The organism is Sphingomonas sp. PP-CE-3G-477, assembly GCF_003050745.1.
Taxonomy (GTDB): Bacteria; Pseudomonadota; Alphaproteobacteria; order Sphingomonadales; family Sphingomonadaceae; genus Sphingomonas.
The window spans coordinates 800,097-915,184 of sequence record NZ_QAOF01000001.1; the positions used below are offsets into that span (position 1 = coordinate 800,097).

The 115,088-nt window shown below is 65.8% G+C and carries 99 protein-coding genes, 5 tRNA genes and 1 pseudogene (2 of these 105 cut by a window edge); 68 read left to right on the top strand and 37 right to left on the bottom strand.

The window, feature by feature from the left end; translation table 11 throughout:
- Positions 1-978 carry the 3' portion of a hypothetical protein gene (locus tag C8J45_RS03740; RefSeq protein ID WP_107961902.1) on the top strand. 543 nt of this gene lie to the left of the window's left edge, so the window shows 978 of its 1,521 coding nt (coding positions 544-1,521); the start codon falls outside the window, past its left edge; the stop codon is at positions 976-978.
- Here C8J45_RS03740 and ruvX read toward each other — a convergent pair.
- Both ruvX and C8J45_RS03750 read right to left on the bottom strand, forming a co-directional pair.
- Positions 975-1,442, bottom strand: a complete 468-nt coding sequence (gene ruvX / locus C8J45_RS03745; RefSeq protein ID WP_060524389.1) for a Holliday junction resolvase RuvX — start codon at positions 1,440-1,442, stop codon at positions 975-977. The two genes, C8J45_RS03740 and ruvX, sit on opposite strands and share 4 nt — an antisense overlap.
- Positions 1,439-2,545, bottom strand: a complete 1,107-nt coding sequence (locus C8J45_RS03750) for a DUF3089 domain-containing protein (protein WP_107961903.1) — start codon at positions 2,543-2,545, stop codon at positions 1,439-1,441. The genes ruvX and C8J45_RS03750 overlap by 4 nt, the downstream gene beginning before the upstream one ends.
- A 142-nt stretch (positions 2,546-2,687) precedes the next feature.
- On the opposite strand from C8J45_RS03750, the gene gatC reads away from it, so the two are divergent.
- The 3 genes from gatC to gatB are packed head-to-tail and all read left to right on the top strand — an operon-like array spanning position 2,688 to position 6,041.
- The gene (gatC, locus tag C8J45_RS03755) at positions 2,688-2,990 is read left to right on the top strand and encodes an Asp-tRNA(Asn)/Glu-tRNA(Gln) amidotransferase subunit GatC (RefSeq protein ID WP_056048145.1); all 303 of its coding nucleotides are present in this window, start codon (positions 2,688-2,690) and stop codon (positions 2,988-2,990) included.
- Positions 2,990-4,558 (top strand): amidase family protein, encoded by a 1,569-nt coding sequence (locus tag C8J45_RS03760; protein ID WP_107961904.1) that lies wholly within the window; start codon positions 2,990-2,992, stop codon positions 4,556-4,558. Before gatC ends, C8J45_RS03760 begins: the two co-directional genes overlap by 1 nt.
- Position 4,559: 1 nt before the next feature.
- Entirely contained in the window at positions 4,560-6,041 is a 1,482-nt protein-coding gene (gene gatB, locus C8J45_RS03765) for an Asp-tRNA(Asn)/Glu-tRNA(Gln) amidotransferase subunit GatB (RefSeq protein ID WP_107961905.1), read from the top strand.
- A gap of 267 nt (positions 6,042-6,308) precedes the next feature.
- Here gatB and C8J45_RS03770 read toward each other — a convergent pair whose 3' ends face one another.
- The 3 genes from C8J45_RS03770 to C8J45_RS19080 form a co-directional block, all read right to left on the bottom strand.
- Positions 6,309-6,872 carry a TIGR02281 family clan AA aspartic protease gene (locus C8J45_RS03770; protein ID WP_258191265.1) on the bottom strand — a complete coding sequence of 188 codons (564 nt, stop codon included), beginning with the start codon at positions 6,870-6,872 and terminating at the stop codon, positions 6,309-6,311.
- A 135-nt stretch (positions 6,873-7,007) separates the two neighbouring features.
- Positions 7,008-7,226: a hypothetical protein gene (locus C8J45_RS03775; RefSeq protein ID WP_107961906.1), complete on the bottom strand. Its 219-nt coding sequence runs from the start codon at positions 7,224-7,226 to the stop codon at positions 7,008-7,010.
- Between the two features lie 2 nt (positions 7,227-7,228).
- Positions 7,229-7,384, bottom strand: coding sequence for a hypothetical protein (locus C8J45_RS19080; RefSeq protein WP_181321082.1), 156 nt, complete (start codon positions 7,382-7,384; stop codon positions 7,229-7,231).
- 109 nt (positions 7,385-7,493) lie between these two features.
- Here C8J45_RS19080 and C8J45_RS03780 point away from each other — a divergent pair.
- From C8J45_RS03780 to clpX, 5 genes are all read left to right on the top strand, one after another.
- Positions 7,494-7,578: transfer RNA gene (locus C8J45_RS03780), tRNA-Leu, on the top strand.
- Positions 7,579-7,646: 68 nt separating this feature from the next.
- Positions 7,647-9,302, top strand: coding sequence for a trigger factor (gene tig, locus C8J45_RS03785; RefSeq protein ID WP_107961907.1), 1,656 nt, complete (start codon positions 7,647-7,649; stop codon positions 9,300-9,302).
- A gap of 270 nt (positions 9,303-9,572) precedes the next feature.
- Complete coding sequence (locus C8J45_RS03790; RefSeq protein WP_107961908.1) at positions 9,573-10,499, top strand: glycosyltransferase family 2 protein; 927 nt, start codon at positions 9,573-9,575, stop codon at positions 10,497-10,499.
- Positions 10,500-10,732: 233 nt separating this feature from the next.
- Positions 10,733-11,422 carry an ATP-dependent Clp protease proteolytic subunit gene (locus C8J45_RS03795; protein ID WP_056048165.1) on the top strand — a complete coding sequence of 230 codons (690 nt, stop codon included), beginning with the start codon at positions 10,733-10,735 and terminating at the stop codon, positions 11,420-11,422.
- 145 nt (positions 11,423-11,567) lie between these two features.
- Entirely contained in the window at positions 11,568-12,833 is a 1,266-nt protein-coding gene (clpX, locus tag C8J45_RS03800) for an ATP-dependent Clp protease ATP-binding subunit ClpX (protein WP_056048170.1), read from the top strand.
- Positions 12,834-13,112: 279 nt separating this feature from the next.
- Here clpX and C8J45_RS03805 read toward each other — a convergent pair whose 3' ends face one another.
- Positions 13,113-13,538 (bottom strand): hypothetical protein, encoded by a 426-nt coding sequence (locus tag C8J45_RS03805; RefSeq protein WP_146168563.1) that lies wholly within the window; start codon positions 13,536-13,538, stop codon positions 13,113-13,115.
- Positions 13,539-13,671: 133 nt separating this feature from the next.
- Here C8J45_RS03805 and C8J45_RS03810 point away from each other — a divergent pair, with 133 nt between their 5' ends.
- On the top strand, positions 13,672-14,796 hold the full coding sequence (locus C8J45_RS03810) for a calcium:proton antiporter (protein ID WP_107961910.1): 1,125 nt from the start codon (positions 13,672-13,674) through the stop codon (positions 14,794-14,796).
- Between the two features lie 2 nt (positions 14,797-14,798).
- Here C8J45_RS03810 and C8J45_RS03815 read toward each other — a convergent pair whose 3' ends face one another.
- The 3 genes from C8J45_RS03815 to C8J45_RS03825 are packed head-to-tail and all read right to left on the bottom strand — an operon-like array spanning position 14,799 to position 17,217.
- Positions 14,799-15,185 carry a cytochrome c family protein gene (locus C8J45_RS03815; protein ID WP_107961911.1) on the bottom strand — a complete coding sequence of 129 codons (387 nt, stop codon included), beginning with the start codon at positions 15,183-15,185 and terminating at the stop codon, positions 14,799-14,801.
- Positions 15,182-15,436, bottom strand: coding sequence for a hypothetical protein (locus C8J45_RS03820; protein ID WP_258191266.1), 255 nt, complete (start codon positions 15,434-15,436; stop codon positions 15,182-15,184). Before C8J45_RS03820 ends, C8J45_RS03815 begins: the two co-directional genes overlap by 4 nt.
- A 56-nt stretch (positions 15,437-15,492) precedes the next feature.
- Entirely contained in the window at positions 15,493-17,217 is a 1,725-nt protein-coding gene (locus tag C8J45_RS03825) for a M1 family metallopeptidase (protein ID WP_107962239.1), read from the bottom strand.
- A gap of 250 nt (positions 17,218-17,467) precedes the next feature.
- Between C8J45_RS03825 and lon the strand changes: the two genes are divergently transcribed.
- The 7 genes from lon to C8J45_RS03860 all read left to right on the top strand — a co-directional run bounded on the left by lon (position 17,468) and on the right by C8J45_RS03860 (position 25,557).
- Complete coding sequence (gene lon / locus C8J45_RS03830; RefSeq protein WP_107962240.1) at positions 17,468-19,861, top strand: endopeptidase La; 2,394 nt, start codon at positions 17,468-17,470, stop codon at positions 19,859-19,861.
- A 127-nt stretch (positions 19,862-19,988) separates the two neighbouring features.
- Positions 19,989-20,261 (top strand): HU family DNA-binding protein, encoded by a 273-nt coding sequence (locus tag C8J45_RS03835; protein WP_056048186.1) that lies wholly within the window; start codon positions 19,989-19,991, stop codon positions 20,259-20,261.
- Between the two features lie 67 nt (positions 20,262-20,328).
- Positions 20,329-20,403 (top strand) — tRNA-Val (locus C8J45_RS03840).
- 271 nt (positions 20,404-20,674) lie between these two features.
- A complete protein-coding gene (locus tag C8J45_RS03845; RefSeq protein ID WP_107962241.1) occupies positions 20,675-21,310 on the top strand; it encodes a CerR family C-terminal domain-containing protein in 636 nt (211 codons plus the stop codon).
- Positions 21,307-22,476, top strand: a complete 1,170-nt coding sequence (locus C8J45_RS03850; RefSeq protein WP_107961913.1) for an HlyD family secretion protein — start codon at positions 21,307-21,309, stop codon at positions 22,474-22,476. Before C8J45_RS03845 ends, C8J45_RS03850 begins: the two co-directional genes overlap by 4 nt.
- A 1-nt stretch (position 22,477) precedes the next feature.
- Entirely contained in the window at positions 22,478-24,094 is a 1,617-nt protein-coding gene (locus C8J45_RS03855; RefSeq protein ID WP_107961914.1) for a DHA2 family efflux MFS transporter permease subunit, read from the top strand.
- Complete coding sequence (locus C8J45_RS03860) at positions 24,094-25,557, top strand: efflux transporter outer membrane subunit (RefSeq protein ID WP_107961915.1); 1,464 nt, start codon at positions 24,094-24,096, stop codon at positions 25,555-25,557. Before C8J45_RS03855 ends, C8J45_RS03860 begins: the two co-directional genes overlap by 1 nt.
- Before the next feature lie 302 nt (positions 25,558-25,859).
- On the opposite strand, the gene C8J45_RS03865 is transcribed toward C8J45_RS03860, so the two are convergent.
- The gene (locus C8J45_RS03865) at positions 25,860-26,195 is read right to left on the bottom strand and encodes a DUF6481 family protein (protein WP_056058003.1); all 336 of its coding nucleotides are present in this window, start codon (positions 26,193-26,195) and stop codon (positions 25,860-25,862) included.
- A 308-nt stretch (positions 26,196-26,503) separates the two neighbouring features.
- On the opposite strand from C8J45_RS03865, the gene C8J45_RS03870 reads away from it, so the two are divergent.
- A complete protein-coding gene (locus C8J45_RS03870) occupies positions 26,504-28,153 on the top strand; it encodes a hypothetical protein (RefSeq protein WP_107961916.1) in 1,650 nt (549 codons plus the stop codon).
- A 130-nt stretch (positions 28,154-28,283) separates the two neighbouring features.
- Positions 28,284-31,091 carry a TonB-dependent receptor domain-containing protein gene (locus C8J45_RS03875; protein WP_107961917.1) on the top strand — a complete coding sequence of 936 codons (2,808 nt, stop codon included), beginning with the start codon at positions 28,284-28,286 and terminating at the stop codon, positions 31,089-31,091.
- Positions 31,092-31,159: 68 nt separating this feature from the next.
- Here C8J45_RS03875 and C8J45_RS03880 read toward each other — a convergent pair whose 3' ends face one another.
- The gene (locus C8J45_RS03880; protein ID WP_107961918.1) at positions 31,160-31,816 is read right to left on the bottom strand and encodes a 2OG-Fe(II) oxygenase; all 657 of its coding nucleotides are present in this window, start codon (positions 31,814-31,816) and stop codon (positions 31,160-31,162) included.
- Between the two features lie 182 nt (positions 31,817-31,998).
- Here C8J45_RS03880 and C8J45_RS03885 point away from each other — a divergent pair, with 182 nt between their 5' ends.
- The 20 genes from C8J45_RS03885 to C8J45_RS03980 all read left to right on the top strand — a co-directional run bounded on the left by C8J45_RS03885 (position 31,999) and on the right by C8J45_RS03980 (position 49,597).
- The gene (locus tag C8J45_RS03885) at positions 31,999-32,772 is read left to right on the top strand and encodes a type II secretion system protein N (protein ID WP_308811328.1); all 774 of its coding nucleotides are present in this window, start codon (positions 31,999-32,001) and stop codon (positions 32,770-32,772) included.
- Positions 32,769-34,988 carry a type II secretion system secretin GspD gene (gene gspD, locus C8J45_RS03890; protein WP_107961920.1) on the top strand — a complete coding sequence of 740 codons (2,220 nt, stop codon included), beginning with the start codon at positions 32,769-32,771 and terminating at the stop codon, positions 34,986-34,988. Before C8J45_RS03885 ends, gspD begins: the two co-directional genes overlap by 4 nt.
- Positions 34,985-36,637 carry a GspE/PulE family protein gene (locus tag C8J45_RS03895; protein ID WP_107961921.1) on the top strand — a complete coding sequence of 551 codons (1,653 nt, stop codon included), beginning with the start codon at positions 34,985-34,987 and terminating at the stop codon, positions 36,635-36,637. Before gspD ends, C8J45_RS03895 begins: the two co-directional genes overlap by 4 nt.
- A gap of 171 nt (positions 36,638-36,808) precedes the next feature.
- On the top strand, positions 36,809-38,035 hold the full coding sequence (gene gspF, locus C8J45_RS03900) for a type II secretion system inner membrane protein GspF (protein ID WP_107961922.1): 1,227 nt from the start codon (positions 36,809-36,811) through the stop codon (positions 38,033-38,035).
- Positions 38,036-38,043: 8 nt separating this feature from the next.
- Positions 38,044-38,484: a type II secretion system major pseudopilin GspG gene (gene gspG, locus C8J45_RS03905; protein ID WP_107962242.1), complete on the top strand. Its 441-nt coding sequence runs from the start codon at positions 38,044-38,046 to the stop codon at positions 38,482-38,484.
- On the top strand, positions 38,459-38,929 hold the full coding sequence (locus tag C8J45_RS03910) for a GspH/FimT family pseudopilin (protein WP_107961923.1): 471 nt from the start codon (positions 38,459-38,461) through the stop codon (positions 38,927-38,929). The genes gspG and C8J45_RS03910 overlap by 26 nt, the downstream gene beginning before the upstream one ends.
- Entirely contained in the window at positions 38,919-39,290 is a 372-nt protein-coding gene (gspI, locus tag C8J45_RS03915) for a type II secretion system minor pseudopilin GspI (RefSeq protein ID WP_107961924.1), read from the top strand. Before C8J45_RS03910 ends, gspI begins: the two co-directional genes overlap by 11 nt.
- Complete coding sequence (gene gspJ, locus C8J45_RS03920; protein ID WP_258191268.1) at positions 39,287-39,973, top strand: type II secretion system minor pseudopilin GspJ; 687 nt, start codon at positions 39,287-39,289, stop codon at positions 39,971-39,973. Before gspI ends, gspJ begins: the two co-directional genes overlap by 4 nt.
- Entirely contained in the window at positions 39,960-40,958 is a 999-nt protein-coding gene (gene gspK, locus C8J45_RS03925) for a type II secretion system minor pseudopilin GspK (RefSeq protein ID WP_258191269.1), read from the top strand. The genes gspJ and gspK overlap by 14 nt, the downstream gene beginning before the upstream one ends.
- The gene (gene gspL, locus C8J45_RS03930; RefSeq protein WP_107961926.1) at positions 40,955-42,040 is read left to right on the top strand and encodes a type II secretion system protein GspL; all 1,086 of its coding nucleotides are present in this window, start codon (positions 40,955-40,957) and stop codon (positions 42,038-42,040) included. The genes gspK and gspL overlap by 4 nt, the downstream gene beginning before the upstream one ends.
- Entirely contained in the window at positions 42,037-42,513 is a 477-nt protein-coding gene (gene gspM / locus C8J45_RS03935) for a type II secretion system protein GspM (RefSeq protein WP_107961927.1), read from the top strand. Before gspL ends, gspM begins: the two co-directional genes overlap by 4 nt.
- Positions 42,510-43,235 (top strand): type II secretion system protein N, encoded by a 726-nt coding sequence (gspN, locus tag C8J45_RS03940; RefSeq protein WP_107961928.1) that lies wholly within the window; start codon positions 42,510-42,512, stop codon positions 43,233-43,235. Before gspM ends, gspN begins: the two co-directional genes overlap by 4 nt.
- Positions 43,236-43,301: 66 nt before the next feature.
- Positions 43,302-43,378, top strand: a tRNA-His gene (locus tag C8J45_RS03945).
- Positions 43,379-43,489: 111 nt separating this feature from the next.
- On the top strand, positions 43,490-44,539 hold the full coding sequence (locus C8J45_RS03950) for a Glu/Leu/Phe/Val dehydrogenase dimerization domain-containing protein (RefSeq protein WP_107961929.1): 1,050 nt from the start codon (positions 43,490-43,492) through the stop codon (positions 44,537-44,539).
- Between the two features lie 190 nt (positions 44,540-44,729).
- Positions 44,730-45,455 (top strand): heme ABC transporter permease CcmC, encoded by a 726-nt coding sequence (gene ccmC / locus C8J45_RS03955; RefSeq protein ID WP_107961930.1) that lies wholly within the window; start codon positions 44,730-44,732, stop codon positions 45,453-45,455.
- A gap of 111 nt (positions 45,456-45,566) precedes the next feature.
- On the top strand, positions 45,567-46,013 hold the full coding sequence (gene ccmE / locus C8J45_RS03960) for a cytochrome c maturation protein CcmE (RefSeq protein WP_107961931.1): 447 nt from the start codon (positions 45,567-45,569) through the stop codon (positions 46,011-46,013).
- On the top strand, positions 46,010-47,923 hold the full coding sequence (locus C8J45_RS03965) for a heme lyase CcmF/NrfE family subunit (protein WP_107961932.1): 1,914 nt from the start codon (positions 46,010-46,012) through the stop codon (positions 47,921-47,923). Before ccmE ends, C8J45_RS03965 begins: the two co-directional genes overlap by 4 nt.
- Positions 47,920-48,447: a DsbE family thiol:disulfide interchange protein gene (locus C8J45_RS03970; protein ID WP_107961933.1), complete on the top strand. Its 528-nt coding sequence runs from the start codon at positions 47,920-47,922 to the stop codon at positions 48,445-48,447. The genes C8J45_RS03965 and C8J45_RS03970 overlap by 4 nt, the downstream gene beginning before the upstream one ends.
- A 125-nt stretch (positions 48,448-48,572) precedes the next feature.
- Positions 48,573-48,953, top strand: a complete 381-nt coding sequence (locus tag C8J45_RS03975; protein WP_374956414.1) for a cytochrome c-type biogenesis protein — start codon at positions 48,573-48,575, stop codon at positions 48,951-48,953.
- Complete coding sequence (locus tag C8J45_RS03980; RefSeq protein ID WP_258191270.1) at positions 48,869-49,597, top strand: hypothetical protein; 729 nt, start codon at positions 48,869-48,871, stop codon at positions 49,595-49,597. Before C8J45_RS03975 ends, C8J45_RS03980 begins: the two co-directional genes overlap by 85 nt.
- Before the next feature lie 44 nt (positions 49,598-49,641).
- Here the strand turns inward: C8J45_RS03980 and C8J45_RS03985 are convergent, their stop codons facing one another.
- Complete coding sequence (locus C8J45_RS03985) at positions 49,642-49,860, bottom strand: DUF3072 domain-containing protein (protein WP_056058060.1); 219 nt, start codon at positions 49,858-49,860, stop codon at positions 49,642-49,644.
- A 51-nt stretch (positions 49,861-49,911) separates the two neighbouring features.
- Positions 49,912-51,018 carry an alanine dehydrogenase gene (gene ald, locus C8J45_RS03990; protein ID WP_107961934.1) on the bottom strand — a complete coding sequence of 369 codons (1,107 nt, stop codon included), beginning with the start codon at positions 51,016-51,018 and terminating at the stop codon, positions 49,912-49,914.
- 127 nt (positions 51,019-51,145) lie between these two features.
- Between ald and C8J45_RS03995 the strand changes: the two genes are divergently transcribed.
- From C8J45_RS03995 to C8J45_RS19520, 5 genes are all read left to right on the top strand, one after another.
- Positions 51,146-51,586, top strand: coding sequence for an Lrp/AsnC family transcriptional regulator (locus C8J45_RS03995; RefSeq protein ID WP_107961935.1), 441 nt, complete (start codon positions 51,146-51,148; stop codon positions 51,584-51,586).
- 287 nt (positions 51,587-51,873) lie between these two features.
- A complete protein-coding gene (locus tag C8J45_RS04000; RefSeq protein WP_374956420.1) occupies positions 51,874-53,772 on the top strand; it encodes a potassium transporter Kup in 1,899 nt (632 codons plus the stop codon).
- 154 nt (positions 53,773-53,926) lie between these two features.
- Entirely contained in the window at positions 53,927-54,436 is a 510-nt protein-coding gene (locus C8J45_RS04005) for a 2'-5' RNA ligase family protein (protein ID WP_107962247.1), read from the top strand.
- Positions 54,437-54,502: 66 nt separating this feature from the next.
- Positions 54,503-54,579, top strand: a tRNA-Met gene (locus C8J45_RS04010).
- A 335-nt stretch (positions 54,580-54,914) separates the two neighbouring features.
- Positions 54,915-55,052, top strand: coding sequence for a hypothetical protein (locus C8J45_RS19520; RefSeq protein WP_258191271.1), 138 nt, complete (start codon positions 54,915-54,917; stop codon positions 55,050-55,052).
- Positions 55,053-55,162: 110 nt separating this feature from the next.
- Here the strand turns inward: C8J45_RS19520 and C8J45_RS19525 are convergent.
- Positions 55,163-56,170: pseudogene (locus C8J45_RS19525) on the bottom strand (recombinase family protein); the annotation flags it as partial.
- Positions 56,171-56,261: 91 nt separating this feature from the next.
- A complete protein-coding gene (locus C8J45_RS04020; RefSeq protein WP_146168564.1) occupies positions 56,262-56,792 on the bottom strand; it encodes a hypothetical protein in 531 nt (176 codons plus the stop codon).
- Here C8J45_RS04020 and C8J45_RS04025 point away from each other — a divergent pair.
- Positions 56,749-58,428, top strand: coding sequence for an FdhF/YdeP family oxidoreductase (locus C8J45_RS04025; protein ID WP_258191272.1), 1,680 nt, complete (start codon positions 56,749-56,751; stop codon positions 58,426-58,428). The genes C8J45_RS04020 and C8J45_RS04025 overlap by 44 nt on opposite strands.
- Entirely contained in the window at positions 58,425-59,213 is a 789-nt protein-coding gene (locus C8J45_RS04030; protein WP_107961937.1) for a formate/nitrite transporter family protein, read from the top strand. The genes C8J45_RS04025 and C8J45_RS04030 overlap by 4 nt, the downstream gene beginning before the upstream one ends.
- Positions 59,214-59,246: 33 nt before the next feature.
- Here the strand turns inward: C8J45_RS04030 and fdhD are convergent, their stop codons facing one another.
- From fdhD to C8J45_RS04045, 3 genes are read right to left on the bottom strand one after another with little or no spacing between them, the layout of a single operon-like run.
- Complete coding sequence (gene fdhD / locus C8J45_RS04035) at positions 59,247-60,038, bottom strand: formate dehydrogenase accessory sulfurtransferase FdhD (RefSeq protein WP_107961938.1); 792 nt, start codon at positions 60,036-60,038, stop codon at positions 59,247-59,249.
- The gene (locus tag C8J45_RS04040) at positions 60,035-60,580 is read right to left on the bottom strand and encodes a molybdenum cofactor guanylyltransferase (protein WP_308811331.1); all 546 of its coding nucleotides are present in this window, start codon (positions 60,578-60,580) and stop codon (positions 60,035-60,037) included. The genes fdhD and C8J45_RS04040 overlap by 4 nt, the downstream gene beginning before the upstream one ends.
- Positions 60,547-62,835 (bottom strand): FdhF/YdeP family oxidoreductase, encoded by a 2,289-nt coding sequence (locus C8J45_RS04045; protein WP_107962250.1) that lies wholly within the window; start codon positions 62,833-62,835, stop codon positions 60,547-60,549. Before C8J45_RS04045 ends, C8J45_RS04040 begins: the two co-directional genes overlap by 34 nt.
- A gap of 126 nt (positions 62,836-62,961) precedes the next feature.
- Here C8J45_RS04045 and trxB point away from each other — a divergent pair, with 126 nt between their 5' ends.
- A complete protein-coding gene (gene trxB, locus C8J45_RS04050; RefSeq protein WP_107961939.1) occupies positions 62,962-63,930 on the top strand; it encodes a thioredoxin-disulfide reductase in 969 nt (322 codons plus the stop codon).
- A gap of 103 nt (positions 63,931-64,033) precedes the next feature.
- On the opposite strand, the gene C8J45_RS04055 is transcribed toward trxB, so the two are convergent.
- The 3 genes from C8J45_RS04055 to C8J45_RS04065 are packed head-to-tail and all read right to left on the bottom strand — an operon-like array spanning position 64,034 to position 65,783.
- The gene (locus tag C8J45_RS04055) at positions 64,034-64,810 is read right to left on the bottom strand and encodes a hydrolase 1, exosortase A system-associated (protein ID WP_107961940.1); all 777 of its coding nucleotides are present in this window, start codon (positions 64,808-64,810) and stop codon (positions 64,034-64,036) included.
- Positions 64,798-65,475, bottom strand: a complete 678-nt coding sequence (locus C8J45_RS04060) for a hypothetical protein (RefSeq protein ID WP_107961941.1) — start codon at positions 65,473-65,475, stop codon at positions 64,798-64,800. The genes C8J45_RS04055 and C8J45_RS04060 overlap by 13 nt, the downstream gene beginning before the upstream one ends.
- A 29-nt stretch (positions 65,476-65,504) precedes the next feature.
- Positions 65,505-65,783 (bottom strand): acyl carrier protein, encoded by a 279-nt coding sequence (locus C8J45_RS04065; RefSeq protein WP_093397165.1) that lies wholly within the window; start codon positions 65,781-65,783, stop codon positions 65,505-65,507.
- Between the two features lie 77 nt (positions 65,784-65,860).
- Between C8J45_RS04065 and C8J45_RS04070 the strand changes: the two genes are divergently transcribed.
- From C8J45_RS04070 to C8J45_RS04125, 12 genes are all read left to right on the top strand, one after another.
- A complete protein-coding gene (locus C8J45_RS04070) occupies positions 65,861-67,501 on the top strand; it encodes an acyl-CoA ligase (AMP-forming), exosortase A system-associated (RefSeq protein WP_181321084.1) in 1,641 nt (546 codons plus the stop codon).
- On the top strand, positions 67,498-68,724 hold the full coding sequence (locus C8J45_RS04075) for a pyridoxal-dependent decarboxylase, exosortase A system-associated (RefSeq protein WP_107961942.1): 1,227 nt from the start codon (positions 67,498-67,500) through the stop codon (positions 68,722-68,724). The genes C8J45_RS04070 and C8J45_RS04075 overlap by 4 nt, the downstream gene beginning before the upstream one ends.
- Before the next feature lie 184 nt (positions 68,725-68,908).
- The gene (locus tag C8J45_RS04080) at positions 68,909-69,553 is read left to right on the top strand and encodes an XrtA/PEP-CTERM system exopolysaccharide export protein (RefSeq protein WP_107961943.1); all 645 of its coding nucleotides are present in this window, start codon (positions 68,909-68,911) and stop codon (positions 69,551-69,553) included.
- Positions 69,554-69,555: 2 nt separating this feature from the next.
- Positions 69,556-71,079, top strand: coding sequence for an XrtA system polysaccharide chain length determinant (locus C8J45_RS04085; RefSeq protein ID WP_107961944.1), 1,524 nt, complete (start codon positions 69,556-69,558; stop codon positions 71,077-71,079).
- 7 nt (positions 71,080-71,086) lie between these two features.
- A complete protein-coding gene (locus C8J45_RS04090; protein ID WP_107961945.1) occupies positions 71,087-72,139 on the top strand; it encodes an AAA family ATPase in 1,053 nt (350 codons plus the stop codon).
- Positions 72,139-73,803 (top strand): hypothetical protein, encoded by a 1,665-nt coding sequence (locus C8J45_RS04095; RefSeq protein ID WP_258191273.1) that lies wholly within the window; start codon positions 72,139-72,141, stop codon positions 73,801-73,803. The genes C8J45_RS04090 and C8J45_RS04095 overlap by 1 nt, the downstream gene beginning before the upstream one ends.
- 13 nt (positions 73,804-73,816) lie before the next feature.
- Positions 73,817-74,905: an ExeA family protein gene (locus tag C8J45_RS04100; RefSeq protein WP_107961946.1), complete on the top strand. Its 1,089-nt coding sequence runs from the start codon at positions 73,817-73,819 to the stop codon at positions 74,903-74,905.
- Positions 74,906-75,751: an XrtA system polysaccharide deacetylase gene (locus tag C8J45_RS04105; protein ID WP_258191274.1), complete on the top strand. Its 846-nt coding sequence runs from the start codon at positions 74,906-74,908 to the stop codon at positions 75,749-75,751.
- Positions 75,748-76,785, top strand: coding sequence for a FemAB family XrtA/PEP-CTERM system-associated protein (locus C8J45_RS04110; RefSeq protein ID WP_107961947.1), 1,038 nt, complete (start codon positions 75,748-75,750; stop codon positions 76,783-76,785). Before C8J45_RS04105 ends, C8J45_RS04110 begins: the two co-directional genes overlap by 4 nt.
- Positions 76,782-77,951, top strand: a complete 1,170-nt coding sequence (locus tag C8J45_RS04115; RefSeq protein ID WP_107961948.1) for a TIGR03087 family PEP-CTERM/XrtA system glycosyltransferase — start codon at positions 76,782-76,784, stop codon at positions 77,949-77,951. The genes C8J45_RS04110 and C8J45_RS04115 overlap by 4 nt, the downstream gene beginning before the upstream one ends.
- Entirely contained in the window at positions 77,948-79,423 is a 1,476-nt protein-coding gene (xrtA, locus tag C8J45_RS04120) for an exosortase A (RefSeq protein WP_107961949.1), read from the top strand. The genes C8J45_RS04115 and xrtA overlap by 4 nt, the downstream gene beginning before the upstream one ends.
- Positions 79,424-81,310 carry an XrtA/PEP-CTERM system amidotransferase gene (locus C8J45_RS04125; protein ID WP_107961950.1) on the top strand — a complete coding sequence of 629 codons (1,887 nt, stop codon included), beginning with the start codon at positions 79,424-79,426 and terminating at the stop codon, positions 81,308-81,310. It begins immediately after the preceding gene.
- Between the two features lie 137 nt (positions 81,311-81,447).
- Here C8J45_RS04125 and C8J45_RS04130 read toward each other — a convergent pair whose 3' ends face one another.
- Both C8J45_RS04130 and C8J45_RS04135 read right to left on the bottom strand, forming a co-directional pair.
- The gene (locus C8J45_RS04130; RefSeq protein WP_107961951.1) at positions 81,448-83,118 is read right to left on the bottom strand and encodes a formate--tetrahydrofolate ligase; all 1,671 of its coding nucleotides are present in this window, start codon (positions 83,116-83,118) and stop codon (positions 81,448-81,450) included.
- 108 nt (positions 83,119-83,226) lie between these two features.
- Positions 83,227-83,715: a DUF4142 domain-containing protein gene (locus C8J45_RS04135; RefSeq protein ID WP_258191275.1), complete on the bottom strand. Its 489-nt coding sequence runs from the start codon at positions 83,713-83,715 to the stop codon at positions 83,227-83,229.
- Between the two features lie 303 nt (positions 83,716-84,018).
- Between C8J45_RS04135 and C8J45_RS04140 the strand changes: the two genes are divergently transcribed.
- Positions 84,019-85,614 carry an isocitrate lyase gene (locus C8J45_RS04140; protein WP_107961952.1) on the top strand — a complete coding sequence of 532 codons (1,596 nt, stop codon included), beginning with the start codon at positions 84,019-84,021 and terminating at the stop codon, positions 85,612-85,614.
- Positions 85,615-85,798: 184 nt separating this feature from the next.
- Here the strand turns inward: C8J45_RS04140 and C8J45_RS04145 are convergent, their stop codons facing one another.
- Complete coding sequence (locus C8J45_RS04145; RefSeq protein ID WP_107961953.1) at positions 85,799-88,921, bottom strand: PAS domain-containing protein; 3,123 nt, start codon at positions 88,919-88,921, stop codon at positions 85,799-85,801.
- 357 nt (positions 88,922-89,278) lie between these two features.
- Positions 89,279-90,832 carry an aldehyde dehydrogenase (NADP(+)) gene (locus C8J45_RS04150; RefSeq protein ID WP_107961954.1) on the bottom strand — a complete coding sequence of 518 codons (1,554 nt, stop codon included), beginning with the start codon at positions 90,830-90,832 and terminating at the stop codon, positions 89,279-89,281.
- 178 nt (positions 90,833-91,010) lie between these two features.
- Here C8J45_RS04150 and C8J45_RS04155 point away from each other — a divergent pair, with 178 nt between their 5' ends.
- Positions 91,011-92,102, top strand: a complete 1,092-nt coding sequence (locus tag C8J45_RS04155; protein ID WP_107961955.1) for a LacI family DNA-binding transcriptional regulator — start codon at positions 91,011-91,013, stop codon at positions 92,100-92,102.
- A 64-nt stretch (positions 92,103-92,166) separates the two neighbouring features.
- On the top strand, positions 92,167-93,945 hold the full coding sequence (locus C8J45_RS04160; protein ID WP_107961956.1) for an IlvD/Edd family dehydratase: 1,779 nt from the start codon (positions 92,167-92,169) through the stop codon (positions 93,943-93,945).
- Between the two features lie 76 nt (positions 93,946-94,021).
- On the opposite strand, the gene C8J45_RS04165 is transcribed toward C8J45_RS04160, so the two are convergent.
- Genes C8J45_RS04165 through C8J45_RS04185 form a run of 5 tightly spaced genes read right to left on the bottom strand, consistent with a single transcriptional unit; the run spans position 94,022 to position 99,168 of the window.
- Complete coding sequence (locus C8J45_RS04165; protein WP_107961957.1) at positions 94,022-94,864, bottom strand: aldose 1-epimerase; 843 nt, start codon at positions 94,862-94,864, stop codon at positions 94,022-94,024.
- Complete coding sequence (locus C8J45_RS04170) at positions 94,864-96,279, bottom strand: sugar porter family MFS transporter (protein ID WP_181321085.1); 1,416 nt, start codon at positions 96,277-96,279, stop codon at positions 94,864-94,866. Before C8J45_RS04170 ends, C8J45_RS04165 begins: the two co-directional genes overlap by 1 nt.
- A gap of 43 nt (positions 96,280-96,322) precedes the next feature.
- On the bottom strand, positions 96,323-97,210 hold the full coding sequence (locus C8J45_RS04175) for an SMP-30/gluconolactonase/LRE family protein (protein ID WP_107961958.1): 888 nt from the start codon (positions 97,208-97,210) through the stop codon (positions 96,323-96,325).
- Between the two features lies 1 nt (position 97,211).
- Positions 97,212-97,997: an SDR family NAD(P)-dependent oxidoreductase gene (locus tag C8J45_RS04180; RefSeq protein WP_107961959.1), complete on the bottom strand. Its 786-nt coding sequence runs from the start codon at positions 97,995-97,997 to the stop codon at positions 97,212-97,214.
- 4 nt (positions 97,998-98,001) lie between these two features.
- On the bottom strand, positions 98,002-99,168 hold the full coding sequence (locus C8J45_RS04185) for a fumarylacetoacetate hydrolase family protein (protein ID WP_258191276.1): 1,167 nt from the start codon (positions 99,166-99,168) through the stop codon (positions 98,002-98,004).
- A 119-nt stretch (positions 99,169-99,287) separates the two neighbouring features.
- On the opposite strand from C8J45_RS04185, the gene C8J45_RS04190 reads away from it, so the two are divergent.
- From C8J45_RS04190 to C8J45_RS04200, 3 genes are read left to right on the top strand one after another with little or no spacing between them, the layout of a single operon-like run.
- Complete coding sequence (locus C8J45_RS04190; protein ID WP_107961961.1) at positions 99,288-99,545, top strand: hypothetical protein; 258 nt, start codon at positions 99,288-99,290, stop codon at positions 99,543-99,545.
- An 11-nt stretch (positions 99,546-99,556) separates the two neighbouring features.
- Positions 99,557-101,179 carry a DUF5597 domain-containing protein gene (locus C8J45_RS04195; protein WP_107962256.1) on the top strand — a complete coding sequence of 541 codons (1,623 nt, stop codon included), beginning with the start codon at positions 99,557-99,559 and terminating at the stop codon, positions 101,177-101,179.
- A 36-nt stretch (positions 101,180-101,215) separates the two neighbouring features.
- The gene (locus tag C8J45_RS04200; protein WP_107962257.1) at positions 101,216-104,101 is read left to right on the top strand and encodes a TIM-barrel domain-containing protein; all 2,886 of its coding nucleotides are present in this window, start codon (positions 101,216-101,218) and stop codon (positions 104,099-104,101) included.
- A gap of 457 nt (positions 104,102-104,558) precedes the next feature.
- Here the strand turns inward: C8J45_RS04200 and C8J45_RS04205 are convergent, their stop codons facing one another.
- The gene (locus C8J45_RS04205; protein WP_107961962.1) at positions 104,559-106,184 is read right to left on the bottom strand and encodes an alpha-L-fucosidase; all 1,626 of its coding nucleotides are present in this window, start codon (positions 106,182-106,184) and stop codon (positions 104,559-104,561) included.
- Positions 106,185-106,193: 9 nt separating this feature from the next.
- Positions 106,194-107,009, bottom strand: coding sequence for an SGNH/GDSL hydrolase family protein (locus C8J45_RS04210; RefSeq protein WP_107961963.1), 816 nt, complete (start codon positions 107,007-107,009; stop codon positions 106,194-106,196).
- 354 nt (positions 107,010-107,363) lie between these two features.
- Here C8J45_RS04210 and C8J45_RS04215 point away from each other — a divergent pair, with 354 nt between their 5' ends.
- Positions 107,364-110,204: a TonB-dependent receptor gene (locus C8J45_RS04215; protein WP_107961964.1), complete on the top strand. Its 2,841-nt coding sequence runs from the start codon at positions 107,364-107,366 to the stop codon at positions 110,202-110,204.
- Positions 110,205-110,290: 86 nt separating this feature from the next.
- Here C8J45_RS04215 and C8J45_RS04220 read toward each other — a convergent pair.
- A tRNA-Arg gene (locus tag C8J45_RS04220) sits at positions 110,291-110,367 on the bottom strand.
- A gap of 61 nt (positions 110,368-110,428) precedes the next feature.
- Between C8J45_RS04220 and C8J45_RS04225 the strand changes: the two genes are divergently transcribed.
- Positions 110,429-111,184 carry a queuosine precursor transporter gene (locus C8J45_RS04225; RefSeq protein ID WP_107961965.1) on the top strand — a complete coding sequence of 252 codons (756 nt, stop codon included), beginning with the start codon at positions 110,429-110,431 and terminating at the stop codon, positions 111,182-111,184.
- Between the two features lie 98 nt (positions 111,185-111,282).
- On the opposite strand, the gene purQ is transcribed toward C8J45_RS04225, so the two are convergent.
- The 3 genes from purQ to purC are packed head-to-tail and all read right to left on the bottom strand — an operon-like array spanning position 111,283 to position 112,958.
- Positions 111,283-111,951 (bottom strand): phosphoribosylformylglycinamidine synthase subunit PurQ, encoded by a 669-nt coding sequence (gene purQ, locus C8J45_RS04230; RefSeq protein WP_107961966.1) that lies wholly within the window; start codon positions 111,949-111,951, stop codon positions 111,283-111,285.
- Positions 111,948-112,178, bottom strand: a complete 231-nt coding sequence (gene purS / locus C8J45_RS04235) for a phosphoribosylformylglycinamidine synthase subunit PurS (protein ID WP_056050714.1) — start codon at positions 112,176-112,178, stop codon at positions 111,948-111,950. The genes purQ and purS overlap by 4 nt, the downstream gene beginning before the upstream one ends.
- A complete protein-coding gene (gene purC / locus C8J45_RS04240) occupies positions 112,179-112,958 on the bottom strand; it encodes a phosphoribosylaminoimidazolesuccinocarboxamide synthase (RefSeq protein ID WP_056050712.1) in 780 nt (259 codons plus the stop codon).
- 289 nt (positions 112,959-113,247) lie between these two features.
- Between purC and C8J45_RS04245 the strand changes: the two genes are divergently transcribed.
- Positions 113,248-114,048 (top strand): hypothetical protein, encoded by an 801-nt coding sequence (locus C8J45_RS04245; RefSeq protein WP_146168565.1) that lies wholly within the window; start codon positions 113,248-113,250, stop codon positions 114,046-114,048.
- 37 nt (positions 114,049-114,085) lie between these two features.
- Here C8J45_RS04245 and kynU read toward each other — a convergent pair whose 3' ends face one another.
- Positions 114,086-115,088, bottom strand: the 3' portion of a protein-coding gene (gene kynU, locus C8J45_RS04250) for a kynureninase (RefSeq protein WP_107961968.1). Its footprint extends 212 nt past the window's final position; 1,003 of the gene's 1,215 nt are visible here — the last part of the coding sequence; the start codon falls outside the window, past its right edge — the gene reads right to left on this strand; its stop codon occupies positions 114,086-114,088.

Below are 115,088 nucleotides of genomic sequence, written 5' to 3' on the forward strand. Positions count from 1 at the left end.
TTCGGTTGGGGACTGTTCGGGCTGATGGCGGCGGGCGCCGACGTCGCGCGAGTCCGTGCGAGCGGGCGCGGCTGGCCCGCATCGTTCGTCATGGCGGCGCTGCAATGCGTACCGCTCGGCGTGCCGCTGATCGCCATGATCGCCGCCGCTGCGTCGGGGCGGGGGGCGGGAGGGTTGGGCGCCGACGACTGGTTCAACCTGACGGTGAAGACGATGTGGCTGCTGTCGCTCTTTCGCGATCGCTGGCAATGGTTCGATCTGCTCTCGTTGCTGACGGTGATCGGCGTCCTGTACGCAGCTCTGCGGAGCCGGCGGATGGTATTTTCATCGCTGCTCGGGTTGCCTGCGCTGCTGTGCCTCGGCGCGTTCGTCGTGCTGCCACGGCTGCTGATGGGGGGCGCGTATGTCGATATGCGGATCGCACCGGCCGGGATGATGCTCGCGCTGGTTGCGATACGTCCGACCGATGTCGCGCAGTCGCGGACGCTGGCGCTGCTGGCGGTGGCGTTCGTCCTGATCCGCTTGACCGGCGACACCGTCAGTTTCGTCGAGCGATCGTCCGAACAGCAGCGCGAACTTGCCGCGATCTACTATATTCCACGAGGTGCGGCCGTGCTCTCGCTGGTCGCAAGGCCGTGTAACGGCGCCTGGACCGATCTGCGGCGCGATCACCTGCCGGGATTGGCGATCGTGCGGCGCGACACTTTCAGCAACGAGCAATGGGCTATCGAGGGCCAGCAGGCGCTGCAGATCCGCTATGCGATCGCCGCGCCCTATACCGCAGACCCTGGCCAGAGCGTCTACCCGTCGATCTGTGCCGACATAGGTTCCGATTTCAAGACGACGATCGCGCAGTTCCCACGCGCGGCCTTCACGCACGTCTGGACGATCGGGTTCGCGCCGGGAGCGGCGAAAGCGCCGGACCTGCGCGTAATCTGGACCAACGGTCAGTCCACGCTCTACCGGGTCGTGCGCTAGATCTGCGCGGTCACCAGTGCATCGATGGCGCCTTGCAGGATGTAGGCGGCGGCCATCTTGTCGACGAGTTCGGCGCGTTTGGCGCGGCTGGCGTCCTGTTCGATCAGCGTGCGGGTGACGGCGACGGTCGACCAGCGTTCGTCCTGGAGGAGGATCGGCAGGCCCATGTCCTTGAGGTTCTGCGCGAACGCCCGCGTTGATTGCGAGCGTGGGCTTTCGCTGCCGTCGAGGTTGATCGGCAGGCCGATGACGAGCCCCACGACCGCCTGCGCCTTGATGATCTCGGCGAGTGCGGCCTTGTCCTTCTGGAACTTGGTGCGGCGGATCAGGAGCGCGGGGCTCGCGAACGACCAGCCGGCGTCGCAGAGCGCGGTGCCGATCGTCTTGGTGCCGACGTCGAGGCCGATCAGCCGGCCGCCGTTCGGGAGCGCGTCGCGGAACTGCGCGGCGGAGAGCGTGATCATTGGAAAGCCTTCAGGCGGCGGTTGGCGTCGGCGCGGATGTTCGCCCAGAACAGGCTGTAGTCGTAGACGTGGTAGTTGTTGCCGGGCAGCACGTACGGCCCGAGGTTCGGGCCCTCGCCGATCAGCAGGAAGCCGCGGTCGGCACAGCGTGCGGGGACGCTGCCGATCGCGATCGTCGCGGTCTTCAGGTCCGCGGACGGGACGAGCGTGCCGAGGTTGGCGGTCGCGGGCGCGGTCGCGTCGGCGGTGCCGGTCAGCGGGTTGGTGCAGACCATCGGCGTGCCCTTGCGCGGCTGGCCGTTGAAGCCTGTGGTCTGGTCGTAGGCATCGACGATCAGCGAGGGATCGGCGGGCTCGGCGAAACTTTCCCACGACAGGATGCAGCCGGTCTGGTCGCCCGTACGGCATTCGGCGAGGCCCATTTTCGGCAAGTCAGTAGTGCGCGAGACTGGCCAGCCAACTACGTACGCCGCGACGATCCGCGACTTCAGCTTCGGATCGTTGGCGACGCGGTCGCGGAGGAGGCGGGTGAGGTGGAGCGCGCCTTGGCTATGCCCGGCGAGAATGATCGGGCGCTTCGGGCCGGCTTCCTTGAGGAAGCGGTCGAACGCGGCGGAGACGTCGCCGTATGCTAGTGCCAGCGCGCGTTCGCTGTCCGCAACGCTGGTCAGGAACGCACCGAACGTCGCCTGGCGGTAGCGTGGCGCCCAGATGTCGCCGGCTTCGTTGAACGCGCTGGCCTGCCCCCGGAGGAAGAGTTCCGCCCGCGCGTTGGTCTCGGGATCGTCGATCGGCGCGTTCCAATGGTCGCGGTTGATGTACGAGGTCGGGTGGATGAAGAAGATCGCCGCGCCCGTACCGGGCTTGCCGGGCGTGTAGCCGGGCGGCGTCCAGAGCGCGGGATTGCCTGGCGCATCGGGGCGGGCGAGCCACATGATCTTTCGCGCGTAGATGTTGCGCGGGGCTTCGCGTTGCGCCTGGAAAGTCTCGCTCGGGACCATCACCGCGCGCATCAGCTGCGTGCCGAACAGGCGGTAGGCGAGCAGGGCGGCGATCGCGAGAACGATCATCGCGGCGACGAAATAGAGAAACTTGCGGGCCAAGCGGGACCTTCCGTGCAGGCGGTCCGGCTCCCGTGCCGTATGCGCGCCGCCGTTGCAATCGCGCACCTTCGTGTTCCCCCGCCTCCGCGGGGGAACACGAAGGGTGTTGCGCCGCCTGCGCGCCCGGTGCTAGCCGCAGCCCATGTCCGTAGATACTGCAACCGTGAAGCGGATCGCGAGCCTTGCGCGCATCGCGATCACCGACGAGGACGCCGCCCGCATGGCGCCGGAACTCGGAAACATCCTTGGCTGGATCGAGATGCTCGAAGAGGTCGACACGACCGGTATCGAGCCGATGACCGCCGTCATCCCCAACACGCTGCGGCTGCGCGACGATGTCGTCAACGCCGACCCGCTGACCGGCGGCGGCATCCGCGAGCAGGTCTTGGCCAATGCCCCGGTGGCAGAGCATGGCTTCTTCGCTGTGCCGAAGGTGATCGAATAATGACCGACCTTACAGACCTCGGGATCGCAGGCATCCGCGACGGCGTCCGCGATGGCAGCTTCAAGGCGCGCGAAGTCGCCGATGCGTTCATCGTAAAGGTGAGCCAGGCCAAGGCGTTGAACGCGTTTCTTGTCGAGACGCCCGAACACGCGATCGCCGCCGCGACCGCGGCCGACACCGCGCGCGCAGCCGGCGAGACGCTCAAGCCGCTGGCCGGTGTGCCGATCGGCATGAAAGACCTGTTCTGCACCAAGGGCGTCACGACGACCGCGGCGAGCCACATCCTCGAAGGCTTCACGCCGACCTACGAGTCGTCCGTCTCGCAGAATTTGTGGGACGCGGGCGCGGGGATGCTCGGCAAGCTCAACATGGACCAGTTCGCGATGGGCTCGTCGAACGAGACCTCGGCGTTCGGCAACGTAGCTAGCCCTTATCTAGGCGAGGCGCTCGACGATCAGAATGCGATGGTCGATCAATTGACCATGCCAAACCCGAAAGATTTCAACCGAAATCATATCAGGGTTGGAAACCGTTGGCATAAAAAGCTCGCACCAGGCGGCTCGTCGGGCGGCTCGTCGTCGGCAGTCGCCGCGCGGCTCTGCCCTGGCGCGACGGGTACCGACACCGGTGGCTCGATCCGCCAGCCCGCCGCCTTCACCGGCATCAGCGGCATCAAGCCGACCTATGGCCGCTGCTCGCGCTGGGGGACGATCGCGTTCGCCTCGTCGCTCGACCAGGCGGGGCCGATGGCGCGAGACGTTAAGGATTGCGCGATCCTGCTCGAGGCGATGGCCGGGTTCGATTCCAAGGACGGCACTTCGCTGCAGCTCGATGTACCGAAGTGGGAAGCGGGGTTGTCGGGCAATCTCAATGGCCTGCGCGTTGGTATTCCCAAGGAATATCGCGTCGACGGAATGCCCGAGGAGATCGAGGCGCTCTGGCAGCAGGGCATCGACTGGCTCAAGGATGCCGGCGCGACGATCGTCGAGGTCTCGCTCCCGCACACCAAATACGCGCTGCCCGCCTATTACATTATCGCGCCCGCCGAAGCGTCGTCGAACCTCGCGCGCTATGACGGCGTTCGCTACGGGATCCGTGACCTGCCGACCGGCGCCGGCTTGCAGGACATGTACGCCGCGACGCGTGCGGATGGCTTCGGCCCCGAGGTGAAGCGCCGCATCATGATCGGCACGTACGTGCTGTCGGCCGGCTTCTACGACGCGTATTACACGCAGGCGCAGAAGGTCCGGACGCTGATCGCGCGCGATTTCGAGCGGGCGTGGGAGACGTGCGACGTCCTTCTCACCCCGACCGCCCCCTCGGCAGCGTTCGCGCTCGGCGAGAAGTCGGCCGATCCGATCGCGATGTACCTGAACGATGTCTTCACCGTGCCGTCGTCGCTTGCGGGCTTGCCGGCGATGTCGGTGCCGGGTGGCCTCGACAAGCAAGGTCTGCCGCTCGGGCTGCAGATCATCGGCAAGCCGCTCGACGAGCAAGGCGTGCTGAACGCAGGGCTCGCGATCGAACAGCGAGCAGGATTTACCGCGCGACCAGAGGCTTGGTGGTAACATGAGCGATTACAGAATCCAGGGCGAAACCGGCGAGTGGGAGGTCGTGGTCGGCCTCGAAGTGCACGCGCAGGTGACGTCGAACGCCAAGCTCTTCTCGGGTGCGGCGACCGCGTTCGGTGCGGAGCCCAACACGCAGGTGAGCCTCGTCGATGCGGCGATGCCGGGCATGCTGCCGGTGCCGAACCGCGAGTGCATCCGTCAGGCGGTTCGCACCGGCATGGCGATCGAGGCGCAGATCAACAAATGGTCGCGGTTCGACCGGAAGAATTACTTCTACGCCGATCTGCCGCAGGGCTATCAGATCAGCCAGCTCTATCATCCGATCGTCGGTGAGGGCGCGATTGACATCAGCCTCGACGAGAAGAATCCGGATGCCGCGGGCAAGCGGATCGGCGTCGAGCGCATCCATGTCGAGCAGGATGCGGGCAAGCTGATGCACGACCAGCATCCGACCCAGTCGTATGTCGACCTCAACCGGTCGGGCGTTGCGCTGATGGAGATCGTGTCGAAGCCCGATCTGACATCGCCAGCGGAAACAGGCGCTTACCTGCGGAAGCTGCGATCGATCCTGCGCTATGTCGGCTCGTGCGACGGCAATATGGAAGAGGGCTCGATGCGCGCCGACGTCAACGTCAGCGTGCGCAAGCCCGGCGACGAGCTGGGCACGCGGACCGAGACGAAGAACGTCAATTCGGTGCGCTTCGTGATGGCGGTGGTCGAGCAGGAGGCCAAGCGTCAGGTCGAGGTGCTCGAAGCCGGCGGCAAGATCCAGCAGGAAACGCGGCTCTACGATCCCGATCGCAACGAGACGCGCTCGATGCGATCGAAGGAAGACGCGCATGATTATCGCTACTTCCCCGATCCCGATCTGTTGCCGCTGGTGCTCGACGATGCGTTCCTGGCCGAGTGCCGCGCGTCGTTGCCGGAATTGCCGGATGCGAAGCGGGCTCGGTACGAGGCGCTGGGGATCACCGCGTATCAGGCGACGGTGCTGACCGCCGAGGTCGAGGCGGCGCGGTGGTTCGATACGTTGCTCGACGCGGGCGTGAAGCCGGCGGCGGCGGCGAACTGGACGACGTCGGAGTTGTTCGGCGCGCTCAACCGGACCGGCAAGGACATCGAGAACTCGCCGGTGTCGCCGGCGCAGGCGGCGGAACTGCTGGGGCTGATCGCGGATGGCACGTTGTCGGGGAGTCTCGCCAAGCAGGTGTTCGAGGTGATGCTCGAGACCGGCGACGGCGCGGCGAAGGTGGTTGAGGATCGTGGGTTGAAGCAGACCAGCGATACCGGGGCGATCGAGGCTGTGATTGCTGACGTGATGGCGGCGAACGCGGACAAGGTTGCGGATTATCGTGGTGGCAAGGACAAGCTGTTCGGGTTCTTTGTGGGCCAGACGATGAAGGCGATGGGGGGGAAGGCTAACCCTGCCGTGGTGAACGAGGTTCTGAAGGGGATGCTTGGGGAGTCGGTGGCTTCGTAGGCTGTCACTGAGCAACCTGACCGATCTCCCGCCTTGCCTGTTCTCCCGCGAAGGCGGGAGTCCAGGGTAACCGAATGTAGCGCTGCTGGATTTCTGGGCCCCCGCGTTCGCGAGGGAACAGAAGGGGGAATCTCCCCAATCGCCACCACCCCGGCGAAGGCCGGGGCCCAGTTGGGGGACGTTGCTGACTGAGGGCAGCGCTTCGTTACTGCAACCTTTGCAATTGGGCCCCGGCCTTCGCCGGGGTGGTTGTGTACGGAGGCAGCCTTACCCGTCCACCTTCTGCGGATGATGCGGCACGAGGATTAGCGTGTTCTCCTCCACCCGCCACGACGCGAGGCGCGACAGGAAGTTCATCCCGAGCACGTTGGTCTCGCCAAACGCCGGCGACACCACCACCTGCAAATCCCGCGCGACGATCGCCCCGAGCCGTAGCGAGGCAATCGTCCCCGTCTTCGCAGCGATAGATCCATTAGCAGTCTGCAAGACGATCGGCACCACGCCAACCCGCGCCTCAACCCCAGCTTTCTCAGCAGTCTTCTCGGAAATAGCGGTAATCGTCGCGCCGCTATCGATTAGCAATCGCTGGCTCACTCCGTCGATTGTCGCCCGTGCCCAGAAGTGCCCATCCGGCGACATGCGGATGCGGACCTCGCCGCCGACCACCTGCTGGTCTTCGATTTTCAAAAACCGCGCGATCTTGCCGACATAGGGGTCGAACTGACGCCGCTGGTCGATCGCGACGAACAGCAGTCCGACAAGGACAAGCGTCATCGCCAGATTGACGAGCGTTCGGATGATCGGGATGCGCTGCGCCAGGATCAGCAGCAATACGGCGAGCCCGAGCGCGATATAGAGGCTCTGGTGCTCGGCGAAGGTGGGAATCGTGGGGATTATCGGGTCCTGATTGGCGGAGGTGGTATCATGTAGATAGCCACCCCCGCCTGTATGGTTGCTGACGCGAGCTTACTGCGCGTCGTTGTCCTGGTTCTTCACGACACCGCCGGTGCCGCCGACGCCATCGGGCAGGCCGCTGTCGGTGAACGTCTCGGGCTCATCGCCACCTTCGCCGCGCTTGACCGCGTCGGAGCGCGACTCAACCGCCTGTTCGATATCGCTGCGGGTGTCCTCGTCACGATCCTGGGGGAGCGTTTCGGGGTTCGTGCCGGAATGCGGATCGCTCACGCTCAAAACTCCGGCTGGACGGGTGCGGGATCGCTCGACGGCGTTCCAGGGGCAGGCACATCGATGTCGGGCGCGGGCGGATTGAACTCGGGCGGCGGCGCAGTCGGCTCGACGGGCGACGTCGGGGTCGGGAATTCTGCGGGGGGTTGAGTAGCCATGATGTCTCTCCTTCTAAATGTTCAACGCCTGTAATCATCGGGAGTTGCCTATGTGCTTGCCCCCGCATGCATCGTTGGTATAGACGCGCCCGCTACGGCGATGTCCTGTGCGGGCGTGGCGGAACTGGTAGACGCGCTTGGTTTAGGTCCAAGTATCGCAAGATGTGGGGGTTCGAGTCCCTTCGCCCGCACCAGCCCGCCGCGCAGGCGAGGCGACCGCCCGAAGAATTATCCTGAATGCTCTTTTAGACAAAGGCCGGACATGCAGACTGTCGAGACGTTGAACGAGGGCCTCAAGCGCGCCTTTACGCTCACCATCACCGCGAAGGATATCGATGCCAAGGTCGATGTCGAGCTGAAGCGCCTCGCGCCGCAGATGAAGATGCCGGGCTTTCGTCCGGGCAAGGTGCCGGCGAACCTCATCCGCAAGATGCACGGCCCGGCGCTGACCCAGGACGCGCTGAACGCGGCGATCCAGGAGAGTGTCCAGACGCTTGTCGCCGAGAAGCAGCTTCGCCCCGCGATGCAGCCTTCGGTCGAGCTCGAAGACGGCTATGACCTCGGCAAGGACGCCGTGGTCAAGGTCGAGATGGAGGTCCTCCCGCAGGTTCCCGCACCGGCGATCGACGGCATCAAGCTCGAGCGCCTGACCGTGCCCGTCGCCGACGACGCGGTCACCGAGCAGCTCCAGAAGTTCGCCGACCAGCAGAAGAAGTGGGATGACGCGGCCGACGATTATGTCGCCAAGATGGGCGATCTCGTCACCGTCGATTTCGTCGGCAAGACCGCCGACGGCGTCGCGTTCGACGGCGGCACCGGCACCGACATGGGCGTCGAGCTCGGTTCGGGTCGTCTTATCCCCGGCTTCGAGGATCAGCTCGTTGGCGTGAAGACCGGCGACGACAAGGTCCTGAACGTGACCTTCCCCGAGGAGTATCAGGAGAAGTCGCTCGCGGGCCAGCCGGCGACGTTCGACATCACCGTCAAGTCGGTAAAGACTGCGGGCGAGAGCAAGATCGACGAGGATCTGGCCAAGTCGCTCGGTCTCGAGAGCCTCGAGCAGCTCACGGGCTTGCTCAAGGGTCAGATCGAACAGGAGCATAACGGTCTCACGCGCACGCATATGAAGCGCAAGCTGCTCGACCAGCTTGCTGAGGGTCATGACTTCGAAGTGCCGCCGTCGATGGTCGAAGCCGAGTTCAACCAGATCTGGTCGCAGCTCCAGCACGAAGCCACGCACGAGACCGACCCCGAGGCTGCGATGGCCGAGATGGAAGGCGAGCGCGACGATTACCGCAAGATCGCCGAGCGTCGCGTGCGCCTTGGCCTGCTCCTGTCCGAGATCGGCCAGGCGAACGGCGTCGAGGTTTCGAACCAGGAAATGCAGCGTCTGCTCGCACAGGCAGCGCAGCAGTATCCCGCTGAGCAGCGTCAGCAGTTCATGCAGTACGTCCAGCAGGAGCCGATGGCGGCCGCCCAGCTGCGCGCGCCGCTATATGAGGACAAGGTCGTCGACTTCCTGTTCGAGAAGGCCGAGATCACCGACCGCGAAGCGTCGCGCGAGGAGCTCGAAGCAGCGATCGAGAGCGAGGACGGGTTCGCCAGCGGCACGCACACGCATGATCACGACAACCACAAGCCGAAGAAGAAGGCCGCAGCCAAGAAGGCCAAGCCGGCTTCGGACGAGGCTGCTTCGGATGACGCCGTGACGGACGAGGCACCGGCTTCGGACGCGACGGAAGAGGCCAAGCCTGCGAAGAAGGCGCCTGCCAAGAAGAAGGCGGCTCCGGTCGAAGCAGAGACGGCCGTGACGGAATCGTCGCCGGTCGCTGCCGAGAACGCAGAGGGCACCGAAGCTGCCGACGCACCGGCGAAGAAGCCGCGCGCGAAGAAGGCTCCGACCAAGACCGAGGCGTAAGCTTCGCTTCCGTCATGCCGGGCTCGTTCCGGCATCCACCGTTCCGCACACTCTCATCCCGAAGAGCATGCGGAGCGGTGGACCCCGGAACAGGTCCGGGGTGACGGGTGGACGGGGATCGGTAAGAAATTGTTTCCCCGCGAAGGCGGGGACCCAGACTGGGCTCCCGCCTTCGCGGGAGAACAAGGAAGTGAAGAGGCGTCCGTGCCCGAGGTGTTCAGCCTGAAAGCGCCGTACGTCGATCGTGGCGTTTAAATGCGAGGGCAGGGCATGACCGAACCGAGAATCACCGTCTTGCTCCCGTGCTACAATGAGGAAGCCGCGATCGCGCAGACGATCGCGGGCTTCCGCGACGCGCTGCCCGGCGCCACCATCTACGTCTACGACAACAACAGCGCCGACCGCACGATCGAGGTTGCGCGCGCCGCCGGAGCCGTCGTCCGAACCGAGCGCATCCAGGGCAAGGGCGCGGTCGTCCGCCGCATGTTCGCCGACATCGACGCCGACATCTACGTCATGGCCGACGGTGACGCGACCTACGACGCCGCCTCCGCCCCGAATCTGGTCGCGCGCGTCCTCGACGAGCAGCTCGACATGGTCGTCGGTTCGCGCATCAGCCAGGTCCAGGAAAGCTATCGCCGCGGACACCGCTTCGGCAACGCGCTACTCACCGGCATGCTCGCCCGCCTGTTCGGCCGCAGCTTCACCGACATCCTCTCGGGCTACCGCGTCTTCTCGCGCCGGTTCGTGAAGAGCTTCCCGTCGCTGTCGGCCGGTTTCGAGATCGAGACCGAGATCAGCGTCCACGCACTCGAACTCAAGATGCCGATCGGCGAGGTCGAGACGCCCTATTACGCGCGCCCCGAAGGCTCCGAATCGAAACTCAGCACCTACGGCGACGGCTGGCGCATCCTCCGCACGATCATGACGCTCTACCGGATCGAGCGCCCGCTCTGGTTCTTCGGCGCGATCGGCAGCGTGTTCGGCCTGCTCGCGTTGATCCTCGGCATCCCGCTGGTGCTGACGTATCTCGAGATCCACCAGGTCCCGCGCTTCCCGACCGCGATCCTGATCACCGGCCTCGGCATCTTCGCCGCGCTCAACGTCTTCACCGGCCTGATCCTGGACACGGTCGTCCGCGGCCGCCGAGAAGTCCGCCGCCTAGCCTACCTGGCCTACCCAGCCCCAGGCATCTGACTCCCTCGCCCCTTCGGGTAGAGGGAAGGAGCAGCTACTTGGCCACGGGAGGGTGAGGGGCGGTTGGTGTCCGCCAACATCCCCTCACCCTCCCACCCGCAAGTGCGTGCGGGCCCCTCCCTCTCCCCGGAGGGGCGAGGGCAAGCAGTCCCCGAGGCGAGGGCAGGGAGGGCTTGAACTCCCCTCTCGGACCGCCGATGTTAGCGGTTCACTGGGGCATAAGAGAGATTTCCATGCACAATCCGTTCGAGACCGGCGATTTCGCGAGCCCGTTGGCCAGCGCCGGGCTCGGCCTGCAGCAGACGCAAGCAGGCCTGGTTCCCATCGTCATCGAGCAGTCGAACCGCGGAGAGCGCTCGTTCGACATCTTCTCGCGCCTGCTCCGCGAGCGCATCATCTTCGTGACCGGTGGCGTCGAGGACGGCATGGCCTCGCTGATCACCGCGCAGCTGCTCTTCCTCGAGTCCGAGAACCCGAAGAAGGATATCTTCATGTACATCAACTCGCCGGGCGGTGTCGTCACGGCGGGCATGGCGATCCACGACACGATGCGGTACATCCGTCCTCGCGTCGGCACGGTGTGCATCGGCCAGGCCGCGTCGATGGGCAGCTTCCTGCTCGCAAGCGGCGAGCCCGGCATGCGCGTCGCGATGACCAATGCGCGTATCATGATCCATCAGCCATCGGGTGGTGCACAGGGCATGGCCAGCGACATCGAGATCCAGGCCCGCGAGATCCTGCGCATCCGCAAGCGCATGAACGAACTGTATTCGCAGTACACCGGCCAGCCGATCGAGGAGATCGAGCGCCGGATGGACCGCGATACGTTCCTCGAAGCGAACGAAGCGAAGGATTTCGGGCTGATCGACGAGGTGTTCGACAAGCGTCCGGCGGTATCCGAGGATGCCCCGAAGCCTGCCTGATACTCGCTTGAACCCAGATCGACTGGGGCTGGCATGGGGTGAATCGTAAACCCGGCCGGTTTATTTGATTGTAGGAACTCCGGGGTGCGTTACGGTAGCGGCCCCGGAAACGGCACGTGCACCGACATGCGCGAGAGGTGATTGAATGACGAAGCTGAGCGGTGGCGACTCGAAGAGCACCCTCTATTGCTCGTTCTGCGGGAAGTCGCAGCACGAGGTCCGCAAGTTGATCGCCGGGCCGACGGTCTTCATCTGCGACGAGTGCGTCGAGCTATGCAACGACATCATCCGTGAGGAGACGAAGTCTGCGCTGGTGTCCAAGAAGGACGGCGGCGTGCCGACTCCGCAGGAGATCTGCGACGTCCTCGACGATTACGTGATCGGCCAGAAGCGCGCCAAGCGCGTGCTGTCGGTGGCGGTGCACAATCACTACAAGCGGCTCAACCACGGCGCCAAGGGTGCCGATGTCGAGCTGTCGAAGTCGAACATCCTGCTCGTCGGGCCGACCGGTTGCGGTAAGACGCTGCTCGCGCAGACGCTCGCCCGCATCCTCGACGTGCCGTTCACGATGGCCGATGCGACGACGCTGACCGAAGCGGGTTACGTCGGCGAGGATGTCGAGAACATCATCCTCAAGCTGCTCCAGGCGTCGGACTACAACGTCGAGCGGGCGCAGCGCGGGATCGTCTATATCGACGAGATCGACAAGATTTCGCGCAAGGCCGAGAACCCTTCGATCACGCGCGACGTGTCTGGCGAAGGCGTGCAGCAGGCGTTGCTCAAGCTGATGGAAGGCACCACCGCGTCGGTTCCTCCGCAGGGTGGCCGGAAACATCCGCAGCAGGAATTCCTGCAGGTGGATACGACCAACATCCTGTTCATCTGTGGCGGTGCGTTCTCGGGTCTCGAGAAGATCATCGGCGATCGTCTCCAGGGCAAGTCGATAGGTTTCGGCGCGTATGTCGCCGGGCCGGACGAGCGCAAGACGGGTGAGACGCTGAAGTCGGTCGAGCCTGAGGATCTGCTGAAGTTCGGGCTGATCCCCGAGTTCGTCGGCCGTCTGCCGGTGATCGCGACGCTCGAGGATCTCGATGTCGACGCGCTGGTGAAGATCCTGAAGGAACCGAAGAACGCGCTGGTCAAGCAGTACCAGAAGCTGTTCGAGATGGAGGACGTCGCGCTCGGCTTTACCGACGACGCGCTGGTCTCGGTCGCCAAGAAGGGCATCGAACGCAAGACCGGCGCCCGCGGGCTTCGCTCGATCCTGGAGAGCATCCTGCTCGACACGATGTTCGACCTGCCCGGCATGGACGGCGTCGACGAGGTGATGATCGACAAGGACGTGATCGAAGGCCGCAAGGAACCGATCCGCGTCTATGCGGAGAAGAAGAAGACTGGCGACGCTGCTTAAGCGGGACTGGTTTGAGATACGGAGAGGGGCGTCGAGCGATCGGCGCCCCTTTTTTTGTTTGCTGAGATATTGCGGTCCACTCTTCTGTAGTTCCCCCGCGAAAGCGGGGGTCCAGGGTACCAAGCGGTAGCGGCCATAACTCCTGGACCCCCGCCTTCGCGGGGGAACGGTGTGTGTGACCTGATCTCAACGGGCGATCGATCCGCCCGTCCTCGCTGATTTCCCCATTCTTACTTCGGAGAGGGACGAGCCCGGTTGCAACGGCACCACGGGAAGGTGCTAAATCTGCGCAGCCAAAAGCCGAACGCGTTCCAAGTCCTTTGGACGTCCGAACAGCCGGAGCATCTCGGCCAGTTCGGCACGGTCAGGCACATAAACCACGCGCTCATCCACAAAAATCGGTACGCGCGTTCGCGGCAGCACCTCGGTCCAGCCCGAGCCCGTCGCAACATGAAACCCCGCCATGATCTCGACGACCAACGGCGGCGACTCCCACCGCCCGAACAGCGTCGATCGGAACAACGAACTCGCGCCATCCTCGATCGGTACGACGCCAAGGCTGTCCATCACCCGCCGAGCATCGCCTACGCTCATCAACACATCGACGTCGCCGACCTCGATCGGTGCCACCCCGTGAAGCGCCACCGCCGCGCTGGAAATGACCCACCACGGGTCTCGAGCATCCCGCATCGCGTCGGCGATCATGACGAGCGTCTGGCGAAGATCGGCGGACCGCATCGGTGCAGCCTACTCGATCCTTACCGCCCCGCAATCGCCCCGACTCGGACCCTTATCGGCCCTCGCGCATTCGTTATCCAAGTGGAACGAGGGAGCATGCATGACGATCGAAGTGGCCGACCGACCGAACGAACACGTGGTGGAGACGATGCCGGACCGTCTGGCGCTCCCGATCTGGACGCTGATCGCGCCGGGCTTGGGACTGCTCGCCGTCCTCGTCGGCCTCGCCAAGATGGGCACGCTCGGCACCGCCGCCGCCGTGATCGTCCTGATCGGCAGCGTGCTCGCCGCCGTCCATCACGCTGAGGTCATCGCGCACAAGGTCGGCGAGCCATTCGGGACGCTCGTCCTCGCGATCGCGGTCACCGTGATCGAGGTGTCGCTGATCGTCTCGCTGATGCTCTCCAACGCCGTCGACGCGACCACGCTCGCGCGCGACACGGTGTTCGCGGCGATCATGATCATCCTCAACTTCATCATCGGGATCTGCCTGCTCGCGGGCGCGGTGCGGCATCATGAGCAGCGGTTCACGCTGAAGGGCATGACCGCGGCGCTCGGCGTGCTCGCGGCGATGGCGGTGCTGTCGCTGATCCTGCCCAACTATACGTCGTCGACGCAGGGCCCGACCTACGCGTCGTCGCAGTTGATCTTCGTCGCGGTCGTATCGCTGATACTCTACGGCACGTTCGTGCTGGTCCAGACGGTGCGCCACCGCGATTATTTCCTGCCGTCGACCGACGACAAGGACGACCACGCCGCGCCGCCGTCGGGCCGCGCTACGGGCATTGCATTCGCTGCGCTGCTGGTTGCGCTAGTCTCGGTGGTGCTGCTTGCGAAGACGCTGTCGCCGACGATCGAGGCCGCGGTGCTCGGTGCGGGCCTGCCGCTGACGGTGGTTGGCGTGGTGATCGCCGCGCTGGTGCTCGCGCCCGAGAGTCTAGCCGCGTACAAGTCGGCGCGACGCAACCGGTTGCAGACCAGCCTCAACCTTGCGCTTGGTTCTGCGTTGGCGACGATCGGACTGACTATCCCGAGCGTGGCGATCGTGTCGCTGGTGCTCGACCTGCCGCTCGCGCTCGGGATCGACGCGAAGAGCATGACGCTGTTGGCTCTGTCGCTGTTCGTGGCGACGCTGTCGCTCGGCACTGGGCGGACGACGGTGTTGCAGGGCGTCGTCCACCTCGTGATCTTCGCCGCTTATCTGTTCACGACGGTGGTGCCGTAAGCTCAGGGGCCCTGCGTCGATAGATAGGCTATGACGTCGGCGCGGTCCTTGGGGTCGGGAAGGCCGGCGAACGCCATCGTCGTGCCGGGCACCATTTTGCGCGGGTTAGTGAGCCAGGCATCCATGCGCTTGGCATCCCAGTTGCCGCCAAGCGACTTTAACCCGGCAGTGTAGGAGAAGCGCGGGCGCCGCTCGCTGATCGGGCCGCCCATAACACCGTAGAGGTTCGGCCCATCGGTATCGCCCGCATATTGCCCGATCGTGTGGCAGGCGGTGCACTGACGGAAGACGCGTTCGCCACTGGCGATCTGGCTGGTCGTGCCGGTGTCGGGGCTCGAACCGCAGCCGGATAGCGCCAGTGCCAGCAGGGGCCACCGCGGCAGGGTCATCGCTTCTGGCGTGCGGCCAAGGCGAGACCGGCGGCGATCTGCACGATCGCGTAGAGGCGACGGCGGCCGGGGCGGTCTACGAAAGGCTTCACCAGTTTCTCGGTCCCGAGCGCATCATCCTTCCAGAGATCGACGTGGCGGCGCGGTTGCAACAGCCCGATCAACCCGTCCCCAACCATGAAGATCGCCGCCATCTCCGCCGCGCGAGACGCCCAGATGTTCTCCTGCGCACGCAGGAGTCCAGGAGTCACAGGCGTCGTCTCTTGGTACCCTGGGCCCCCGCCTTCGCGGGGGAACGGTGGAGAGGTCATTGGGGCTTGGCCTTCGCAGCTTGCGCGGCTTTCCAGGCGGCAACGTCTTCCAGTGCGACACTACGCCGCAAGACCAGCGCATCCGGATCGATCACGACATGCGCGCCCGCCGGGACCGATAAGCTCGCCTTCCCCCCAGTCATCGGCAAAGTCCGCGTCTTCCCATCGATCTGCACCTGCACCGGCAGCGGAAACGGGCCATTCCCCGGCACCTTCCAGGCCAAACCCAGCGTATTTCCCGTCCGCGTCTCGACCAGTTCAGGCAAAGCCGCCTGCCGGAGATACACGTCGAAGAACCACGCATAGTCCTTCCCCGTCACCTTGCGGACGAGCGCTTCATATTCCTTCGTCGACCCGAACCGCGGCGCGAAATTGCCCGGCTTCGGATCGGCGCGCCCGTACACCGCGAGCCGAGTCACGTCGAAGAACGCCTTGTCGCCGATCAGGCTCCGCAGCGTGTGGAGCATCCAAGACCCCTTGTAGTAGATGTCCTGCCCCGCACCGCCCTTGTCGAGTTCGTACACCTCCTCTTCGGTGGTGACGCGCTGCTGCGTGATCGGCTTGAGGTTCATGATCGAGGTGCGCTCGCCCTGCATCATCGCGGCATAGCGCGCACGCCCCTCGCGCCACTGGCCGTAGAGCGGCTGCATGTACGTGCCATAGCCCTCGTGCAGCCAGTAATCGTCCCAGTTCGCGGCGGTCAGCTGGTTGCCGAACCACTCATGCGCGAACTCATGCTGGAACAGCCAGTCGAACCCCTCCGGCGCCTTCTCGTAGCCGTTGCCGTAGGCGTTGATCGTCTGGTGCTCCATGCCCTTGTGCGGCGTCTCGACCACGCCGAGCTTCTCGTCGCCGAACGGGTAGGGACCGATCATGCTTTCGAAGAAATCGAGCGTCGGCGCGAACTCGGCGAACAGCTTTTCCGCCTGCGCCTTCTCGCCCGGCAGATACCAGTAATACATCGGGATGCTGTTGCCAAAGCGGCTCTTGTACGCGCCGCTGATCTCCTCATACGGCCCGACGTTCAGCGCGATACCATAGGTGTTGGGGTGCTTGGCGCGCCAGTTCCACGTCGTCCGGCCGTCCGCCAGCGTGTCGACGCCGAGCAGCACGCCGTTCGAAGGCGCCTTCAGCCCCTTCGGCACGGTGATGTGCAGCGTCACCAGCGCAGGCTCGCCGGTCGGGAAATCGAGGCACGGCCAGAACAGGTCGCAGCCATAGCCTTCCGCGGTCGTCGCGAACCAGGTGCGGCCGTCGGGCGTCTTCGACCAGACCATCCCGTCGTCCCACGGCGCCTTCACCGCGACGTGCGGCGTACCGCCATAGGTGATCTTCGCGGTGACCTTGCCGCCAGCGGGGACGGGCTTTGGCAGCGTGATCGTCAGCCGACCCTCGGGATTGCTCCACGCCGAAGGTGCGAGCGGAACGCCGTCGATCGCGATCGCGCTGACCGGTAGATTGCGGTCGAGGTCGATCGGCAGGCGGGTGAGGGGGGCCTTCGCAGTAAAGGTGAGCGTTGCCACGCCATTCAGGCTCTCCGTCTCGGGCAACACTTCGAACGCGAGGTCGGCGCTGTCGAACCGTAGCGCGGTCTGCTCGGGGGTGAGCACCCCACCCGAACGCTGCGTCTGCGCGGTGATCGCGGGCTCGCCCTTCTTGGGAAGCGGGGCGGCGGCGAGGAGCGCGGTGGCGCTGGCGGCGAGGAGAAAACGCGAGATCATGCCGTGTTCTCGCGCCTGGGCGGCTCGCATACAAGTGCGATCCGGCACCTTCGGTTCTCCTGCGAACGCAGGAGCCCAGGATCACTGAAACCGCCGCCCGTTACCCTGGACTCCTGCGTTCGCAGGAGAACGGCTGGCGCTTGGGCAACGCGCTAAAAACCCTAACCACCGCCAACCAATTGATGGACGGTTCATCCTCACCATATACACTGTAGATTATGCCCCCATGCAGGCACCCACCGGAGCGTTCATGACCCAGTACCCCGTCCTTCCCCTTCGCGACATCGTCGTGTTCCCGCACATGATCGTGCCGCTGTTCGTCGGCCGCGATAAGTCCGTTGCCGCGCTCGAAGCGGCGATGGCGGCGGACAAGGAGATTTACCTCGTCGCGCAGGTCGACCCCGCCGAGGACGATCCCTCGCGCGATGACCTGTATTCGATGGGCGTCACCGCGACCGTGCTCCAGCTTCTGAAGCTGCCCGACGGCACCGTCCGCGTGCTGGTCGAGGGCAAGGGCCGCGCGACTCTGGAAACGCTCGACGAGAGCGGCGACTTCCTCACCGCCACGGTCGAGCCGGTCGCTGATGCCGAGGTCGAAGGGCCGGAGCTCATCGCGCTGATGCGTTCGGTGGTCGATCAGTTCGAGAACTACGCCAAGCTCAACCGCAAGCTCTCGTCGGAAACGTCGGTGCAGCTGTCGGAGATCGAGGACGCGTCGAAGCTCTCGGACGCGGTGATCGCGAACGTCCAGATCAAGGTCGCCGAGAAGCAGGCGATCCTGCTCGAAACCAACCCGTCGAAGCGCCTCGAAATGGCGTTCGCGGCGATGGAGGGCGAGCTGGGCGTCCTTCAGGTCGAGAAGAAGATCAAGAGCCGCGTGAAGCGCCAGATGGAGAAGACGCAGCGCGAATATTACCTCAACGAGCAGTTGAAGGCGATTCAGCGCGAGCTCGGCAACGAGGACGGCGAGGGCGAAGGCGACGAGATCGCCGAGCTGACGCAGAAGATCGCGACGCTCAAGATGAGCAAGGAGGCGCGCGGCAAGGCGACGTCGGAGCTGAAGAAGCTCAAGACGATGGCGCCGATGAGCGCCGAGGCGACCGTCGTGCGCAATTATCTCGACGTCCTGCTCGGGCTCCCCTGGGGCAAGAAGTCGAAGATCAAGAAGGACATCGCCGCCGCGCAGGTGACGCTGGACGAGGATCATTACGCGCTCGAGAAGGTCAAGGACCGGATCGTCGAGTATCTCGCGGTGCAGGCGCGAACCAACAAGCTGAAGGGGCCAATCCTGTGCCTCGTCGGTCCTCCCGGTGTCGGCAAGACCTCGCTCGGCAAGTCGATCGCCAAGGCGACCGGGCGCGAGTTCATCCGCCAGTCGCTCGGTGGCGTGCGTGACGAAGCCGAGATCCGTGGGCATCGTCGCACCTATATCGGTTCGCTGCCGGGCAAGATCGTGACGAACCTCAAAAAGGCCGGCACGTCCAACCCGCTGTTCCTGCTCGACGAGATCGACAAGCTTGGCCAGGATTTCCGCGGCGATCCCGCCTCGGCGCTGCTCGAGGTGCTCGACCCGGAGCAGAACGGCAAGTTCCAGGATCACTATCTGGAGGTCGATATCGACCTGTCGGACGTAATGTTCGTGTGCACGGCCAACTCGCTGAACCTGCCGCAAGCGCTGCTCGACCGCATGGAGATCATCCGTCTGGAGGGCTATACCGAGGACGAAAAGGTCGAGATCGCCGAGCGTCATCTGGTCGAAAAGCAGATCGAGGCGCATGGGCTGAAGCCGGGCGAGTTCACGCTGACGCAGGAAGGGCTTCGTACGCTCATCCAGCAATACACGCGGGAGGCCGGCGTGCGTACGCTGGAGCGCGAGATCGCCAAGCTGTGCCGCAAGGCGCTGCGCCAGATCCTCGAGAACAAGACCACCAGCGTCACGATCACGCCCGAGAACATCGGCGAATATGCCGGTGTGCAGAAGTACCGCCATGGTCTTGGCGAAACCGAGAACCAGATCGGTGCTGTCACCGGGCTCGCCTGGACCGAAGTCGGCGGCGAGTTGCTGACGATCGAGAGCGTGACGGTCGCGGGCAAGGGCCAGGCCAAGCTCACCGGCAAGCTCGGCGACGTGATGAAGGAGTCGATCGAGACCGCGTTCAGCTTCGTCAAGGCACGCGCGCCGAGCTACGGGATCAAGCCGAGCCTGTTCGCGCGGAAGGATATCCACATCCATCTGCCCGAGGGTGCGGTGCCGAAGGATGGCCCATCGGCGGGTATCGGCATGGTCACGTCGATCGTCTCGACGCTGACCGGCGTGCCGATCCGGCGCGAGGTGGCGATGACCGGCGAGGTGACGCTGCGTGGTCGCGTACTGCCGATCGGTGGCCTCAAGGAGAAGCTGCTGGCGGCGCTCCGTGGTGGGATCGAGACGGTGCTGATCCCGGCCGAAAACGAGAAGGACCTCGCGGAGATCCCGGCGAACATCAAGGCGGGGCTGAAGATCATCCCGGTTTCGCATGTCGACGAGGTGCTCCGCCTGGCGCTGACCGAGCCGCTCGAAGCGATCGAGTGGACCGATGCGGACGAGCTGGCGGCGCTGCCGCCGGCACCGATCGCGCCGGTCGGGGGTGGCCTTCACCACTGATCCATGTTTGGATCGTAAGCGATGACGCGGCGGTTTCGTTTGACAGCAGACGGGGCCGCCGCATTATTGCGCGCTGACTGCGGCCGTGATTCTATCGCGGCCGACTTGAGACTTTCCGGGGGACTATATGAACAAGCAGGAACTGATCGCGACGGTTGCCGACACGTCCGGGCTGGTGAAGGCCGACGCGGTCAAGGCCGTCGAGGCGGTGTTCGACGCGATCGAGGCATCGTTGAAGAAGGGCGACGAGGTTCGCCTGGTCGGTTTCGGCACGTTCTCGATTTCGAAGCGCAAGGCGTCGACCGGCCGCAATCCCCGTACCGGCGAGCCGATGACGATCAAGGCCTCGACGCAGCCGAAGTTCAAGGCCGGCAAGGGCCTGAAGGACGCGGTCAACTAGGACCGGTGTCGATAGGGCTGGACAGGTGGACGGGGTCTGCCTAAAGGCCCGCTTCCGAACGAGTTTCGGGCGCGTAGCTCAGTGGTAGAGCACACCCTTCACACGGGTGGGGTCGCTGGTTCAATCCCAGCCGCGCCCACCAGATTTACGCCGGTTCCTTCGCACGAAGGGGCCGGCGTTGCTGTTTCTGGCTGCCGTCGGGGCATGATGATCTCGCGGCATGCTTCGCCCCCAAAGATCCGTCATCCTGACGAAAGTCAGGATCCAGAGCCAGGCAGTGCGACGCCCGTTACTCTGGGTCCTGACTTTCGTCAGGATGACGGGGACGTGCGGGAAGTCGGCGCACCCCCCCTCAGCGTAACATGACAGCTTCTTCATTAGGCTGGTTCGTTCGATCGAACTAAATGCCGCGCGTGGTCCAGTCACGACTCCTAGACATCGCGATCAGCGAATTCGGCAGCAAGGGGCTGGAGGGGGCAAGCACGCGCGCGATCGCTGCGGCGGCGGGCACGGCGATGTCGTCGATCACCTATCATTACGGCGGTAAGGACGGGCTGTACCTCGCCGCGGCGGATCGGATCGCCGAGCGCATGTCCGCGATGATGACCGAGCCGTTCGACGTACCCGCCGGGGTCGTCGAGGACGCCACCGCAGCGCGCACCCGGATCCATCGGATTTTCGCGCGGCTCGCGGACAAGATGGCGAGCGACGAGAACGCCGACTGGACGCTGTTCATCCTGCGCGAGCAGATGAAACCCGGTGCGGCGTTCGAGCGGATCTATGGCGGCGTGATGGGGCAGATGATCGAGACGCTTGCCGATCTCGTCGCCACCGCGACCGGCTGTAGCAGCGCGCGCATCGCGCGGATCACGACGATCACGTTGATGGGGCAGGTCCTCGCGCTGCGATCGAGCCGCGCGACCTTCCTCAAACTGCTCGGGCGCGATGCGCTCGGGGCCGACGACATCCACGATATCAAGGCGCGGATCGACGCCAATATCGACGCCATCCTCGATTCGATGCGTGCTGAAGAACAGGGCCAGGCATGACCGACCAGACGAACCACTCCGACACCGACCACAACGATGAGGATCGCAAATCCGATCCGAATGGCGAGGACCAGCAGTCCGATACGGAACAGCAGGACGACTCTGACGACGAGGCCGACAAGAAGCCGTCGGTGTTCAAGAAGCCGCTGTTCTGGATCATCCTCATCATCGTCGTCGGCGGGTTGATCATCGGCGGCGTGCTCTACTGGCTTCACGCGCGGCAGTTCGAGTCGACCGACGATGCGTTCGTCGACACGCACATCGTCCGCCTTGCACCGCAGGTCGCGGGGACGCTGGTGCAGGTCGCCGACATCGACAACCGCCACGTCGAGGCAGGTCGCCTGCTCGCCGTGATCAAGGCATCCGGCCGCGATGCGCAGGTCGCCGAGGCGCAGGCAAACGAATCGCAGGCCCGCGCGCAGTTCGCGCAGGCGCAGGCACAGGTCACCGCCGCCGAAGCGCAACGCCAGCAGGCGGCCGCCCAAGCACGCGTCCCAATGGCGGCTGCGGTGAAGGCCCAGCAGGATCTCGCGCGCTACGAGGCGTTGCTGCGGCTCGACCCGAGCGCTGTCGCCGGCCAACAGCTCGATCAGGCACGTGCCACCGCGCGCCAGACCGCCGCCGATGCCGCCGCCGCCCGCGAGCAGATCGACACCGCCACCGCGCAGATCAGCGTCGCCAGGAAACAGGTCGGCGCGGCGAAGTCGGTGATCGACGCCCGTCGCGCGCAGGTCGATCAGGCCAACGTCACGATCGGCGATCTCCGCCTGACCGCGCCGGTTGCCGGCCAGGTCGTCAACCGCTCGGTCAATGTCGGCTCCTATGTCGCGCCCGGCACGCAGTTGATGGCGATCGTCCCCGACACAATGTGGGTGACGGCCAACTTCAAGGAAACGCAGCTCACGCTGATGAAGATCGGCCAGCCCGTCGACATCCATGTCGACGCGTATCCCGGCGTCGATTTCAAGGGGCATGTCGACTCGATCCAGCGCGGCGCTGGCCAGGCGTTCGCGCTGCTGCCCCCGCAGAACGCGACCGGCAATTATGTGAAGGTGGTCCAGCGCGTCCCCGTGCGTATCGTGTTCGACGCGAAGAACGGTCCGGATCCGAAGCGCTATCCGATCGGCCCCGGCATGTCGGTGGTGCCGACCGTCAAGGTCCGCTGAGGTGGCGAAAGCCCCAGCGAAAGCTGATGCGGGCGGCGGTCACACCTGGTCGCCAAGCCGGTCGGCGGCGGGCAAGTACAGCCCGTGGCTGATCGTCGCGATCATCTCGATCCCGACCTTCATGGAGGTGCTCGACACCTCGATCGCCAACGTCGCGCTCGATCATATCTCGGGCGGGCTGTCGATCACCACCGATCAGGCGACCTGGGTGCTGACAAGCTACCTCGTCGCCAACGCGATCGTCATCCCGATCTCGGGCTGGCTGTCGGACGCGATCGGCCGGAAGCGCTATTTCCTCCTCTCGATCGCGTTGTTCACGCTCGCCTCGCTGCTCTGCGGCCTCGCGCCGAACATCGGCACCCTCGTCGTCGCCCGCGTCTTACAAGGCATCGGCGGCGGCGGATTGGCGCCGGTCGAACAGTCGATCCTCGCCGACACCTTCCCGCCCAAACAACGCGGGATGGCGTTCGCGGCGTTCGCGATCGTCGTCGTCGTCGGCCCCGTGCTCGGGCCAACGCTCGGCGGCTACATCGTCGAATATTCGAGCTGGCACTGGGTCTTCCTGATCAACGTGCCGGTCGGCATCGCCGCGTGGTTCCTGGTCGAGACGTTCGTCGACGAGCCGGATCAGGTGAAGAAGGACCGCGACGAGCGCTTCAAGAACGGCCTGACGATCGACTATGTCGGCGTCGCGTTGGTCGCGCTCGGGCTCGGCTTCCTCGAACTCACCTTCGATCGCGGCGAGCGCGAGGACTGGTTCGCGAGCGGTTTCATCGTCATGTCGGCGATCATCGCCGCGGTGTCGCTGGTCACGCTCGTCGTCTGGGAACTGAACCACAAGGACCCGGTGATCGACCTCAAGCTGATGAAGAACCGCAACTTCGCGCTGACGATCGGCGTGATGGGCGTCACCGGGATGATCCTGTTCGGCACCACGCAGCTGATCCCGCAGATGCTGCAACAGGTGCTCGGCTACAGCTCGCTCGACGCCGGCCTCGCGCTAACCGCCGGCGGTCTGGCGACGCTCGTCATGGTGCCATTCGCGGGGCGGTTGAGCGGGCTGGTCGACGTCCGCTTCCTCCTCTTCCCCGCGTTGCTGGTGCAGGCGTTCGCGCTGTGGAACATGAGCCACCTGACCGCCGACATCGCGTTTTCCGATGCGGCGTTCGCGCGGCTGTTCCAGGCGATGGCGCTGCCGTTCCTGTTCGTGCCGATCAACGCGATCGCCTATGTCGGTCTCAAGCAGACGCAGACTGCGCAGGCGTCGAGCCTGCTCAACGTCTCGCGGAACCTCGGCGGCACGATCGGCATCTGTTTCGCGCAGACGCAGCTTGCGGGCGGATTGCAGCGGCACCAGTCGGAACTGACGCAGACGCTCAACCCGCTCGATCCGAATTATAACGACTGGATGCAGAAGGCGACGAGCGTGTTCGGCGGGCAGGGCGATGCGACGACTCCCTTGGCCGTTCTCTACAGCCAGATGCAGCGGCAGGCGACGATGCTCGCGTTCCTCGACGTGTTCCGCGCGATGATGGTGGTCGTGCTGTGCGTCGCGCCACTGGTTCTATTCATGCGCTCCGGCAAGACCGGCGGCGCGCCCTCGGGAGGGATGCATTGATGCGTGCGCGGTTCATGGTGGTTGCGGTTGCGGCCCTGCTCGCGGGGTGCACCGTCGGCCCGAACTACACCCCGCCGGAGATGGCGGTGCCGCCGGCGTTCGTTGGTCCGCAAGCGAGCGTTGGTGCGACGGTCGATCCGGCGCGCTGGTGGTCGGCGTTCGGCGATCCGCAACTGGACGGCCTCGTCGAGCGCGCGCTGAAGGGCAATCCCGACATCGCGATCGCCGCCTCGCGCGTGCGCCAGGCGCGGTTGCAGGAGATCGTCGCACGCTCGCAAGGGTTGCCGAGCGTGAACGCCAGCGCCAGTCCGAGCCACATCGAGTTCAGCAAGAACGCCGGCCTCTCGTCGATCGCACGTGCGTTCAGCGGCGGCACGGGGGCAGGCGGCACCGGCTCGACCGGGGGGATAGCACTGCCCGGCAGCGGGATCACGACGTACTCGGTCGGGTTCGACGCGAGTTGGGAGCTCGACCTGTTCGGCGGCGTCCGGCGGAGCACCGAAGGCGCGCGGGCGCGGACCGAAGCAGCGGTCTGGTCGAAGCGCGACGCTGCGGTGACGCTCGCGGCGGAAGTCGCGCAGGCGTATTTCGCGCTGCGGCTCGACCAGGCGCAGCTCGCGACGATCGAGGGCGAGATCGCCAACCAGCAACGCGCACTGACGATCGCGGGCAACATCGCCAAGGTCGGCCTCGTCCCGCCGATCGACGTCACCCGCCAGCGCGCCTCGATCACCTCGACGCAAGCGCGTGCCGAGCCGGTCCGTGCCGATGTCGACGTCCGCATGCACGCGCTGGCGATCCTGCTCGGCGAGCCGCCTGCGACATTGATGACCGAACTCGCAGCGCCTTCGGTCGCACCGCTTGGTGTGCCGACTATCCCGGCGGGGTTGCCGTCGGAGCTGTTGCGTCGTCGCCCCGACGTACGGGCGGCAGAGCGCGATCTGGCTGCCTCGACCGCGGATATCGGCGTGGCGGTGGCGGATATGTATCCGAAGTTCAGCCTCACCGGCATGAGCCAGCTGATCTCGACCGCGCTCGGCAATCTGTTCTCGGGCGACAGTCTCCAGCTGACCGCCTCCGGCGCGGCGCAATTTCCGCTGCTCGACTGGGGCCGGCGCAAGTCGACCGTGAAGTCGCGCGAGGAGGATCGCGAGCAGGCGTATCTGCGCTATCGCTCGACCGTGTTGCAGGCGCTGCGCGACGTCGAGGACCCGCTCGCGCAGATCGCGGCCGAACGGCGTCGGAATGCGGCTTTGCAGCGCGCGGTGGTCGATGCGCAGAGCAGCGCGAAGGCGGCGGAGTCGCAGTACCGAACCGGGTTCGTGGCGCAGACGACTCTGTTGAATGCGGAGACGGACGTGCTGACGGCGCGGGAGCAGCTGGTGTCGAGCGATGCGCAGTTGCGGCAGCTTACGGTGGCGCTGTTCAAAGCGCTGGGGGGTGGTTGGGAGCAGGCGGAGTAGGCGCACGCGCTAACTCATCCGTCACCCGAACCTACTTGTTCTCCCGCGAAGGCGGGAGCCCAGTCTGGGCTCCCGCCTTCGCGGGAGAACAAAGTATCGGGGAAGGGCGCCTGCGAGTTACAACACCACCCCGGCGAAGGCCGGGGCCCAATTGGGAAACGTCGGTAACGTAAGTGCGCGCTTCATCACTGCAACCTTGCCAATTGGGCCCCGGCCTTCGCCGGGGTAGTCGTTTTTTAGGCAGGTGTTTTCAGCGAGCAGTCGTTCAATCAAAATGGGCGGCCAAACGACCGCCCCAAAAATCACTTCTTCTTGTTCTTCCGCGCCGCATACTTGGCGTCACGGATCGCCTTCTTCTCGGCGTCGGTCAGCTCGACCTTGGCCTCGGCCTCGCGCTTCTTCGCAGCGGCTGCTTCGGCCTCTGCCTTCTTGGCAGCCTTGGCTTCGTCCTCGGCGGCACGCTTGGCAGCACGCTTCTCACGCTCGGCGAGTTCCTTGGCTTCGCGCGCGGCGAGGCGCTCGGCTACGACCGCTTCGTCGATCGGTGGCTTGGCGCGCAGAGCTTCCAGCGCCTTCTGCTTGGCGGCGGCTGCGCTGCTCGTACGGTCCTGGAAGCTGGGGTCCTTGAAAGAGGCCATTGTCGTAGAATAATCCTGTAATATCGGTCTGACCGCCCGCACGCAGGAATGCGTGGGCATTGACGCTGGCTGCGCCTTTAAATCATCGCGCGCCGGATCGGAAGAGATGTGTTCGATGGCGCGGTTTTCAAGGCGCGGGTCGGCAGCATCCCGATCGACAGTCATCGAACCGTCATATCATCGTCATGCAAGCGTAACCGAAATCGCATCGCCGCGTCATCTGGCCAGCCTAACCGCCATGTCACGGTCGGCAGGGGGGAGCCTGGGTCGATCCGAACAAACAACGGTACGACTCGGGAGTCCTTCGCATGACCAGCTTTACTCGCCTCGGCACGATCCTGCTGACCGGCACGGCCTGCCTCGCACTCACCGCATGCGGCGGTGCCGACGACGTCGCTTCGCCGGGCGCAGGCACGGTGATCATCACCCCGCCGGCAACGCCGACCCCGACGCCGTCCACCCCGACGCCAACGCCGACTGCGATCACGGCCGCACAGTTCGCCTCGACCTCGGGCGCGCGCTCGGACGGCTCGATCACGATCAGCGCCGACGAGCAGCTTGCGATCGTCAACGCGGGCACGAACAACAACGTCAACGGCACGAACGTCCTGAATGGCGTCTACCCGATTGCTGCCACTTCGGCGACCACCGCGACCGACCCGTCGTCGATCAACCCGTTCTTCACCAGCACGAACTTCGTCGGCGCGCTGAACGGTCCGACCGACACGGCGTTCCAGGGCTGGACCTGCAACTCGTCGTCGGCGCAGTTCGGCGGCACCACGACCGCGAGTTGCACGGCCGTCCCGAGCATCGGTGCATACAGCGCTGCGACCTCGGTGTGCCCGACGGGTACGATCGACGATGGGACGAACGAAACCAGTTCGGCGCCCGCAACGCGCCGCCTCTGCCGTCTGCCGACGCTCATCACCGCCAGCCTGACGCTGCCGAAGATTGCCGGGGTCGTCTATCGCCTGCGTGGCCAGACCGAAGTCGGCACCGATGTCGGCACGACCGGTGCCGATACCGGCGTGACGCTGACGATCGCGCCTGGCGTCGTCGTCGCGGCGGATTCGACCGAAGTCACCGCCGACCTCCTGCTCGTCAACCGCGGGTCGAAGATCAGCGCCGTCGGTACGCGCGATGCGCCGATCATCTTCACGTCGCAGCAGAACCTGACCGCCAACGGCGTCAGCGATGCGACGCAGGGCCAGTGGGGCGGGATCATCCTGCTCGGCCGCGCACCCGTCGCGGTCTGCGCCACCGGTACCGGCCCGAACAACGCGGGCGGCACCAGCACGACCTGCCAGCTCGCGATCGAGGGCGTCACCGGGCGGTCCTATGGTGGCCCTACGCAGGCCGACAACAGCGGTACGATGCAGTACGTCCAGATCCGCTACAGCGGCATCGCGATCAGCGATGGCAACGAGCTGCAGGGCCTGACGCTCGGCGGCACCGGTTCGGCGACGACGATCGATCACGTCCAGAGCCACAACTCGGCCGATGACGGCATCGAGATCTTCGGCGGCACCACGAACATCAAGTATTTCGCGGTCACCGGCGCCGACGACGACGGCTACGACATCGACAACGGCTATCGCGGCTTCATGCAGTTCATCATCGCTGCGCAGAAGATCACCCCGGCAACCGCCGACTCGTTCTCGACCGAGATCGACTCGAACGGTGCAGAGGATCTGCTGCCACGTACCTTCGGTCAGTATTCGAACTTCACGTTCGTGCAGACCGCATTTGCACCGGCCGCGATCCGCCAGCGTGGTGGTTCGGACATGCGCTTCATCAACGGCATCGTGAAGACGCCGGCGACCGTCGCCTGCCTCAACCTCGTTGCGCAGGAAGCCAGCCAGGCCGACCGCTCGACGATCCGCGCAGCCGATGCTTCGAAGCAGGACCAGGGGCCGCCGATCTTCACGTCGGTCTACTTCAACTGCAACGGCCGGTAACGGTTCGCAGTCGTCCCCTTAGTCGGCTCCCCAGTCCGCTGGGGCGGTCGATGATGTGAGCAGCGATGCCGGGGTGGTTCGACGACCACCCCGGCATTTGCCCATAGACTCCTGATCTGGATATTCGGCCATGCAAACGCGCTTCGGCTATGCCACCTTACTTCTCCTGACCTCCCAGCTGGTCGCGCCCGCGGTGCTGGCCCAAACCGGCGGCGCCGCGCCGGCTCCCGCGGCATCGCCACCCGCCTCGACCACGCCGACGGGGCCTACCTCGACGCCGGTGGACACGTCTGCGCCCCAGGCTGCCGGTGCAGGGTCTGCCGCAGCGCAAGCCGAAGTGTCGACGCCGGGCTACGATCCCAACGCCGGTGAGGACATCGTCGTCGTCGGTCGCAACATCCCGAATTTCGTACGCGCGACCCCGCAGGTCGTCTCGATCCTGTCGACCGAAGACATCGCGCGTACCGGCGAAGGCGACATCGCCGGCGCGCTGTCGCGCGTCACCGGCCTAAGCATCGTCGGCAACGGCTTCGTCTATGTCCGCGGTCTCGGCGATCGTTACTCATCATCGCTGCTGAATGGTTCGCCACTGCCAAGCCCCGAGCCGCTGCGCCGTTCGGTCCCGCTCGACATCTTCCCGACCACGATCGTCGGGTCGGCGCTGGTCCAGAAGACCTATTCGGTGAACTATCCCGGCGAATTCGGCGGTGGCGTGATCAACCTCACGACCAAGGCGATCCCGGACAAGAACTTCCTGTCGTTCGGCGGTTCGATCTCGGCCGACACTGCGACCACCAGCGAACTCGGCTACACCTATTATGGTGGCGATGCCGACTGGATCGGCTTCGACGACGGCACGCGGAAAGTGCCGAGCTTCATCAAGAACGCACCGAGCGGCACCGGCAACATCTCGGCCGCGCAGGCTGCGACGCTCAGCAACGCCTCGACCTCGCTGCTCCAGCGCAACAACCAGCTTCCCGCCAATTTCTCGGGTGAGATCAGCGGCGGCTCGGTGTTCGACATCGGTTCGGGCCGGCTCGGCGTGATCGCGTCGGTCAGCGCGAGCAACACCTTCCGCACCCGCAGCATCACGCAGCAGGATTCGGTGACCAACGAAGGGCTGCTCCGCAACGATTTCCAGACTTTGCTGACCGATAACCGGATCGTCGCCAACGCGCTGATCGGCCTCGGCTACGAGTTCGGCGAGAACAGCATCAAGCTGACCAACGTCTATATCCACGACACGCTGAAGCAGGCGCGTGGCTCGTCGGCGACTACCTACAACAACTCCAGCGGCCTGCGTTTCCAGCAGAATACCAACTGGTTCGAACGCCAGCTGTTCGAGAGCCAGCTGGTTGGTGCGTTCAAGCCCGTCGACGCGCTGACGCTCGACGTCCGTGGCGCTTATGCCAATTCGAAGCGCAACGCCCCGTACGAGCGGCAGTTCGACTATCTCTGCTCGAACACCACCACGACGGGTCAGCCAATCACGGTGCAGGATCCGAACGGGACCGGCGGCGCGCAGTGCAATGGCGCGTATCAGGTGACGCAGCGCTTCTCGCCGTTCGCCTCGATCATCTTCAGCGAACTGAAGGAAGACCTCTACAGCGGCCAGGCGGACGCGACGTACAAGCTGTCGACCGAGCGGCCGATGTCGCTATCGACCGGGTATTTCTACTCGGATACGAAGCGTACGTCGTCGCGCCTCCAGTTCAACTACCAGACGCCGCGCGGCGGCGGCACCGCGCCGGGCTATCCGTACAATCTGCTCCGTCCGGATTACCTGCTGGCGATCGATACCAACGATCCGCTCAACTCGCTCGAATTGCAGTTCAACACCCCGCTCGGCGCGTATCAGTATGATGCGTCGCTGCGGATCCATGCGGGCTATGTCCAGGCCGAGGCCGAGGCGACCGACGGCGTCCGCGCGACGATCGGCGTGCGCTACGAAACGGCGGAAGAGCGTGTCACGCCGATCCTCTCCGCGACGACGCGTCTGAAGAACGACTATTTCCTGCCGGCCTCGACGCTGACCTGGAATTTCGCGCCTGACATGCAGCTTCGCGCGAGCGCTTCGAAGACGATCTCGCGCCCGCAGTTCCGCGAGCTTGCACCACAGCAGTTCCGCGATCCCGAATCGGATCGCCTGTTCTTCGGTAACCCGCTGTTGCAGGATACCAAGCTCTACAATCTCGACGCGCGTTACGAATGGTTCTTCGCGCGTGACCAGCGCTTTACGCTTGGGGCGTTCTACAAGCGGATCGACAAGCCGATCGAGCAGGTCGGTTTCTACACCGGCGCCGACGATCGTCTCCAGACCGGCTTCACCAACCTGCCCAAGGCCAAGCTGTACGGCGGCGAGGTCGAGTTCCAGAAATACGTGCCGCTCGACACGCTCGGCAGCGATTTCTTCGCGACCCGCCGCCTGCTGTTCATCGCCAACTACACCTATACGCAGTCGTCGATCACGGTGGACGGCAGCTGCGTCCCGAACGTGGTGGACCAGAGGACCGCGACCGGGGGCTGCCAGGTCGGCTTCGCACCCGCGACCGGCAATTTCCGCGACGGCGCGCCGCTCACGGGTCAGTCGGATCACCTGGTCAATGTCCAGCTCGGGCTGGAAGATACCAAGGCGCTGTCGCAGATCACGTTGCTCTTCAACTACGCCAGCGACCGCGTGACCAATCGTGGCCCGTCGAACCTCGGTGGCACGGGCTTCCTGCCCGACATCATCGAAAAGCCCGGCATCCGCCTGGATCTCGTCGCCCGCCAGGGTGTCGAACTGCGCGGCGCCAAGTTCGAGGTGAAGGCCGAGGCCCGCAACCTCACCAAGACTCGCTTCACCGAGGGCCAGACGTTCGAGAACGGCAACAAGGTGTACATCAACCGGTATAATCTGGGTCAGGTGTTCACGCTCGGGATCAGCACGACGTTCTGAGGACCGGATCGAGAGCCGCAATCCTCCCCTTGGCGGGGGAGGATTGTACCTGGAGCGAAATGCCGCGGCTAACCCCAAGGCTTCTCCCGAAACCATTTGGTGGTCACATACTTGACCCCCGACCGCACCTTCATCCCGTGATGCAGCGTCGCGGGGTTGAGGCTGCCATCCGCGCGCCGGTTGTTCCACGCCAGCAGCTTGCCCGTCTCCGGCTGGACGATCTTGTCGATCGCCTTGAACCGCGTCGCGCCGCCTGCTTCGGGCTGGTTGAGGTAGATCATCACGGTCCACGTCCGGTTGCCGGCAATCCCGCAGTAGCGCTGATAATCGACGCCGTTCGGCTCGAAATAGTCGGTGTGTCCCTTGAACTCCTGCCCGACCGCATAGCGCTGCCCCTGGAGCGGTTCGCCGTAAACCGGGTCGAGCCCGGTCAGCGCCGCGATCCGGCGCTCGACCTCGATCACCGCGGGGTGCAGCGCCGACAGGTCGCCGGTCTCGCTCGTCCGATAGCTCGCATCGCCGTTCGAATCGGAGATCGTCGATGGCCGCCGCACCGCGTCGATCTGTTCGATCAGCGTGGCGCACAGCGCGGGCGGCAGGAAGTCGCGCCGCACGAACAGGTCGAGTTTGGGGCTCGGTACGCGCTGCACGCCGGGCACGGACAGCCGCGCGATGATCGCTTCGGGGGGCAGGCCGGAGCCACTGGACGGGACAGGATCGGACATGCACGTCTTCTGCCCATCGCCGACGCGAAGCGCTACCCCATCAGAATTGAAGCAACCGACGTGCAAGCCATTGACGCGGAATTGTAACATGGCATGCCTACGCGACGAAGAGAGCGGGGAATTGGGGTGGATCGCGAATGCGGTTGAAGCTGGACGCGCGGGCGCGCCGTATCTTGCGGCGTATGCCCGTCGTGAATGTCTATAATGTGGTGGAACTTGCGCTGCTCGCCGGGCTGGCGGTGCAGTGCGCACGGCTGGCGTGGACGATCGTGACGCCGATCACGCCACTGGGTGACTGGCGTCCCGCCACGCCGATGGTCGTAGGGTCGCCTGCCGATATCCTGCGCGGGTTCGATCCGTTCTTCCGTCTCGGTGGTGCGGCCGGCGCACCGGCCACGGTGACCTCGCTCCAACTGACTCTGTTCGGTACGCGCATCGACGAAGCGATGGGCCGCAGTTCGGCGATCATCGCAGGGGCCGACGGTGTCCAGCAGAGCGTTGCGGTCGGCGACGAGATCCAGCCGGGCGTGCGCCTCAAGTCGGTCGCGTTCGATCACGTCACGATCGACCGCGGCGGTGCCGACGAGGATCTGTTCCTCGACCAGTCGGGCGCCGTCACGCCGGTCGTTCCGGGCGCGGCACCCGCCGGCGCTGCGTCTCCGGTCGTCGGCATCCCCGTCGCGCAGTTGCGCAGCGAGATCGGCTTCATCCCCCGCATCGACGGCGGCCGCATCAGCGGGCTCACGGTCCGATCGCAAGGCTCGGGCAACGCGTTCCGTTCCGCAGGACTGAAGGACGGCGACATCGTCACCTCGATCGGCGGGCGGCCCGTTTCCGGCCCCGGCGATCTCGACCGCATCGTCAAGGATTTCGCGGGCGGCGGCAACGTCCCCATCACCGTAGAACGCGGCCAGGATACCCTGCCGCTCGCCATCACGATCGCGCCACCCCAATGAAAAAACTGTTTCTCGGTCCCGTTGTCGCGCTCGCGCTGGCGGCAGGCGTCCACGCGCAGACCACGCTCAACGTCCGCGATGCCGATATCCGCGCGTTTATCGCCGACGCCGCCAAGGTTACCGGGCGCACCTTCATCATCGACAACCGCGTCGCGGGCAAGGTGACCGTGGTCACCGACCGCCCGCTGTCGCGCTCCGAATATTTCGAGATCTTCCTCTCGACGTTGCGCGCCAATGGCCTCGTCGCGGTGCCGACCTCGGGCGGTGCGTTCCGCGTCCAGCCGCTCGACAACGCCGCCTCGCAGCCGAGCCGGATCGGCGTCGCTGGCGCCGCACGCAACAGCTACGTCACCGAGATCATCCGCCTCCGTGCGATCGACGCGCAGTCCGCGGTCGAGACGGTTCGCCCGCTGGTCAGCGCGCAGGGCTCGGTCAGCGCGAACCGCGGCGGCAATAGCCTCGTCGTGGTCGATTTCGCGGACAATATCCGCCGTATTCGCGAGGTCCTCCGCCGGATCGACACCGACACATCCTCCACGCGCGTCGTCGCGCTCAAGAACGCGAGCGCGAAGGAGATCGCCACCGCGCTCCAGGGCCTGATCGGAACCGGCACTGGCGGCGGTCAAGGCGGGCAGGGCGGTGGCGCCGGCTCCGGTCCGAGCGCTTCGGTGGTCGCGGTCGAGGGCTCGAACGCGGTCGCGTTGCGCGGCGATCCGACCACCGTCGCCCGCCTCGCGCAGGTCGCCGCCGACCTCGATCAGAAGGCGCGCAACGGTACCGAGATCAAGGTCGTGTTCCTTGAGAACGCTGACGCCGAGCAATTGCTGCCGGTCTTGCAGGAACTCGTCGGCCAGACTCCGACGCAGCCGGTGCAGACGGCATTGTCGCGCTCCAACTTCGGATCGAGCAGCACCAACGGCGCGTCCGGCGGACAGTCGAACTTTTCGCAGCCGCAGATCCCGCAATCCGGACCGTCGTCGAGCGGCGGGGGCGGCGGATCGGGTCAGGCTGCGATCACCGCGGCGGGCGGCAAGACTGCGGCAGTCGTCACGCGCTTCGCTGGCGCCAACGCGATCGTCATCGCCGCGCCCGCCGAGATCCAGCGCCAGCTGAACGAAGTCGTCCGCCAGCTCGACACCCGCCGCGAACAGGTTCTGGTCGAGGCGATCGTCGCCGAAGTCTCCGATTCGACCGCGCGCACGCTGGGCGCACAGTTCATCGTCGGCGACCCGAGCGGTGGCGCGTTCGGCGCGTCGACCTTCTCGAACTCCGCGCCCAACATCCTGCAGATTGCTGGCGCGATCGGCGCGCGCTCGATCGGCGGCAACGGCACGACGGTCGTCGCGCCCGATGGCACGCGCACCGAAACGAACACCCCCAATGCCGCGGCGGACGCGCTGCAGCAGTCGGCGATCGCATCCATCCTTGCGGCCACCGGCGGCTTTGGCGGGTTCGGCGGCAAGATCGGCAGCACCTTCTTCGGCGCGATCATCAACGCGGTGAAGAGCGACACGACCTCGAACCTGCTCCAGGTCCCGCACCTCGTCACGCTCGACAACCAGGAGGCGCACAGCCTCGTCGGGCAGGAAATACCGATCACCACGGGGCAGGCGCTCAGCACCAATTTCGACAACGCCTTCCGCACGACGCAGCGCCAGAATGTCGGCATCGAGCTGACCGTCCGCCCGCAGGTGAACTCGTCGGGTACCGTGAAGCTCAACCTCCGCTTGGAGGTCAGCTCGATCGCCGGCCCGGTGTCGAGCGACAACAGCGATCTGATCCTCAATAAGCGCGAGGTCGAGACCGTCCGCACCGTCGACGACGGCCAGATCGCGGTGATCAGCGGCCTGCTCGACGATAACGAGCGGCGCACGATCGAGAAGATCCCGCTGCTCGGTGACATCCCCGTGCTCGGCCATCTGTTCACCTCGAAGGCGAGGCAGCGGTCGAAGACCAACCTGATGATCTTCATCCGCCCGACGATCCTGCGCACTGCCGAGGACAGCCGCCGCCTGACCGAGCAGCGCTACGGCTATGTCCGCCTGCAACAGGGTCTGCAGGAGCCGGGCGCCGAGCCATCGATCGATCAGCTCGTCCGCGATTACATGGGCGCAGCCCCGCCGATCCCGAGCGCACCGATCCCCGGCAGCATCGAAGACCCGCGTATCGCCGTCCCGGTACGCACCTCGACGATGGTCGTGCGGCCCAGGAAATGATCATTCGCGAAGGCCACGAGATCGACGCTGCTACTCCCCTCCCGCTCGCGGGAGGGGTCGGGGGAGGGCATGTCTTACTTACGGACGACGCGATCGAGGGTTATGTCATTCCCTCCCCCAACCCCTCCCGCGAGCGGGAGGGGAGCAGTGACCTCCCTCAGATCACCATCCCCTACGCCTTCGCCCGAAAGTTCGGCGTCGTCGTCGACCATACCGACACGGACTCCCACCTCACCATCGCGATGCGCGCCGGCGCGGACCCGAAAGTCCTGCTCGAACTCCGCCGCTACCTCGCACGTCCGTTCGACGTCACCTTCGTCGAACAGGTCGCCTTCGACCGCCTCCTCTCGAACGTCTACGCGATGGACGGCCAGGCCAACGCGCTCGCCGCGGTCGGGATGGGCGACGAACTCGACCTGCTGGCCGGCGACATGCCGACTGCGGAGGACCTGCTCGACACCGCCGACGACGCTCCCGCGATCCGCCTCATCAACGGCATCATCGCCGACGCCGCGCGCAACGGCGTGTCGGACATCCACATCGAGCCGTATGAGTCCGGCCTCGTCGTCCGCATGCGCATCGACGGCGTGCTGCGCGAGACGCTGCGCATGCCGCCCAACGTCGCGCCGGTCGTCGTCAGCCGTATCAAGGTCATGGCGCGCCTCGACATCGCCGAGCGCCGTGTCCCGCAGGACGGTCGCATGGGGCTGACGCTCGGCGGCAAGCTGCTCGACGTCCGCGTCTCGACGCTGCCGTCGCGGGCAGGCGAGCGCGTCGTGCTGCGTATCCTCGATAAGGAAAACGCCGGTATCGACCTCGAAGCGCTCGGCCTGCCGCCCGCACTGTTCGCGCTCCTGAACGAGGCGCTGAGCGAGCCCAACGGCATCATTCTCGTCACCGGCCCAACCGGTTCGGGCAAGACCACGTCGCTCTACGCCGCACTCCGCCTGCTCAACGACGGCAGCCGTAACATCCTTACCGTCGAGGACCCGGTCGAGTATGCGGTCGATGGCGTCGGCCAGACCCAGGTGAACCCAAAGGTCGGCCTGACCTTCGCGGCAGGGCTGCGCGCGATCCTCCGCCAGGATCCCGACGTCGTCATGGTCGGCGAAATCCGCGACCGCGAGACCGCCGAGATTGCCGTGCAGGCATCGCTGACCGGCCATCTGGTCCTCTCAACGGTCCACACCAACGACGCGATCGGCGCGATCACTCGCATGCGCGACATGAAGGTCGAGAGCTTCCTGCTCGCCTCGACGCTGCGCGCGGTGATCGCCCAGCGCCTCGTGCGCCGGCTGTGTCCGACGTGTCGCAAGGCCGTGCCCGCGTCCGATACGGTCGCCCCGCTGCTCGGCATCGCGTCCGACGCCGTCGTCTACGTCGCGCAAGGCTGCGAAGACTGCAACCAGACCGGCTACAGGGGCCGCATCGGCGTGTTCGAAGCCGTCCGCATCGACGACACGATCCGCCGCCTGATCAACACCGACGGTCACGAATCGGAAATCACCGCGCACGCATTTGCGAAGTCGCCGAACCTAGCGCAATCGGCCCGCGAACTAGTCCTCTCCGGCCAGACCACCGCCGAAGAAGCCGTCCGAGTATCCCGCCGCGACACCACGGAAGTCGTCGAGGATTCAGTAGTTGCGTAGTGTGCGGCAATTCCTCCCTGGAACGGGGAGGGGGACCAGCGAAGCTGGTGGAGGGGGCTCACCACGCTCGCACCACCAGCGGTACGCCGCCAGCAGCGCAACGCAGCGTTCGCGGCACGCCCCCTCCACCACCGCTTCGCGGCGGTCCCCCTCCCCTTGCAGGGGAGGATGATGGCTGACTTCGACTACATCGCGATCGACACCAAGGGCGCCGAACGCCGCGGCCACGTCGCCGCGTCGGATATAGACGTCGCGCGTGCCACGCTCGACGCGCGCAAATTCTACGTCGTGAAGATCACCCCCGGCGCGCCGCCACAGGCAACCAAGGGCCGCCCGCTGTTCGGCCTCCAGCTCGGTACGCCGAAGATGTCAGGCAAGAACCTCACGCTCTTCACCCGCCAGCTCGCCACGCTCAACCGCGTCTCGCCTCTGGAAGAGTCGCTTCGCACGATCACTCGCCAGACCGAACAGGACAGCGTCCGGACAATAGTCCAGCACGTCCACGCCGGTGTCGTCGAAGGCCGTCGCCTCGCCGACGCGATGGCGCGCGAACCGAAAAGCTTCCCGCCGCTTTACCGCGCAATGGTGTCGGCCGGCGAAAGCTCGGGCTCGCTCCCGACCATTCTCGACCGGCTCGCCGCCCTGCTCGAACGCCAAGCCGAGATTCGCGGCAAGCTCATCACCGCGCTCGCCTACCCGTCGATCCTCGCGCTCGTCGCGTTCGGCGTCGTCACCGCGCTGATGATGTTCGTGGTGCCGCAGGTCGTCGAGCAATTCGACACGGTCGGCCAGCAACTCCCGCTGCTCACGCGGATGGTGATGGCGTTCTCGGCGTTCCTCGTCGGATACTGGTGGGTGATGCTGCTGATCGTCGTCGGTGGCGGTCTCGCCGGGTGGCGGGCGCTGAAGGACCCGACTTTGCGACTCGCGTTCGATGGCTGGCTGCTCCGCATCCCGCTGCTCGGTCGCCTGATCCGCGATCTTCACGCGGCACGGATGGCGCGCACGCTCGGCACGATGGTCGCGAGCCGCTTGCCTCTGCTCGACGGGCTCAACCTGACCGCGAGCACGATCCATAATCGCCGTCTCCGCCAGGCCTCGGACCAGATCGTCGACGCGATCCGCGGCGGTGGTTCGCTCTCCGCCGCGATGCGCCGTGCCGGCGTCTTCCCGCCGCTGCTGACGTATCTCGCGGCGAGCGGAGAGGCGGCAGGTCGCCTCGACGAGATGCTCGAGCGCGCCGCCGACTATCTCGAACGCGAGTTCGACCGCTTCACCGCCACCGCACTCTCGCTGCTCGAACCGCTGATCATCGTCGTGATGGGCGGCATCGTCGCGACGATCGTGCTATCTATCCTGCTCCCGATCCTCCAGCTCAACACGTTGGCCGGACAATGAGGTTGTTCATGCGTCCCGAAGATAAAAAGAAGCTCCGCGAGGCCGGCTTTACCCTCGTCGAGCTGATGGTGGTGATCGTCATCATCGGCCTGTTGGCGACGATCGTCGCACTCAACGTGCTGCCCTCGGGCGACACCGCGCGGATCCAGAAGGCGAAGGCCGACATCGCGCAGATCGAGGGCGGGCTGGAGCTCTACAAGCTCCAGAACATGACCTTTCCCAACACTACGCAGGGGCTCAACGCGCTCGTCTCGGCGCCCGCGGGGCTCGCCGATCCGTCGCGGTACCAGCGTGGCGGGTATCTGAAAAAGCTGCCGAACGATCCCTGGGGGCGCCCGTATCTCTACGCCTCGCCCGGCGCGCACGGCGAGGCCGACGTCTGGACCTTCGGGGCGGACGGCAAGGAAGGCGGCGAGGGGATCGATGCCGATATCGGCAGCTGGCAATAAGCGCGAAGCCGGTTTCACGCTGGTCGAACTGATGGTCGTCGTCACGATCATCGGTCTCGCATCCGCCGTCGCCGTGCTCGTCATGCCAGACCCTCGCGGCCGCGTGCTCGATGAGGCGACACGCTTTGCCCTGCGCACCCGCGCTGCGCATGATTCGGCGATCGTCGAGGCACGTCCGGTGAGCGTCTGGATTAGCGGCGGCGGCTACGGCTTCGACCGGCGGCTGGCGGGCGGCTGGACACCGATCGCAGAGAAACCGATGCGCGTCGAACGCTGGAACGAAGGCACCAGAGCGAGCATCGGCGACACCACCGGCCGGATGCGCGTGACGTTCGACCCGACCGGCCTCGTCGATCGCCCTGCGGAAATCCGCCTCGATCGTGGCGGCGTCGCGGCGACGGTCCACATCGACGCCGACGGTAGCGTAAGAGCCGATGCGGGCTGAGCGCGGCTTCACCCTCATAGAAATCATGGTCGCGCTGGCAGTGTTCAGCCTCGCGGCGATGGCACTCGTGCGTCTGGAAAGCGCGACGATCCGCGGCGCCTCGATCCTCGACGAAACGCTCGTCGCGCAGATGGTCGCGCGCAACGTCGCGATCGACGCGGTCACCAGCGCGCAACCACCGACCGCAGGCCGCGTTACCGGCGTCGAGACGAACGGCGGCCAGCCCTGGATGTGGACCCGGCAGGTCAGCGCACTCGGCGGATCGAGCGTGTTGCGGATCGACGTAGCGGTCGCCGACCGGACCGGCACGCAACTCGGTCGTCTGACGATGGTCCGACCAGCACCGCGGATGGTGATGTGACGCCTCCAAAAACCGAGGCCGGTTTCACGCTTATCGAAGTCATGGTGTCGCTCATGATCTTCGGCATGATCGCCGCCGCGGGCGTGGCGATCCTGTCGTTCAGCGTAAAGGCGCAGAGCTCGACCGGCGCCAGGCTCGACGACATCAGCGCGCTCACCCGGACGATGTCGATCCTGTCCGCCGACCTCGCGCAGGCTTCGAACCGCGGCAGCCGCGACGAGGCCGGCACCAGCGTCCCCGCATTCATCGGCGAGAGCGGATCGGGCGTCACGCCGATGCTCCGCCTCGTCCGTGCCGGCTGGAGCAACATCGACGGTGCGGCGCGCTCCAGCATGCAGAAGGTCGCCTACCGCGTCGACGGGGGCGCGCTTCAGCGGATCGCCTATCCGATGGTCGACGGCGCGCAGCCACTGCCGCCTGCCGCGTTGCTCACCAAAGTCCGGCAGGTCGCGCTCCGCTATCGCATCGCCGGCGCATGGAGCGATCGGTGGGACGGCGTCAGCGGCAAGCCCTTGCCCGACGCGATGGAACTCACCGTCCAGCGCGACGACGGAACGCAATTTCGCCAAATGTTCCTCGTCGGCACCAGCTACGTACCGGCGCCATCTGATGGGACCGGTCCCGCCGCGACGCCACCGGCTGCGACACCTCCGGGACGGGAGACGCCCGGTGCGCGCACCTGATCGCGGCATTCCGCGTGGGCAGGAACGAGGTGCGGCGTTGCTCACCGTGCTGATGCTCGTCGCGATCATCGCGGTGATGGCGGGCGCCGCGCTGGAGAAGCTCCGGTTGTCGACCCGCCTCGCGAGCAACGCCGCGACGGGCGAGCAGGCGCGTGCCTATGCGCTGGCAGCCGAGACGATGGCGCTGACTCGCGTCTCCAACCTGCTCGCGCAAAGTCCCAAGCGCGTCACGCTGAGTGGCGGCTGGAGCAATACGCCGTTCGGCCTGCCGGTGCCCGGCGGCTTTGCCACCGCACGTGTCCGGGACGGGGCGAACTGTTTCAACCTCAACTCTCTCGTCGGCATGACCACCCCCGGCATGTACGTCGCGCGCGGCGACGTCCGGCCGCAGTTCGTCCGCCTGATGCGGCTGCTCGACGTGCCGGTGCAGGTCGCGGAACAGGTCGCGGCGGGCACGACCGACTGGATCGACAGCGATCAGGACCAGTCACCGATGGGGGCCGAGGACGGTGCATATCTCGGCCGCGTGCCGTCGTACCGCACCGCCGGCACGTTGATGAGCGACCCGAGCGAACTGCGCGCGATCGCGGGGATGACGCCTGAGATCTACACGAAGATCCGGCCGTGGATCTGCACGCTGCCCTTCGCCAGGCCGTCGCCGATCAACGTCAACACGCTGCTACCCGAACAGAGCGTGCTGCTGGCGATGATGTATCCCGATACGCTGTCGGTCGGTGCTGCCCAGCAACTGCTGCTGCGGCGACCGGTGCAAGGCTATGCGACCTTCGACGAAATGCAGAAGGGCGCCTCGCTGCTCGGCGCCGCCAATATCGCGCCCGGCGCGGACGCGCAGGTGCTGTCGAAATGGTTCACGCTCGATATCGACGTGACGCTCGGCACGACACAAATGCAGGAACGTGCGCTGATCGATGCGAACCGGCTTCCCGCGCAGCTCGTATCGCGGCAATGGGGCGAGCCATCATGACGACTTTGCTGTTCCTTCCCGCCGGCGAGACCGGATATCGCTGGATGCGCGTTGCGGATGCGCGCGTGGTCGGGGAGGGGGAGGGTATTCCCGATGCGATCGACGACGAGACGATCGCGGTGGCGCCTGCCGACGCGGTGACGCTGCACTGGGCGGAACTGCCGTCGCGGTCCGCGGCGCAGGCGACGGCGGCCGCGCGTATCCTGGCGAGCGAGGCGAGCGCGTCGCCACTCGCCGAACTCCATGTCGCAGTCGGGGACGAAGGCGCGAGCGACCGACCGATCGGAGTCGTCGGTGCCGCGACGATGCGCGACTGGCTGCTGATGCTGGCGGAGGCAGGCGTCCACCCGGTCGCCGTCATTCCCGCACCGATGCTCCTCCCGCGACCAGACGAAGGGTACGCGCGGGCGGAACTCGCTGGCAGCGGTGTCGTGCGTGGCATCTCCAGCGGGTTCGCCGACGAGGCGCGACTGACGGAGCTGGTGACCGGCGGCACCGCGCCTGCGACGATCAACCGCGATACGTTGGAGGCAGCGATCGTCGCCGCCGTCGCGTCGCCCCCGCTGGACCTTCGGCAGGGGCCGTTCGCGCGGCGGCGACGGTTCGCGATCGACTGGGGGCTGATCCGACGGCTTGCGCTATTGTCGCTGACGATCCTGGCCGTGACGCTGGCGATCTCGCTCGTCCGCATCGCGAAGTACAGCTTCGGCGCGGATGCCTTGGAGGCGGAGGCCAATACGGTGGCGGTCACCGGTTTGCCGCGCGGCGAGACGGTGGTCGACGCCAGCCGTCAGCTCGACGAACGCCTGTCGCGCGTGCGGGGGCCGGGGCTGGGCTTCACCAGCACGACCGCGGCAGTCTTCGCGGCGGTGCGCACCACGCCGGGCACCGAAGTCACCGCGCTCGATTTTCAGGCGAACGGCGACCTGCGCCTGTCGGTTGCGGTCGAACGCGAAGCTTTGGCGACCGATCTGAAACGTGCGCTCGAATCCGCAGGCTTCTCGGTCCGCGCGGGCGTGTTCCAGGCCGCCGCCGGTCGCGTGACGGGCGAACTCACGATCAGCCCGGAGAGCGGACGATGACCGGACTGAAGACGTGGTTCGAAGGTCGCTCGCTGCGGGAGCGGCGATTGCTGCTCGTGATGGCGGGGCTCGCGGTGCTGACGTTGCTCTGGGCGCTGATCATCCGCCCGGTCGGCGACGGCCTGTCGAGCGCGCGCGAACGTCACGCCGACGCCGTCACGCGGCTCGGCGAAACGCGCGCGCAAGTTGCAACGTTGCGCGATATTCAGCGGACGCGGGCCACGCCGCTGACCGGCACGCTGGCCGACGCAGTGCGCGCCGAGGCGGACCAGGCCGGCTTCGCGCTCGCCTCGCTCGATCAGGATGGCGCGAGCCGGGTGCGGGTTAGTATCCAGTCGGCTCGTCCCGCTGCACTGACCGCATGGCTGGCGCGGCTCGAACGGCTCGGCATTCTCGTCGATTCGGTGGCGATGACCGACAAGGGCGACAAGACCGTCGGCGTCGCGCTCACGTTGAAGGCACGCGCGGCATGAGGCGGATCCGTTTGCGTACCGGCCCCGCCGCGCTGTTCGGCGCGATGCTGCTGATCGCGCTGATCGTCTTCCTGCCGATGCGCGCGGTGCTCGGCTGGGTCGGCGTCGGCGACGAGGGGCTGGTCGCGCGGCGCGTGTCGGGGACGATCTGGGGCGCGACGCTGACCGAAGCGCGGTTCGGCGATCTGGCACTCGGCGATCTGCACGCGCGGCTATCGCCGCTGCCGCTGCTGGTCGGTCGCGCGACGATCGTCTTTGCCGGTCCCGAATCGGTGTCGGCCAAGCCGTTGCGAGGGTCGGCGAGCGTCAGTCGCCATGGCTTCGGCGTTGACCACATGACCGCCACGGTCGCGACCGGTCGGCTGTTCGCGCCGGTGCCCGTCTCCGCGCTCGACCTCGACGACGTCTCGGTCCGCTTCCGCGATGGCCAGTGCGAAGCCGCCGAGGGCCGCGTCCGCGCGACGCTGGCGGGTGACGTCGGCGGGATCACCTTGCCGCAGTCGGTGAGTGGCACCGCACGCTGCGACGGCACGGCGCTGCTGTTGCCGCTGGCGAGCCAGTCCGGGACCGAGAGCATCGCGCTCCGGATCGAGGGGGCAGGGACCTACCGCGCCGAGCTGTCGCTGCGTCCGTCCGATCCGCTGGCAGTGCAGAAGCTCGAGCAGGCGGGCTTCGTGAGCGGCCCGAACGGGTACAAGCTCGCCATCGAAGGACGTTTTTGACGTCTTTTTGGCAAGTCGACGGTTGACGCCGCCCGGCGACCCCCGCTAGGGGGCGATGCCTACGCGGCGGTCGTAGTTCAATTGGTTAGAGCGTCGGCTTGTGATGCCGGATGTTGCGGGTTCAAGTCCCGTCGGTCGCCCCATTTTCCCATTATTCTTCCGAGCCTCCCCAACGTGAGCGCTTTGGGCTGGTAAAACCGGCCGGAAAATAATATTTCGCCTCCCGGTAATATTATTCTCCTCAGGAGCCGGCGATGACAGCGGTTTGGGACCTTCCCGATTTCGACGACCACGAGGGCGTTCATGCCTTCACCGATCCCGAATCGGGCCTGCGCGCGGTGATTGCGGTGCACTCGACCAAGCTCGGGCCGGCAGCCGGTGGCGCACGCTTCTGGCATTATGCGGACAATGGCCGCGCGGTAACCGATGCGTTGCGCCTGTCGCGTGGCATGAGTTTCAAGAACGCGATGGCGGGCCTGGAGCTTGGCGGCGGCAAGGGCGTGGTGCTCGCAGCCAAGCCCGGCGACGTCATCACGACGGCGCAGCTCGAGGCGTTCGGTCGCGCGGTCGACTCGCTCGGCGGGCGTTACGTGACGGCCGAAGACGTCGGCATGTCCGAAGACCGCATGAAGGTGATCGCCAGCCAGACGCGCTACGTCTCCGGCCTGCCGGTCGCGAGCGGCGCTGCGGGTGGCGATCCCGGTCCGTACACCGCGCTCGGCATCTATCTCGGCGTCAAGGCGGCGGCCCAGCGTGGCCTCGGCGCGACCGACATGAAGGGCGTGCGCGTCGCGATCCAGGGCGTCGGTTCGGTCGGCGGCGGGCTCGCTCGGTTGCTGGCCAAGGACGGCGCGGTGCTGACGCTGGCGGACGTCGACGAGGGTCGTGCGCAGAAGCTGGCGGCTGAGCTCGGCGCGACCGCGGTGGCGGCCGAGGCCATCCTGACGACCGAAGCGGATATCTTCAGCCCGAACGCGCTGGGTGCGATCCTGACCGAGATGTCGATCGCGGCGCTGAAGGCGAAGGTCGTCGCGGGCGGCGCGAACAACCAGCTTAGCGTCCGTGAGGATGGCGCGCGGCTGCATGCTCGCGGGATCCTGTATGCGCCGGATTACGTGATCAACGCAGGCGGGATCATCAATGTCGGCCTGGAGTATCTGGGTCACGGCGACGAGGCCGAGGTGAAGGCCCGGATCGCGCGCATCCCCGAGCGTTTGATCGAGGTCTGGAACGAGAGCGACCGTACTGGCCAGCCAGCCTCGGACGTGTCGGACTCGATCGCAAAGCGCCTGATCGGCCGGTAACGGTCCTTCTCCCCTCCGGGGAGAAGGTGGCTCAAAGTGCCGGATGAGGGGTGGTTGGGGTAAACGACCCGAGCCTCACTCCCCCTCACCTTCCCACCGCAAGTGCGGCGGGCCCCTCCCTCTCCCCTATGGGGAGAGGGTCTCAAGTCCAAGGTGACAGCCTCGTATTGTTGCCATAGTGGTACCACCAGTGGCCACCCTACACGCCTTCGCAAATCCGGCACGCTTTCTGAAGATCGCCAAGCCTTTGACGCCTGCGCTCTTTTGGCTTGGCGTTGCATTCATCGTGCTCGGCTGCTGGGCAGGCCTGACGCAGACCCCGCCCGACTATCTTCAGGGCGAGACCGTCCGCATCCTCTACATCCACGTCCCCGCCGCCTGGCTCGGCATGGGCGGGTGGAGCGGGATCGCGATCTCCAGCATCGCGTTCCTCGTCTGGCGCCACCCGCTAGCCAGCGTCGCCGCGCGCGCGGTTGCGCTGCCGGGTGCGGTGTTTGCGGCGCTATGTCTCATGACGGGCTCGATCTGGGGACGGCCGACCTGGGGAACGTGGTGGCAATGGGACGGCCGGTTGACCTCGATGCTGCTGCTGTTCTTCGTCTATCTCGGCTACATGGTGCTCGCGAAGGCGGATGCGGATCGTGGCGGCGACGGGCGCGTGCCGGCGCTGTACGGGATCGCCGGGTCGGTGCTGCTGCCGATCATCCGCTATTCGGTGGTGTGGTGGAACACGCTGCACCAGGGGCCGAGCATCGGGCTGACCAAGTCCACGATCGATGGCTCGATCCTGTGGCCGCTGCCGATCATGCTGGCCGGCTTTACCTTCGTGTTCGCGGGAATAGTCCTGATGCGGATGCGGACGATGCTGGCCGTTGCGAAATCCGAGGCGCGCATGCGCAGGATGGCGAGATCGTGAAGGTGGCCGCATGAGCCCCTGGCCGTTCGTGACTGCCGCGTATGTCGTGACGCTGGGAGGCGGCGCGATCATTGCGTTGCTAAGCTATCTGGCGATGCGTAGGTCCGAGAAATGAAGGCCAAGCATCAACGCTTGACGCTGGCATTGCTTGCGCTTGGCGCCGTCGTGGTTGCAGGGCTGCTCGCGCTGTCCGCATTGAAGGATCAGGCCGCATTCTTCTATGCGCCCTCCGACGTGCGTCGCGACGGCCTTCCGCTTGGCCGTGCGGTTCGGCTCGGCGGGATGGTGGCGGGCGGGTCCTTAAAGCGCGCCGCGGACGGCGTGACCGTGCAGTTCGTCGTCACCGACGGACAGGCGACCACGCCGGTAGTCTTCGCGGGCATCGTCCCTAACCTGTTCCGCGAAAAATCGGGCGTCGTCGCCGAAGGCCAGTTCCAGCCCAACGGCAGCTTCGTAGCGTCGAACCTGCTCGCCAAGCACGATGAAAAATACATGCCGCCGGAGATGGCCGGCAAGATGCACGAGACCAAGACGCTCGAACCGGACGCCAAGCAATGATCGCCGAAGCAGGCCTAGCCGCGCTCTGGTTCGCGGGCGCGCTCGCGGCGTTGCAACTGGTGATGGCAGCGATCGGCATCGCGCGCGGCCGTGAAGACGTTGCGGCAGCGGTGCGGCCTGTGGCGATCGTGCAAGGCCTGCTCGCCCTGCTGGCGATGGCGCTACTAATCGAGCTGTTCCTCGACTCCGACATGTCCGTGAAACTGGTCGTCGAGAACAGCCATTCCGCCAAGCCGTGGCTCTACAAGTTCGCCGGCGCCTGGGGGAACCACGAAGGCTCGATGCTGCTCTGGGTGACGATCCTCGGGCTGGCCGGCGGGGCGGTGGCGATATTCGAGCGCTCGCTGCCCGAACGCACGCTCACCGCCACGCTCGGCGCGCAGGCGACGATCGCGCTCGGCTTCTACGCGTTCCTGCTGTTCTCCTCGAACCCGTTCGCGCGATTGAACCCCGCCGCGGCCGACGGTCTCGGCCTCAACCCGCTGTTGCAGGACCCCGGCTTGGCGTTCCATCCGCCGACGCTCTACACGGGCTATGTCGGCCTCTCGGTTGCGTTCTCGTTCGCGGTCGGCGCGCTCGTCACACGCGACGTCGGCCCGGCGTTCGCGAAGGCGATGCGCCCCTGGGTGCTGATCGCGTGGATATTCCTGACGCTCGGCATCACCGCCGGATCGTACTGGGCGTATTACGAGCTCGGCTGGGGCGGTTGGTGGTTCTGGGACCCGGTGGAGAACGCCTCGCTGATGCCGTGGCTCGCCGCCACCGCTTTGCTCCATTCGGTGACCGTGCTCGCGACCCGCGACGGTTTGCGCGCATGGACGATCATGCTGGCGGTGGTCGCGTTCTCGATGTCGATGATCGGCACGTTTTTAGTGCGCTCGGGCATCCTGACGAGCGTGCACGCGTTCGCGGTCGACCCGGAGCGGGGCGCGTTCATCCTGGCATTGCTCGCGATCTACATCGGTGGCGCACTCGCGCTGTTCGCCGCGCGGATCGGCACCGTCCGCGCGGGCACCACCTTCGATCCGATCAGCCGCGAGGGCGGGCTGGTCGCGAACAACCTGCTGTTGTCGGTGATCCTCGGCATCGTCCTGATCGGTACGCTCTACCCCATCGTCGCGGCGAGCTTCGGCGTGCAGTTGTCGGTCGGGCCGCCGTTCTTCAACAAGGCGGCGGGGCCGATCGCGCTGCTGCTGGTTGCGGTAATGGCCGTCGGTCCGTTGCTGCGCTGGCGGCGGGATGATGCGAAGGCCGTGCTGCGCCGCGTGATGCTGCCGATCGGTGCGACGTTGCTTGCGGCGATCGCGTTGCTGTTCGTCTGGCCGGGCTTGCTCCCCTGGGCCGGGCTGTCGCTAGCCGCTGGTCTTGCCGTCGCCAGCGTCGCGCCTCTGTGGAAGCGCAACCTTAGGCGCACGCCGCTGTTCACCTACGGCATGGTCATCGCGCATCTCGGCATCGCGGTAAGCCTCGCCGGGATGGCGTCGGACAGCGCCTTCACCAAGGAAACGCTGGTCGCGGTGCGCGCGGGCGAGCCGGCGCGGGTCGGGCCGTACACCGTGACGCTCGACGGCATTTCGCCGGTGATCGGCGAGAACTGGTCGGCCCTCGAAGCCCGCCTGACCGCGACGCGTGGTAGCAGCGAGAGCATTCTGCGCCCGCAACTCCGCTTCTTCGCCAACCCGCCGACAAGCACGAACGAGTCCGCCATCCTGACGGTGCTCGACGGCCAGCTCTACACCGTACTCGGCCAGCCGGACGGGCAGGGGCGGTGGCAGCTTCGCCTGTGGTGGAAGCCTTTCGTGACGCTGATCTGGTTCGGCGGGGTGCTGATCGCGCTCGGCGGTATGCTGTCGCTGCTCGGCCGGGTGCGGCGCGGGCGACGTGCCGCGATACGGGCTGAATGGGCATGAAGCGGTTCGCACTCTGGGTGCCTCTGGCGATTTTCGCGCTGCTGTTCGCGGTGGTGGCGAGCGGGCTGTTCCGGCCCGCGGAGAAGGTGGTGCGATCGGCGATGGTCGGCAAGCCGCTCCCCGATTTCGCGCTGCCGGCGATGGTCCCCGGCAAGCCGGGCCTCACTAGCGCGTCGTTCCGGCAGGGCAAGCCGCGGTTGCTCAACGTATTCGCGAGCTGGTGCATCCCGTGCATCGCCGAGGCGCCGCAACTGATGCGTCTGAAAGCGATGGGCGTACCGATTGACGCGATCGCGATCCGCGACACTGCACCGGCGATCGCCGGGTTCTTGCGCCGCAACGGCGATCCGTACGAGCGTATCGGCAGCGATCGGGCCAGCCAGGTGCAACTGGCGCTCGGCTCGTCAGGCGTGCCGGAGACGTTCGTGATAGACGGCCGCGGGATCGTCGTGAAGCAGATCATCGGCGATATCCGGCCTGAGAATGTTGCCGAGATCGTGCAAGCCGTGAAGGACGCGCGGTGAGGGGCTTGCACTTCATTCCCCTCCCGCTTGCGGGAGGGGCTAGGGGAGGGGCTTCTCGTGTCTCACCAACCGCAGGCGCGCGTCATGCCCTCCCGCGAGCGGGAGGGGAGGTTCTTGCCGCGCTGTTGCTCTGCATCTCGCCGGCTTTCGCCCAGCCGGTTGCACCACCAGCGCATTACGCGAACGTGCAACTCGCCGACCCGGCCAAGGAAGCCTCCGCCCGAGCGCTCATGGAGACGTTGCGCTGCCTCGTCTGCCAGGGTCAGTCGATCGCCGACAGCGATGCCGACATGGCGGCCGACATGCGCGCGCTCGTCCGCGAGCGGATTAAGCGTGGCGAAAAGCCTGCCTCGATCCGCGATTGGCTGATCGCGCGCTACGGCGATTACGTGACCTATGACCCGCCCCTATCCGGCCTGACATGGCCGTTGTGGCTAGCGCCGATTCTGCTGCTCGGCATCGGCAGTTGGATCGCGCGGTCGAGCTTCCGGCGGAGAACACGCTGATGGGGTACGTCTGGCTGGCCGCGATCGGCGCCGGTGTGTTTGCGCTGCTCGCAGTATTGAAGGTGAACCGTGTCCTGTGGACGATGGTCGCGTCCGCGTTAATGCTCGGTGCGGCGGGGTATGCGTGGCAGGGGCAGCCAGGGCTTGCCGGCCATGAAGCGTCGCCCGGGCTTGCAGCGACGCCGGACGACGGCGCGATGATCGAACTGCGTGACCAGATGCTCGAGCGGTATACAGGCGCGGCAGCGTATCTGGTTGCGGCGGACGCGATGACGCGGATCGGCGACCGGCGCGCGGCGGTGCAGGTGTTGCTCGGGGGGCTCAGGATTGCCCCGAAGAGCGTGGTAATGTGGACCGGGCTCGCCAATGCGCTGGCGGCGCACGACGCCAACCAGGTTTCGCCGCCCGCGTTGTTCGCGTTCCAGCAGGCGATGCGGCTGGCCCCGAAGCATCCTGCTCCGCCGTTCTTTCTGGGGCTGGCGTATGTGCGTGCGGGAGAGTTCGCGACGGCCCGGCCATATTGGGCAAAAGCGCTGGCGTTGACGCCAGCCAACATCACATACCGGGGCGAGATCGCCACTCGGCTCGCGTTGCTGGATCGGTTCCTGGCTATGCAGGATACGCCGAACGCAGGCCCAAAATAATCCCGCCACCCTGGGTCAAACCCAGGATGACGGGATGAAGGGGCTTACTGCCCGCGGCCGGTCTTCGACTGCAACTCGTCGATCTTCTTCGACGCATCCGCTTTGGTCAGCGTTTCGTCGAATTCCTCATGCGCTTCCTCGGACAGCGTCTTGAGGTAGCTTGCCTGCGCACCGGTCATCTTCTCGTCGCCGGTGGTCCAGTCGTCCGGGTCCTTCTCGGCGTTCGAGAACGGTTCGGACTTGGGGTTCGGGGTGTCGGACATTGGAAATTCCTTTCCCCTGTCCAACACCCATGTTCCGTATCCGTTCCCGAGTCAGCCCGCCCATGCTTCGTAAGGTAAACCTAGATCATCGGCGACCGCCTTGTACGCGATCTTGCCCCTGTAGACGTTCAGCCCGTTGGCGAGATGCGGGTCGGCCTTCATCGCCGCCTCGGCGCCGAGATTGGCGAGCTTCAGCGCGAACGGCAGCGTCGCATTGTTGAGCGCGAATGCCGAAGTCCGTGCGACCGCGCCCGGCATGTTGGCGACACAGTAATGGATCACGCCGTCGACCTCGAACACCGGATCCTCGTGCGTCGTGGCGTGGCTCGTCTCGAAGCACCCGCCCTGGTCGACCGCGATGTCGACCAGCACCGAGCCGCGCTTCATCGTCTTGAGCATCTCGCGCGTGACGAGCTTCGGCGCAGCCGCTCCCGGCACCAGCACCGCACCGATAACCAGATGCGCGTTCTTCACCGCAGCCGCGATCGCGGCCTTCGAGGCGTAGGCGGTCTTGATCTGGCTCGAGAAGAACATGTCGAGTTCGGCGAGGCGATCGTTCGAGATGTCATAGATCGTCACGTCGGCGCGCATGCCGACCGCCATCTGCGCGGCGTTGACGCCCGAGACGCCGCCACCGAGGATCGCGACCTTGGCGGGCGCGACACCGGGAACGCCGCCGAGCAGGACGCCACGTCCGCCCTGCTCCTTCTCGAGGTAATGCGCGCCGACCTGCACCGACATGCGGCCCGCGACTTCCGACATCGGCTTCAGCAACGGCAGCCCGCGACGGTTGTCGGTGACGGTCTCGTACGCGATGCAGGTCGCTCCGGACTTCATCAGCCCCTCGGCCTGCGGCTTGTCGGCGGCGAGGTGGAGATAGGTGAACAGCAGATGGCGCGGCTCGAGCATCGCGATCTCGCTCGGCTGCGGCTCCTTGACCTTCACGATCATGTCGGAGCCAGCGAACACCGCGGCGGCGGTCGGCAGGATCGTCGCGCCTGCGTCGACATAGTCCTGGTCTTCGAAATCGATGCCCGATCCGGCCTGCGTCTCGACGACGACCTCATGACCGGCCGCGACCAGTTCAGCGACCGACGGCGGGGTCAGGCCGACGCGATATTCGTGGTTCTTGATTTCCTTGGGGACACCGACGCGCATTGATTCCACTCCATTATCGTTTGCGCCATACTAGCGCGCCTTGGACGGGAAGGGTTCGCAAACTGGTCGCGGTGCGATACCGTATCTGCAAGATGATTGCATCTGTTGCCGCCGAAACGGGATAATCTTGAGCACCACGATCGAACGCAGGATTCTGGACCTGCTCGCCGCCAATTCCGACCTCACCAGCGCCGAGCTCGGCGACGCCGTCGGCCTGTCGGCGAGCGCCGCGCATCGCCGTGTCGCGCAACTTCGGGAGAGCGGCGCGATCACCGGCTATCGTGCGGTGCTGTCGCAGGCAGCGCGCGGTGATCCCAGCATCGTCCTCGTGAACGTGACGCTCCGCGATCAGCGCAAGGAGACGATGGCGGCGTTCGAGGCGGAGATCGTCGAGTGTCCGCAAGTGGTCCAATGCTTCCTGATGAGCGGGGAGGCGGACTACATGCTCCACGTCGAGATCCGCCGCGGCGAGACGTTCGAGCGGATCCACCGCGAGACCTTGTCGCAACTGCCGGGGGTGACGCGGTTGGCGTCGCATTTCGTCATTCGGGAGGTAATCAGGCGATAGTGTTTTCCTGCGAATGCAGGAATCCAGGGCCAGAAAAGACGGCGCCCGTGACCCTGGACTCCTGCGTTCGCAGGAGAACGGAAGCGGGAGCGTTCTCACCTTACGCGCCGGTCCGATCAGCCCCAGTTAATCCACGTTGCCCGCCCCGCCGTTGCCGCCCTCTACCCCGCATGCTAAATGCGCGCGCTTGGGGCACAGGGTGAAATCGGAAATTCGATGAGTATTGCTGCACTTCCGGGCCGATTCACCGTCCAGTGAGCGTCGACCAGACCGCCGCGGCCTCGACCGTGCCACCCGCCAATCTCGATCTCGAGACGGGGCATCACAACTCCGACGGCATGCTGAAGCTCGCCTTCGGTGCGATCGGCATCGTCTTCGGCGATATCGGCACCAGCCCGCTCTACGCCTTCCGCGAGACCTTCGCCGGCCACCACAAGCTCGCGCTCGACGCGGCGCACATCATGGGCGTCATCAGCCTGATGTTCTGGTCGATGATGATTGTCGTGACGGTCAAGTACGTCATCATCATCATGCGCGCCGACAACAAGGGCGAGGGCGGCAGCCTCGCGCTGCTCGCGCTCGTCTCGGGCAAGACCAAGACGAAGCGCTGGAGCAAGGGCATCATCCTGCTCGGCGTGTTCGCGACGGCGTTGTTCTACGGCGACAGCATGATCACGCCCGCGGTGTCAGTGCTGTCCGCGGTCGAAGGCCTCGCCGTCGCCGCGCCGGCGTTCGCTGGCCTTGTGCTGCCGATCGTGATCGTCATCCTGATCGCGCTGTTCTGGGTGCAGAAGAGCGGCACCGCGCGCATCGGCCTCGTATTCGGGCCGATCATGCTGGTGTATTTCAGCGTCATCGCGGTGCTCGGCATCCTCAGCATCGTCCAGACCCCCGAGGTGCTCTGGGCACTGTCGCCGCACTACGCGGTCGAGTTCTTCATCATCGACCCCGAGCGCGCCTTCCTGGCACTGGGCTCGGTCGTCCTCGCGGTCACCGGCGCGGAAGCGCTGTACGCGGACATGGGGCATTTCGGCCGCAAGCCGATCGGCCTGTCGTGGTTGTTCTTCGTGCTCCCGGCGCTGATCCTCAACTATATGGGGCAGGGCGCACTGCTGTTTCGTGATGGTCGCGAGGCGCTGGTCAGCCCGTTCTACAACCTCGCTCCCGAAAGCCTCCAGCTTCCGCTCGTCATCCTCGCGACGATGGCCGCGGTGATCGCGTCGCAGGCGGTGATTTCCGGCGCGTTCTCGGTGACGCAGCAGGCGATCCAGCTCGGCTTCATCCCGCGTCTTCGCATCGAGCACACCAGCGCCTCGACCGCCGGCCAGATCTACATCCCGCTCGTCAACGGCGCGCTGATGGTGATGGTGATCCTGCTCGTGCTGTTCTTCCGCACCTCGTCGAACCTGACGAGCGCGTACGGCATCGCGGTGACCGGGGCGATGTTCATCGATACGTGTCTGCTCGGCGTCGTGCTGTTCCGCCTCTGGAACTGGCCGAAGATCGCGGCGATCCCGCTGCTGGCGATCTTCTTTACCGTCGACGGCGCCTATTTCGCAGCCAACCTGACCAAGGTACCCGCCGGCGGCTGGTTCCCGCTGCTGGTCGGCTTCATCATCTTCACCTTCCTGACGACCTGGTCGAAGGGGCGGCAGCTGATGATCGACCGGATGCACGAGGCGGCGATGCCGATAAAGGTGTTCATCGGCTCGGCCGCGAGTTCGGCGTCGCGCGTGCCGGGGACGGCGGTGTTCATGACCTCGACCGCGGACGGCGTGCCGCACGCGCTGCTCCACAACCTCAAGCACAACAAGGTGCTGCACGAGCGCGTCATCCTGCTCACCGTGAAGATCGTTGGCCAGCCTTATTGGCCCGCCAACGACCGTGCGGTGCGCGAGGAGCTTGGCGACGGCTTCCACCGCCTCGTGCTGCGTTACGGCTTCATGGAGGACGCCGACGTGCCCGCCGCGCTACGCCAGGTCCATAATTGCGGTGCGGACTTCAAGATGATGGACACCAGCTTCTTCCTGTCGCGCCAGACGCTGCTCGCGTCGGACAAGCCCGGCATGATGATCTGGCGCGAGAAGCTGTTCGCTTGGATGCTCCGCAACGCGGAAAGCGCAATGGAGTTCTTCCGCCTGCCGACGAATCGCGTCGTCGAGCTGGGCAGTCAGGTCGAGATTTGATGATCTACCCCATACGCTGCGCCAAAGTCGGACCGCCCCGGCGAAGGCCGGGGTCCAGCCGGACAGGTTGCAGTAACGAAGCGCAACGTCCGTCATCGACGTTTCCCAACTGGACCCCGGCCTTCGCCGGGGAGGTGTCTTTCTGATGACCGGCATGACCGAAGTAGCCCCGATCATCGTCACCGCCTTGTTCGGCCGCAAGGACACCGCGTTCTTCGACGCGATGCGCCGCGAGCATTTCCCGCCCGAGCGCAACCAGCTCGACGCGCACCTAACGCTGTTCCACCACCTGCCGCCCTCGGGTCTCGACGAGCTCAAGCACCGCCTCAACCAGGAAACGCGCGGCATACGTGCCCCGCAGGCGCGCGTGGGCGGCCTGATGTCGCTCGGACGGGGTGTGGCTTACCGGATCGAGTCTCCCGAGCTTGTCAACATCCGCGCGCGCCTCGCCGACGCGTTCACCGGCATGCTCACGCCGCAGGACGCCGGCGGCTGGCGTCCGCACGTCACGATCCAGAACAAGGTAAGCCCGCAAGTCGCCAAGCTTCTGCTCGGCAATCTGCAGCGTGATTTCACCCCGAAGGACGTCGAAATCGCCGGTCTTGGCGCATGGTGGTACCGCGGCGGACCGTGGGAAGCGATTTCCCGGCACATGTTCGCTTGACCGCCTCGAAACCGCTTCCTATAGGCCGCGCCTCGCAGGGAAGAACGCTTCCCTGACGGACGGTACGGCGAAGTAGCTCAGTTGGTTAGAGCACGGGAATCATAATCCTGGGGTCGGGGGTTCAAGTCCCTCCTTCGCTACCATCATAGTCGCAGCAGGCGACCTCCCTTTCTTGATTTTGCCGTCGGTACCTGTCGCCAGTGCGACGGCCGACTCTAGCGAGCCGATCACTTCGATCTCGGCCGTGCCATCAGTTCGCGGCCGGACGTAGATTACGTCGATCAGGTCGCGGATCTGACTGGCAACGGGATCGCCAGCGATCTCGCCCTTGCTCAGCGCCGCGGCGAGCCCTTTGATCCGTTTCCGGTAGGCGTCCGCGATTCGCGGGTGAAGCGCGATGACGGGCACGGCTTCTTCCTCGCCGAGCTCATGGCGGGCGCGATCGCGATCGGCCGTCTTCTGAGCTAGCGCGTCCTTGATGTCCGCAAAGTCCGCGGCACCGTCCGCGATCGCCGAGACCAGGCGCGCGATCGCCACCTCGGCCGCGCGCAAACGTCGCTCGATCGAGTGGCGGGTCTTAGCCGTCTCGCGCAACTGGCGATCCCGCGCGGCGTGATATTCCCTGACGAGCAAGGAAACCGCCTCCGGAGACAACAGCTGCTCCTGAAGGCCGTCGACCACGCGCTGCTGAAGCTCTGTGTTCTCGATCCGAACATTGTTCGTGCACGTGCCGGCCTCACGATGGCGTGAGCAGCCGAACTTCGTGCCTGAGACCATGAAGTAGGTCGCGTCGCATTGGCCGCACCGTACGAGCCCGGAGAGCAGGTGCTTGGGGCGCTTCCGGTTCGGAAGGGGGCGGGCGGCGCGATACTCGCGGGCCTGCTGCGCTTGCTCCCACAGTTCGTCACTGACGATGCGAAGCTCTGGCATTTCTGCGAATTGAAGCTCGCTGGTAGGATTCGCGCGCGAGATCCGGTTCCTGCTCTCCGGATCGGTCAGCATGCGTACCCGGTTGTAAGCAAAGCGGCCGACGTAGATCGGGTTGTGCAGAACACCGATCATCCGCGCCTTATTGCCGATGATAGCATTCGCTCGCCATTCACCGCCCCGGGCGGATGGAATGCCATCGAGGTTCAGGCCGTGCGCGATCAGCTTCGGGCTCCGACCCGCGACATACTCGGTGAGGATCCGGACAACGACTTCGGCTTGCTCTGGATTGATTCGACGGCGGCCAGCTTCCAGCTCACCCTTCTCGTTCAACTCTCGAACGACGTCGTAGCCGTAGCAAAGTCCGCCGGGGATCCGGCCGCGCGAAACGGTTCCTCGCTGACCGCGGCGGATCTTCTCGCCGAGGTCCTTCAGAAACAACGCGCCCATCGTGCCCTTCAGGCCGATGTGCAGCTCGTTCACGTGCCCTTCCGAAAGCGTCTCGATCCGGACGTCTGCGAATACGAGGCGCTGATAGATCGTCGCGATGTCTGCCTGGTTGCGTGCGATCCGATCGAGGGCTTCCGCCAAGACGATATCGAACGACCCCGCGGCCGCGTCGGCGAGCATTGAGGTCATACCGGGCCGCTTGTTCGAGGCGCCGGAGATGGCGAGGTCGGCATAGACCTGGACGACTTCCCACCCTTCGCGCTCGGCGCGAGCGCGGCAGTCCGCGACCTGGTCGTCTGCCGAGGTTTGGGATTGCCGGTCGGAAGAGAATCGAGCGTAGATGGCGCAACGGGGCATTGGCGACTCCGGGATGTCGAGGATGTGTGCGCTACATCCTCTGCCGCCATCTGGCGGGCAATCGTACGAACGAGGTTGGCGATCTGCGGGCTCATTCGACACCGTCGATCTGGCGCACGGCGATCGCGTAGTGGTTGCCGGAGGCGCAGTGACGGACCACTTGCCCGCCCGTCACTGAATACACGCTCTCGATCTCGTACACGCCGTCACGCGATACTGCGCCGCCAATGTAGCCGAGAAGCAGGATCGCATTGCCCGTGACGCCCATATCCGAATCGAGCGGCAGCGATGGGGCAGTAGGCATGGCGCAGAAGTGCGTCACCTTGCCGTGCTGCATCTCCTCGATCGGACTCTCGTGGTAGTCATCCTTTCGGCTTCCTGCCCACCACCAGGTGCCGTCGTATGCTTCGGGATCAAAATACGCTTCGCCTACGACTGGCTTGTGACCCTCGGCCGTCACAGCGACGAACACCGGATTGCTCTCGCCGGTCGGCCAACCGTCGAACTGTTCGATGGGATGCCAGTGATCCACGGTGGCCGCTCGCATCGCCAGCCGACGCTGAGCAAAGTGCTTCTGGATGGCGACGTTGCGCGAAGTGTCGAAGCGCGGTGGCAAGATCATCGTCTTCAACCCGCTCAAGGAACGCTCGCTCGAACGCTTCGAATCGCCGCAGTCGGTGGTCGAGATGGCGACGATGTCGGCCACCCCGATCGCGAGCAGCTATTACCAGGTGAAGGTCGGCGGCGACGCAGCAGCGCTGAAGGGCATCGCCAAGGCGCTGGTCGCGCTCGACGAGGCGGCCAAGGTCTCCGGCGGCGAGCGCGCGCTCGATCACGCGTTCATCGCCGAGCATACCGCCGGGCTCGACGCCTATATCGCTGATCTCGCCACCACCGAGTGGGCGGATATCGAGCGCTCCAGCGGTCTATCCCGCAGTGATCTCGAAGAGGTTGCGCTCGCCTATTCGAAGTCGAAGTCGACGATCTGCTGCTACGGCATGGGCGTCACACAGCATCGCACCGGCACGACCAACGTCCAGCAGATCGCGAACCTGCTTCTCTTGCGCGGCAACATGGGCAAGCCGGGCGCGGGCATCTGCCCCTTGCGTGGTCACAGCAACGTCCAGGGCGACCGCACCGTCGGCATCACCGAGCGGCCTATGCCTCTGCTGCTCGACAACATGCGCGACGTGTTCGGGTTCGAGCCACCGCGCGAGCACGGCCATTCGGTGGTCGAGAGCATCGCGGCGATGCGCGACGGCCACGCCAAGGCGATCGTCTGCCTCGGCGGCAATCTTGCGATCGCCTCGTCCGATCCGCAGGCGTGTGCGGAAGGCTTCCGCAACCTCGACCTCGCGGTCCACATCACCACCAAGCTCAACCGCACGCAGTTGCTGATGGCGAAGGCGACGTATGTGTTGCCGTGCCTGGGGCGGACCGAACTCGACATGCAGGCGACCGGTCAGCAATCGGTCACGGTCGAGGATTCGATGTCGATGGTGCACGCCTCGCGCGGGTTCCTGATGCCCCCGGGCGACAACGTGAAGTCGGAGATCTGGATCGTCGGCGAGATCGCCAAGGCGACGCTGGCAGTCAGGGGATCGCCGGTCGAGATCGACTGGGATGCCTATGTCGGCGACTACAGCCTGATCCGCGACAAGATCGAAGCCGTGTTCCCCGCGTTCGCCGACTACAACGCACGTATCCGCAAGCCGGGCGGTTTCCACCTGCCGAACTCGGCGGCGATGCGCGAGTGGAAGACGGACAGCGGCAAGGCGAACTTCATCGTCGCCAAGGGTGTCGAGGAGGACGAGAGCGCGGGCGATCCGACCGTGCTGCGGCTCACCACGCTGCGCGCGCACGATCAGTACAACACCACCGTCTACAGCCTCGACGACCGCTATCGCGGTGTGTTCGGGCGCCGCGACATCCTGTTCATGAACGAGCGCGACATGGCACGGCTGGGGCACAAGGAGGGCGACGTCGTCGACATCGCCACCGCGCTTCAGTTCGCCCGGCCCGACCGCGTCGTGCAGAAGCTGATGCTGGTCCGCTACGCTTTGCCCGATGGTTGCGTCGCTTCCTACTACCCCGAGACGCAGCCGTTGATCGCGCTCGAGGATCACGATCCGCAGAGCTTCACCCCTTCCTACAAATCCATCCCGGTGACCGTCCGTCCTGCCGCCGCCGACATGGGTTCGGATCGCGGCGTGGTGCGGGCGGGGATCGTCGGGCACGAGAGTAAAGTACACGCATGAGCACCGGCTATTCGTCGACGATCGACACCTACGCGACCCTGGCGGCGACCAAGGCGGAGGCGTTGCGGCGTTCTCCCGCGGGGTTCTTCGCGGGCGCGATCCTCGCAGGCACGTATATCGGCATCGCGATGATCCTCGCGCTCAGCACGGGCTCTGGGCTCGAACCCGGCGTACGACCATTGGTAATGGGCGCGACCTTCGGGCTCGGGCTGATCCTCACCGTGTTCGCCGGCGCTGAGTTGTTCACCGGCTACGTGATGTATCTCGGCTTCGGCCTCGCGCGCCGGACGATCACGATCGGAGACGCGCTCAAGCTGGCCGTCGTCGTGTGGATCGGCAATCTGGTCGGCGGCGTCGTTCTGTCGCTGGTGTTCGCGGCAGGCGGCGGCGGTGCGATCTTCGCCAATGCCGATACGATGTTCCACGCGTACGTCCTGCACAAGGTCTCGGTCGACGCGACCGCGCTGATGGCGCGCGCGATCCTGTGCAACTGGCTCGTCTGCCTCGCGATCTGGACCGCGGCGCGGATGACTGGCGACACCGCCAAGTGCATCGCGATGGCCTGGATCCTGCTCGCCTTCGTCGCCGCCGGGTTCGAGCATTCGGTCGCCAACATGACCGCGCTGACGCTCGGTCTGCTGGTGCCCAACTCCTCGATCGACCTCGGCGGCATGATCCGCAATCTCGCGATCGTTACCGTCGGCAACACGATCGGCGCGTTGGTGTTCGTCGTCGGCGGCTATCTGGTCGCGTCGAAGACTGACGCGGTGCAGGCCGCCAAGTAACGGTGGTTTTGTGTAGCAGCGGCGGGCCTGCTGCTACGCGAACACGTCCCACGGATCGTTGACGACCAGGATCGCATCGCTGCGGGCGAGCGCGAGCAGCGTCAGGCCGTGCTCGCGTGCGTGATCGATCGCCAGGCTGGTCGGTGCGGAGATGCCCACCAGCATCGGCGCACCGACGATCAGTGCCTTGTCGACCATCTCGAAACTGATCCGCGACGTGACGAGGATGAAGCCGTCGATCGGCTGCCTCGTGATCGCGATGCCGCCGACGAGCTTGTCTAGCGCATTGTGACGGCCGACGTCTTCGTACGCCGCAACGATCCGACCCTCGCGGTCGCAGGCGGCGGCGGCATGGATCGCGCCCGTAGCCGCGTTGAGAGGCTGGTGAGCGCGTAACCCACCCAACGCCGCGAACAGTGCGTCCACAGGCGTATCGGGCTTTGGCGGCGTCCTCGAGACCGGTTTGCGGAGCTGTTCGAGCCCGGAGATCCCGCACAACCCGCAACTCGTGTCGCTGGTCCGGTGGCGGACGCGGTCGTGGATGCGGCCCTTACACCGATCGGACAGCCCGACCCGAACGATCCAGCCGGCCTCCGCCTCGAAGATATCGATGTCGCGCACGTCGTCCGCGCTGTCCGCAAGCCGCTCCGTCAAAAGGAAGCCGGTCGTGAACTCGACCAGGTCGGCGGGCGTCATCATCATCACCGCATAACCAAGCCCGTCGATCTCGATCGCGACGGGGACTTCGACGGCGATGGCGCGCTCGCCCGCGGTAATCGAATCAGGCCGCAGGATCTTGATCGCTTGGTTGCGCGACGTGGTCATAAGGTATTGAGGTCCTGCGGCGTGTTGACGTTCGGAATAGGCGCACCCGCCGGGATCGGGATAGCCCCGATCGCCTCGGCCCAACCGCGCACCGAGCGTCGCGGCACGGTCTCGATATGGGTCAGCAAATTGCCAAGCAATCCCGTCTCCCAATGCCCGAGCACCGGAGCGTCGGGGCAATAGGCGGAGGCACGTCCGGACAGCGCCGTCAGCAACCCATCCGGCAACCACGGCATGTCGCACGCGATCGTCAGCACCGACGTGAATCCGCGCGAGGCCGCATAACCGAGCGCGCCAGCGATGCCCCCCAATGGCCCGATATCCGGACTTGGCAGGTCAGGTATCGCGCCGTCGCGTCCCGCGATCACCGCGGTCTCGACATGAGGCGACAGCAGCGCGCGCGCATGCTCAGCCAGCGCGCGCCCGTCCAACACCGCCATCGCCTTGTCGGACCCGAAGCGCGACGACCTCCCGCCCGCAAGTACGACGCCGAGAATACGCTGCCCGGTCAGCGCGTCTTCTCGATCCGAACCGGCACCGATTTCGCTGCCGGAACATGGCTTTCGCGAGCATGGTGAGCAACCGGTATGAGCAGATTGCACTCGGGGTAATAGGCGCCAAGGCAACCCTCGGGGATCGCATATTCGACCACGCGCAGCTTGTTCAGGCGGCGATCCGAATTGCCACCCGCATCGCCGACCAGATCGACGTCGTCGCCATCGGTGATCCCCATACGGATCATGTCGCTGCGGTTCATGAACACGATGTCGCGCGTACCCTTCACGCCGCGGAAACGGTCGTGATAGCCATAGACGGTCGTGTTGAACTGGTCGTTCGACCGCAGCGTCATGAGGCGGAAACGGCCGTCCGCCTCCTCGAACCCCGTGACGTTCAGCGCCTGCGGAACGTTGATCTCCGCCTTGCCGCTCTTCGTCTTCCATTCGCGGTGCGCCGCAGGCACGCCCTTCCAGAAGCCACCGGGCGTGAACATCTGGTCGTTGAAGTTCTTGAACAGGTCCGGATACGTCACCTCGATCGCATCGCGAACGCGCGCGTAATCACGCACCCACGCATCCCAATCGAGCTTCGGATTGGGCGCGAGCGTCGCTTTGGCGATTCCCGCGACGATCGCTGGCTCGGACAGCAACGTCTCGGACGCTGGCGTAGCCTTGCCCTTCGAGCCGTAAATCTGGCTGAACGAATCCTCGATCGACACGCTCTGCGGCCCGGTGCCCTGCATGTCGGTCTCGATCCGGCCGAGGCAGGGTAGCAAATACGACGTCTCGCCAGGCAGCAGGTGCGAGCGGTTGAGCTTGGTCGCGATATGCACCGTCAGGTCCAACGCGCGCCACTTCGGCTCCATCCGCGCATGATCCGGGATCGCCCGCACGAAATTGCCGCCAAGCCCGACGAACGCCTGCGCGCTGCCGTCGAGCACCGCTTCGCACGCCTCGACCGTATCCCAACCCTTCTCGCGCGGCGGCTCGAAGCCATATTGCTCGGCAAGCTTGTCGAGCGGCGCGAGTTCGGGCTTCTCGGTGATGCCCACGGTGCGCTGGCCCTGGACGTTCGAATGACCACGGACCGGCCCCATGCCCGCACCCGGCTTGCCGATATTCCCACGCAGCAGCATCAAATTGACGACCATGTGAACGTTGTCGATCCCGCCGACATGCTGCGTCAGCCCCATGCCGTACACCGCGATAACCGCCTTCGACTTGGCATAGACCTTCGCCGCCGCCTCGATCTCGGTGCGGGGCAGGCCGCTCTCATGCTCGATCGTCGACCATTCGGTCGCGCGTGCGACATCAGCGAACGCCTCGAACCCGGTCGTGTGCTCGGCTAGGAATGCGTGGTCTAGCACCGGCAGGCCGTTGATCCGCTTGGCGTTGTCGTCGGCCTCGATCAGATACTTGCACATCCCCATGATCGCGCCGACGTCGCCGCCGGTCTTCAGCTGATGGTATTGAGAGGCGATCGGCGTCGACTTGCCGGTCACCATTTCGATCGGGTTCTGCGGATCCTGGAATTTCTCCAGCCCGCGCTCCTTGAGCGGGTTGAACACGACGATCTCGACCCCGCGCTTCGCACAATCGCGCAGCGGATGCAGGAATCGCGGGCTGTTCACCCCGGGGTTCTGCCCGAAGTAGAAGATCGCGTCGCACTTCTCATAGTCCGACAGGTGGATCGTGCCGACCGCGGAGCCGATCGCCGACTTCAGCCCGACCGAAGTCGTCTCGTGGCACATGTTCGAGCTGTCGGGCAGGTTCTGGCTGCCATACATCCGCGCGAGCAGGCTATACATGTACGACGTCTCGAGGCTGGCACGGCCCGACGCGTAGAAGATCACTTTGGTCGGATCATAGGTCTTCAGCTTGGCGCCAATGCCCGCGAACGCCTCGTCCCAGCTGCACGCCGCATATTTGTCGGTCGCGGCATCATACTTCAGCGGATGCGTGAGCCGCCCGGCCTGTTCGAGATCGTAATCCTTCCAGCCGATCAGTTCGCTGACCGTATGCTGCTCAAAGAACGCTGGCGTCACCCGGAACGAGGTCAGCTCCCACGCCGTCGCCTTCGCCCCGTTCTCACAGAACTCCGCAACATGCGGATGCGCCGGCTTGCCCCAAGCGCAACTCACACACGCGAACCCATCCGGCTTGTTCTGCCGGGCCAGTTCGCGGATCACTTCCGGCCCGACCTTCTCGCGCGCGGAAATCTCGACGAGCGACTTCATCGAACCCCAGCCGCCTGCCGGTGCGGTGTAATCCTCGATCTCTACGGTCCGGTCGTCGCTCATGCTCATCTCCGCTTTTGTCGTCCAACGCAGTGGCAAAGCTTTCGATGCAGGCGGCACAGATTTACCGGCGGTTCAAATCCGGCCGCGCATCCCCTAGATGCACTCTCGAATCTCCAAGGAACTCCGATGACGACGCACACGACCCGCATGCTTATCCTCGGCTCGGGCCCGGCCGGGCTCTCCGCCGCGATCTATGGCGCGCGTGCCGGGATGGCGCCGATCGTCGTGCAGGGCATCCAGCCCGGTGGCCAGCTGACCACGACCACCGATGTCGAGAATTATCCCGGCTTCAAGGACGTGATCCAGGGCCCGTGGCTGATGGAGCAGATGACGGCGCAGGCCGAGCACGTCGGCACGCGGATGATGTGGGACACCGTCACGCAGGTCGACCTGACCAGCCGCCCGTTCCGCCTGATCGGCGACAGCGGCGACGTGTACGAGGGCGACACGCTGGTGATCGCCACCGGCGCGCAGGCGAAGTGGCTCGGCATCGACAGCGAGGAGCCGATGAAGGGCAAGGGCGTCAGCGCCTGCGCGACCTGCGACGGGTTCTTCTACCGCGGCAAGAAGGTCGCCGTCATCGGCGGCGGCAACACCGCGGTCGAGGAGGCGCTGTACCTCACCAACCATTCGCCCGACGTGACGCTGATCCACCGCCGCGATTCGCTGCGCTCGGAGAAGATCCTCCAGGAACGCCTGTTCGCGCACAAGGGCGTGACGGTGCTCTGGAACAAGGAGGTGCGCGAGTTCGTCGATGGCGGCGGCAATGCAGGGCTGGTCGCGCTGGAGCTCGAGGACACGGTCACCGGCGAGCGCTCGCGGCTTGCGGTCGATGGCGGGTTCGTGGCGATCGGGCATCATCCGGCGACGGAGCTGTTCCGCGGCCATATCGATCTCGATTCGGACGGGTACATCTCGGTCGAGACCGGTTCGACGCGGACCAGCGTCGAGGGTGTGTTCGCGTGCGGGGACGTGGCGGACAAGGTGTATCGGCAGGCGGTGACCGCGGCTGGCACGGGCTGCATGGCGGCGCTGGACGCCGAGCGGTTCCTGGCGGCGGCCGAGTTTGCGGAGCTGGCCGAAGCCGCGGAATAATGCCCGCGTCCTTCGTCATCGTCATCCTGACGAAAGTCAGGATCCAGCTTTCCAAACGATAGCGGTTATGGCTCTGGCCCTGCGTTCACCAGGACCAGAGTAGCTACTCCTGCGCCATCCCGTCGACGATCGCGGCGTGGAGCGCTGCGGCGTTCTCCGCCCCGGCAAAGCTATGGGATGCCGTGTCGAACCGCTTCACTTTTACGCCACCGCGATACCGTGCGGCAAAGGCGATCGCGGTCGCGTCGCCCGTCGCAAGGACGATGGCGGCGTCGTCTCGCCAGCCGTCAAGTGCGGTCAAGACGTTGGTCGCTAGTGAAGCACGCTCTTCAGTCTTGGCGGTCACAACCCTCTTCAAGCCCCTGAGAAGCTTGGTAAAGCTGACCTGTCCTGTCAGCGCGCGTCGCCAGGTTGCGGGGTCGCGAAGCGCGCTGTGATAGCGGGCTCGGATGGCGGCGGCGGGGGGCAGGTCGTCGATCGGTTGCACGACCCAGGGGTTGGCCACGATGATCCGGTCGATCCCCGCCGGCCGTCCGAACAGCGCGATCGTGCTGGCCGCGTCACAATTGCCGAAAGCGACCAACCGGCTGACCCCCGGTGCCGCGCGGCGGAACGCGGCTGCGGCTGCGATCAGGTCAGGTTCGGCGCTAAGGAAGCCTTTATTGTCGCCCGTCGAATCGCCCACGCCGCGGCGGTCGTAACGGAACACGGGTATGCCAGCGGCGGCCAGTCGATGCGCCAGCATCGCCATCCCGCGATGTGCACCGCTGCGGATTTCATTGCCGCCGGACACGATGAGCAGTCCTGTCGACCCGTCTGCCTCGTCCAGCGTTGCGGCAAGGCTTTCGCCTTCGCAAGCGAACGCGATCAGCGTTCGCATGATGCGATCCAGTGCGAGATGTCGCCGGCAAGTATCTGAGCCAATGCGATATCGTTGTCCGGCTCTAACCGGCGCCACAGGGGCGATGCCACATATTTCACGTCTGCGTCGCGCGGATCGGATTCGAGCCTGACAACGCGCAGGGGGCCCGCTCCAGCATAGGGTTTGGCGTCGTGGAGGTCGGCCAGCATTTCACGGGACAGCGTGTTGCCTGCATAGTCGGTTTCGCTGGCGGGAGCGGAGCGGGAGGTCGCTCGCGTACGGTCCAACTCGCGCAACAGGTCTTCACCGGTTTGCGGGGATAGCTGCCACCGGCCGGCGAGGCCTGCCTCGGTATCGAAGAGCGCGCCGCTTCTTATCGAAATGCCGTAAGTGTTCCGGCCAAGTCGCTGTGCAAGCTCGGTATAGGCTGTCCGCTGGTCGCGGAGTCGCGCTTCGCCGGTGACGACGATGCTCTCGCCGGTGCCGGGGAGATCGGGGAGCACGCTACCGATCCCGAGAACCGCGAGTGCGCGCAAAATCGTGACGAGGAACTGACGGGTGCGGTTCGCTTCCTCGAACAGCGGGAGGGCGGCGATGACGATCGGGTCGGCATCGGCGCCGAACCGCAGCATCGCCTCGCGGCCGCCGCTCCAGTCATAGGTATCGAAGCGCAGGGCGGTCATCCCGGGTGAGGCTAGACCCCCCGTTAAAGCTAGACCAGTGCCTTGCTCGCGGCAAACTGGACGAGTGCGCCGAACGTCTCGAGCATCTCGCCGTCGATCTCGTCGTCCTCGATCAGGATGCCGAGCCGGTCTTCGAGTTCGGTCAGCACGCTTGCCACCGCCATCGAATCGAGCTCGGGCAGCGCGCCGAACAGCGGTGTGTCGGCGGTGAACGCGGCGACACGGTCCGCGCTCAGACCGAGAATATCGGCGAGGACGGCGCGTACCGTCGTTTCGACTTGGGAAGTGCCTTCGAAGATCACGAGCATCGCCTGAACGGTTAGGAACCCGGCCCCGCTAGCGTGTGGGGGTGAATTCGGCAACGGCTTGGCGCTATTAGGGTCGCATGATCGCGCTCGACCCCAAGCCGTACCCTATCGACCACATTGCGCTGCGTGGCGCGCCGGACGCCGTCGCGCTGGTCGACAAGGCGGGCGTGATGACGTTTACCGAGCTCGAGGCGGGGGTCGGTGCATTGGCGGGGTGGCTCGCTGGCCGAGGACTGTCGGCCGGCGACCGCGTCGCGACGTGGCTACCGAAGACGCGCGTCGCCTGCCTGATGCCGCTCGCGGTGGCGCGAGCGGGGCTGGTGCATGTCCCGGTCAACCCACTGCTCCGAAGGGCGCAGGTCGCGCATATCCTGGGGGACAGCGGCGCTCGCCTACTGGTGACCCAAAGCGTGCGGGCCGGGACGCTAAACGATGGCGACGTGCCGGATGGCTGCGCGACCGTGGACGAGGCCGAGCTTCTTTCTCTGTTCCCTCGCGAACGCGGGGGGCTCGGATTGCAAAGCGCAACGCCCGTTATTCCCAACCCCCCGCCTCCGCAGGGGAGCGGAATGATCGGTCCCTCCGACGCCGACCCCGATACCCTGGCCGCGATCCTCTACACGTCCGGCTCCACCGGCCGCCCGAAAGGCGTGATGCTGAGCCACGCAAACCTGTGGCTCGGCGCGATCTCCGTCGCGCACTATCTGAAGCTGGAGCCTGAAGACCGCGTGCTCGGCGTCCTGCCCTTGTCGTTCGACTACGGCCAGAACCAGCTGTTCTCCACATGGGCAGCCGGCGCGTCGGTAGCGCCGCTCGACTATCTGGTCGCACGCGACGTGGTGAAGGCGGTCGAACGGGTCGAGGCGACGACGCTCGCGGGCGTGCCGCCTCTGTGGGTCCAGTTGCTGGAAGCGGAGTGGCCGGCGGAGACCGCCGCTCGGTTGAAGCGCCTGACCAACTCTGGCGGCGCACTGACGCCGCGGCTCGTGCGGGGGCTGCGCGAGCGGTTCCCCGCGGCGGAAGTGTACGCGATGTACGGGCTGACCGAGGCGTTCCGGTCGACCTATCTCGATCCGGCGCTGATCGATACGCATCCCGACGCAATGGGGCGGGCTATCCCGTTTGCAGAGGTTTCGGTGGTGAAGCCCGACGGCACGCGCGCTGCGCCGGGGGAGGCGGGGGAACTCGTGCATTCGGGGCCGCTCGTCGCCCAAGGCTATTGGCAGGACGCGGAGCGGACGGCGCAGCGGTTCCGGCCGGCGCTTAGTGGGGGAGGCATAGCGGTCTGGTCGGGGGATACCGCCGTCGAGGGCGAGGACGGCTTGTTGCGATTCGTCGGCCGCGATGACGAGATGATCAAAAGCGCAGGCAACCGGATCAGCCCGCTCGAAATCGAGGAGGCCGTACTGGCAGGCGGCGAAGCGCGCGAGGCAGTCGCGGTCGGTGTGCCGGACGAGCGATTGGGGCAGGCTATCGTCGTGATGCTGGCGGGGGATGCGAGCGAGGAGACGGCGTTGCGGGCGCGGCTGAGGACTGCTTTGCCGAGCTTCATGCAGCCGGGTGCGTATCTGTGGCGCGACGAATTGCCGCGCAATGCCAATGGGAAGCTGGACAGGTCTGGCATTGCGTCGGAGGTAAAAGCTTGTTCTCCCGCGAAGGCGGGCGTCCAGTCTGGGCTCCAGCCTTCGCGGGGGAACACTGAGGAGCGTGCGTCATGAAACCGATGGGTGCTCTTCCTTCCGAGTTTGTTGCGCAGTCGGGCGCGCTAACGATCGGCGGTCGGCCTGCCGATGGTTGGGCTGTAGAGGCTGGCGACACGCCGCTGTTCGTCTACGACATGGCGATCGTCGCTGCCCGCATCGGGCGGTTTCGTGCGGCGATGTCGGCGATCGATCTCCATTATGCGATTAAGGCGAATCCGCATGCCGACTTGCTCGCCGCGATCGCGCCGCTGGTCGACGGACTGGACGTCGCATCGTCTGGCGAACTGACCAAGGCGATGGCGGTCAAACCGGCTGCCTCGATCAGTTTCGCCGGGCCCGGCAAGCGCGACGACGAACTCGCCGCCGCGATCACCGCCGGCGCCACGCTCAACGTCGAATCGGAAGGCGAGGCGGCACGGGCGTTCGCGATCGGCGACCGCCTCGGGCAAACACCGCGCATGGCGGTCCGCGTGAACCCAGATATCGAACTCCGCGGCTCGGGCATGCGGATGGGCGGTCGCGCGTCGCCGTTCGGGGTCGATGCCGTGCGCGCCGCCGCGCTCGTGAAGGCGATCGTCGCAGCGGGCGCGGACTGGCGCGGGTTTCATATCTACGCCGGCAGCCAGGCGCTCGATGCCGGTGCGATCGTCGAGACGCAGGTGGCGACGATCGCGCTCGCGGCGCGGTTGGCGGAGGAGGCGGGCGCTGCGCCGCCGCTCGTCAACCTCGGCGGCGGCTTCGGCGTGCCGTATTTCGCCGGAGACGTGGCGCTCGACGTAGAGCGGGTCGGCGAGGCGCTGGCCGACGCGCTGGCATCGCGTCCGGCAGTCCTTGGCGAAGCGCGATTCGCGATCGAACTCGGGCGCTGGCTCGTGGCGGAGGCGGGCGTGTACCTGACCCGCGTCGTCGACGTGAAGCAGAGCCAAGGCGAGACCTTCGTCGTCGTCGATGGCGGGCTGAACCACCAGCTCGCCGCGAGCGGCAATTTCGGCACGGTCGTCCGTCGCAATTATCCGATCGCAGTCGCCGCACGGATGGGCCAGGCGCCGACCGAGACCGTATCCGTCGTCGGCCCGCTCTGCACGCCGCTGGACCGGCTTGGCGACAAGATCGCGCTCCCGCCGGTGCAGGTCGGCGAGCTGATCGCGATCTTCATGGCCGGTGCATACGGGGCGAGCGCGAGCCCGAGTGCGTTTCTTGGGCATCCACCGGCGATCGAGATCGTTACTGCTGGATAGCCCGTCGGCGCCGTCTCGAATTGGGGTGTCCCAATCTGGGGCCATTGCCCGCCTGGAGCATGGTTACGGGGCGCTCCTAACGCTATCTTCACCTGTTCCTTGCATAGCCGAGGCTGAGTTTAGCCGACCGCCGGGCAACCGTCGGTTAGCGTCCCGCCAATGTGGCGCCAGGAGAGAAGTGCCCATGCGTTCCGGACCCGTATCGAAATCCCTGCTGACCTTGGGCCTCGTCGGAACGGCGTTGTCCGCCTGTTCGACCACCGGTGGTCGTCCCGAACTACCGCCTGCGTCGTATGTCGCGAACAAGGAGCTGCCGGGCGAGGAATACGTCATTGGCCCGCTCGATCAGCTCAACATCTTCGTCTGGCGCAATCCGGAATTGTCGTCGAAGGTCCAGGTGCGTCCCGACGGCCGGATCACCACGCCGCTGATCAACGACATGCCCGCGGTCGGCAAGACGCCGGCGATCCTGGCGGACGACATGAAGAAGGCGCTGGGGGCCTATATCAAGGACCCGATCGTCTCGGTGATCGTCGAGAATTTCAGCGGCACGTACAGCCAGCAGGTCCGCATCGTCGGCGCGACCGAGAAGCCGGCCTCGATCCCGTACCGTGCCAACATGACCTTGCTGGATGCGATGATCGCGGTCGGTGGGCTCAGCCAATATGCCGCGGGCAACAAGGCGCGGTTGGTGCGCTATGATCGCGAGACCGGCAAGCAGACCGAGTTCGCGTTGCAGATCGGCAATCTGCTCAAGAAGGGCGATTCGTCGGCCAACGTCCGGCTCGAACCCGGCGACGTCATCATCATCCCTGAATCGATGTTCTGACGATGAACGGGATCTACGACGAAGTGCGCATCGCGCTGCATGCGATCTGGACGCGGCGATGGCTGGCGTTGGGCGTGGCGTGGGGCGTGTGCGTGCTCGGCTGGCTGGTCGTGTCGCAGATCCCGAGCCGATATGATTCGACCGCGCGTATCTTCGTCCAGATGCAGACGATCCTGCCGGCGGGAATGGACGGCGTGCCGCAGAGCGTGCCGATGTCCGTCGATACGATCCGGACGACGTTGATCTCCGCGACGAACCTCGAAAAGGTCGTGCGCGGGACCGATCTGGCCAACACCGTGGCGAGCGACAGCGACGTCGCCGATCGCGTTGCGACGCTGGCCCCCAACATCAAGATCGCGTCGCAGCAGGACAATCTGTTCCAGATCACGACGAGCGCCGCGAGCCCGAAGATCGCGCGACAGGTGACGCAGAAGCTGATCGACCTGTTCGTCGAGCAGAACCTTGCGGGGGATCGTTCGAAGACGACGCAGAGCCTGACCTTCCTCGATCAGCAGCTGGCGGCGCGGCAGAAGCAGCTTGCCGATGCCGAGGCCAAGCGCGCCGATTTCCAGAACCGTTATCTTGGCGCTCTGCCCGGTACCGGGTCGGTCAGCGACCGGATCGGTGCGTCGCGGTCGCAGATGGCACAGGTCGACGGCGACCTTGCCGCTGCGCAGTCGAGCCTCGCCGCGGTGCAGGGCCAGATGGCGGGAACGCCGGCGACGGTGCCGGGCGCTGGTGGCGTCGCAGGCGCGGCTGGGCCGGCGCGGGCGCGGTTGCAGGCGATCCAGGGTCAACTCGCCGATGCGCGGGCGCGGGGCTATACCGAGAACCATCCCGACGTGATCGCGCTGAAGAGCCAGCTCGCGGCAGCGACCGCGGCGGCGCGCAGCGAGCCCCTGTCGGGCGGTGCGGCGGCCGGGAACGCGCAGAACCCGCTCTACGCATCGCTACAGTCGATGGTCGCGGATCGCCAGGCTACCGTCGCCTCGCTTCGCATGCGGAAGAGCCAGTTGCAGGGCGACCTAGATCTGCTCAATTCGAAGCTGTCGGGCGATCCCGAGGTTGCCGCCGAGCAAGGGGCGATCGATCGCGACTATCAGGTGCTCAAGGACCAGTATGACGCGTTGCTGCGACAGCGCGAGCAGACCGCGTTGGTCGGTCAGGCGCAGTCGCAGAACGATCATGTGAAGTTCAGCGTGATCGATCCGCCGACGATGCCGCGCACGCCCAGCGCACCCAACCGGATGCTGCTGCTGTCGGGCGTGCTGATCGCAGGGCTTGGCGCGGGGATCGGTGCGGCGTTCGCGATGGGCCAGTTGCGGACGACGTTCCCGACGACGTCGCGGCTCGAAAAGGCGGCGGGGATGCCGGTGATCGGCTCGATCGGCGAAGTCGTGACGCGCGTGCAATCGAGCCAGCGTCGCCGGAAACTGACGATGTTCCTGGGCGGTACCGCCGCGCTGGGCGCCGCCTATGTCCTGTTGCTGGGGGTAGAAATCCTTCAGCGCGGGCTGGCGGCATAAAGGGGGCATGACCGTGACCAAACCCGTCCGCGAACCCTCGCTGCTCGAACGTGCGGCCAAGGTGTATGATTTCGGCGCACATGCGCGCGCACGCGGTGTCGTGGTGCCGGAAGCGCCTGTGGTCGAGACGCCAGTGGTCGACACGACAATAGTCGAGACGCCCGTTGCTGCTCCTGCGGCGTCGCCGGTCGCTCCCGCCGCGCGCGAACCGATCTTTGCGCCGTCCCGCGAGTTCACCGATCCGACGTTCCTTGCTATCCCCGAGGAGCTGCGCGCGCCGATCGGCGACGAACTGCCGGACGAGTTCTACTTCCCCGAAGAGACGGGCGACACCGCGCGGATCGACCGCGGGATGCTCGCGGGCAACGGCATGATCGTGCCCGGTGCACCGGTAGGCCCGCTCGCCGAGGAGTTCCGGCTGATCAAGCGCCAGTTGCTGATCTCCAGCACGCGCATCGCCGAGAGCGACAGCCCAGACAAGGCGCGGATGATACTGGTGTGTTCGGCCCGGCCGGGCGACGGCAAGACGTTCTGCGCGGTCAACCTCGCGCTCTCCATTGCCGCCGAGCGCGATACCGAAGTGCTGCTGGTCGATGCCGACGTCGCCAAGCCCGATGTCGTCAAGCAGCTCGGGCTCGCCGATGGCCCCGGCCTGCTCGATGCGCTGAGCGACGTGCGCGTGGATGTCGAAGACTTCGTGATCCAGACCGACGTGCCGCATCTGTCGATCCTGCCCGCCGGGACCAAGACGACTATGGACACCGAACTGCTCGCCAGCGCGCGCACCAAGGCAGTGATCGCGCGGCTGCTCGAGGCGAACCCGCGCCGTGTCATCATCTTCGATTCGCCGCCCGCGCTCGCGGCATCGCCCGCCGCCGTGCTGGCGATGCGCGTCGGGCAGGTGATGCTCGTCGTCCGCGCCGATCGCACGCCCGAAAACGAACTGCGCGCCGCGGTCAATCTTCTCGACGGGTGCGAGCATATCCAGCTCGTCCTCAACGCGGTATCCTTCGTCCAGGGCGGCGCGCGCTTCGGCAGCTATTACGGCCAGGAGGCCTGATGATGACCCAGCCAACCAGGCTGACGACCCGCGCACTCGCGCTGGCAGGCGGCACCGCCGTGCTGGCAACGCTGCTCGCGGCGCCCGCTGCGGCGCAGGCCGCGCGTCGCGTCACCATCAACCCGTATATCGAGGCCAGCCAGACGCTGTATGCCGATCTGAACGGCGGCGACGTGCTGACCTACACCAGCCTTGCGGCGGGCGTGGATGCCGCGATCGAGACTCAGCGTGTTTCGGGACAGCTCAGCTATCGGTACGAGCGCCGCTTCGGCTGGGGCGACGACCTCGGCGACCAGGATATCCATTCGGGTCTCGCGCGCGTCGACGCCCGAGTCACGCGCAACCTGACGCTCGAAGCCGCCGGCATCGCCACGCGCGCTCGCTCGGACATCCGTGGCGCAGCGCCTGGCTTGCTCGTCGGCAATGTGGACAATGTCAGCCAGCTCTATTCGGTCTTCGCCGGCCCGAGCTTCACCGACACCTTCGGCCCGGTCGTGTTCAACGCGAATTATCGCCTCGGCTATACCAAGGTCGAGACGCCGACCTTCGGCGATACCGCGGTGGGCGGACGGCGGCTCGATTACTACGACGATTCGATCGGCAACACCGCCACCGCCAGCGCCACCGTCGCGCCCGGCAGCATCGCGCCGTTCGGCATCACGCTCAGCGGCGCGTACGACCGCGAGACCGCGAGCCAACTGAAGCAGCGCTACGAAGGCTATTACGGCCGCGGCGACATACTCCAGCCGATATCGCCCTATGTCGCGCTGACCGCGGGCGTCGGCTACGAGACGATCGAGACGAGCCAGAAGGACGCGGTCGTCGATGCGACGGGAACGCCGGTGCTCGATCGCGACGGCCGGTTCATCACCAACGCAGCGTCGCCGCGGCGGATCGCCTACCGTACCGACGGAGTCTATTACGACGCGGGCGTGATCTGGCGGCCCAATCGCCGGACCTCGGTCGAGGCCCATGTCGGCAAGCGATATGGCTCGCTCAGCTATACCGGCACGGCGACGTATCAGGCGTCGCAGTCGGTTGGGCTCTCGGTCAACGTCTATGACGGCGTGCAGACCTTCGGACGCCAGCTCCGCACCGGCATCGGCAATCTGCCAACCAGCTTCCTGACCGGTCAGCAACAGGGCTTCGGCCAGCAGTTCAACGGATGCGTGTTCGGTACCACAGGCGCGGCGCCGGGCGGCTGCCTCAACGACGTGTTCCAGTCGATCTCGACCGCCAGCTACCGTGCGCGCGGCGTCGACGGCGTGATCGTCGCGACCCGTGGCCGATCGACCTTCGGTGCCGGCCTCGGCTATTCCAATCGCAAGCTGTACGCACCCAATTTCGCGCCGGGCATCGTCGTCACCGGCATCGAGGACCAGAGCTATTACGGGCAGCTGTTCTACCAGCGCTCGCTGACGCAGGCGTCTGGCGTCAACGCCGACCTGTTTGCCAATTATTATGATCCCGGCGTGGCCAATATCGCCCCTGAAGACGTTTCTGGTGACGACGGCGTATGGTCGTACGGGGCGACGGGTACATACTACCACAATTTCGGGCGACTCGGCACAACCGCGTCGCTCGGACTTTACAGCTTCAAGGTCGGTGATTTCGACAGCGAATGGTCGGCGCAGGCGCTGATCGGCGCGCGGTACCAGTTCTGAAGGCGAGCAGCAGATGTACGACGAACATTATGGACTGACGGGTCGGCCGTTCCAGCTGACCCCCGATCCCAAATTCTGGTTCGAGACGGCCACGCACCGCAAGGCCATGGCGTATCTCGGCTATGGCCTGGCGCAGGGCGAGGGCTTCATCGTGATCACCGGCGATATCGGCGCGGGCAAGACGACGCTGGTCGGTCACCTGATGGACACGATCGATCACCAGCGGCTGAACGCGATCAAGCTGGTGTCGACCGCGATCGAGGCGGACGACCTGCTGCGGATCGTCGCGACCGAATTGCAGGTCGATCCCGCCGGGCTGACAAAGGCCGAACTGCTGACCGCGATCGAGCGCGGGCTTCACGCCGTGGCGCGGACCGGCAAGCGGACGCTGCTGATCGTCGACGAAGCGCAGGCTCTGCCGGTATCGGCGCTCGAAGAATTGCGGATGCTGTCGAACTTTCAGGCTGGCGGCCATGCGCTGTTGCAGATCGTCCTGCTCGGCCAGCCCGAATTCCGCGATCGGCTGCACGGGTCTGAGCGGCTCGAACAGCTGCGCCAGCGCGTCATCGCGATCCACCACCTCGATCCGATGGAGGAGCATGAGGTCTCCGAGTATCTTGCGCACCGGCTGTCGGTGGTAGGCTGGACGGGCAATCCCGACTTTGCCGACGATGCGTTTGCGGCGTTTTTCGCAGGGTCGGCGGGCGTTCCGCGGCGGCTGAACCTGCTCGCGGGCCGCGTCATGCTGTATGCGGCGATCGAGGATCTGACGGTCATCGATGCTGCGGTCGTACAGTCGGTACAGCGTGACCTGGAAGGCGACCTGCCGATGCTGGCGACCGATACGGGGAAGGGGGCCGCTACGTTCGCGCCCGTCTCCGGTACCGCCGAGTCCATCGCAAAGCCGACGCCGGTGGCGGAGGCGGAGCGTACCGATCCCGCGATCGCGGACCGCATCGCTGCGCTCGAAGCACGTGTCGAGTTGCAGGACAAGGCGCTTCGTCGCGTGCTGACGCTGCTGGTCGACTGGATCGAGAGTGATGACGACAAGCCGGAATACGCACCGATCCGCGGTGTGACGGCCTGGCACGACGCAGCGTAAATGACTGTTCTCAATGGCATGTCGGTCGACGTCGAGGACTGGTTTCAGGTCGGCGCGTTCGAGAAGGTCATCGACAAGGCGGACTGGGATTCGCTCCAGCCACGCGTCGAGGCGAACACCGATGCGGTCCTGGCGCTGTTCGCCGAACGAGAGACGAAGGCGACCTTCTTCACGCTGGGCTGGGTCGCGCACCGCTATCCGGCGCTGATCCGGCGGATCGTCGATGCGGGGCACGAGATCGCCAGCCATGGCTGGGACCACCAGCGCGTGTTCACGATGACGCCTGAGGTGTTTCGTGCCGACCTGGTGCGGGCAAGGACTGCGATCGAGGATGCGGCGGGGGCGAAGGTCACCGGCTATCGTGCGCCGAGTTTCTCGATCGACCAGCGGACGCCCTGGGCGCATGTCGAGCTGGCGGAGGCGGGCTATGCCTATTCCTCCAGCGTCGCGCCGGTGAAGCACGATCATTACGGCTGGCTCGATGCGCCGCGCTACGGTTTCAGGCCGCTTGCGGACAGCGCGCTGATCGAGGTTCCGGTGACGGTCGCCAAGTTCGGTGAGCGCAAGCTTGCCACCGGGGGCGGGTTCTTTCGGCTGCTGCCCGCTGCGATCACCGATTTCGCCGTGCGGCAGGTCAACCGCGAAGATCGGCCGGCGATGTTCTACTTCCACCCGTGGGAAATCGACCCGTCGCAGCCGCGCGTCGAGCAGGCACCGATGCGGTCCAAGATCCGCCATTATTCGCGGCTCGGCGCGATGGCGGGGAAGTTGCGCGGGTTGCTGGGTCGTCATCAATGGGGCCGCGTCGATGCGGTCGTCGCGCGCGAAGCGGCCCGGCTGGCGTGACCGCACCGATGCCCGTCGGCGTGCGCGAGGCGGACCTTCGCGATGCGGGCGAGTGCGCGCGGATCACGGCGTTCGTCGACGCGATGGAGGGCGCGACGCCGTTCCACCTGCCGGCGTGGAGCCGTGCGGTGCAGGACGGATGCGGCCAGCGCGCGCGGTATCTCGTGTCCGAGACCGATCGCGCGATCGTCGGCGTGCTGCCACTGACCGAGATGCGCTCGCCGTTGTTCGGGCGTGCGCTGGTGTCGACTGGGTTCGGCGTCGATGGTGGCGTGCTTGGGGGAGCGGTCGAACCGCTTGCCGCTGGCGCGTGGAACCTTGCGCTGCGCATCGGATGTCCGTCGGTCGAGCTGCGTGGCGGGGTTGCGCCGAACGGCTGGGATAGCGACGACGGCAGCTATCTCGGTTTCGCGCGCGATCTGGCGGCGGACGACGATGCCGAACTGCTCTCCATCCCCCGGAAGCAGCGCGCCGAAGTCCGCCGTGCGCTCGGATTCGACCTGGAGATCGTTACTGGCAACGACCGGAAACTGCTCGCCGAGCATTACCGGGTCTATGCGGAATCGGTCCGCAATCTCGGTACGCCAGTATTTCCCGCAAAGCTCTTTCGTAGCGTTACCAGCGCGATGGATGCGGATATTCTCACCGTACGGCATGGGGGCAGGGCGGTCGCCAGCGTCCTGAGCCTGTATTTCAACGGCACGGTTTACCCCTATTGGGGCGGCGGGACCGAAGCGGCGCGGGGGCTTCGCGCCAATGACCGGATGTATTTCGCGCTGATGGCGCATGCACGGGCGCGCGGCTGCACGCGGTTCGACTTCGGGCGTTCGAAGACGGGGACGGGGGCGGCGGCGTTCAAGAAGAACTGGGGTTTCACGCCCGAGCCGCGGCTTTACGCCAAGCGCAGCAGCGGTCCCGCGCGCGAAGTGAACCCGCTCAATCCGAAATACGCGCTGATGGTGCGGACGTGGAAGAAGCTTCCTTTGTGGGCGGCGACCGCAGCAGGGCCGTGGATCTCCCGAGGGCTGGGGTGAGCCTGCTTTTCCTCGCGCACCGCGTGCCGTTTCCGCCCGACCGCGGCGACAAGATCCGCAGCTTCCATATCTTACAGTATCTGGCGCAGCGCACGCCGGTGCATCTGGTGGCGTTTGCCGATGACGAGGCGGACGTCGATCCGCCTGCGGTGTTCACCGACATGCTCGCGAGCTGCACGATCATTCCTCGCGCGAAGTCGCAGACGCGTGCCGCCATCGAAGCGCTCGCCACGGGCAAGCCGGTATCGCTGACCGCGTTCGCGCATCCGGCGGTGCAGGCCGCTGTCGATCGGGTCGTTCCGCAGGTCGGCGGCGTCTATTGTTTCTCGGGTCAGATGGCGCAGTATCTGCCGGCTGGTGGGCCGCCGATCGTCATGGATTTCGTCGACATCGACTCCGCCAAGTTCGGAGGCTTCGCCGAGGACGCGCGCGGCCCGATGCGCTGGATGATGCGCCGCGAAGCCCGCCTGCTGGGGGCTTTCGAGCGGGAGATTGCGTCACGGGTCTCTGCGAGCCTGTTCGTCAGCGAGGCCGAAGCGGCACTGTTTCGCGACGGTGATGCCCGAGGGCGGGTGCTCGCCGTCGAGAACGGCATCGATGCAGTAAAGTTCGATCCTGCGCTTAACGCTGCCATTTCGAGGAGCAGCGCAGAAGGTTTGATCGTCTTCACCGGCCAGATGGACTACCGCCCCAATATCGATGCGGTAACCTGGTTCGCGCGCGACATCCTCCCGCTGATTTGCCGCTACCGTCCCGTGCAGTTCGCGATCGTCGGCCGCGCACCCACGCCGGCCGTGCAGGCACTGGCGAGCGACCACGTCACCGTCACCGGCGCAGTCGACGACGTCCGCGGCTGGCTCGCCGCTGCGGACGTGTGCGTCGCACCGCTCAAACTCGCGCGCGGGGTCCAGAACAAGGTGCTCGAAGCGATGGCGATGGCGCGCCCCGTGGTCGCCTCAGCTGCCGCCGCCGAGGGCATCGACCACGCTGGTACGATCCGCGTCGCCGAGACCGCCGCCGGGTTCGCCGCCGAGGTGATCGCGCTGCTCGAAGCCCCCGAGGACGCAGCGGGTCTTGGCGAGTCTGCCCGCGCGCAGGTCATCCGCCGCTATGGCTGGGACGCACGTCTCGCTCCACTCGACGCGCTTCTCGGCCTGTCCGCATGACCGCGTGGCGCCGGCACGGTATCGCGCTGGCGGTCGCGTTCGTGCTGATCCTGCTGACGTTCCGCAGCGACGTGCGCGATCTCGCGCATATCTGGTGGAACAGCACGACGTTCGGGCATTGCCTGTTCATCGGTCCGGTCATCGCATGGCTCGTCTGGCAACGCCGCAGCGACCTCGCGCAACTCACCCCGACCGGCTGGTGGCCGGGCTTGGCGCTGATCGCGATCGGCGGATTCGGCTGGCTGATGGGCGACGCCGCCTCGGTCGGTTTCGCGCGCCAGCTCGGGCTCGTGATGATGCTGCAAGGCGCGGTGGTCACGATCCTCGGGCCCAACGTCGCGCGCGGCCTCCTATTTCCGCTCGGCTACGCGTTCTTCCTCGTGCCGTTTGGCGAAGGTCTCGAACCGCCGTTGCAGACCGTCACGGTCGCGATCGTGATGCCGCTGCTCCATCTCGTCGGCGTGCCCGCGGTGGTCGATGGCGTGCTGATCCACGCCGGTCGCTATTATTTCGAGGTCGCCGAGGCGTGTTCGGGCGCCAAGTTCGTCATCGCGATGGTCGCGTTCGGCGTGCTGGTCGCCAACCTCTGCTTCGTGTCGTGGAAGCGCCGCGCGGTGTTCCTCGTGGTTTCGGTCGTCGTGCCGGTCATCGCCAATGGCTTTCGCGCATTCGGGACGATCTGGGCGGCGGACCTGACGTCGGTCGAGGCTGCGACGGGCCTCGATCATATCGTCTATGGCTGGATATTCTTCGCGCTGGTCATGGCCGGCGTGCTGGCGATCGGCTGGCGCTGGTTCGACCGCGCGCCCGACGATCCCGCGTTCGTTCCGGCGACGCTCCAGGCGATACCCCGTCGCCGCACCGACCTCCCGGTCGCTACCGCGCTCGCACTCGCCACGGTCGCGGTCTTCCCGCTGTGGAGCGCGGCGATCGCGAGCCGGGCGCAGGCGCTGCCCGCGCATATCGACCTCCCCGACATTGCCGGATGGCACCGCGTCCCGGTCAGCACGCGCGCGCCCTGGACGCCCTATTACCCCGGTGCCGACCATTATCTGTTCGGTCGCTACGCCGATGCGTCGGGCGTGACCGTCGACGTGAGTATCGCCGTGTTCGGTAGCCAGCATGAAGGCAAGGAGCTGATCGCCTACGGCACGGGCGTCCTGCGCCAGGAGGATCGCTGGGTCCGGGTCGAGACCCTGCCCGCGATTTCGGGCGGTTCGGCGATGCGAATCACCGCGCCGGGGCCCGTAGAGCGGATCGTCGCGACGTGGTACCGGGTCGGCGACACGACCACGCAGGACGAGACGCTGGTGAAGATCGAGACGATGAAGGCCCGGCTGCTCGGCGGCCCGCAACGCGCGGTGGCGATCCACCTGTCGGTCGAGGGCGCCGACCCGCGTCCGATCGCGCGCTTCCTCGCCGCATTGGGGCCGATCGGTACGGTCGCCGACCACGCCGCGGGGATGCGCTAGATGTGCGGCATTGCCGGGATCTTCCACCCGGGTACGCCCAAGCCGGTCGACCCCAACCGCGTCCATGCGATGATCGCCGCGCTGGCGCATCGCGGGCCCGACGGCGACGGCATCTGGACCGCGCCGGGCGTCGGGCTCGGCCACCGCCGGCTGTCGATCATCGACCTCGAAGGCTCGCCGCAGCCGATGTCCGACGGTACGCTGACGATCACCTACAACGGCGAAGTCTATAATTTCGCCGAACTGCGCGACGAGCTGATCGCCAAGGGGGCGATCTTCCGGACGACGGGCGATACCGAAGTCCTGCTCCACGCCTGGCGCGCCTGGGGGCCGTCAATGCTCGACAGGTTGAACGGCATGTTCGCGTTCGGGATCCACGATTCCGCCGCGCACACGCTGTTCCTCGCGCGCGACCGGATGGGCGTGAAGCCGCTCTATTACGTCGAGCTCGCCGACGGCTCGCTCGCCTTCGCCTCCGAACTGAAGGGCTTGCTCGCGCACCCGCAGCTTCGGCGCGTACCCGATTTGAGCGCCGTCGAGGATTACCTCGCGCTAGGCTACGTCCCCGATGATTCCTGCATCGTCGCCGGCGTTAGGAAGTTGGCGGCGGGGCATTTCCTGCTGGTCCAGCGCGGCCGCGCGGTGCCGCAACCGCGTAAATGGTGGGACATCGATTTCTCCAACCGCGCGACCGGCTCCGCCAAGGCACTCGGCGAGGAACTGGTCGACCGGATGCGCGCGGGCGTACGCTCGCGGATGGTCGCCGACGTGCCGCTCGGTGCGTTCCTGTCGGGCGGCGTCGACAGCTCTGCGGTAGTCGCGCTGATGGCCGAGGCGAGCCCAAAGGCGGTCCGCACCTGCACGATCGGGTTCGACGAAGCGGGCCATGACGAGCGCAGCTTCGCCACCACCGTCGCGCGCCGGTTTGCCACCGATCACCGCGAGCGCGTGGTCCAGTCCGGCGACGTCTCGCTGATCGACACGCTCGTCGCGAGCTTCGACGAACCCTTCGCCGATGCCTCCGCGCTCGCGACGTACCAGGTCTGTGCATTGGCCCGCGAAAGCGTTACCGTCGCGCTGTCGGGCGACGGCGCGGACGAGGCGCTTGCCGGCTATCGTCGTTACAAGTTCCAGTCCGTGGAGGAGCGCGTCCGCGGCCTGCTTCCGGCGCATGTGCGTGCAGACGTGTTCGGGGCGCTTGGCCGCTGGTATCCGAAAGCCGACTGGGCGCCGCGTCCGCTGCGCGCCAAATCGACGTTGCTCGCGCTCGCGCAGGGTGGCGGCGAGGCGTATGCGCGGTCGGTTGGCGTCACCACGCCAGAGTTGCGCGCGCATCTCTTCACGCCCAGCGCCCGCGCCGCGCTCGGCGGGTACCGCGCCGAGGATCGCTACGTCGCGACGATGGCAAACGCGCCGGCGCGCGATGCGATCGACCGCGCGCAGTATGCCGACATCAAGCACTGGCTGCCCGGTGACATCCTCACCAAGGTCGACCGGACCAGCATGGCGGTCGGGCTGGAGGCGCGCGAGCCGTTGCTCGATCACCGCCTGATCGAGTTCTGCGCGACGCTGCCGGCGAACATGCGGTTGCGCCACGGTGAGGGCAAATGGCTGATGAAGAAGGCGATGGAGCCGTATCTGCCGCGTGAGATCCTCTATCGGCAGAAAATGGGTTTCGTGACGCCGATCAGCGCGTGGTTCCGCGAGACGCTGGCGGGGGAGGCGTCGGCGTTGGCGAAGTCGCGCACGCTCGGCGAAACGGGGTGGTTCGACATGGCGACGATCGCGCGGATCGCCGACGAACACCGCATGGGCCGGGTCGAACATGGCCGGACCCTGTGGCAGTTCGTGATGCTCGAGCGATCGATGAAGCGGATGTTCGGGTAGCTCCTGATCCTCCCCCGCCAGGGGGAGGTGTCGCCCAAGGTGACGGAGGGGGAGGACACGGAACAGGCGTTTCGCGTGCCTCCCCCTCCGTCTGGCAACTGCCAGCCACCTCCCTCTGGCGGAGGAGGATTAAGCCCTTAAAACAACCCCTCGATCAGCCCGTCCTCATTAAGGCGGATCGCTTCCGCCGCCGGCACGCGAGGCAAGCCGGGCATCGTCATGATCTCGCCGCAGATCGCCACCACGAACCCTGCGCCTGCCGCGAGGCGGACTTCGCGTACCGGTACGATGTGTCCGGTCGGCGCACCGAGCAGCGCGGGATCGGTCGAGAAGCTGTACTGCGTCTTGGCGAGGCAGACGGGGAGGTGGCCGTACCCCGCGTCTTCCCAGCGCTTGAGTTGCGCCAGCACGCTCGGCTCGGCGACCGCGTGCTCCGCGCGGTAGATGCGCCGCGCGACGGTGTCGATCTTGTCGAACAGCGAGAGTTCGTCACCATAGATCGGCGCGAAACCGCCGCCATGTGTCTCGCAGATCTCGGCGACCGCGTCGGCCAGCTCGACCGCGCCTGCGCCGCCCTCCGCCCAATGCCGGCACAGGATCGCGCGCGAACCGTGCTGCGCGGCGGCCTCGACGATAGCGGCGATCTCGGCGTCGCTGTCGGTGTAGAAATGGTTGATCGCGACGATCGCGGGCACGCCGAACTGGCGGATGTTCTCGATGTGACGGACGAGGTTGACCGCCCCCTTGCGGACCGCCTCGACGTTCTCTTGCGCGAGATCGGCCTTGGCGACGCCGCCGTTCATCTTCAGCGCGCGCGCGGTGGCGACGATCACGACTGCGTCGGGTGCGAGCCCCGCCTGACGGCACTTGATGTCGAAGAACTTCTCCGCACCGAGGTCCGCGCCGAAACCCGCTTCGGTGACGACGTAATCGCCGAGCGACAAGGCGGCGCGTGTGGCGATCACCGAGTTGCAGCCATGGGCGATGTTGGCGAACGGTCCGCCGTGGAGGAACGCGGGCGTGCCCTCCAGGGACTGGACGAGGTTGGGCTTGATCGCCTCCGCGAGCAGCACCGCCATCGCGCCGTCCGCCTTCAGGTCACGCGCGGTGATCGGCGAGCGGTCGCGGGTGTAGGCGACGACGATATCGCCGAGCCTGCGCTCCATGTCCGCCAGGTCGTTGGCAAGACAGAGGATCGCCATCACTTCGGAGGCGACGGTGATGTCGAAGCCCGATTCGCGCGGATAGCCGTTGGCGACGCCACCGATCGACTGGACGATGTCGCGAAGTGCGCGGTCGTTCATGTCGAGCACGCGGCGCCAGACGACGCGGCGGACGTCGATCTGGAGCGCATTGCCCCAGTGGATGTGGTTGTCGATCATCGCGGCGAGGAGATTGTGGGCGGCGGTGATCGCGTGGAAATCGCCGGTGAAATGGAGGTTGATGTCCTCCATCGGCGCGACCTGCGCGCGACCGCCCCCGGTCGCACCGCCCTTGGTGCCGAAGCACGGTCCGAGCGACGGTTCGCGTAGTGCGAGCACCGCCTTGCGGCCGGTGTGGCGGAGCGCGTCGGCGAGACCGATCGAGGTGGTGGTCTTGCCTTCGCCCGCCGGGGTCGGGTTGATCGCGGTGACCAGGATCAGGCGTCCGCCCTTGCCCTTCTCGCGCATTTCGAGCCAGTCGAGCGAGATCTTCGCCTTGAACCGACCATAGGGCTCGATCGCCGCATCCGGAATCCCGAGGCCGTCGGCGATGGCGGCGATGGGGCGCAGTGCGACGCTGCGGGCGATGGCGATATCGGTGTCCATGTCGCACGCCTAGCCGTGGAACGATCCGCTTTCCAGACGGCTAAACACTGAAACGTCGAACGGCGACCGCGTATTGATGCGAGCGCCGTCTACGTCATACGAGCAGTATTACATCGATTGCAGTTCGGTGATGTGCGTCTGGACGACCGGCACGATCCCCGCCGCGACCGTCTTCAGGCCGGGGACGGTACCGTTTGCCGCATAGCCCTGCTGCAACGCCAATGCCTTCTCATGCGCTGCCTTTTGCTGCGTCACGTAAAGTCGGTCACGTGCGGTACCCTTGGCGGCACGCAGCGCTGCGACGTTCTTGGCGCCGACCGCATCGAGCTTTGGCTGGGCCACTTTGACATGCGCCGCGGTTGCCGCCGCCTTCACGTCCGCGGTGCTCTTGGTATGATCCGTGACCATCATCTGCGCGAACGACTTCAACTTCGGGTTCGTCGTCGTCGCCAGGACGAGCTCGCTCGATGTCTTCTCATACAGATCGCTTGCGCCCGCCTTCATGACATAGGTCGAGGCTGGGATCGGGGCCTGAGCAGACAGTGCGTAGGCGGGCAATGCTATCAATACGGCTGCGGTATAAAAGCGATTCATCATCTTCTCTCCTTGGCGGATATCGTTCGGTCGCCGTTGCCAGAACTTCGACCGCACGATCCGAACTGAGCGAACAACTGTACCGAGCGCGCTAATGTTCCGGTCATCACCGGATCATTCGGCGATCTTGATTTGGGTCATGACGGAACTGCATCGAGCAGCATTCGCCGTGTAACGAAGTTTACAGATCGACAGGCGAATTCACCCGTCGGTGACAGGCCGACCTCGATTTAGCGCGGTTGTTTCTCCAGCTTCGTGTCAACAACTCTACACGCCGATCATCGCAGCAGCAGACGAGGATCGCCCGTGACCTACCAGACGCACATCGCCCAGTTGACCAACCTGATCGCCGACCAGAACGGCACGTGGGACGCGATCTCGCCCGAGTCCGTCGCGCGGATGCGGCTCCAGAACCGGTTCACCACCGGGCTCGACATCGCGCGCTACACCGCGGCGATCATGCGCAAGGACATGGCTGCCTACGATGCCGATCCCGCGAACTACACGCAATCGCTCGGTTGCTGGCACGGGTTCATCGCGCAGCAGAAGATGATCAGCATCAAGAAGCATTTCGGCACCACCGACCGCCGGTACCTGTACCTCTCGGGCTGGATGGTCGCGGCGATGCGGAGCGAGTTCGGCCCGTTGCCCGACCAGTCGATGCACGAGAAGACCAGCGTCCCCGCGCTGATCGAGGAACTCTACACCTTCCTCCGCCAGGCCGATGCGCGCGAACTCGGCATGATGTTCCGCGACGTCGACGCGGCGCGCACGTCCGGCAACGCGATCGAGGAACAGCGCCTGCTCAACGCGATCGAGAACCACCAGACGCACGTCGTGCCGATCATCGCCGACATCGACGCGGGCTTCGGCAATGCGGAGGCGACCTATTTGCTCGCGCGGAAGATGATAGAGGCAGGCGCCTGCGCGCTCCAGATCGAGAACCAGGTCAGCGACGAGAAGCAGTGCGGCCACCAGGACGGGAAGGTCACCGTGCCGCATGAGGACTTCCTCGCGAAGGTCCGCGCGTGTCGCTACGCGTTCCTCGAACTCGGCGTCGAGGACGGCATCATCGTCACGCGCACCGATTCGCTCGGCGCCGGCCTCACCAAGCAGATCGCGGTCAGCAAGGAAGCGGGCGACCTCGGCGACCAGTATAACTCATACCTGGATTGCGAGGAGATCGATCCGGCGACCGCGCAGAACGGCGACGTCATCCTCAACCGGGACGGCAAGCTGTTGCGCCCCAAGCGCCTGCCGTCGAACCTGTTCCAGTTCCGCGCGGGGACCGGCGAGGATCGCTGCGTAATGGACTGCATCGCCTCGCTACAGAACGGCGCGGACCTGCTGTGGATCGAGACCGAGAAGCCGCATATCGAGCAGATCGCGGGCATGGTCGACCGCATCCGCGAGGTCGTTCCGAACGCGAAGCTCGTCTACAACAACTCGCCAAGCTTCAACTGGACGTTGAACTTCCGCCAGCAGGTGTTCGATGCCTGGTCGGCGGCGGGCGATGACGTCTCGGCCTATGATCGTGCGCGTTTGATGAGCGTCGATTACGACGGCACCAAGCTTGCCGACGAAGCCGACGAACGCATCCGCACATTCCAGGCGGACTCAGCGAAGCGGGCGGGGATCTTCCACCACCTCATCACGCTACCGACCTACCACACCGCGGCGCTTTCGACCGACAATCTCGCCAAGGAGTATTTCGGGGATGCGGGGATGCTCGGCTATGTGAAGGGCGTCCAGCGCAAGGAAATCCGCGAGGGCATCGCCTGCGTGAAGCACCAGAACATGTCCGGCTCGGATCTCGGCGACGACCATAAGGAGTATTTCGCGGGTGAGGCGGCTCTGAAGGCTGGCGGCGCGCATAATACGATGAACCAATTTGCGGCATGATGCCCAAGCCGGAGCGAAAGCTCCGGCGCGGATCCGGCATCACGCCCGGCCGGCGGGGCCAAAAGCCCCGTCCGACGACGCGGCTTTGCCGCGGCGCTAAGCTTCAGGAATGTTCGCGGAAACAGGTGGTTCTTCCGACGATCCTCCCCTTGACTGGGGAGGGTCGTCAAACTCCCGACCTACTTCACTCCGCCGGGTCCACCCGGTCCGCCGCAAGTGGCTCCGCCAGCGCCGTTTCACCCAACGATGCCAGCACCGCCGCCGTCAGCGCGTCGAGCCCGTACGGCTTCTCCAGCATGATCGCATCCGTATCGCCCTCGACCGACGCGGTATCGCCGCTCGCGAAGACGATCCCCACGCCCGGTCGCAGCGCGCGCGCGGTGCGGGCGAAGTCCGGTCCCGATACGCCGGGCAGGTTGATATCGGTCACCAGCGCGTCGATCGGCACGGTCTGAAGCGCGGTCATCGCGTCCTCCGCGCTCGCCGCGTCGACCACCACGAAGCCGCTCCCTTGCAGCATCTCGGCAGTGTTCGCGCGGATCATCTCGTCGTCCTCGACCAGCAACACGGTGCGCCTTGCCGACGCGTCCAGCCGTCGCTCCGCCTCGATCCGCGCATCGCGAGCGACCTTTGCGGCAGGCGAGTCGCCGCGCTGCCGATTGGCCAGCACTTCGCGGAATTTCCGTGCCAGCGCCTCGCGCGAATACGGCTTCGACAACAGGTCGACGCCGGCATCGAGCTTGCCGCCGTGCACGATCGAGTTCTCGGTATAGCCCGACGTGAACAGCACCACGAGATTGGGCAGCCGCTCCTTGGCCTTGCGCGCGAGTTCCGGACTTTTGAGGGTTCCAGGCATCACCACGTCGGTGAACAGGATGTCGATCGGCACGCCGCTTTCGACCACGTTGAGCGCGCTGGCCGCGTCGACCGACTTCAGCACGCTGTAGCCGAGATCGGTCAGCAGCTCGACCACGGTGGTACGAACCTCGTCGTCGTCCTCGACCACCAGCACCGTCTCCGTGCCGCCGCAGATCGGCCCCGCATCGGCGACGACCTCGACATCCTCGCTCTCCATCGCGCGCGGCAGATAAAGCTTGATCGTGGTGCCTTCGCCGACTTCCGAATAGATCTTCACATGACCGCCGGACTGTTTGACGAAGCCATAGACCATCGACAGACCCAGGCCCGACCCCTTGCCTTCGCTCTTGGTCGAGAAGAACGGTTCGAACACCTTCTCGATGATTTCGGGGCTCATGCCGCAGCCGGTGTCGGACACCGCGAGCAGGACGTATTGCCCGGCTTCGACCTCCTCGTGGCTGCGGGCATAGGCGTCGTCGAGGTGGGCGTTGCCGAGTTCGATGGTGAGTTTGCCCTGGCCCTCCATCGCATCGCGCGCGTTGATCGCGAGGTTGAGCAGCGCGTTCTCGATCTGCGCAGGGTCGATGAAGGTGTTCCAGAGGCCGCCGCCGACCACGGTCTCGATCTCGACGCCTTCGCCGATCGCGCGGCGCAGCATGTCGTCCATCCCGCGCACGAACCGCGTGACGTTGACGACCTTGGGCTCGAGCGCCTGGCGACGCCCGAACGCGAGCAGCTGCGACGCGAGCTTCGACCCCCGCGTGACGCCGGCCATCGCGTTGGCGACCCAGCGCTCCGCACGCTCGTTGCCGGCGAGGTTCTTGCCGAGCAGCTGGAGATTGCCCGAGACCACCTGGAGCAGATTGTTGAAGTCGTGCGCGACGCCGCCGGTCAGCTTGCCGACGGTCTCCATCTTCTGCGACTGCGCGAGCTTGGCTTCGGCCTCTCGGCGCTCGCCGATCTCCGCGATCACACGCGCCTCCAGCGTCTCGTTGAGCTGGCGGAGCTGGTCCTCGGCGCGCTCGCGGTGGCGGACCTGGCGGGCGAGCGCTTCGGCCTGTTCGCGCAAGGCAGCCTCGGCGGCGCGCTGATGCGTGATGTCGGTGTGGACGCCGACCCATTCGATGACATCGCCCGCCGAATCACGGATCGGCAGGCTGCGGACCGCGAAGGTACGCCAGGCGCCGCAATGGCGGCGGACGCGGTGTTCGAACACGAACATCGACTTGTTCAGGACGGCGGTGGTCCAAGCCTTGATCGTCGATGCGACGTCGTCGGGGTGGATCGCGTCGGCCCAGCCGAAATTCTGGTATTCGTCGATCGACTGGCCGGTGAGCGTCGCCCAGCCGGGTTGCTCGCCGATCATCCGGCCGTCGGGGCTGTTGGTCCAGAGCACGCCGTGGACCGCGTCCATCGCGGTGCGGAACCGGCCGTTGCTGATGCCGAGTGCGGCTTCGCGCTCGGCGCGATCCTCGACGTCGATCCCGAGCACGTAGATGCCGGCGACCGAACCGTCCGCCTGGACATGCGGGACATAGCGGAATTCGGAGCGGCGCGGGCGGCCATCGCGGTGCGGGAAGACGGTCTGCGCGATGAAGCTCTCGCCGGCCAGCGCGCGCTCGAACGAGGGGCGGCGATCCTGGTACACCGCGTCGCCTAGCACTTCGCGGACGGGCTTGCCGATCATCGTCTCGGGCGCGACGCCAAGCCACTCGTCATATTGCGCGTTGGCAAGACGATAGACGTGGTCGCGGTCTATGTACGAGATCAGCATCGGCACGGCGTCGGTGACACGGCGCAATTCGGCTTCGCTGGCGGCGAGGCGGTGCTCGGCTTCGACGCGGCCGCTATTGTCGACCATCGTGCACAGGACGCCGCCGACCGCGCCACCGGCGCAGTAGACGGGCGTATAGAACAGGTCGAGCGTCAGCGTTTCCGGGCCGTCGGGGCGCCGGAACAGGATCGGCTGGTCGCGGTAGGCGACGGTCTCGCCGCGGAGGCCAGCTTCGAGGACGGCGCGGTTCCAGTCCCACACTTCGGGGAACGCGGTCGCGACTGGGCTGCCGAGCGCGGCCGGGTGGCGGTCTCCCGCGACGGCGCGATAGCTGTCGTTGTAGAGCATGATGTGCTCGGGGCCCCACATCACGACCTTGGCGACGGGCGAGTTGAGGATGTTGGCGAGCGTGACGCGGAGTTCGGCGGGCCACGAGTCGATCGGGCCGAGCGACGTCGCGCTCCAGTCGCGCTGGCGGACGAGCATCCCGCATTCGCCGCCGCCGATCAGGATTTCCGCTGGTGCGGCCAAGGCAGCGTCGCGGTCGCGCATCTGTTGGAGCGCGGTGCGGACGATGGCGGCGGTGTCGCCGTGCCCTCCGTCGGTCAATTCGTCGATGTAGCTGCCGAGGTCTGCGGGCAGGGAAATGGTGCGCGACGAGTCAGGCGTTGTCATGCCGGACTAGTGGGTATGCGGCGCGCGCGTGTCAATGATTAGGGGTGTGGGGGGAGGGGAGGCGCATCGTGCATCCATCCGGGCATACCCACTTAGCACCACCCCGGCGAAGGCCGGGGCCCAGTTGGGTGACCTTGCTAACGGAGCGTTGCCCTTCGTTATTGCCACCTCTCCAACTGGGCCCCGGCCTTCGCCGGGGTGGTGGCCGGTAAGCCGGGATGGTGGCCAGTAAAAATCGTTCGACCCCAAGCATGTTTCCCCGCGAAGGCGGGGACCCAGACTGGGCTCCCGCCTTCGCGGGAGAACAGGGAAGGGCCGCCCGGTGACGGCGCCACCTTCCTCGTACTCTCGAGTCGATCAGCCCTCGGTGCGCGGCAGGCCCAATGGATTGTCGTGCTTGACCGCCTTCGGCAGCAGCGCGTCCGGCAGGTCCTGGTAGCATACCGGGCGCAGGAAGCGCTCGATCGCCGCCGTACCGACCGAGGTCGTGCGCGGGTCCGACGTCGCGGGGAAAGGTCCGCCATGCACCATCGCAGGAGCAACCTCGACGCCGGTCGGCCAGCCGTTCGCGAGGATGCGGCCGGCCTTGCGCTCGAGCACCGGCACCAGTGCCGCGGCGTCGGCATAATCGCCTTCGTCGATCTGCAGCGTGATCGTCAGCTGACCCTCGACCTGTTCGAGAACCTGGCGGACCTCGGCGAGGTCGGCGCAGCGGACGATGATCGAGGCAGCCCCGAACACTTCATGCGACAGCGCAGGGTCGGCGACGAACGCCTTACCAGTGGTCGAGAACAACGCCGCACGACCGCGGTTTGCGCCCTCCGCCTCGGTGCCGCGGGCGAGCGTCTCGACCGCGTCGTGACCGGCAAGCGCGGCGACGCCCTTGTCGTAGCTGGCATGGATGCCGGGGGTCAGCATGACCTGCGGCGCAGCTTCGCCGAGCGCTGCGGCGGCGGCTTCGACGAATTTGTCGAGGTCAGGACCGTCAACCGCGACGACGATACCGGGGTTCGTGCAGAACTGCCCCGAGCCCATCGTCAGCGAACCGACATAGGCCTTGCCGAGTGCTTCGCCGCGCGCCGCAAGCGCCGCAGGAAACAGGATGACGGGGTTGACGCTGCTCATCTCGGCATAGACCGGAATCGGCTCGGGGCGGGCTGCGGCGAGTGCCACCAGGGCCAAGCCACCGCCGCGCGAGCCGGTGAAGCCGACCGCCTTGATGCGCGCGTCCTTGACGAGTGCTGCGCCCAGTTCGTTCGCCGGACCCTGGACCAGCGAGAACACGCCCTCGGGCAGGCCGCACTTGGCGACTGCGGCCTGGATCGCCTTGCCGACCATCACCGACGTGCCGGGATGCGCGGGGTGACCCTTGACCACGACAGGGCAACCGGCGGCGAGTGCGGACGCGGTGTCGCCGCCAGCGACCGAGAAGGCGAGCGGGAAGTTCGAGGCACCGAACACCGCGACCGGGCCGACCGCGATGCGGCGCTGGCGCAGGTCGGAACGGGGGGCGGGCTTACGATCGGGCTGTGCTTCGTCGATGATGACCGAGGCCCAGGCGCCGGCGCGGAGATGCTTGGCGAACAGGCGGAGCTGGCCGGTGGTACGGCCGCGCTCGCCTTCGAGGCGTGGGCGGGGCAGGCCGCTTTCCTGGATCGCGCGGGCGACGAGCGGCTCGTGGATCGCCTCGATCTCGTCGGCGATCGTCTCGAGGAATTTCGCGCGGGTTTCCGGGTCGGTCTCGCGGAAAATGTCGAAGGCGGCCTCGGCGAGCTTGCATGCCTCGGCGACATCGGCCTCGCTCGATACGGCGAAGGCGGGCTCGATCTTCGCGTCGGTCGACGGATCGATCGCGAGGAAGGTGACGTCGCTGCTTACGGCGCGCGCGCCGATCGGGAAGGTACCGTCCATGTCAAATCTCCAAGCGTTCGGAGCGGCCCTGCCGATCGAGGGCAGGACCGCGAATGATGCTGGCCATGAAGTAAGGTTGGGAGCGATAACACGCAACCCAAGCTTGCTCCGACGGTGATGTGCCTGATGATATCGATTGCAGGCTGATTATCCCGCATTCCCCTGCTAGACGTCGGTGATGGGGACCATCACGCGCAAGCCGCGCACCGCAACCGGACGCCGGAGCGGAGCACCGACTATTTCCGACGTCGCGGCGCTCGCCGGCGTTTCGCCGATGACCGTATCGCGCGTCATCAACGGCGAAGCCAAGGTGCGCGATGCGACCCGGGACGCGGTCAACGCCGCGATCGCGACGCTTCACTACGCCCCGAACCGAGCCGCGCGCAGCCTCGCCGGTGGCGGGCAGATGCGGATCGGGCTGCTCTACAGCAATCCGAGTTCGGCCTATCTCAGCGAGTTCCTGGTCGGTAGCCTCGAACAGGCGAGCCGCAGCGACGTGCAGCTTGTCGTCGAGAAATGCGACATCGGCGATCACGAGATCGAGGTGGCACGGCACATGATCGAGAGCGGGATCGACGGCGTGATCCTGCCGCCACCGCTGTGCGATTCACGCGCCGTGCTCGACGTGCTGACGGAGGCTGGCGTGCCGACCGTCGTCGTGGCGACCGGCTCGCCGCCGAGCGGGTCGGCGGCGGTCACGATCGACGACTTCGAGGCAGCACGCGCGATGACCGAACATCTCGTCAAACTGGGGCATTCGCGAATCGGGTTCATCATCGGCAATCCGAACCAGACGGCAAGCGAGCTGCGTCACCAGGGCTATCTGGCGGCGATGGCGGATGCAGGGCTGCCGGCCGACGACTCCCTCGTGGTCGGCGGATTGTTCACCTATCGATCGGGGCTCGACGGGGCGGAGCAACTGCTCGACGCGAAGGATCCGCCGACTGCGATCTTCGCGAGCAACGACGACATGGCGGCGGCAAGCGTTGCGGTCGCGCATCGCCGCGGGCTCGACGTGCCGGGCGACCTGACCGTGTGCGGGTTCGACGACAGCGCGCTCGCGACGACGATCTGGCCGGAGCTGACCACCATCCATCAGCCGATCGCGGACATGTCGCGCGCGGCGGTCGAACTGCTCGTGGCGGCGATCTCGCATCGTCGTGGCGGCGGTAAGGATCACAACGGCCACGTCGTGCTCGACTATACGCTGGTCCGGCGACAGTCGGATGCGGCACCGCGCCGCCGCCCACCCGCGAGCGTGCACGCTTGACCGACTCCCGGTGGTCGCGGTAGCGCTCCCATCGGATAATAGACCGCGTCTAGGAGAGTTTGCAGTGGACCGTGTACCGGTGAAGCCGTTCCGATCGCGCGACTGGTTCGCCGATCCCGCCCGCTCGGACATGACCGCGCTGTATCTCGAACGCTTCATGAATTACGGGCTGACCCCGGCAGAATTACGCTCGGGACGGCCGATCATCGGCATCGCCCAGTCGGGTAGCGACTTGAGCCCGTGCAACCGCATCCATCTCGAACTCGCCAAGCGGACTCGCGACGGCATCCGCGACGCTGGCGGCATCGCGATGGAGTTTCCGGTCCATCCGATCTTCGAGAATTGCCGGCGTCCGACCGCGGCGCTCGATCGCAACCTGGCGTATCTGGGGCTGGTCGAGACGCTGTACGGCTATCCGATCGATGCGGTCGTGCTGACCACCGGCTGCGACAAGACCACGCCATCGGGGATCATGGCGGCGTCGACCGTCGATATCCCGGCGATCGTGCTGTCGGGCGGGCCGATGCTCGACGGCTGGCATGACGGCGAACTGGTCGGGTCAGGCACCGTGATCTGGCGCAGTCGGCGCAAGCTGGCGGCGGGCGAGATCGACGAGGAGGAGTTCCTCAACCGCGCCACCGACAGCGCGCCGTCCGCCGGACATTGCAACACGATGGGCACCGCGTCGACGATGAACGCGGTCGCCGAGGCGCTCGGACTGTCGCTGACCGGGTGCGCGGCGATCCCCGCGCCGTACCGCGAGCGCGGCCAGATGGCGTACGAGACCGGCCGGCGGATCGTCGAGATGGCGTATGAGGATCTGCGCCCGTCGAAGATTCTCACCCGCGACAGCTTCCTCAACGCGATCCGGGTGGTCAGCGCGATCGGCGGATCGAGCAACGCGCAGCCGCACATCATGGCGATGGCGCAGCATGCCGGTGTCACGCTGTACCCGGAGGACTGGTCCGATCACGGCTATGACCTGCCGTTGCTGGTCAACATGCAGCCGGCGGGCAAGTATCTCGGCGAGCGGTTCCACCGCGCGGGCGGTGTGCCTGCGGTGCTGCACGAGCTGATCGCGGGCGGGAAACTCGACACGAGCTGCCTGACCGTCACCGGGCGGTCGATCGGCGAGAACATCGCGGGCCGCGAGACGCGCGACCGCGAGATGATCAAGCCGTTCGACGCGCCGATGATGGAGCGCGCGGGCTTCCTGGTGCTGAAGGGCAATCTGTTCGACTTCGGGATCATGAAGACCTCGGTGATCTCGCCGGCGTTCCGCGCGCGCTATCTCTCGACGCCGGGCGCGGAAGATCGGTTCGAGGCGCGGGCGATCGTGTTCGAGGGTTCGGACGATTATCACCACCGGATCAACGATCCCGCGCTCGACATCGACGAGGGCTGTATCCTCGTGATCCGCGGCGCGGGGCCGATCGGCTGGCCGGGCTCGGCGGAAGTCGTCAACATGCAGCCACCCGACGCGCTAATCCAGCGCGGCGTGCTGGCGCTGCCGACGCTCGGCGACGGGCGGCAGTCGGGGACGTCGGACAGTCCGTCGATCCTGAACGTCTCGCCTGAGAGCGCGGTCGGCGGCGGACTGTCGTGGATCCGGACGGGCGACGTGGTGCGGATCGATCTGGTCGCGGGCACGTGCGATGCGCTGGTCGCGCCGGACGAGATCGCGCGACGCAAGGGCGAGGGGCTGCCCCCTGTGCCCGAGAGCAATACGCCGTGGGAGGAACTGTACCGCGAGAAGACCGGGCAGCTCGCCGAGGGCGGCGTGCTCGACTTCGCGGTGAAGTATCGCGGGATTTCGGCGAAGACCCCTCGTCATAACCACTGAGGGCTTGGGGGCACGGCGCAGCGCACGGCGTCCTGCCCCCTCATCGCCTTCTGACGCCGAGGGCGGATGAGTTTGTTCAGCCCTGCGCGATGGTCAGCGACATCGCGATCGTCCGGGTCTCGTCCGGCGCCAGGATCGTCGGGTCCGCCAGGTTCAGCGCATTGGGCATGTCGCTCACCGGTTCGGCACAGAAGAAACCTAAACCCGGCGGCGTGAAGACGTGGAGATAGGGCGTGCCCTCGCCCGTCAGCGTGATCGTGTCGTCGCGCGTCGCGATCGTCGCGTCCTTGCTCCAGCCTTCATAGGCGTTGTCGATCAAGGTCGAGCGTACGACCGTTTCGCCCGTCGACCAATCGGCCAACTGGTTCGCGCCGGCACGCTCGGTCGGGAGCATCGCGTCGTCGGCAAGCCAGACCGATTTCGCGTCGAAGCTCAGGCGCGTGTCGGCATCGGCGGAGAAATAGGGATGGAAACCCAGTCCGGCGGGCATCGCGCGGTCGGTGGTGTTCTGCACCGACAGCGATACGTGAAGGCCGGACTCGTCGAGCGAGACATGCTGTTCGGCGCGGTAGGACCACGGCCAGTTCGCGTCCGCTTCATGCGTATGGACCAGCACCGCCAAGCCCGCATCCGACGCCTGCACGTCCCAGCCGCGCAGCCAGCCGACGCCGTGCAAAGGATGATCCTGCCCCTCCATGTTGCGGGGAAGCGCGTACGACTCCCCCGCGAACATGAACCGGCCATCGGCGATGCGGTTCGCGTAGGGCACCAGCGGGAAACACGCGGTTTCCAGCGGGTTGGTCGCGCCCGCCGGCGTCGGGCGCAACACGTCGCGGCCCTGGAAGGTGAGGGCGGCAATCGTGCCGCCCAGTTCCGGCTGGAGCGCGACCTTCCAGTCGCCCGCTTCGAGGTGGAGCATCAGCCCTCCATGTCCTCGAGCTCGCGACCACGCGTCTCGGAGACCATCTTCCACACGAAGAAGAACGAGACGAAGGCCGACAGTGCGTAGAAGCCGTAGGTTAGCGACAGGCCGAGCGAGATCGCCATCGTCGGGAAGCTGACCGAGATCGCGAAGTTGGCGAACCACTGTGCGAAGCCCGCGACCGCCAGACCCGAACCGCGGATCTGGGTCGGGAACATCTCGCCGAGCATCACCCACATGATCGGGCCCCAGCTCAGGTTGAAGAACACGACGTACGCATTGGCCGCGATCAGCGCGATCAAGCCGTTCTGGTCTGAGAGACGCAACGAACCCTCGACGATCGCACCGCTGGCAAAGCAGATGCCGACGATCGCAAGCGTGACGGTCATGCCCGCCGAGCCGATCAGCAACAGCGGCTTGCGCCCGACCTTGTCGACCAAGGCGACCGTCAGCAGGCACGCGACGATCGACAGCGAGCCCGACAGGATGTTGATCAGCAGCGCGTCGCTTTCGCTGAAGCCGACCGACTGCCACAGCACCGAGCCGTAATAGAACACGATGTTGATGCCGACGAACTGCTGGAAGATCGCGAGGCCGATGCCGGTCCAGACGATCGGGCGGATCTTGCCGCTCGCCTTGTCGATCAGGTCGGACAGCTTGGGACGATGCGCGTCGGCTGACAGCGAACCGCGGATCTCGGCGACCTTACGCTTGGCTTCGGTGGCGCCGAACAAGCGCGTAAGGACGGTCTCGGCTTCGTCGTAGCGCCCCTTGAGGACCAGGAAGCGCGGGCTTTCGGGGATCAGGAACAGCGTCACGAGATAGATCGCGGCAGGAATGACCTGCATCCAGAACATCCAGCGCCACGCCGGATAGTCGAGCCAGAACAGCGCGGTCGACGAGCCGGCGATCCGCGCGAGATACCAGTTGGCGACGAACGCACCAGTCAGGCCGGTGATGATCATGATCTGCTGCACGCTCGACAGCCGGCCACGGACGTTCGCGGGGACGACTTCGGAGATGTAGACCGGCGCGAGCACGCTGGCGGCACCGATGCCGAGCCCGCCGATGATGCGGGCGAGCACGAACATCGTCGCCGAAGTCGCTGCGCCCGCACCCAAAGCGCTGATGATGAAGAGCACCGCGGCGATCATCATGACGTTGCGGCGGCCGAGATTGTCGGCGAGCCTGCCCGCCATGAACGCGCCGACCGACGAGCCGATCAGGATCGCGCCGACGGTGAAGCCGGTGCCGAGCGACGACAACGCGAACGTGCTTTCGAGCCCCGCCTGCGTGCCGTTGATGACGCCCGAGTCATAGCCGAACATGAAGCCGCCGATCGTCGCGACGATGACGATCATCGCGATAAGCGCTCGGTTCACGTGTTGGCCGGAATCTGCCGCAATGGTCATTGGTTTTCCTCTCTGGTGCAACGCTCTGGCGGCGTTTTGCGCATTATAGTGTGAATAGTGTGATGGGGTCGACGAGCACGCCGGGGACGGCGACGCGGAAGGTGAAGAGATTGCCGGCGAGCGGCTGCGCCGCGCGGGCGTCGTCGTCGAGCCCCTTGGCCGCGGTCGTCGCATAGGCGGTGCGACCATCGGGACCGCCGAGTGCGATCTTGGTGATGTTGGCCACCGGGAAGCGGACGACATCGGTAAGGCTGCCATCGGGGGCATAGCGTCGTGCTGCCCAGCCGCCGAAGAAACCGACCCACACGCCACCCTCGGAATCGCAGATCGCGCCGTCGGGGTGTCCGTCGTCCGGGCCGACGGTCAGGAATACGCGCGGCGCGCCGAGCGTGCCATCGGCGGCGATCGGATACGCGCTGATCGTCTTGCCGAGCGTGTCGACGGCGTAGAGCGTGCGGCCATCGGGCGAGATCGCCGGGCCGTTGGTGATCGCGACGGGCGGGATGTCGGTCTTGGTCAGCGCGCCGTCATGCCAGTGATAGACATGGCCGGTGAGGTCCGCCTCGGCATTGTCCATCGTCCCGAACCAGACACGGCCCGAGGGATCGCGTGCCGCATCGTTGAGGCGGTTGCCGGGTGTTTCGGGGTGAACCGCGGCGAGATGCTCGAACGCGCCGGTTGCCGGATCGAACCGGTGGAGGCCGCCGCGGATCCCCGCGAGGAAGTCGCCATCGTCGGTGGGGATCACCCAGCCGACCTGATCGGGCGCTTCCCACGTGTCGAGCGTTGCGGTCGCCGGATCGAACCGGTGCACGCACGGTGCCTTGATGTCGACGAACCAGAGTGCGGCGTCGCGCGCGATCCAGATCGGGCCTTCGCCGAGCGTCGCGCCGACGTCGCAGACGCTTTCCGCGGTGATCTCGTTCGTCATGTCAGCGCCAGCCGGCGTCGACGAAATAATCGTGACCGGTGCACATCCGTGCATCGTCCGACGCGAGGAACAGCACCAGCGCGGCGACGTCGGCGGGCTGGACACGGGTCTTCAGGCACTGTGCGGCGATGATCTCCGCCTCGCCCTCGGGCGTGTACCATTTCAGCTGGCGCGGCGTTTCGACGTTGCCGGGGACGATCGTGTTCACGCGAATGCCGTCGCCACCGAGGTCGCGGGCCATCGCGCGGGTCATGCCCTCGATGCCGGCCTTGGCAGTCTGGTAGATCAGCAGTTCGGGCAGCGCGAGATGCCACGAGATCGAGCCGAAGTTCAGGATCACGCCGCCGCCGGCGCGCTTCATCGACGGCACCACGGCCTGGCCTGCGAAGAACAGGTGGCGCAGGTTGGTCGCCATCCGCTCGTCCCAATAGGCGGGCGTGACCTCTTCGATGCTGTGGCGATCGTCGTTGGCGGCGTTGTTGATCAGGATGTCGATCCCGCCGAGCCGGTCTTCGATTCCGGCGATCGTCGTTTTCAGGGCGTCGATATCGCGCAGGTCGAGCGATGCGAAGATCGGCGCGGTCGCGACGTCGGGCGTCAGCGTTTCGATCAGCGCGTTCGCCGCGTCCTCGGCCATGTCGACGAACGCGACGTGCGCGCCCTGCCGTGCGAACGCCTCGACCAAGCCTGCACCGATCCCCGACGCGCCGCCGGTGATCAAGACGCGCTTGCCCTTGAGGCTGGGATAGATCGCCGTCTGGTCGGCGGCTTGGATCTTCTGCAACACGGGCTTACGCTCCCTGGTTCTTGGTGGGCGCGAGCAGGCCCCGGCCTGCCAGATTGCGCATGAGATCGCCGATGCCGTAATTCCACGGTGCCGCGTCCTTCGACGTCGTCACCGGATTGACGAGCGCACCGAGCTTCGGATTGGAGATCGTGACGACGTCGCCGACCGCATGCGTGAAACCGCGACCGGGCTCGTCGCGGTCCTGCGTCGGCGCGAACAGCGTGCCGAGGAACAGCACGAAGCCGTCGGGATATTGATGCTCGCTCATCGCCTGGCGGACGAGCTCCTCGGGATCGCGGCTGATCTGGTCCATCGAACTGCTACCGTCGAGCCGATAGCCCTCGGCACCCTCGATCGTCAGCGCGATCTGCGCGGCGCGAACGTCGTCCATGCCGAAAGTCTCGTCGAACAGGCGGATGAACGGGCCGATCGAGCAGGACGCGTTATTGTCCTTCGCCTTGCCGAGCAGGAGCGCAGACCGCCCCTCGAAGTCGCGCAAATTGACGTCGTTGCCTAGCGCCGCGCCGACAGTCTTGCCGGTGCGGTCGACGATCAGGACGACTTCCGGCTCCGGGTTGTTCCAGGTGGAGTCGGAGCGGATGCCGATCTCGCCACCCCAGCCGATCGTGGAAAGCGTCGGGCTCTTGGTGAAGATCTCCGCGTCGGGGCCGATCGCGACTTCGAGATATTGCGACCACATGCCGTCCTCGATCAGCGCGGCCTTCAGCGCGGCGGCCTCGGGCGAGCCGGGGACGACCGAGCGGATGCTGCCACCGACGCGCTCTTCGAGGCGGGCGCGGACCGCAACGGCGGCCGACGCATCGCCCCGCGCGCGTTCCTCGATCACGCGCTCGAGCGCGGAGACGGCGAAGGTGACGCCGGAAGCCTTGACGCACTGGAGGTCGATCGGGCTCAGCAGGCGGACGTCCGCGGTGGCATCGGGTGAGAGCGATAGGTCGTCGAGATGGCCGAGATCGGTGCCGGCAGCAGTATCGAACTTGCCGCTCGCGATCAGATCGGCGACGGTCGGTGCGACGTACGACATATCATACACGCGGCCGCCGCGGACGATGACCGGGGTCGGCCCGTCGCCCAATTCGATTCGGCCGAGCAACGCCGCCTGTTCCCAATCGGCGGGCAAGGCCCATGCCGATGCGAATGCGATCTCCACGATGTAATCCCCTCCAGGTTTGTTAGCGGTACCGTATGCTGCGCAGCGACAGCGTCAAGTCCCCAATGTGGCATCCCGTTGCGCGAAGCTGATGTCGATCGGGCTTGCGCAAACCGTAAATGAACGACATTAATCTTACAAATGATATGTGCGAAGAGCGCCGACACCGTTGCTACGAGCAGCTGGGCGGGGAACTGGGAGAGGATGATGATCGCGATGTGCAGCTCGAAGCCGGCAACGCCCGAATTTTGATGATAGCGATATCATTCTGCTCCGTCCGCGACGGCTTCGCGGGCAATTATCGCGTGTATATCGGCACCGATACCGAGGGGCGGGGGATCGGCTGTGCCGACCGCGCCTCTGCGCAAAAGGATTGAAGATGGTTCGTATGAAGAGCGTACTCGCCGGGCTGGCGCTGTCGGCGTCGATAATTTCCAGCGTCGCGACTGCGCAGACCACCACCGAGATCCCACGTATGGTGACGACGAACGGCCGGCATGCGCTGATGGTCGATGGTGCGCCGTTCCTGATGCTCGCGGGGCAGGTCAACAACAGCAGCAATTATGCGTCGGCCTTGCCGCAGGTCTGGCCGCTGCTCGACCGGATCCACGCGAACACGGTGGAGATCCCGATCGCGTGGCAGCAGGTCGAGCCGGTCGAGGGCAAGTTCGATCTCTCGTTTCTGCAGACGTTGCTCGATCAGGCGCGCGTGCATGACAAGCGCATCGTGCTGCTCTGGTTCGGGACGTGGAAGAACACCTCGCCGGGCTACACGCCGGACTGGTTCAAGGCCGACAACAAGCGCTTCCCGCGGATGAAGGCGAAGGACGGCACCGACCATTACGTCCATTCGCCGATGTTCCGCGCGACGCTGGAGGCGGACAAGCGCGCGTTCGTCGAGGTAATGAAATACCTAAAGGCGCATGACCCGCAGAACACGGTGATCATGGTACAGCCCGAGAACGAGGTCGGCAGCTATCGTTCGCCACGCGATTACGGTCCGCAGGCGAATGCGGTGTTCGCGAAACCCGTGCCTGCCGAACTGGCGAGGGCGCTGAAGAAGCCGGGCGGGAGCTGGACGCAGATGTTCGGTGCGCAGGCGGATCGCGCGTTCAACACCTGGCATACCGCGCGGTTCGTCGATGAGATCGCGGCGGCCGGCAAGGCGATCAAGCCGTTGCCGATGTACGTCAACGCGTCGCTCGCCGGGCCGTCGAACGTCCCCGATCCGACCGGCGTCGCGAGCGGCGGGCCGCAGCAGGACGTGCTCGATATCTGGAAGGCGGCGGCCCCCGCGATCGATTTCGCCGCGCCCGATATCTACGACCGCGATGCGGGCCACGTCGCGCTGTACCTCGACGCCTATGCGCGGCCGGACAACGCGCTGATGGTGCCCGAGATCGGCAACGCGAAGGAATTTGCGCGTTTCTTTTGGGTGGCGCTCGGACACGGCGCAATCGGTTACGCGCCGTTCGGCATGGATGACACCGGGTATTTCAACTACCCGCTTGGGGCGAAGGCACTCGATCCAGAAACGGTCGATGCGATCGGCGCCAAATACGGTGTGCTGGCGACGATGGGGCGCGACTGGGCGAAGATCGCCTTCGAGCATCCGACCTGGGGGGCGGCGAAGCCCGATGATGGCGCGAACCAGACCACGACGATGGGCAACTGGACGATCGCCACGAGCTATGGCGAATGGCAGTTCGGGCAGAAGGGCTGGACCTGGATCAAGTCCGAGCCGCCCGCCTGGGCGAAGGAAGCGGTCGGCGGGGTCGCGGTCGCGCATCTGTCGCCGAACGAGTTCCTCGTGGTCGGCGATCACGTCCGCCTGAACTTCGGCACCGCGAAGGATGGCCCGAAGAACGGCTCCGTATTCCGCGTCGAGGAGGGCCGCGTGGTCGACGGGCGCTGGGTGATGAGCCGCATCTGGAACGGCGACCAGACCGATTACGGGATCAACCTCATCACGCCGGTCATCCTGAAGGTGACCATGGGCAGCTACAAGTAACGAGCCGCGACGCTCGACGATATCAAAGGAACGATGATGACGAAGGCTTTTGGTTTCGCGCTGCTGTTGGCTGGCAGCGCACTCACCCCGGCGGTTGCGCAAGCGCAGACGGCCAAGGGTAGTTTCGAGACGATCGCGAACGGGATCGGCGTTGCGCCGTCGAGCGGTCCGGCGGGCTGGGTCGAGGTGACGGTGCATGGTGACGGGATCATCCACGTCGTCGCCAGCCCGACGCGCGTGACGACCGCGCCCAGCCTGATGGTGCCGACGCCGCCCATCGCTGGCCAGTACACGGTCACGCGCGCCGGCAAGCGCGTGCTGGTCGCGACCGCGCGCGACACCGCCGAGGTCGATTTGAAGACCGGCCGCGTCCGCTTCCTCGACAAGGCGGGCAAGGTCGTGCTCGATCAGGCCGCCGCCCCGGCGTTCGCCGCGACCAGTGCGGACGGGAAGTCGTTCGTCGTCGCGTCGCAGCAGTTCAACCGCGGCACGGACGAGGGGCTTTACGGGCTCGGCCAGCACCAGAATACGCAGATGGATTACAACGGCGAGGACGTCGAACTCGCGCAGCACAACATGGATATCGCCGTCCCGTTCGTCGTCTCGACGCGCAACTACGGCCTGTTGTGGGATAATGACGGGATCACCCGCTTCGGCAATCCGCGGCCGTATTCGCTGGTGGGTACCGATGGCCTGAAGGTCACGAGCGGCGGCAAGCCCGGCTTCACGGCGCAATATTATCTCGGCGATCGGCTGGCGGTGACGCAGCAGGAAGCGTCGATCAACTACCAGTATATCAAGGATCAGGCGAAGTGGCCCGCCGCTGCCAAGGCGCAGACGGTCGCCGCGACCGGGGGCCAGAACACCGCGGGCAACGCGGTGCAGACGCAGAAGGTCGTGTGGACCGGCGACGTAACGCCCGACGTTAGCGGCGTGCACAAGTTCCAGCTCTACGGCTCGAGCTATTTCAAGGTGTTCGCGGACGGCAAGGAAGTGCTGAACCGCTGGCGCCAGAACTGGAACCCCTGGTACGCGAATTTCGACCTGCCGATGACCAAGGGCAAGCAGGTCAAGGTGCGGATCGAGTGGGAGCCGAACGCAGGCTATATCGCGCTGCTCCACAATAATCCGCTCGCCGCGCCCGATCGCCATTCGGTGTGGTTCACCAGCGATATCGCGAAGTCGGTCAACTATTGGTACGTGCCCGGCAAGGACATGGACGATGTCGTTGCGGGCTATCGCTCGCTGACGGGCAAGGCCGTGATGATGCCGAAATGGGCGTACGGCTTCTGGCAGTCGCGCCAGCGGTACAATACGCAGGACGAGGTCGTCGATGTCGTCAAGACGTATCGCGACCTGAAGATCCCGCTCGATAATATCGTCCAGGACTGGTTCTACTGGCCCGAGAATGCATGGGGCAGCCATGCGTTCGACAAGGCGCGCTTCCCCGAGCCGCAGAAGATGGTCGACAAGATCCACGACATGAACGCGCGCTTCATGATCTCGGTGTGGCCGAAATTCTATCCGACGACCGAGAACTACAAGGAGCTGGCGGCGAAGGGCTATACCTATCGCGGGAACCTCGATTACGGGAACAAGGATTGGGTCGGGCCGGGCTATCTGAACACCGATTACGATCCATATGCACCCGAGGCGCGGACGATCTACTGGCGGCAGATCAAGGACAGCCTCGCGAAGATCGGCACCGATGCGTGGTGGCTCGATGCGAGCGAGCCCGACATCCATTCGAACCTGTCGATCCCCGAGCGGATCGCGACGATGGGTCCGACAGCGGCCGGGCCGGGCGCGCAGTATTTTAACAGCTATCCGCTGGTGCATGTCGGCGCGGTCTATGACGGCTGGCGCCAGTACAAGCCCGACGTCCGGCCTTTCATCCTGACGCGGTCGGGGTTTGGCGGGTTGCAGCGCGAGGGTGCCGCGGTGTGGTCTGGCGACGTGGCGAGCCGCTGGTACGATCTGCGCGCACAAATCTCGGCGGGCGTGAACATCTCGATGTCGGGCATCCCGAACTGGACGCACGACATCGGCGGGTTCGCGCTGGAGGATCGTTATGCGACCAAGACGCCGACCGCGGCGAACCTCGACGAATGGCGCGAGCTGAACCTGCGCTGGTTCCAGTTCGGCGCGTTCAGCCCGCTGTTCCGCAGCCACGGCGAGGCGCCGTACCGCGAAATCTACGAGATTTCGCCGGAAGGCTCGCCGATGCGGCAATCCATGGTTTGGTACGACCAGCTTCGTTACCGGCTGATGCCCTATATCTACACGGTCGCGGCGGACACGTGGTTCAAGGACGGCAGCATCATGCGCGGCCTCGTGATGGACTATCCGAACGACGTGCAGGCGCGGAAGGTGAACGACGAATATCTGTTCGGCGACAGCTTTCTCGTCGCGCCGGTGACCGAGTACAAGGCACGGTCACGCGCGGTGTACCTGCCGGCGGGGACCGCGAGCTGGTATGATTTCCAGACCGGGCAGGTGTATCGCGGCGGGCAGACGGTCACGGTGGCCGCGCCGTTCGAGCGGATGCCGCTGTTCGTGAAGGCCGGCGCGATCGTGCCGATGGGGCCGGTCACGCAGTATGTCGACCAGAAGCCCGACGCGCCGCTGACGTTGTCGGTCTACACCGGCGCGAACGGCAGCTTCGGACTGTACGAGGATGACGGCACCAGCGAGCAGTATCGTGGTGGTGCGTACAGCCGGATCCCGGTGACGTATGACGATGCGACCGGCGTGGTGACGCTGGGGGCTCGCGAAGGGCAAGGGTACAAGACCATGCCTGCGAGCCGGACGGTGCGGGTGCAGTGGATGACGGCTGGGCGTCCGCTGGATCTCGATGGGGCGGGCGATGCGACGGTGACGTATCGTGGAGCTGCGGTGGAGGTGAAGCGGCCCGGTAAGTAAGGGCTGGCCGGGGCGGGGCGGTCGGGGCCCCTCCGTCATGCCGGGCTTGTTCCGGCATCCAGGGTGCCGCGGATCGAAGCTCAGTCGGAACGCGGTAAGACTGCCCTGCCACTACCCATTCTTCCACGAAAGCGGGGTGTGAGAGCTACGTACGCCATTGCTCGTAACCCTGGGCCCCGCTTTCGCGGGGGAACTAGCGTCGGATACTCTTGCGGTTTGTGGAGTGTGCGGCGCGGTGGATGCCGGAACGAGCCCGGCATGACAGGGTTTGTGCGGCGGACGTTCTGTCCCTCACCACCAGAAGACCCCCACCCCGGCGAAGGCCGGGGCCCAGTTGGGGGACGGCGGTAACAATACGGATCGCTTCGTTACCGCGACCTTTCCAACTGGGCCCCAGCCTTCGCCGGGGTGGGGGTTTTGTTGGAATGGTATCTCGTCAAATTGGCGGGCGGCGGACCTAGACCAGCCTACGCCCCTCCAACTTCAGCACCGGCACGAACCGCCCGCGCGTATTCGGCGGCATTGTCACATGCAGGCCCTTCGCGTCCTGCCGATGCGCGATCACGCCGCCACCGAGCAGCGTCACCCGCTCGACCACGCCACCATTCACCGTCCGTGCCAGCGAGCCGATCGTCGCCGCACCCTCGGGCCAACCAAGGAACATCGCGTACAGCGCGGCCTTGTTGGTCGTGAACCGGATGTCCCGCGCGGTGAACGGCTTCACCGTTTCGTTCTGCATCCCCGTCGGCAGGATCGTCGGACCTTCGCCATAGCGCCGCCACGGTCGCGAGCCGAAGATCGCTTCGCCATTGATCGCCACCCAGTCGGTCATGCCGTCGAGGATGTGCTCGACCTCGCTGTCGATCGAGCCGTCGCCCGGTTGCGGCACCGACAGCAGCAAATTGCCGTTCTTCGACACCACGTCGGCGAGCCGCTGGATCACCTCGGGCGCGCTCTTGTAGCTTTTGTCGCGGAGCCGGGCGACATTGTAGAACCAGTCGCCGAGGCAGGTGTCGGTCTGCCACGGTTCGTCCCAGATATGGTCGGTGAACCCGCGCTCGACGTCCTCGACCAAGCCGAAGCGATGCGCCGGCTGGATCTTCTTCGCGGTGAGGACGACGTCGATCTTGCCGTGCCATGCGATCGAGCGGTTGTAATAGTCGGCGACGGATTCGAGCCCGATCGGCCCGAACGGCAGTTCGTAATCGTCGAAATAGACCATGTCCGGCTTGTACTTGTCGATCAGGTCGGTCTGGCGGAGCAGCCACTTCGCGGCATAGCCGGGTGCATCCTTGGGGCCGTGCTCCATCCACTGACCATCATTTGCTTCATGCCACGCGTTCATCGCCGCGATGCTGTCGACCCCGTCGGGTGCAGCCATGTGCGCGCCGGTGTAGAGATGCTGCGGATCGAGGTCGTCCCACCATTTTCCCGCGCCGTCCGCTTTCCGGAGCGTCGACGCGTCGTAGCGGACGCCCTTCAAAGGCCCGGTCGGATCATAGGCGTAGCCGGTCTGGTACCAGTGCCAGGCGTGCGCGGCATGGTTCGAGACGCCGAACTTCAGCCCCGCCTTCCGCGCGGCCTTCTCCCAGATACCGACGACATCGCGCTTGGGCCCGACGCGCAACGTGTTCCAGTCGTGATAGCGGCTGTCGTAGCAGTCGAGATTGTCGTGATGGCAGGCGAGCGACATGATGTATTTCGCGCCGGCCTTCTTGTAGCGTTCGATCAGCGCGTCGGCATCCCAGCGGTCCGCGGTCCAGCGGTTCATGATGTCCATCATGCCGGTCTTCGACGGATGGCCGTACGTCTTGAGATGATGCTCGTACATCGGATGGCCCTGCATATACAGGAAGCGGCCATACCAATCGCCTTGCTCGGGCACCGCCTGCGGCCCCCAGTGCGACCATAGCCCGAGCTTCGCATCGCGGAACCAGTCGGGATAGCGATACGCGTTGACCAGCGACGACCATTCGGGCTTCACCGGCCCGGCGGCGTGTCCCATCGGACTCTGCGCGACCGCGCCACGCGCCGCGCCGAGCGCCGCTATGCCGGCAAGAACCGACCGCCTGCTGAAATCCATCTTCTGTCCTTACCGACCGAGGGTTTTCGCGATCGCGGCGCGCGCGAGCGGCTTCATTACGGCATAGCCTTGTGGCGTCGGGTGGACACCGTCGGTTGCATAGCCGGGCTTCATGCCGCCATCGGGCCCTGCAAGCGCGGCGTGATAGTCGACATAGGTGAAGCCGTTCTTCGCGGCATAACCGCGCAGCCACGTGTTGAACGCGACGATCTGCGGCGCAGGCTTCATCGCCGGGCTCCAGGGAAACGCGGCGGCGGGAGGGATCGAGGCGAGGATCACCTTGATGCCATGCGCGCGCGCGAGTTCGGCCATCGTCATGATATTGCCCTGCACGGTCTCGATCGTCGCCGCGCCGGTATTGCCCGCGATATCGTTGGTGCCCGCCATGATGTGGACCGCGCGCGGTTTCAGCGCGAGCACGTCGGCGCGGAAGCGGACGAGCATCTGCGGTGTGGTCTGGCCGCTGATCCCACGATCGACGAGGCCGCCGGTGAACAATGCGGCATCCGCGCCGATCCAGTTGTCGGTGATCGAATCGCCCATGAACACTACGCGCACCTTCCCACCCGAGCCGAGCAGCGCTGCGTTCTGTGCGGCGTAGCGGCAGAGCTGGGCGAAATCGCGCGTCAGCATGTGCAGTTTCCACCGCTCCCAGCCGGTCCCGTCGGTCGGCCTGGGGTGGATCGGGCAGGGATCCGCGACGATCCCGACCGGATCACCGGTGTAAGGATCGCCTGGAATCCGGGTTTGCGCGATACTGGGTTGCAGCGCGCAGCCCGCGAGCAACGACGCGCATACCGCACGTAGCAATCGTGTTTTGATCATATGCTGCCGTTTCCCCAAACCGTTTCATGTCTGACAATCTCCGAAGATGACGGAGTTTAATCTATTATAACCAAAAGTTACGGCTACCATCGACGCTATACTCTATCCGAGGGGAGTATCCCGAGAGGAATCCCTCTTCACAACCGCAAACTTCGTGATATGACAAATTAAGGCCGTTAGCGCTAACGCTAGCTCAAGAGGTCGAAGGAGGGAACGGGCAGGGTCGTCGATCCGAGCCGTACCATCGAAACTTGACGCGGGACTCCGCGTACCCGGAACGCAACTGCCCCGGGAAGCAATCGGCGGCGACACGGCAGCGTGGCGTGGTCAATCGATGTGTTGAAAGGGTTTGTCATGTTCGTCCGTTCGCAGCGCGAGATCGCGCTCCGTCTGCTCACCGGGTCCTCCGCCGCCGTGCTGGCCCTGAGCCTGACGCCAGCCGCGTTCGCGCAGGATGCAACGCCTGCTGCTCCCGTTGCTGCTGCTCCGGCTGCCGAACCACAAGCGTCACCCGATGCGCAGGCCACCAGCGGTGCGGTCGCCGCACCGAGCGGCGATTCCGGCCAGCCCGTCGAGGCGGCCTCGGCCCCCGGCGGCGACGACATCGTCGTGACTGGCGTCCGTGCCAGCCTGCGCAGCGCGCAGGCGATCAAGCGCAACTCCGACCAGATCGTCGACTCGATCGTCGCTGAAGACATCGGCAAGCTGCCCGATCGCAACGTCGCCGAAGCCTTGCAGCGTATCTCGGGCATCCAGATCCAGCGCAGCTACGGCGAAGGCAGCAGCGTCGCGATCCGCGGCCTGACGCAGGTCCGCACCGAGATCAATGGTCGCGACAGTTTTACCGCCAGCGGTAGCAACGGCCTGAGCTTCGAGGACGTGCCGTCCGAGCTTCTCGCCGGCGTCGACGTCTACAAGAACCCCGCGGCTGACATGATCGAGGACCAGATCAGTGGCACGATCAACTTGCGCACGCGCAAACCGTTCGACTTCGACGGCTTCCGTGCTTCGGCCAGCGTCACCAACAGCTATTTCGACCTGTACAAGAAGAGCAAGCCATCAGGTTCGCTGCTGCTCAGCGACCGCTGGGATACCGGCATCGGCGAGATCGGCATCCTGGTCGACGTCGCGTACCAGAAGACCGCATTCCGCCAGGACGTGATCTCGACCGAGCCGTTCTACACGCTGAATCCGGCCGTGGCATCGGACGCCGCGACGTTGGCGGCGCTCGGTCGTACCGGTCAGGTGACGACGTTGCCGCACGGTACCGGCATCGGCCAGACGCTCGGCGATCGGCGGCGCTTCGGCACCGACGTCTCCATCCAGTGGCGCCCGACCAGCACGCTGGAGTTCACCGGCGAAGTGCTGCGTTCGGACTATAAGTTCCAGTGGCAGGACTATAGCTATTTTGCGTACACCGGCGGCGATGCGATCACGCCTGCGGCTGGCGCGGCATTCACCTACGCACCCAATGGCGATTTCCAGAGCGGAACCTTCGCCAACGTGCCGACCGCGTCGAACACCAGCCTGACCCGGCGGCATTCGATTACGACCGATTATTCGCTGAACGGGAAATGGACGCCGTCCTCGAAGCTGACGATCACCGCCGATGGTCAGTATGTGCGCGGCACGACCAAGAACCTGCGCTCGATCGTCTCGCTCGCGTCGTCGCCGGTGACGCTGTACCAGGATATTTCTGGGACGATCCCGATCGTCAACATCACCAACGCGACCAGCCTGACCGACCCGAGCCAGTATAGCGTCGGCTATTATCTCGATCATATCGATCGTTCGACCGCCACCGACAAGACCGCGCGGCTCGACGTCGAATACAAGGTCGGCGACGGCTTCCTCCAGTCGATCAAGGTCGGCGGTCGCTTTGCCGATCGCAAGAACAGCACGCAGGATGCCGGCTATCGCTTCGTGTATGTCGGTCGCGCGATCGGCGATGGCGATCAGGAGCAGGCCAATCTGAGCGATTTCTTCCGCGGCAATGCCGACCTGTTCGGCAACGTCCTGGCGTTCCCGGCGGCGACCACGCTGGATTACGACGCGACGCTGAAGCAGCTCCAGATCGATTCGAAGGTTGCCTATGTCCCGAGCAGCCTGAACGAGCAGAGCCAGAAGACCTATACCGGCTATGCGACCGCCAAGTTCGCGGCGAACGCTCTGCCGATCCCGATCGACGGTACGCTTGGCCTGCGCGTCGTCAAGACCGAGCTGAACACGTCCGGGTTCATCGAGAACCGCACGTATAATCCGGCCACTGGCACCAACAACGATCCGACCACGACGCCGGTCAGCTACGATCAGAGCTACACGTCGGTACTGCCAAGCGCGAACATCCGCATCCACCTGACCGACAAGCTTCAGGCTCGCGTGGCGGCATCGAAGGCGATCGCCCGCCCGACCTTCAGCCAGCTGAATGCAAGCGTGTCGTTCTCGGAACCGGGCCGCAACGCCGATGGCTCGGTCGTTTCCGGTCCCTACACCGCGACCTTCGGCAATCCGTTGCTCAAGCCGTTGAAGGCCGATCAGCTCGACGGATCGCTGGAATGGTATTTCGCCAAGGCGGGATCGCTGACCGGTGCGGTATTCTACAAGAAGGTCCGGAATTTCATCCAGACCGTGTCGGTCGACCAGACGATCACCTATCCGAACGGCAATGCGTACGACTACCGCGTGACCACCTCGGCGAATGGCGACAAGGGCACGATCAAGGGCTTCGAGGTCGCGTACAACCAGTTCTTCGATTTCCTGCCCGCGCCGCTCGACGGCTTCGGCGTGCAGGCGAACTTCACCTATGTCGACAGCAAGGCCCCGAGCCCGCTGGCGGCCGATACGTCGGGCAATGCCGTTTCGGTGCCGCTCGAACTGCTGTCGAAGTACAGCTACAATCTCGTCGGCATCTACGAGAAGGGCAAGCTGTCCGCGCGTGCGGCGTATAACTGGCGCAGTAAATACGTGATCACGACCGCCGGCAACGGCACCGGATCGCTCCCCGTGATCAACAAGGGCTTTGGTCAGCTCGATGCGTCGGTGAACTACAACGTCACCGATCACTTCTCGCTGGGCGTCGATGGTACCAACCTGCTCGACACTCGTCGCGCGACCTATTTCGGCGTCGAGACGCGGCCGCGCGACGTGCAGTTGAACGATCGCCGGATCAGCGGGACCGCGCGCATAACCTTCTGATCTTCTCTTTCACCGTCTCTCCCACGACTGGCCGGATCTCACGATCCGGCCATTTTTTTTGTACGTCGGGATTTCGGGAAAGCGGTTGGCGCGCCCGGAGGGGTTCGAACCCCCGACCGAGGAGGTAGAAGCTCCTTGCTCTATCCAGCTGAGCTACGGGCGCGCGCTGCGGCGACGACTAGCGCGGATTGTGCGGGCTTGGAACCTCGATCATAATGTCGGTCATGGATATTGGTACGGATCACGCGCAGGGGGCGAAGCCGGTTGCCGCGAGCGCAGTCGGCGGCTCGCAGTTTCGCTATTTCGATTTCGTGATGGCGGCGTTCGTCACGATCCTGCTGCTGTCGAACGTGATCGGCGCGGGCAAGCGCGCGGTGATCGACCTGCCGTTCCTCGGTGCGTGGCCGTTCGGCGCGGGCATTCTCTTCTTTCCGGTCAGCTATGTGATCGGCGACGTCCTGACCGAGGTGTACGGCTATGCGTACGCACGGCGCTGCATCTGGGCGGGGTTCGGCGCGATGCTGTTCATGGTGTTCATGTCGGCGGTCGTCGTCGCGTTGCCGCCCGACGCTGGGTGGACCGGGCAGGCGGCGTACGAGTCCGTTTTCGGACAGGTACCGCGGATCGTGTTCGCGTCGATCTGCGCGTTCTGGGTGGGGGAGTTCGCCAACAGCTTCGTGCTCGCGCGGATGAAGATCTGGACTCAGGGGCGGATGCTGTGGACGCGGACGATCGGGAGTACGATCGTGGGGCAGGCGTTCGACAGCCTGATCTTCTACCCGCTCGCCTTCTACGGCGCGCCGGACTGGCCGGTGGAGGCGATGCTGATGGTGATGGTCAGCCAGTTCTTGCTGAAGGTGTCGTGGGAGGTGTTGCTGACGCCGCTGACCTATTTGGCGGTGGGCTGGTTGAAGCGGCGCGAAGGGGTCGATGTGTATGACCGGGGGACGGACTTCTCACCGTTCCGGACCCGGGTTTGACGCCTCGACCTTGACTGCTCTCCCGCGCACGCGGGAGTCCAGGGTTACGGTCGATGTGGGTGGTATCCTGGGCCCCCGCTTTCGCGGGGGAACAAGGGTTAGGCGCTGACGGCTTCGAGCAGGCCCTCAAACAAACGCCGGCCATCGGTGCCACCGTGTGCCGCTTCGATGCGACGCTCCGGGTGTGGCATCATGCCAAGCACGTTGCCCTTGTCGTTCAGCAGCCCAGCGATGTCGCGCGCGGAACCGTTGACGCTCTCCGCATAACGGAACGCTACGCGGCCTTCGCCTTCGAGGCGGTCGAGCGTTTCGGCGTCGGCGAAGTAGTTGCCGTCGTGGTGCGCGACCGGGAAGGAGACGCGTTCGCCGGCCGTGTACCCCGATGTGAACGTCGAGCTCGCAGTCTCGACGGTCAGCGCGACATCGCGGCAGACGAAGTTCAGCCCCTCGTTGCGCATCAGCGCGCCGGGCAGGAGCCCCGCCTCGGTCAACACCTGGAAGCCGTTACAGACACCCAGCACGGGCAAGCCCTTGCCAGCCTGCTCGACGACCGCGCGCATGATCGGCGACCGTGCCGCGATCGCGCCCGAGCGGAGGTAGTCGCCATACGAGAAGCCACCGGGGACCGCGACCAGGCCAACGTCCGCCGGCAAGTCCGCATCACCGTGCCAGACCATGAGCGGCTTGACCCCGGTCACCGCTTCCAACGCGACGGCGATGTCGCGGTCGCAGTTGGAGCCGGGGAAGACGATGACCGCAGTTTTCATGCGCGCTCGACCCGGTAATTCTCGATCACCGTGTTCGCGAGTAGCTTGCGGCACATGCCGTCGATCGTCGCGTCGTCGGTATCGTCGGCGACTTCCAGTTCGATCAGCTTGCCCTGGCGGACGTCCTGCACGCCGTCGAAGCCGAGGCTGCCGAGCGCGTGGTGGATCGCCCGGCCCTGCGGATCGAGCACGCCGGGCTTCAATGTCACGAAAACCTTGAGTTTCATTTACTTGCCCCGGTTCTTGCGATGCTTTTCGAGGTCGAGGACGGCGTTGTCCGCACCCTCGGGCAGCAGGCCGAGCCGGCGTGCAACCTCTTGATACGCCTCGACTTCACCACCGAGATCGCGACGGAAGCGATCCTTGTCCATCTTCTCGTTGGTTTCCATGTCCCACAGACGGCAGCCATCGGGGCTAATCTCGTCGGCGAGGATGATGCGACCGAAGTCGTTGTCGAAGATGCGACCGAATTCGAGCTTGAAGTCGACCAGGCGGATGCCGACGCCGGCGAACAGCCCACACAGGAAATCGTTCACGCGGATCGCGAGGTCGGCGATGTCGTGCATCTCCTCCTGGCTCGCCCAGCCGAACGCGGCGATGTGTTCGTCGGAGATCATCGGATCGCCGAGCGCATCGTCCTTGTAGTAATATTCGATGATCGTGCGGGGCAGTTTGGTGCCCTCCTCGATCCCGAGGCGCGTCGAGATCGAGCCCGCGGCGACGTTGCGAACGACGACTTCGATCGGGACGATCTCGACCTGGCGGATCAGCTGCTCGCGCATGTTGAGGCGGCGGATGAAGTGCGTCGGCACGCCGATATGATCGAGCAGCGTGAAGATGTGCTCGGAAATCCGGTTGTTGAGCACGCCCTTGCCGTTGATCGTGCCCTTTTTCTGGGCATTGAACGCGGTCGCGTCGTCCTTGAAATACTGGATCAGCGTGCCCGGCTCGGGACCCTCGTAGAGGATCTTGGCCTTGCCTTCGTAGATCTGGCGGCGGCGAGCCATGCGCGGTCCCCTGGAAATCGAGCGATGAAAATCGAGCGGCCCCAGCCTACGCGATATGCACCGCGAAGCCGAGGCCGGAATAGGCCGCGCCTATAGGCGAAGGGTGCGGGGGGTGCAATCGGATCGGTGGGTGTTCGGCGTGTGGCGGCGATATCGCCGGCATCGAGAAACGGACCGTCGTTTCCGATCGAACGATTTCCGATCAAAAAGCAGCCAATTATCAGTTGGCTCCGCCGTCACCGCCTGTACGGTCGGACCGTCCAACACGCCCGACACATGGGAGAGCTGCATGCTTCATATCGCATTGGCTGGATTGGCGCTGATATATGCGCCGCAGGACACCGTGCCTTCCGTGCCGCACCCGCCTGTCGAACCCGCTTCCGACGAGATCGTCGTCACGGCCCTGCGCGATATCGAAGACAAGAGCTCGGCGGTGACGCTGAAGTCGTTCGGCACGTCGCGTACGGGAAGTGCGGTTCGCAGCCGGCAGGTCTTCGACCTTTCGCAACGATGGGCTGCATGTCCCGCACGAGCAGCGCCGGACCGTCGCACCTGGCTGCAGACGGCAATCGATTCACGGACGAACAGCACGCGACAGGAGTTCGCGATGCTGCGGCTCGCGAAGGTGTACGCGGCGTGCGCGCCCGATACCGAAGACGCGCATCTGGGAATCATCCAGAATGTCTATTATGATCGGGGTGCGCTGATGGTCGAAGCGCTCAAGGCCTTCGTCCCGGACCTGGTGCTCACGAAAGAGCAAACTGCCGATCCCGAGGTGCAGGCACGGTTCAACGCGCGGGAGATCTCGCTCGCCAAATTCCGGCTGCCCGTCGATCGCCGGTACTTCGAGGCCGCGGTGTGCTTCGTTCGCATTGAACCGGAACTGGCCGTGAAACTTGCGATGACCGACAAGCCCCTAAGCGCGGTTCGTCGGATAGAAGCGGCCATCGTCAACAGGGGTAGGATATGCGTCGGCAACGCACGTAACGTGTATTTCGACGGCACCCAGTTCAGGTTCTATATTGCCGACGCGGTCTATCGCTGGGCGGTCGCTGCGAAGGGCGTGGATACGCTGATCCCGACCCGATAGCCCCGATCTGCTCGACCGCACTCCCCGCGCAATTGGCTTACGTTACGGCGAGCCGTTGCCCGAGAGCCGGGTCACGCCAAGCTTCGGTTTCGAGCGCTTCTCGGAGAATTTCGCCCGCGTGCCAGACGTCTTCATGGCTGAGGTATAGCGGCGTGAGGCCGAGGCGAAGGATGTCGGGGTCGCGGAAGTCGCCGATTACGCCGCGCGCCATAAGTGCTTGGGTCAGTTCGTAGGCATGCGGGTGGCGGAAGCTGATGTGACTGCCGCGTTTGGCGGGGTCTCGGGGGCTAACGCAGTCGAGGCCTAGCGCGTCGACTGCGGCGGCGAGAATGCCGAACAGTTGCGCGCTCTTGGTGGCGACGGCGTGTTGGTCGATGTCGGCCCAGAGGTCGAGCGCGGTTTCTAGGGCAGCGGTCGAGAGCATCGCGGGGGTGCCGGCAAGCCAGCGCTTCATGCCGGGGGCGGGGCGGTAGGCGTCCTCGAACGCGAACGGCGCGGCGTGGCCCATCCAGCCGGACAGCGGGCTGGCGAGTGCATCCTGCCAGCGCTTGGCGACGTAGAGGAACGCGGGCGCGCCGGGGCCGCCGTTGAGGTATTTGTACGTGCAGCCGACCGCGAGATCGGCGTTCGCGCCGTTGAGGTCGATCGGGACCGCGCCGACGCTGTGGCTCAGGTCCCAGAGCATGAGCGCGCCTGCGTCGTGTGCGCGGGCAGTCCAGGCGGTCATGTCGAAGCGGTCGCTGGTCTTGTAGTGGACGTGGGTGAGCAGCAGCACTGCGGTGTCGTCGTCGAGCGCCACGGCGAGGTCTTCGCGGGCCACCACTTTGAGCCGTGCGCCGGGGACGCAGGCGACAGCGCCCTCGGCGATGTGCAGGTCGGTGGGGAAGTTACCGGCCTCGCTCAAGACCGTGTGACGCTCCGGATTGCTGCGCAGCCCGGCAACCAACGCCTTAAAAAGGTGCGTCGAGGTCGTGTCGCTGATAATGACCTCGTCCTCGCCCGCGCCGATCAGGGGCGCGATCTTAGCGCCGATCCGCTGG

Excerpts from the sequence above, each read along its gene's own strand:
- C8J45_RS03795 (WP_056048165.1), top strand. The coding sequence starts at position 10,733 with ATGCACAATCCGTTCGAGACCGGCGATTTCGCGAGCCCGTTGGCCAGC.
- gatB (WP_107961905.1), top strand. The coding sequence starts at position 4,560 with ATGAGCGATTACAGAATCCAGGGCGAAACCGGCGAGTGGGAGGTCGTG.
- C8J45_RS04020 (WP_146168564.1), bottom strand. The coding sequence starts at position 56,792 with ATGATCTTGCCACCGCGCTTCGACACTTCGCGCAACGTCGCCATCCAG.
- C8J45_RS03815 (WP_107961911.1), bottom strand. The coding sequence starts at position 15,185 with ATGACCCTGCCGCGGTGGCCCCTGCTGGCACTGGCGCTATCCGGCTGC.
- C8J45_RS03885 (WP_308811328.1), top strand. The coding sequence starts at position 31,999 with ATGCCCGTCGTGAATGTCTATAATGTGGTGGAACTTGCGCTGCTCGCC.
- C8J45_RS03965 (WP_107961932.1), top strand. The coding sequence starts at position 46,010 with ATGATCGCCGAAGCAGGCCTAGCCGCGCTCTGGTTCGCGGGCGCGCTC.
- C8J45_RS04210 (WP_107961963.1), bottom strand. The coding sequence starts at position 107,009 with ATGATCAAAACACGATTGCTACGTGCGGTATGCGCGTCGTTGCTCGCG.
- fdhD (WP_107961938.1), bottom strand. The coding sequence starts at position 60,038 with ATGACCACGTCGCGCAACCAAGCGATCAAGATCCTGCGGCCTGATTCG.
- clpX (WP_056048170.1), top strand. The coding sequence starts at position 11,568 with ATGACGAAGCTGAGCGGTGGCGACTCGAAGAGCACCCTCTATTGCTCG.
- C8J45_RS04060 (WP_107961941.1), bottom strand. The coding sequence starts at position 65,475 with ATGACCGCCCTGCGCTTCGATACCTATGACTGGAGCGGCGGCCGCGAG.
- C8J45_RS04155 (WP_107961955.1), top strand. The coding sequence starts at position 91,011 with ATGGGGACCATCACGCGCAAGCCGCGCACCGCAACCGGACGCCGGAGC.
- C8J45_RS04025 (WP_258191272.1), top strand. The coding sequence starts at position 56,749 with ATGGCGACGTTGCGCGAAGTGTCGAAGCGCGGTGGCAAGATCATCGTC.
- C8J45_RS04005 (WP_107962247.1), top strand. The coding sequence starts at position 53,927 with ATGACCGAAGTAGCCCCGATCATCGTCACCGCCTTGTTCGGCCGCAAG.
- C8J45_RS03835 (WP_056048186.1), top strand. The coding sequence starts at position 19,989 with ATGAACAAGCAGGAACTGATCGCGACGGTTGCCGACACGTCCGGGCTG.
- C8J45_RS04245 (WP_146168565.1), top strand. The coding sequence starts at position 113,248 with ATGCTTCATATCGCATTGGCTGGATTGGCGCTGATATATGCGCCGCAG.
- purS (WP_056050714.1), bottom strand. The coding sequence starts at position 112,178 with ATGAAACTCAAGGTTTTCGTGACATTGAAGCCCGGCGTGCTCGATCCG.
- C8J45_RS04200 (WP_107962257.1), top strand. The coding sequence starts at position 101,216 with ATGACGAAGGCTTTTGGTTTCGCGCTGCTGTTGGCTGGCAGCGCACTC.
- lon (WP_107962240.1), top strand. The coding sequence starts at position 17,468 with ATGACCCAGTACCCCGTCCTTCCCCTTCGCGACATCGTCGTGTTCCCG.
- C8J45_RS04190 (WP_107961961.1), top strand. The coding sequence starts at position 99,288 with ATGAACGACATTAATCTTACAAATGATATGTGCGAAGAGCGCCGACAC.
- C8J45_RS03980 (WP_258191270.1), top strand. The coding sequence starts at position 48,869 with ATGGCCGTTGTGGCTAGCGCCGATTCTGCTGCTCGGCATCGGCAGTTG.
- tig (WP_107961907.1), top strand. The coding sequence starts at position 7,647 with ATGCAGACTGTCGAGACGTTGAACGAGGGCCTCAAGCGCGCCTTTACG.
- gspD (WP_107961920.1), top strand. The coding sequence starts at position 32,769 with ATGAAAAAACTGTTTCTCGGTCCCGTTGTCGCGCTCGCGCTGGCGGCA.
- C8J45_RS03880 (WP_107961918.1), bottom strand. The coding sequence starts at position 31,816 with ATGTCCGATCCTGTCCCGTCCAGTGGCTCCGGCCTGCCCCCCGAAGCG.
- C8J45_RS04075 (WP_107961942.1), top strand. The coding sequence starts at position 67,498 with ATGAAACCGATGGGTGCTCTTCCTTCCGAGTTTGTTGCGCAGTCGGGC.
- C8J45_RS04125 (WP_107961950.1), top strand. The coding sequence starts at position 79,424 with ATGTGCGGCATTGCCGGGATCTTCCACCCGGGTACGCCCAAGCCGGTC.
- C8J45_RS04215 (WP_107961964.1), top strand. The coding sequence starts at position 107,364 with ATGTTCGTCCGTTCGCAGCGCGAGATCGCGCTCCGTCTGCTCACCGGG.
- C8J45_RS03825 (WP_107962239.1), bottom strand. The coding sequence starts at position 17,217 with ATGATCTCGCGTTTTCTCCTCGCCGCCAGCGCCACCGCGCTCCTCGCC.
- ruvX (WP_060524389.1), bottom strand. The coding sequence starts at position 1,442 with ATGATCACGCTCTCCGCCGCGCAGTTCCGCGACGCGCTCCCGAACGGC.
- C8J45_RS03850 (WP_107961913.1), top strand. The coding sequence starts at position 21,307 with ATGACCGACCAGACGAACCACTCCGACACCGACCACAACGATGAGGAT.
- C8J45_RS04165 (WP_107961957.1), bottom strand. The coding sequence starts at position 94,864 with ATGCTCCACCTCGAAGCGGGCGACTGGAAGGTCGCGCTCCAGCCGGAA.
- C8J45_RS04105 (WP_258191274.1), top strand. The coding sequence starts at position 74,906 with ATGACTGTTCTCAATGGCATGTCGGTCGACGTCGAGGACTGGTTTCAG.
- C8J45_RS04150 (WP_107961954.1), bottom strand. The coding sequence starts at position 90,832 with ATGGACGGTACCTTCCCGATCGGCGCGCGCGCCGTAAGCAGCGACGTC.
- purQ (WP_107961966.1), bottom strand. The coding sequence starts at position 111,951 with ATGAAAACTGCGGTCATCGTCTTCCCCGGCTCCAACTGCGACCGCGAC.
- C8J45_RS04095 (WP_258191273.1), top strand. The coding sequence starts at position 72,139 with ATGATGACCCAGCCAACCAGGCTGACGACCCGCGCACTCGCGCTGGCA.
- C8J45_RS19080 (WP_181321082.1), bottom strand. The coding sequence starts at position 7,384 with ATGGCTACTCAACCCCCCGCAGAATTCCCGACCCCGACGTCGCCCGTC.
- C8J45_RS04085 (WP_107961944.1), top strand. The coding sequence starts at position 69,556 with ATGAACGGGATCTACGACGAAGTGCGCATCGCGCTGCATGCGATCTGG.
- C8J45_RS03805 (WP_146168563.1), bottom strand. The coding sequence starts at position 13,538 with ATGATCGCCGACGCGATGCGGGATGCTCGAGACCCGTGGTGGGTCATT.
- gatC (WP_056048145.1), top strand. The coding sequence starts at position 2,688 with ATGTCCGTAGATACTGCAACCGTGAAGCGGATCGCGAGCCTTGCGCGC.
- gspN (WP_107961928.1), top strand. The coding sequence starts at position 42,510 with ATGAGGCGGATCCGTTTGCGTACCGGCCCCGCCGCGCTGTTCGGCGCG.
- C8J45_RS04070 (WP_181321084.1), top strand. The coding sequence starts at position 65,861 with ATGATCGCGCTCGACCCCAAGCCGTACCCTATCGACCACATTGCGCTG.
- C8J45_RS04225 (WP_107961965.1), top strand. The coding sequence starts at position 110,429 with ATGGATATTGGTACGGATCACGCGCAGGGGGCGAAGCCGGTTGCCGCG.
- ald (WP_107961934.1), bottom strand. The coding sequence starts at position 51,018 with ATGCGCGTCGGTGTCCCCAAGGAAATCAAGAACCACGAATATCGCGTC.
- C8J45_RS03895 (WP_107961921.1), top strand. The coding sequence starts at position 34,985 with ATGATCATTCGCGAAGGCCACGAGATCGACGCTGCTACTCCCCTCCCG.
- C8J45_RS03865 (WP_056058003.1), bottom strand. The coding sequence starts at position 26,195 with ATGGCCTCTTTCAAGGACCCCAGCTTCCAGGACCGTACGAGCAGCGCA.
- C8J45_RS04090 (WP_107961945.1), top strand. The coding sequence starts at position 71,087 with ATGACCGTGACCAAACCCGTCCGCGAACCCTCGCTGCTCGAACGTGCG.
- C8J45_RS04205 (WP_107961962.1), bottom strand. The coding sequence starts at position 106,184 with ATGGATTTCAGCAGGCGGTCGGTTCTTGCCGGCATAGCGGCGCTCGGC.
- C8J45_RS03760 (WP_107961904.1), top strand. The coding sequence starts at position 2,990 with ATGACCGACCTTACAGACCTCGGGATCGCAGGCATCCGCGACGGCGTC.
- C8J45_RS04045 (WP_107962250.1), bottom strand. The coding sequence starts at position 62,835 with ATGAGCGACGACCGGACCGTAGAGATCGAGGATTACACCGCACCGGCA.
- gspF (WP_107961922.1), top strand. The coding sequence starts at position 36,809 with ATGGCTGACTTCGACTACATCGCGATCGACACCAAGGGCGCCGAACGC.
- C8J45_RS04100 (WP_107961946.1), top strand. The coding sequence starts at position 73,817 with ATGTACGACGAACATTATGGACTGACGGGTCGGCCGTTCCAGCTGACC.
- C8J45_RS04145 (WP_107961953.1), bottom strand. The coding sequence starts at position 88,921 with ATGACAACGCCTGACTCGTCGCGCACCATTTCCCTGCCCGCAGACCTC.
- C8J45_RS03870 (WP_107961916.1), top strand. The coding sequence starts at position 26,504 with ATGACCAGCTTTACTCGCCTCGGCACGATCCTGCTGACCGGCACGGCC.
- C8J45_RS04170 (WP_181321085.1), bottom strand. The coding sequence starts at position 96,279 with ATGACCATTGCGGCAGATTCCGGCCAACACGTGAACCGAGCGCTTATC.
- C8J45_RS04065 (WP_093397165.1), bottom strand. The coding sequence starts at position 65,783 with ATGCTCGTGATCTTCGAAGGCACTTCCCAAGTCGAAACGACGGTACGC.
- C8J45_RS03790 (WP_107961908.1), top strand. The coding sequence starts at position 9,573 with ATGACCGAACCGAGAATCACCGTCTTGCTCCCGTGCTACAATGAGGAA.
- C8J45_RS03875 (WP_107961917.1), top strand. The coding sequence starts at position 28,284 with ATGCAAACGCGCTTCGGCTATGCCACCTTACTTCTCCTGACCTCCCAG.
- gspM (WP_107961927.1), top strand. The coding sequence starts at position 42,037 with ATGACCGGACTGAAGACGTGGTTCGAAGGTCGCTCGCTGCGGGAGCGG.
- C8J45_RS04130 (WP_107961951.1), bottom strand. The coding sequence starts at position 83,118 with ATGGACACCGATATCGCCATCGCCCGCAGCGTCGCACTGCGCCCCATC.
- C8J45_RS03910 (WP_107961923.1), top strand. The coding sequence starts at position 38,459 with ATGCCGATATCGGCAGCTGGCAATAAGCGCGAAGCCGGTTTCACGCTG.
- C8J45_RS04030 (WP_107961937.1), top strand. The coding sequence starts at position 58,425 with ATGAGCACCGGCTATTCGTCGACGATCGACACCTACGCGACCCTGGCG.
- C8J45_RS04175 (WP_107961958.1), bottom strand. The coding sequence starts at position 97,210 with ATGACGAACGAGATCACCGCGGAAAGCGTCTGCGACGTCGGCGCGACG.
- gspL (WP_107961926.1), top strand. The coding sequence starts at position 40,955 with ATGACGACTTTGCTGTTCCTTCCCGCCGGCGAGACCGGATATCGCTGG.
- ccmE (WP_107961931.1), top strand. The coding sequence starts at position 45,567 with ATGAAGGCCAAGCATCAACGCTTGACGCTGGCATTGCTTGCGCTTGGC.
- C8J45_RS03950 (WP_107961929.1), top strand. The coding sequence starts at position 43,490 with ATGACAGCGGTTTGGGACCTTCCCGATTTCGACGACCACGAGGGCGTT.
- C8J45_RS04080 (WP_107961943.1), top strand. The coding sequence starts at position 68,909 with ATGCGTTCCGGACCCGTATCGAAATCCCTGCTGACCTTGGGCCTCGTC.
- C8J45_RS03985 (WP_056058060.1), bottom strand. The coding sequence starts at position 49,860 with ATGTCCGACACCCCGAACCCCAAGTCCGAACCGTTCTCGAACGCCGAG.
- purC (WP_056050712.1), bottom strand. The coding sequence starts at position 112,958 with ATGGCTCGCCGCCGCCAGATCTACGAAGGCAAGGCCAAGATCCTCTAC.
- gspG (WP_107962242.1), top strand. The coding sequence starts at position 38,044 with ATGCGTCCCGAAGATAAAAAGAAGCTCCGCGAGGCCGGCTTTACCCTC.
- trxB (WP_107961939.1), top strand. The coding sequence starts at position 62,962 with ATGACGACGCACACGACCCGCATGCTTATCCTCGGCTCGGGCCCGGCC.
- C8J45_RS04135 (WP_258191275.1), bottom strand. The coding sequence starts at position 83,715 with ATGATGAATCGCTTTTATACCGCAGCCGTATTGATAGCATTGCCCGCC.
- C8J45_RS19520 (WP_258191271.1), top strand. The coding sequence starts at position 54,915 with ATGTCCGCAAAGTCCGCGGCACCGTCCGCGATCGCCGAGACCAGGCGC.
- C8J45_RS04055 (WP_107961940.1), bottom strand. The coding sequence starts at position 64,810 with ATGCGAACGCTGATCGCGTTCGCTTGCGAAGGCGAAAGCCTTGCCGCA.
- C8J45_RS04195 (WP_107962256.1), top strand. The coding sequence starts at position 99,557 with ATGAAGAGCGTACTCGCCGGGCTGGCGCTGTCGGCGTCGATAATTTCC.
- gspI (WP_107961924.1), top strand. The coding sequence starts at position 38,919 with ATGCGGGCTGAGCGCGGCTTCACCCTCATAGAAATCATGGTCGCGCTG.
- xrtA (WP_107961949.1), top strand. The coding sequence starts at position 77,948 with ATGACCGCGTGGCGCCGGCACGGTATCGCGCTGGCGGTCGCGTTCGTG.
- C8J45_RS03860 (WP_107961915.1), top strand. The coding sequence starts at position 24,094 with ATGCGTGCGCGGTTCATGGTGGTTGCGGTTGCGGCCCTGCTCGCGGGG.
- C8J45_RS03970 (WP_107961933.1), top strand. The coding sequence starts at position 47,920 with ATGAAGCGGTTCGCACTCTGGGTGCCTCTGGCGATTTTCGCGCTGCTG.
- C8J45_RS03810 (WP_107961910.1), top strand. The coding sequence starts at position 13,672 with ATGACGATCGAAGTGGCCGACCGACCGAACGAACACGTGGTGGAGACG.